Raw genomic sequence first — 83,191 nt, 5'->3', positions numbered from 1 at the left:
GTAATCGGTAGGCCGGGCATCAGCCCGGCACATCGTCGAACTAAAGAAGGCCGCCCCACAACGGGCGGCCTTCTTTTGATCTAAAGCTTAGCGGGACGAAGCGGCAACTGGCTAAGACTGCTTTCGTTGCACTGCGTTGCATGTGTCGGCATGATTGCCGTGCTGTCTGAGAGATGAGTCTGCAAACAGGGATGAAACAAATGAATTCAATCGTGAAGGTTGCCCCCATTGTAGTCATGACCTTGACTGCAATATTTGCACTTTTCGCTACAGGGACAAGCATCAGAGCAGGTGAAATACGATTCTGGGAGATGCCCAAGGGATGTAGTTGGACTGAGAAATACTCTAATGGAAACGAATGGGTGAGCACTTTCGTTGGCAAGCGGAATGGCGCTTTTAGGGTCGTTACTCGCAATAAAGTCGGTTCGCGCGAAAGAATAAGCACCACTGACTATAACGAAAGTGGGCTGATGACGCGTAGAGTTTGGGCCGGGAATAAATGGGAGAGCTTCGAGCCTCACAGTTGTTTCGGTGTTGTAGGAAAATGCAACTATACATATCGAAACGCTGATGGCGAAGAGTTCGAGATTTCATCCAAAACGTCAGCGTTGGGCAACTCCGTTTTTCGAGTGGACGCAAGTTCGTCTAAGACAGGAAAGTTCCCGGTCGATACTGTTCGGACTACTCACTTTGGACTGCAATTGTCTTCTGAAAACGCTAACTTTTCATCTACAATGACCGAACTTCGTAGCTGTAATCTTCCTATATCGTGACTGTATTTCGGTGGTTTGGTTAGATCTTTCGTCCCGCAATCGACTCAGCTCTAAACGGCTCCTTTGGGCTCAAAGCCGCCATTGCGACAGTATTCTGGTCGTTCTTGGCCAAACCTCTCACATCCGTGCAAGTCGCTTGAGCTCTCACCTGGAACACCAAAGTAGGGTGTTCCTTCCTTGTCGGTTTCGAACGTGATTGGCGATGTACGCTTGTTTGTTCAGACCGGACAGGCTTGCGCGTTTTGGCGTACAAGCTTCACTGCTGAGCAGATTCAGCCGCAGCCCGTACCGCATTAATATTCTCGCCATAGACTTCGGGATTGGTCACCGACCCACCCTTGAACACCGCTGACCCTGCCACCAGAACGTCAGCACCTGCTGCGGCAACCAGAGGGGCGGTCAGTGGGTCGACCCCGCCATCGATCTCGATATGGATCGGGCGGTCTCCGATCATTTGACGCAGCTTGCGGACTTTGTCGGTCATGTCGATGAACTTCTGGCCGCCAAAGCCCGGGTTCACTGTCATGACGCAAACCAGGTCTGCCAGTTCCAATAGGTGTTCAACTGTCTCGGCGGGCGTGCCGGGGTTCAGGGCGACGCCTGCTTTCATACCGGCGGCGCGAATGGCTTGCAGAGTGCGGTGTGTATGCGGGCCGGCCTCAACATGGGCGGTCAGGATATCCGCGCCCGCGTCCGCGTAGGCCTGAATGTACGGATCAACCGGGGTGATCATCAGGTGAACGTCCATCACCGTTTTGACATGTGGCCGAAAAGCTTTTACCGCCGGGGGGCCGAACGTGAGGTTGGGAACGAAGTGACCGTCCATCACATCAACATGGACCCAATCCGCGCCCTGCGCTTCTATGGCCTGAATCTCTTGTCCGAAATTGGCAAAATCGGCAGACAGGATCGACGGAGCGATCTTGATGGTGCGGTCACAGCTCATTGCAGCCTCGTAAGTGTTGGAGCGTTGCCGATGCATATACCTGCAGCAGGGGGCGAGTGGTAGACCTGCAACCCGCCTTTCTGAACGAACAACGCGCGAACCAGCATTGTGGCACCGTTATAGAACTTTCACGCAAATGACACCCTCGGTTGAATTGCGTCTGTAACCGATCGCCAAGATGAGTTGAGGGTGGCACATGCTGCGGATCAAAAAAACTGACCATGCGCTTCGGTGATAATTTTTGTTGATGATGCGACGCTGGATGTGGGTTGTTTGACGTCAGCGATTGTGGGTCCAGATAGCCGTATATGATAAGAGAGTGTTTCTGGTTCATCGTAGCCACCAAGGAGTGGATGATGAGAAACATATCGAAGAGTCCCTGCGATAAGATCTTCAAACACGTCAAACGCGTGTCCGTTGATGTGTTTGAGCACGTGGTGCGGGATGGTGCGTTTGCGATGCACTGGCCCGCGCACGGGCCGCTTTACGGCGCGCTCGCTGAAATTGCCCAGCAACGATGTGAAGCCAAAGCGCTATTGCCCGACGGGCTGAGCCGCGTCATCGAAATCGACAATTCAGGATCACCCGATGAAACGATCAGCGAAATCCTGACCCGACTTCAGCCGGAAAGGGCATAGCGATGGATCAGGTGAAACCGGCCGTCTTCAGCCTCTCCCATCAAGGCCAGATCGGTGATCTCGAACGGCGTGGGCAGCAGGGGGCCGAGATGTGTGTCCAGTGCGGATTGCACTTTGACCAAGTTGGGTTTGTCCAACCTGCCGCTGAGCGTTATATGGAACCGGAAGGATGCCAGCACGTAAGGATAGCCCCATTGGATCAGATTGGCCTCTTGGTCCCGGGTCAAGTTAGCTGCGCGCCGTCGCGCCAATTCAGCTTCGGATGTCGCCGCGCGAAAGTCGTCCAGTTCGTGAACGCAGGCTGCGGCCAGCGCGTTCAACTGCTCGGCATGTCCCAACGGGCGCAGCGCAAGGAAACGGCCCAGGCGCGCGATCTCAAGACCTTCCATCGCCACAGGCGCGCGGCTGGCCGCAAGCGTCGCGCAAGCGCTCTGCAGCGCGCTAAGCGATTGGCTGGTCCTCAGGCGAAATGGCGGTTTCATCGTCCCATGCAGCCCGTATTTGCGCGGTACCTGCGAAACAGCTGCGACATCGATGCCATCTATGACAGGGTGCGCGACCTCGGCCCCGTTTTCGATATCCCAGCCCAACCAGCTGGTTGCAAATTTCGTCCAATCCGCCGCAGCGGGTGGCGCAAAATAGATCGCGTACCGCGTGAATGTCACATTGGCCTCCTATTGCGTGGCCTTCCAATAGCTCAAACTGTGTGAAGTTCAGATGACAGAAGACTTGATCCTTGCCAATGCCACGATTGTGCTACCCGACGAGACTGTCACCGGCAGTGTTCGGATTGTCGGCGAATGCATTGCCGACATCGACACAGGAGCATCGGTTCCAAAAGGCGCAATCGATTGTGACGGCGAATATGTCAGCCCAGGCTTGGTCGAGCTGCATACCGATAATCTGGAGCGTCACATCCAGCCACGCCCCAAGGTCGACTGGCCCCACACGGCTGCGATCCTGGCCCATGATGCGGAACTGGCCAGCACCGGGATCACAACAGTGTTTGATGCGATGCGGGTCGGGTCAATCCCGTCAGGTGCGGCGCGATACAGGCAATATGCGCGGGGTTTGTCCCGAGAGCTTTGGCAATTGCGCGAACAGGATGCGCTGAAAATCAGTCATTTCCTTCATTTGCGCGCCGAGGTTTGTTCGGAAACACTCGTCGAAGAATTGGGTGAGTTTGGTCCAGAGGACAGGGTGGGTATTGTTTCGATCATGGATCACACACCTGGACAGCGGCAGTTTCGCGATATGGCCAAGCTCGAGGCTTACCTGAAGGGTAAGCACGCCATGGATGACGACACATTCATGCAGCACGTCGCCCAGCTAAAGGGGTTACGGGATCGCAACGGCGATCGGCACGAGATTGAAACAGTCAAAGCCGCGCGGCGTTTTGGGGCAGTTCTGGCCAGCCATGATGACACGACGGAGGATCAGGTTCGGGTCTCGGCGGGCCACGGTATTAGCCTTGCCGAATTCCCAACGACGGTCGAGGCCGCGCGGTCCTGCCATGATCACGATATCAAGGTCATGATGGGAGCGCCGAATATCATCCGAGGAGGATCCCATTCCGGTAATGTCGCGGCGCAGGAACTGGCTGAACTTGGCCATCTTGACATTATGTCTTCGGACTATGTTCCGGCTGCTTTATTGTTGTCGGCAGCCAGACTGGGCGAGCTATGGGGTGACATGGCGCGCGGTATCAGAACCGTAACGCTTGCCCCCGCTCGGGCTGCGGAACTAGAGGATCGTGGCGCTTTGCGAACCGGCGCGCGTGCTGATCTGATCCGATTTCGCATGCGGGCGAGTGTTCCCGCTCTGACTGCGGTCTGGTCGCGTGGGCGGCGGGTTGCCTGACAACGCGCGAAAGAAAACTCAGATCAGGCGAGATAAAACAGATAACGGTCCGGGGCGACGGTTTCGGGACCTTTGATCTGCTCAAACCCCACAAGCGGTTGCCCCGAGATTAACAGGCCGCCGGGTTGCATCACGCGCGAGATCGACGGGCTGAGGCGGGCAGCCTCGGCCACGTCCTCATTCTTGATGCCGCGCCCGAAATCATAATGCGCCATCGCAACTTTGCGTCCGGTGTCTGACAGTTTGCGCAACATCGGCTCGGCTTCACCTTGTAGAAAGTCCTCGGATGGAGGGGTGCTGTCAGGATGGCATTGCAGCACCCGGTCCATTACCCATATCTTGCGATCTGGCAGGATCTCCCGCAGATGATCATAGGTGCGGCCGTTGCCCAGCCCCATGTCCAGAATGTCACCGGGTGCGTTGCCAATTCGGGCTGCGGCCCAGTTTAATCCATCTCGTTGGGCCGTCAGGCGGCGCAGCATGGAATCCAGTCGGCTCATCGGGGAATTCTCTCGTCAGGTTCTTGGGGCAACCCACGCGTCCGCAGGGCCATCCAGCAGTTTGCGCAGCAAGGCGTTGGTAAAGTCCCAGATGTCTTGATCATGGACCAGATGGTGCGTCAATACGCCAAAGGGTTCTGTATTGTCGGCACGCCCTTCGCGACGATCCCGTAACAGGCCGACCGTCTGGGCGATCAATGTATCAGCCGGGATTAGTCCACGGCTCCCGCGCCAGTCGATTGGGTCGAGATGCGTGTTGATTTGATCCAAACCCGGCACGGGTTGCGCGGTCTTGCGGGGCGTTGCAGTTGAGAGGATGCGAAAGCCAAGTTCCGGTAATCGCTTTACGGCTTCGGCGGCGATGCGGTTCCAGGGGGGCACGAACATGGGGCGCAGATCGTTACCGAATAGCTCTGTCAGCTTCGCATGGCCTGCCCGCGCATCTGCAACGATGTCCTCTAACGGGCGATACAAGCCGAACTCAGATTTCTTTTCGCCGTCTGGCGCATGGTTCATATGGGCCCAGCCGTGGACAACTGGAATCAGGGTTGGTCGTCGCAAGGCATAATCTGCCAAATTGGGGTCGACGTCGCGCGGTACAATGGCCAAATGAACAGGCAGACCCAACTGTTGCGACATCTCGGACAGCCTATCCAACTGAGGGGTTTGGCAGATTGCATCATCGTCCCGCCACCACAGCGGCAGAGAGACCTCCTGATCAAGCCAGAGCTTCAGTTCAGCATCAAGCGGCTGCCAGTTCGGGATCATCGACGTTTCTCCAAAAGGCGCTTTGTGACTTCAACTGTCTGCTTCGCACCATCAAACCCCTGTATCTGGGGACTGCGCGGCCCATCGGAAATGACACGCTCTAAAGCATTTGCAAGCCTCTCACCTGTCAGATTCTGACTGATCAGAACCTCAATGGCTGGTAGCTCGGACAAGCTGTGGGCTCTCAGCCCTTGTTCAACTTCTTTGCCGTCATCGAACGGAACAAATACCGCTGGTGTGCCACTTTGCAGGATGTCCAGTGCTGTGTTGTAGCCACACATACTGATCGAAGCAGCGGCATGAGGCAGCATCTGTCGAAAATCCGGACGTACGGGTTCCAGTGACACAGCTGTGCCTTGCGCCAATTCAGAAAGTTCGGCAATGCGCCTTTTAGCATCCTGCCCACCAACCAACAGGCGCCAGCGCCTGTTGGGCATCTTTCGGGCGGCCTCGATGGCCGCGCGAAAGATCGGCTGTCCTACCGATCCGCCACCTGCGCTTACAAGTACCTCATGCGCGCCAATATCCTCGGGATGTGGTTGTGGCGGTTCTGGCGCAACAAAACCCGTATAGTGCAATCGCGCCGCCAACTTCGCTGACACAGGCCAGCTGACAGACAACGGTGTTAGGCTTTCGTTGGAATGGACCAAAATGCCGTCGTAAAACTGCTCGACAATGTCATCTGCGCGGGTGGCCTTTGAGGGCTTCGACGGGGGGGCCAGAATATCCCGGATTGATCCAAGAATGATGGGCCGCTGGTCAAGGTTCCGAGCAGTGGTGAGGGCCGTGTCGAATTCGCTGGCCAGCGATCTTCGACCAAATGGATAAAGCTCGGTGATCAGAACCTGCGGCTGAAAGCTTTGGACAGCTTGCGTTAGGGCCGTTACGCGCGCTGCTTTGTAGCGGTCATCGGCGACATCATTTTGGTCGGTCAGCAATCGGGTGAAATCTGTTCCATCAGATCGCAAAGGCGGCAGCCCAAACAACGTCACGCCGCCGCTGTCCAACTGCGGCGCGGGCATGCCGCCAGATACAACCATAACGTCGCCCCCATCCTCGGCAAAGGCCCGTCCCAGTGTCAAAGCGCGGCTCAGATGACCTGTGCCCAGCAAATGCGTGACGATGATCATCACCTTCATCAGATGGCCTCGCGTTTGATCAGACGAACAGGGGCGGCGTCGGGGGACATATCGGTCAAATTGATAACGTAAAGCCGATTGCGTTTGATTTTAAATGGTGCGGGACCTTCGAAATCCCAGCCCCATGCTTGGGCAAGAATGACCCGCATGATCCCGATATGGCAAACAGCGACCGTATCGGACCGCAGACCCAAAACCCAAGGGGACAACCGGGCCCAGACCTCGGCCGGGCTTTCGCCGTTTGGAGGGCGATAGGCCCATCCCCAATCCTCGATATGTCGATAACCACTGTCGGTGTCAGCAATCAGATCAACGCCGCGCAAGCCTTCCCAGTCACCCCAGTTCATTTCAATCAGCGCTTCCGATATTCGGGGCGGTTGGCCGGTAACCAGCCTGGCTGTCTCGCTGGCACGCTGCAGTGGGCTGGACCAGATGTCAGCAGCGTTCCAGTGATCGGGAAGATCGTACCCCGACAACTCGTCGCGCGCGGCTTGATCCAACGGAATGTCGCTGCGCCCCTGAATGCGTCCGGCTCGGTTCCAATCCGTATGTCCATGACGCAGCAGGGCCAGTCGGGTCATGACGATACCTTTAGCATTGGACGAATGGTTGCCCAAAACTGTTCGGTCGCTTTGGGCATCAGATGGTGGCGCTCGATATGCGCGCGCGCCTTTGAGCCCATAGACCGGCAGAGGAGCGGATCATCCAGCAGCAGTTGCATGTGCTTGGCAAGACCCAAGGGGCCCGCGCTGACCGACGGGTAATCAGATGGGAACAGCACATCCCGAACCCCGGGCCGGTCTTGTGCAACCACCGGCAGGCCCGCCGACTGCGCTTCTAGGTAGATCATACCGTATGCCTCGTTCACGCCAGGCCATACGAGAAATGAGGATTGCGAATATGCCGCGTGCAAAGCATCGCGATCCAACTGACCCAGAAATTCAACGTTGCCACCAAATGGTGCCATAAGGTCTTCGACTTCGGCCCGGGCAGGGCCGTCGCCTGCGATCTCAAGACTCCAGTCGCCTTCCAAATGGGACAAAGCCTGGGCCAGAATTGCGTAAGACGCCAGCTTATCGCCATCTCGCATCATCCCCACCGTCAGCATCGGACCACGGCCAGAGGTTTCCGGGGGTAACTCGCAGATTGGCAAGAAGGGGGGAAGTTCTACCAACGCCTGATTGTGGTACCGGTCTCGTTCCAACGTGATCAGGTCATTTGCGGTGTGGTAAAAGATTACTTGGGCCGCATCGCAAGCATCATGCGCAGATTGCGCGAACCCGGCCCACGGACCGGTCAAGCGACTGGTGGCGCGGGTGCTTTCCAACTGGACATAGGGAATCCCCCGCGCGGCGCAGACCTGCGGTCCCAGTAAATCGGGGGCTTTGTAATAGTTGTGGTACGTCACCCAAAGGTCCGTATCCAACGGCATCTGGGCGATTAGTCGTTTTGCTTCAGCCTGCGCCGCGTCACGGAGTGTTTGTTGCAGGGCAGCGTCCCCCATTTTGTCATAGATACGAAAACGGGACACCAAATCGCTTGGATCACCTTGGGCAGCGATGGCCTTCATCAGGTTTCGGGCCATTTCGCGATCGCCCGAGGGTTTCGGGCTGTCCGGAGCTTTCATCGGTGCATAAAAGGCAACTCGGGCCATTACGCCGCATCCGAACACAAGGCATTCAGCCGCGCAGACAGGCGTGCGATGCCCGGATCCATCCGAAATTCGGCGATCAGACGGTGGTAGGCGGCATCGGCCATCTGGGCAGATTTCTCAGGATTGGATGCCATTGCCATCATTGCCGCAGCCAGCGATGCGGGGTCGTCATTAGACAGAACGCCATGCGTTTCGCTCTCGATGAACTCTGGAATGGCCGACACTGGCGTCGACAGGATCGGCAGCAATTGCGAGGCTGCTTCCATCAAGACATTGGGCAACCCGTCGCGGTCACCATCGGCTGCAATGCGGCTTGGCAGCACGAACAAGTCTGCGGCTCGCATGGCCTGAATCACTTCCGGCTGATCGCACGGACCCTGCCAGGTGATCCTGTCTGCGACCCCGGCTGCGTTGGCTTGCCCTGTCAAAGCGTCGCCGAGAGAGCCGCCCCCAATGTGAGTCCAGTGCCAATCCAGCGATGCGGGCAGCAAGGCAAACGCTTCGATCAGGCGGTCAAAGCCCTTTTTCTCGACCAAACGGCCGACGGACACCATGCGAAACGGGCTATCAGGAGCGCGCTGGATGCGATTGGGCGGTGTTGGAAAACGGGTCAGGTCCAACCCGTGATAGATCAGATCGACACGACCCCGGTCGTCTGCGAGCTCGCGCAGGTGGTCGGCACCGACGGCAGTACAGGTCGCACCAAATTGGGCACCGTGGGTTTTTGCCTGTAGCTTTTCGCGTTTTTCCCAATCGGGTGAGGTCCAGATGTCTTTGGCATGGGCCGAAAAGCTCCACGGGATGGCGCGCATGATGGCAGCATAGCGGGCGACGGATGACGGTGTGTGCATGAAATGTGCGTACAGGCCTTGTGTCGCCTCAGGCAATTCTACGGCCAATACACAAGCCTGACCAAAGCGGCGAATGCGGTTGTGAGTCGGGTCGCGGCGCAAATCCTGGCGCCAGACATCATAAGCTTCGGCATAGCCGGGCATGTGCTGGGCACGATGCCGCGCTTTCCAAACGCGTTGAGGCTCGTCAGAGAGATACTCGGGCAGATAATGCACCTGACCCGCAAATTGGTCATGCAGGGGATGGCGTTTGGTGTCGGTCGGGTGGCGTAGTGACCAAATGTCAAACTGATGCCCAGCATCCTGCAAGGCAACAAGCTCCTGGGCGATGAACGTCTCGGAGAGGCGCGGCCAGCCTTTGACCAACACCGCCAACTTTGGGGCAGTCTCGGTCATCCGGTGGCCCGTTCCTGTTCCCGGCCCAGCAATGTGTCGATGCGATCAGTGACGTAGTCCAGCCCGTCCAGCAAACCGTCCTGAATAGTCTGCGACGGTAAGTCTTGATGCGGCAGGTTGCGGATGGCCTGGATCATTGAGGCGGGCGTCAAACCATCGCGCGTCTCATCAAGCATCTTCACCAGGCCGAGGTCTTCGGCGCGCGACGCCCGGATCCATTGTTCCAGACGCGGAGTAGTGCGGGGGACGATGACAGCGCGTTTGTCAAAGGACAGAACCTCGCAGAACGTGTTGTAGCCCCCCATGCAAACCACCCCGGCGGCACCCGCAAAAAAAGTTTCAATCTGGGATTCAAACCCCACGGCTGTAACACGACCATTCAGTGCGGCGACGCGGGTTTCAAACTCTTCGCGCAACTCACCGGACAAGAAGGGGCCGTAGACTAGAACAGCGCGAGGCGATAGCTTCGGGTCTTGTTCGTAAGCGGACAAGACCAGATTAACCATTGCCTTACCGTCACCACCGCCGCCGGGCGTGATCAGAATATAGGGCTGTTCAGGCGGCTCACCGATGGGGCCGAGATCGCGCCGCAGGTAACCGGTCCAGTGGATACGGGATTGAGCAGCGGGGCTTAGTGGCAAGCCCTTGGTCGGGTCATAGATTGACCGCAGCCCATAAACCCAGATTTCGTGATAGAACCGCTCAGTCGCTGTGATGGCCTCCTTGCGGGCCCATTCGGCGGCCAGAACCTCGGGTTCGTCCAGGACATCACGCAAGCCAAGGATCAGCTTGGTGCCACTGTCGTTTTCCATATGCTTCAACGTTGGCAGCAGCTCACCCCGGAACCCTGTGGGTTCTTTATCGACGATCAAGACGTCAGGATCGAACTGTTGAACCGCAGTTTGAATCAGACCCGAACGCAGCTCGGTGACCTCGTCGATGCCCATCCCGATTGTACGCGCGGCATAAGACCCATCGGCCCGTTTGGTCACGCCGGGCAGCCGCACGTGGTCAACCCGACGGGGAAAGGTGAAACGGCCAGCAATCGGTGATCCCGTCAGGATCAGCGCAGATGCGCTTGGATCTGCCTGCGTCATCGCGGCAGCTAGGGCGCGCGAGCGCCGCAGATGGCCCAGTCCGAACGTGTCATGACTGTAAAACAGGATACGCGGCGCGCGGTTCGACTTGGTTTTTGCTATGCTTAGGCTCATACATTTGCCTGTCTTCTAGGTCGTTATGCGGTATCCGCGCGTTCGCAGACGTTATCTTACATTCCTTGGCGGCGCTTGCCAAAGGCAGAAGCGTATTCCCGCAAATGTGCTAAGCATTGCGATTTGGCAACAGGATATTGATGTATACGCGGCAAATCGCACCAGAGTTTGGCATCGTTCGCAGAATGATCGAGAAAACAGCAAACGGTACGATACTCAGACACAAAATCGGTCATAGTCAATTTCCCCTGAATTGAAAACACCCGCAGAGGCCCTGTGCGCCGAGAACACGTCCCGACAAGATGTTGAGATTGTCTGCTGTGAAGATTTGAATAGACCCATATGGTTCTGTAATCTGTCCGGCATCGGGAAAACTGGATACAAGACCCTATGAAACCAAACTTTCTGGCCGGACTAGTCCTGGCATTCTGGGCCCTTTTGCTGGCCTTTCCTGTCGACGTGGCGGCGCAAACATCGTTGATACCTGGGTACCCGACCGGGTCAAGCGACGAGGCTGAAACCACGAGTGACGGCGATCTGGCCGCTGCGATCCGGGCCGCCAGCGAAGCAGGCGCTAGTGTCATCGTGATTGACAGCGCTGGGCAAATCGCCACGACGACACAGGGTGACGCGCCTGCAGAAGAGGATGCGTCGGATAACCCGATGGCTGACGGGTCTGAGCTGATGAAGGCGCAGGAACGGTTTTCGAAGTTCCGTGAGTCGGTGGAGTCGCGCCTTGAAGCGCTGCCTTATTCGGTGTTCGAAGTGCAGTACATTCTGCGACAGACCAGTCCGGATGGTCGAATACAGACCTATTTTGAAGTTCTGGGTTGGAACATCCTGTTCCTTTTGCTGGGGCGATGGCTGTCCATCGAGATTTACGGCAAGCGTATTGCAAAGCGATATGTCGTCGCCAAGATAAAAGAATACCCACAAGGGTACCGCGAGAAGATGCCGTTCCTTGTCATGCGTTTTCTGACAGGAATTGGAGCGACAGTTTTTGCCATGCTGATGGCGCTGATTGTCGGGTATCTGGTTTTCGGTGAATCCGAAGATATCTCAATCCAGTTTACAGTGACGGCTGTCTTTACTGCTTTCTTCCTGTCTCGCACAGCCTCGGATCTGTGGCGAATGGTTCTGTCGCCATATCTAAGCCAGTACCGTTTGCCACCCTTTTCTGACCGTCACGCTAAGCGTCTTTATTATTGGGCGTCGGCTTTGGCGACGTATGACATCTCGGTGGCGTTGTTTTCGACCTGGGTGGCGGATTTTGGCCTGAACTACAACGTTTACGCGATGGTCTATGGCGGGTTGACGATGTTGGGGGCTGTCGGAAACGTTTTGATGATCCTGTTCAACGCTGGCGCTATTTCACATGCAATCCGCGGTGGACGGGCGGCGGATCAAGTATCTTGGATTTTGCGCTTTATTTCTTATGGATGGGCGCCGGTATTGATCATTTACATGGTGTTCAGCTGGTTCAAGCTGGCGGTGGATCTGGTTCTGGAAAACGAGAACTCGCTGCCGATTGTGGCCAGCAGCTATGCAATTTTCATGTCCGTGGTCGTGGCCTATGGCGCGATGAACTATCTGCTTGAACGGTATTTTGACCGCAATCGCCGGCTGGAACAGATAAACAGCGATGCCGATGGCGATGAAGACCCCAGCGAGGGAACCGAAACACCCGAAGCCGAGCAGAGAAAACACACGATCCTGACCTATGAAGATCTGGCGCGGCGTGTTGCCGGCATTCTGGCTTTTGTCGTGGGTCTGTATGCGCTTGTGGTCATCTGGAACCCGGATGCCAGTTGGAGTGAGGACCTGCCGATTGAACGGGCGCTGGATGTGATGGTCATTCTGTTCATGGGCTACATCCTGTTCCATTTCTTCCGCATCTGGATCGACAGTAAAATCGCAGAAGAAGAGGTAGAGGTCGGCGACGCAGAGCTGGGTGATGAGGGTGGAGAAGGTGGGCAGAGCCGGCTAGCCACGTTGTTACCGCTGTTCCGAGGCGCCATTCTGGCCGTGGTTGTGGTGACCATAGCCCTGATCGTTCTGATGGAGCTGGGCATAAACGTTAGCCCATTGTTTGCAGGTGCCGGCGTTGTCGGTCTGGCCGTCGGTTTTGGTTCGCAAACTCTGGTACGCGACATCTTTTCAGGGGCCTTCTTTTTGATGGATGATGCCTTCCGCAAGGGCGAGTACATTGACATTGGGGATGTGAAAGGGACGGTCGAGAAAATATCTGTCCGCTCGTTCCAGCTGCGCCATCATCTGGGCGCGCTGAACACTATTCCCTTTGGGGAAATCAAAGTTCTGACCAACTACTCTCGTGATTGGGTGATCATGAAACTGCCACTACGGGTGACCTATGATACGGATGTCGAAAAGGTGCGCAAACTGATCAAGAAGCTGGGGCAAGAGTTGCTGACCGATCCGGTAATTGGGGAAAACTTTATCCAGCCGCTCAAGTCACAGGGCGTGATCGAGATGCAGGATTCGGCAATGATCATCCGGGTCAAATTCATGACCAAGCCGGGTGATCAGTGGCTGGTGCGCAAACGGGTCTACCAGGATATTCGAGAGCTGTTTGCGCGGGAAGGCATTCGGTTTGCCCACCGTGAGGTTACAGTTCGTTTGGCGGATGGCAAAGAAACGGAAGACCTGACACCCAGGGAGCGCGAGGCAGTGACTGGTGCGGTTCAGGCAGCCATCGATGAGGATTACCTTGATGATATCGGACCCGGGGGAGATGATCGCTAAGGTGATCTCCCGCCGCATTAGCCAACGTCTCTGACGAGACATTACCCAATGCGTTGGGCCGGGCCGCGCGTTCCGCGCGGCGGGTGCGTCAGATGGTCAGGGAGGGCCAGCCTGGTTCTGATGAGCCGAGTTCCGAAGCCGGGCTTGCCCACCGCATTTTGGCCTTGCCAACGCTCAGCGCCGGCTTGAGGCGGTGTCCGGGACCCCAGCCAGACTGCTCAATTGCCGCTGCGTAGTCCTTAGCAGTGGCTTCGATTGCTTTATCATCTGGTCCGGTTTTGCCTAAAACCGCCAGTAATTCGGCTGTTCGGGCCAGCGACAGATGGGCGTGCATAATCGAATTGCCCGACGCAGCCTCGGCCAGCGCAGACAGCACCGAGGCGGCCATCAAATATCCGGTGGCATGATCCAGGGCCTGAACTGGCAAGGGTGTCGGTTTATCGGCGCTTGCCCAGTCCATCCCCGCATGAGCGAGCCCAGAGCTCATCTGTACCAGACTGTCGAAACCACGCCGCGTTGACCACGGCCCTTGCCATCCATAGGCATCCAACGTGACCTCAACCCTATTCGGGGCCAACTCGTCCCGTTTGGATTTTGTCAGCCCAAGTGCGTCCAGAGCACCAGGTCGGTAGCCATGGACAAAGACATCCGCGTGCGTCAGCAGGCCTTTCAGACACTCAAGCCCCTCTGGGGTTTTCAAATCAATATACGCGCAAGTCTTACCTAGTGAGATGTCCGGGATCACGCCGGGCTCGTCCCATTCCGGAGGATCGATACGCAAAACTTCGGCGCCAAACCCGGCGAGTGTGCGGGTCGATACGGGACCAGCCAGAACGCGGGTCAGGTCAAGGACTCGCAGCCCGGCCAGAGGACGCGCCTCAGTTGCCTTGGGTTGATCACGCAGTTTGATGCTTCGAGGTCCTTGCCAGCCGATCAGCGGGTCGCGGGCGACAGCGCGGCCTTGCGGATGATCCTGCCATTCAGAGCGGCGGCGCATGGCTGCAGCGACCCCGCCTTCAGCGACGATAGCGGTCTCAAGTTCTGCGGCTGTCCGGGATCTGACAGCCTGGACAACAGCGTCCCTATCTGCGGGTGTTTCCAGAACTCTCAGGGCTGCATCTCGGTGATGCGGAAGGTTGGTGTGCAGCCTGATCCAGCCGTCAGAGGTCTGGTAATTACCGGCAATCGCATCCCACAAGTCGGGCATGTCCCAACCGTCTGATTTGAAAGAGTATCCAAACCAAAGCGACGCCAGGCGATGGTCGACAGTGACTTCTGGTGCAGTCGGTGCAAGGTTCAGTGCCGTCATCAGGCGCGCCAGTTCCTGGCCCACAGCCGCGACGCTCGCCGTGGCCAGTTCCGAGACTGCAAATGCGCTGGGCAGCGCGCCGGAACCTTTTTTCCGGTAGCCGTCCACAGCCGGAAGAGATGAGAGCAAGCTCATTGCTGGTAGGGATCCAGACTGTCCCGCAGCCCGTCCCCAAGGAAGTTGAATGCCAGTACGATGATGATGATCGGCAGCATCGGGATGGCGGTCCAGGGATAGATTTCAATCGACGCGAGGTTTTGCGCGTCGTTCAACATCACGCCCCAACTGACCGCAGGCGCGCGCAATCCAAGGCCCAGGAAACTGAGCGCGGTTTCCCCAAGGATCATTGCCGGTATCGAAAGGGTGGCTGAGGCAATCAGGTGAGACATGAAATTGGGCAGAAGGTGCTTGCGGATCACCCGACCCGAACTTGCGCCCATCATCTCGGCAGCCCTGACGTATTCTTCTTCGCGCAGGGATAGGAATTTTGCGCGCACAGATCTGGCCAGTCCCGGCCAATCGAGGATGCCTAATATGATCGAGATGATGAAAAAAACCGCAACCGGACTCCAATTGGACGGAACTGCAGCGGAAAGGGCCAGCCACAAGGGCAATTCGGGCAGCGAGCGCAAGACTTCGATGACCCGATTGATGACCCAGTCGATCCGGCCGCCGAAGTATCCGGCCATCGAGCCGAATAAGATACCAAGGAAAAACGAAACCGAAATGCCGATAAGGCCGACGGTCAGTGACAGTTGCGCCCCGTAGAGAATTCGGCTGAAAATGTCGCGACCCAATCGGTCTGACCCCCACAGGAACAACGTGGCGCCCTCTGGGGCACAAAACAGATGCGTATCTGTCGGGATCAATCCCGCCAATCGATATTCTGACCCTTCGCAAAAAAACCGGATGGGACGGGGATCTTCGGTATCGGGAACGAACTTCCACTGGAAAGTTTCCAGATCAGCCTCGGCCACGATCGGATAGACATAAGGACCTATGAAAGCACCTTCATGGAACCAGTTGACTGATTGCGGCGGGGCATAAAGGTGCTCGCCGTTGCGTTCATTTGGGCCATAAGGGGCAATGAACCCCGCAAAGGGCAGCATCAGGTAACACAGCAGCAGGAAGATACCTGAGATAAGGCCCAATTTGTGCGTTCTGAATTTGCGCCAAACCAAGACCCAGTTTGGGGCGTCCAGATCCGCGCGCTCCAATTGCTGGACCGACGCCTGAGGATCAAACGGAGCGTCGTCAACAAAGCGGTCGTCGTTGCGGTCGGTCATGCTTCGCGCCCTTCGTACCGGATGCGTGGGTCAAGCATGACCAGCAGGATATCCGAGATCATGGTGCCAATCAGAGTCAACAAGGCAACGAACATCAGGACGAAAGCCGACAGAAATTGGTCCTGCGTCTTAAGCGCCGTCAGCAAGGTGGGACCAATGGTTTGAAGGCCCAGAACCACCGAGACCAAAACAGAGCCCGAGATCATCGAAGGCAACAAGTTACCAATGTCGGCCACAAAGGGGTTGAAGGCGACACGTAGCGGATACTTCGTTAGCATGCGGGACGGTGCCATACCCTTGGCGATGGCAGTTTCCACATAGGGTTTGCCCAGCTCATCCAACATGTTTGCGCGCAAGCGTTGCATCATGGCCGAGGCGCCAGAGGTGCCGATAACAAATGTTGGGACGATGAGGTGGATCAGGATGGATTTCAGCTTTTCCCAACTCATGGGTTGGCCTTCAAAAGAGGGATCCATCAGGCCGCCAATGGGTAGGTTGAAATACTGATGCCCGTAGTAAAACAATATGAGCGCCAGCAGAAAGTTGGGCGTAGCCAGACCTAGATACCCCACAAAAGCCGACGTGTAATCGATCCATGTTCGGGACTTGGCGGCGGCGAGAACACCAAGCGGTAAAGCGACAGCGTAGACAAACAGAATTGCGGCCAGATTGACCACAACGGTCAGCCACAATGTGTCACCGACGATGTCAGACACGGGTCGATCAAACTCAAACGACCAGCCATAGTTGCCTTGTAGCAGTCCGGAAAATCCATGTGGCCCGGGCCAGAACCCCATCCAGATCAAATATTGCTCCCACATGGGGCGATCCAGCGCGTATTCTGCCCGCAGGAACTCAGCTTTGGCGACCCCTGCGGACTGGCCCGAGGCCTGAAGCTCCGCGATCTGGTTGCTCAGATAGTCGCCGGGTGGAAGGTTGATGATCACAAATATCAAAACCGAGACGACCAGCAGCGTCAGCAGCATCGTAAAAAAGCGATACACCACATAGCGCAGCATAATCATTTAGCTGCTCCTATCAGTCGGCGAAAAAGAACTCGTCTGGGCGGTGAATACCAAAATGTGCTCCGGGCTCCCAAGCCCACATGGCCTGTTGCGGGACGTTGCGCAAACGGTTCGAAACTACGATCGGCTGAGGCGCGCCATTCAAAATCCCAATCGCATATAACTGATCCGCATGGATATTGAGCATCTCAGTCCAAGCCGCTTCGCGCTCTTCATCGTTTGCCGCAATTTCCCAATCGTGTGCCAGTTCCATCAGGCGTTCAGCCTCGGGCATGTCCGGGGCTTCGCCGACCTCACCGCTTGTTTGGTAGAATTGCCCCCATTTGGGCCAAGCCAGAAAGACCTGATCCGTCGGCGCCAGATAGGCCGGTGAGGTATGGGCCTGCGGAATTCCGTCGTCCCAACCAAACCAGACTGAAGCCATGGTGTTTCCCGCAAATACACGATTGCGCAGAATGTCCCGGTCCAGCGGACGCATCACCAGTTTGACGCCAATTTCCCGCCACGTGTCGGTGACAATTTGCAAGGCATTTTCGACTTCTTGGCGTTCACCCGCAGTTTCAATCACCAACTCCATTGGTCGGCCGTCAGGCAGCAGGCGGATACCTGACTTGTCCCGCTTATCAAGTCCGGCTTCGTCCAGCAGAGCATTGGCCTGATCTACGTCGTATGCAGCCCAGGATTGCGCGTTTTCTTCGTTGTAAAAGGGCGAAGCCGGAAGCACCGACATCGCTCCCGGATGCGCCAGTTTGAAGTACAGCGCCTGATTGATGGTCTTGCGGTCAATCGCAAGGGACAGCGCACGGCGGACCCGCACGTCCCGCAGAACATTGCGCCAGGCTTCGTCATCAAAGTTCAAGTTGGGATAGATCGCAATCTGCGACGCTACTCCGGTCTTCCACAATAGCGTTTTGTAGCCGCCATTTGCCTCACCCTTTTTCAGGATCGACGCATCGCGAAAGGCCAGGCCTCGACCCTGTAGGTCGCTTTCGCCAGCGTTGGTTTTGGCGGCCACCAGACCGGGGGCAACGATTTCCATCTCGACCACGTCGATATACGGAAGCTGAACTCCCATGCTATCAATCCGGTGGTAATAGGGATTGCGCACAAAGTTGTGTCGGATCTTCTTACCAGAACTGGCGTTCAACCAGGGTTGCAACGTGGGCAGTTCGTGATTGTCGAACTTATATAGATTGTCGAGTTTGTTGTGCAGCGCCGCCCAGCTTTTGACGCGAGCATCTTCGACGTGAAAAGCAAGTTCCTCCTGATCAGCGAATTTCTCGTGAAACTGTTTCAGGAAGGCGGAAGGGCGATAGATAAACGGGGGTCGTGCCTGCGCCAACGACTGTAAGAAATCAGGATTTGGATCATCCCACTCGTAGATCACCGTTTTTTCGTCCGGAAACGAGACCGTGGGCAGTTTGCCCTCAACGATTAGAAAGTCCGGTGGGCCCGACGGGCTAAGCAGTTCGTTATTTGCCACGTCTTCCCACCAATAGCGGAAGTCTTCCGAGGTAAACGGTGTTCCGTTGGACCACTTATGCCCCTCGCGCAGGCTCAGCGTGAATTTCCGATTGCCTTCGGTTTCGTACGAAGACAGCAGGTCGGGGACAATTTTGTAGTCCTGGTCAAACCCAACCAATCGCGCGTAACCGTAAACAACCATCTGTCGGATGTCCTTGGATCGGGTGACCATTGTCCGAAGGGTGCCGCCCGGTGTTCCAAAGTCGCGCCCTTTGGCGGCCAAATCAACGATCAGCGGTTCATTTGGCAGGCGATCTTGAACGGGCGGCAGATTACCCGCATCAACTTCGGTTGCCCAAAAAGTGCTCTCTTGCAGCTCAGGTATGGCTTCCGCCGTAGCAGAGAAAACCCCGGCAAAGGCCAGCGAAACGGCCAGGATCATAGTGCGAGTGGTCTTATACATGGCAACGTACCTTATGGCCCGGTTCCAATTCCACCAGTGAAGGTATCACGGTGTCCGAGAAACGAAAGGCTTCGTCCCAACTGTCCGGCGCGCCGGCACCCAACGAAACCATTTTCAGGTCGATTGGGCGATTGATGTCGGGTTCGGGTTGAGCGGCAATCAGCGCCTTGGTGTAAGGATGGCGCGGATTGTAGAATAGGGTTTCGGGTGGGGCTTGTTCCACGACAAGACCGCGTCGCATAACCGCGACCTCGTCAGCGATGCGCGCCACAACAGCTAGGTCGTGAGAGATAAAAAAGTAGGAAAGGTTCAGGCTGTCCTGCAGTTGTTCCAGCAGCGTCAGGATTTGTTCCTGAACGGACACATCAAGCGCCGAGGTCGGCTCATCACAGACAATCAGTTGCGGATCCAGCATCATCGCGCGCGCAATCGACAGACGCTGTCGCTGCCCGCCAGAAAAGGCATGTGGGTAGCGTTTGAGCATATCTGCGTTAAGGCCGACACGTTGCAACATCTCTGACGCTTTGTCGCGTTGTTCAGAGGACGATCCGATCCGGTGAATCTCCAACGGCTCGGTCATGGCATCCTGTATCCGCATCCGAGGGCTGAGCGAGCTGTAGGGGTCCTGGAACACCATTTGTGCCTTGCGTTGAAACGCAGTGCGCTGGGCTCGGGTCATTTGGTGAACCGTGATGGGGTCTTCGTTCGGCGACGTGCGGAACAGAATTTCCCCGCCGGGGTCCGGAAGTTCGGCACCAAGGGCGATACGGGCCGCAGTGGTTTTGCCCGATCCGCTTTCGCCGACAATCGCCAGCGTCTTGCCACGCGCCAGATTCAGGTCAACACCGCGGCAGGCATGGATTGCCTTGTCAGCCTGCCAACCTTTGCTGGACCGCATGGTGTAGGTCTTCGACACATCTTTCATTTGCAGGATCAGATCTTCGCTCGGCATCGGCAGCCCGACGGCCTCCTGATCTGGAATTTCGGGTGCCGCGTCAAACAATTGCTTGGTATAGGGGTGCGCCGGACTTGTAAGGATGGGGGCGGCTGACCCTGCCTCCATCACGCGGCCTTTGTGCATGACCACGACCTGTTCCGCCATGTTGGCGACAACACCCAGATCATGAGTGACAAGGATCAGCGCCATGCCAGTTTCGCGCTGCAGTTCCTTGATCAGGCCCAGAACCTGCGCCTGAGTGGTCACGTCCAATGCGGTTGTCGGTTCGTCGGCAATCAGCAGTTCAGGTTTTGACACCATGGCCATGGCGATCATGGCGCGCTGGCGCATGCCGCCAGACAGTTCAAACGGATAAGAATCGTAGGCCCGCTGCGGATCAGGAAACCCCACGCGTTCGAACTGGGACAGGACTTCTTTGCGTGCCTGTGCTTCTGAAGCCCCGCGATGCAGCCACAATACTTCGCTGACCTGATTGCCGATTTTGTGCAAAGGGGACAGGGATCGCATCGGCTCCTGAAAGATCATCGAGATCCTGTTGCCGCGAATATCCCGCATCTCGCGTTCACTGATCGTCGTCAGTTCTGCCATTCCCTTGGAGTCGTTCAAGGTAATCTTGCCGCTGCGAATTTGGGCGATGCGGGGAAGAATACGCAAAGCAGCCCGGCACGATATCGTTTTCCCCGAACCAGATTCTCCGACTAGCGCAAGTGTCTGTCCGGCCTCAACATCAAAATTCACACCCGTGACAACAGATTTTGCCGTGCCAAAGCCGATGCTGAGGTCTCTGACAGACAACAACGCGCTCATGCGGGTTTTCCACCCGGCTGGCCGTTCGCTAACATCGGCTAAATCAACTCCCCGTGTTTTTTTGTGCAGTGTCGCCCGGTTCTGCCCGACTAGTCAAACCCGTTCTTTGGCTGAAATGTCGCGAAAATGTGAAACTTTGGACTTCTGTCCTACACAAAGTCTTGAGTTTTTGCCATCACGGGCGGTGTCGACCTCATCTAAGTTGGCGACTTGTATCAAGGAGAGATTTCCCCGTGTCCGAGAATCAAAGCCGACTGGATCTGTTTATTGATCGCATGGTGTCGCAGCGTACCTGCCTGGATTTCGCGATTGGCCAAACCAACGACATGTCGGGTCCTGTGTTCGAATTGGGCTTGGGGAACGGTCGAACCTATCACCATTTGGTGCAGCATGTTCAGGGCCGTCCGGTATATGTTTTCGAACGGGCGGTTGCGTCCCATCCGGATTCCACACCTCCGGAAGACCGCGTTATCCTTGGGGATGTGCGCGAGACACTGCCTGCATCTGTTGAACGGTTTGGGGCATCTGCCAGTTTGATCCACGCTGATCTGGGCGGTCACAACCGGGAAAAGAACGATGCGTTCGCGCGGCTTGTTTCGCCTTTGATCGAGCCCCTTTTGGCGCAGGGTGGGTTGATGGTCTCCAGCGACCGGATGTATTTTGACACGCTGACCGAATTGCCGTTGCCCGATGGTGCGGTTGATGGGCGTTGCTTTATCTATCGCCGTGGATCCGCGAGGAAGGCAGACAATGATTTATTATGATTGTTCTACGGCCCCGAACCCGCGTCGTGCCCGTATGTTCATCGCAGAGAAAGGGTTGGAGATCGAGACCCGCGATATCTCGATTGCCAAAGGTGAGCAATTGAGCGATGCGTTTCGCGCCGTGAACCCCCGTGCCACAATACCGGTTCTGGTAACGGAAGCGGGGACGGTGCTGACGGAAAACCTGGGCATTGCTGCGTACCTTGAGGCTCGGTTTCCTGAACCGCCGCTCATGGGCAGGACGCCGGATGAAAAAGGTTCGGTCCTGATGTGGAACGCAATTGTCGAGCAACAGGGCGGAGTACCGATTGCCGAAGCTTTGCGGAATGCGCATCCTACGTTCGCGGATAGGGCCATCCCCGGCCCCGTGAATTACGCCCAGATCCCCGAGCTGGCGCAGCGAGGTGTTGATCGGACAATACTGTTCTTCGATCTGCTAGAGGAAAGACTGAAGGATAGTTCGTATGTTGCGGGGGAGAGTTTCACACTCGCGGATATCTCGACCTTTGTCTTCGTCGATTTCGCGCGTGTCGTGAAAATGCGGATCCCCGAGGGTAACACGGCCACTCAGTCTTGGTTTGAAGCCGTGAAATCCCGCCCCAGCGCGTCCCTGTAGCAACTGAGGTAAGTTGCGCAGTAATTTTACGCGGTAAATACTGTACAGAAATGTCTAGACAGAAGTGAACAGTGCTACTAGCGTCTCCTGAGGTTCTATGCAGGGGAGGTTGGGATGAAATCCCAGTATCGTGTCGTGGTCATCGGGGGCGGTGTTGTGGGCGCCTCGGTTTTGTATCATCTGGCCAAGTTCGGTTGGTCCGATGTGGTCATGCTGGAACGCCGGCGCCTGGCGTCGGGGTCGTCCTGGCACGCAGCAGGCGGCATTCATGCACTGAACGCGGATCCGAACATGGCGTCGCTGCAGGCCTATACCATCGACTTGCTGAGCGAGATCGAGAAAGAATCCGGTCAGAATATCGGCCTGCATATGACAGGTGGTCTGACCTTGGCCGGAACGCCGGAACGCTGGGAATGGTTGCAGGCGAACTACCGCATCTTCCAGTCAATCGGCATAGACGATTGCGAATTACTGACGCCGGAAGAGGCGCAGAAACGTTGCCCGATCATGTCCACTGACGGCGTGCTGGGCGCCATGTGGGCTGATCGCGAGGGTTACATCGACACAACCGGCACCGTGCAGGCCTATGCGACGGCCGCGAAAAAACGTGGGGCCGAGTATTATGAAGAAACCAAAGTCGAAGAGCTGATTCAAACCGACGATGGCTGGAAAGTTGTCACCGACAAAGGCACGATCACGTGCGAACATGTGGTCAATGCCGCAGGCCTATGGGCCAAGCAAGTGGGGCGTATGGCGGGTGTGGAATTGCCGGTTTCGCCGCTCAAACACCACTATCTGATTACGGATTCCATTCCCGAAGTGGCTGTCGCGGATTTTGAGATGCCGATGACGGTCGACCTGGAAGGGTTCACCTATATGCGGCAGGACCAGAAAGGTGTTCTGATTGGCATCTATGAGGTAGATCACGAACACTGGGCCATGGATGGGGCTCCGTGGAACTATGGCGAAGAGCTGTTTCAAGAACAGCTCGACCGGATCGAGAACGAACTGACTCTGGGTTTCGAACGCTATCCTTCGATTCAGGATGTCGGTATCAAAACTTGGGTCAACGGAGCGTTCACCTTCTCGCCAGACGGCAACCCGCTGGTCGGGCCTGTTCCAGGAAAGCGCGGATATTGGTCAGCCTGTGCGGTGATGGCTGGTTTCCTTCAAGGTGGCGGTGTTGGCAAGACGCTGGCCGAATGGATGATCCATGGCGAGCCCGAGGCTGATGCTTGGCCAATGGATGTGGCGCGCTATGGCGATTTTGCTCAGAACAAACGATACATCCGCGAAACCACAGGGCAGTTCTATTCCCGTCGTTTCGTGATGACTTACCCGAATGAGCAACTGCCCGCGGGCCGTCCGTTGAAAATGGCCCCGGCCCATGACGCGATGACTGAGGCAGGGTGCAAATGGGGGGTGAGCTGGGACCTTGAAGTACCGCTCTATTTTGCACCCAAAGGGTTCGAGGAGACGCCGACCCTAAAGCGCTCCAACGCACATGATATTGTGGCCGAGGAATGCAAGGTGATTCGCGAAGGTGTCGGCCTGATGGATATCTCGGGCTTCTCACGGTTCGAAGTCACGGGGCCAAACGCGGAAGTTTGGCTCGACAAAGTCATGGCCTCAAAACTACCTGCGCCCGGCCGGGCGAAACTGGCGCCGATGCTGGGGGAGAACGGGCGCCTAAAGGGCGATCTGACCGTGCTCAACTGGGGTGATGGCACTTGGTGGATTATGGGTAGCTACTACCTTCGCGCCTGGCACATGCGTTGGTTCGATGACCACATGATCGACGGGGTCGAGATACACGATCTGGGCGAAGAATACTGTGGCTTTGGCCTCGTCGGTCCAAAATCGCAGGCGGTGATCGAGAAACTGGCGGAACAGGAAATCTCGGGCTTGAAATTCATGGGCTGCGGCGATTTCGACATCGGTCTTGTTCGTGCGCGCGTTGCGCGGATGTCGGTGACGGGTGAAAAAGGCTATGAGATCAACTGTCGCTATGGCGATCATATCAAGCTGCGTCGAATGCTACTTGAGGCCGGGGCCGAGGATGGCATTCGCGAATGCGGGTTCAACGCGATGCTGTCGACGCGTCTTGAAAAAAGCTTTGGCATCTGGTCGGCGGAATTCACCCAGCTTTATACACCGGGCATGACAGGGATGGATCGCTGGATCGATTGGGACAAGGACTTTGTCGGTAAAGACGCGGCTGTGGCTGAGCGCGACGGCAATGGTCCGGCTCAGGTTCAGGTGACACTGGAAGTCGATGCGCTGGACGCAGATGCCAGCGGATACGAACCTGTTTGGGCAGGGGAAGAACGTGTCGGGTTTGTGACTTCCGGTGGGTACGGCCACTACACTGGCAAGTCCCTTGCGATGGCGCTGGTCAATCGTGACAAGATGGAACCGGGAACGGAACTGTCGGTGCATGTGGTCGGTGTTGAACGCCCGGCCCGCGTGATCGCGCCGTCACCCTATGATCCGCAGGGCAAAGCGATGAGGGGCTGAGGATGATCGCGCAGATCTCAGAACGGGGCAGACGACGGCGTGGGCGCGGGTCAGATGCTGCCCCGCCGATTCGTCGCGATGTGAACTACCGTCAATTGCGGAACCCTTTCCCACAGATGGAAGTGTTCCCGGCGGACCAGATCGCGGACATGCACGAGACTGCTCTGCGTACGCTTGAAGAGCTTGGGGTCAAGGTCTTGCTGCCCGAAGCGATCCGTATCTTCAAAAAAGCGGGCGCAAAGGTAGATGAAGACAGCCAAATGGTCTACATCGGGCGCGACATTGTTGAGGCGGCGATTGTTTCTGCACCCAAATCTATCTCCTGCCGAGCCGGGGCGCGGCGTAGGGACTTTACCTTGGAATTGGGCGCGTTGGTCTTTCAACCCGGGGCAGGAGCCCCGAATGCGATGGACTTGGAACGGGGGCGCCGTCCTGCAACCGGGCAGGACTATTTGGACTTCCTGAAACTCACGCATCATTTCGATGTGTTCCAGATGATTTCGCCACAGGTCGAACCGCAGGACCTCCCGACCAATCTGCGCCATTACTTCACGACACAGGCGCAGATGGAGCTGACGGATAAATTCCCGTTCTTCTTCTCGCGCGGGACACCGCAGGTAATGGATTGCTTTGAGATGCTGTCGACCGCGCGCGGCCTGTCCGACGACGTGTTTCGCGGCAACGCGCATTGCTACACGATCATCAATACCAATAGCCCGCGCACGCTTGATATCCCCATGGCGCAAGGGCTGATCGACTTCGCGCGCCATGGGCAAATGTCGATTATCACACCGTTCACCCTGATGGGGGCGATGGCGCCAATTACAGTCGCGGGGGCAATCACGCTGTCCCATGCCGAGGCTCTGGCGGCGCTGACGCTGACGCAGCTGACCAACCCCGGTGCGCCGGTTTGTTATGGAACGTTCACCAGCAATGTGGACATGAAATCGGGGGCGCCTGCGTTTGGGACGCCTTCGCATTTTCAGGCATCTTTGGCTGCAGGACAGCTTGCGCGGTATCTGGGATTGCCATGGCGGTCGGCAGCAGGGTCAGCATCCAACACCAACGATGTTCAGGCGGCAAACGAAAACCAGTTCGGCCTGTGGGGCTGTCTGATGGCCGGGGCCACGGTGATTATTCATTCTGCTGGTTGGTTGGAAGGTGGCCTAACTGTGTCGTTCGAAAAGCTGGTCTGCGATGCCGAGGTGTTGAACATGATCGCCGAACTCTGTGCCGGTGCGCAGGCCGGAGAGGCCGAGATCGGCTTTGACACTGCGCTGCGCGAGGTCGAACCGAGTGGCCATTTCTTTGCCTCCAGCCAGACGATGGAGCGTTACAATACCGAATTCTACGAGCCCCACGTGCACGACTATGCCAATTTCGGCACCTGGACCGAGCGCGGATCGGTGGATGCCAATCAACGTGCGACCGGTGTTTGGAAAGGCATCCTGAATGACTTTGAGGCCCCGAACATCGACAACGACAAGCTGGGCGCTCTGCATGACTTTATTGCCCGACGCACCGCCGAGGGCGGCGCACCGCCGGAGAGTTAAATGAACACAAAACCGGTCCTGCATAGGGATGATCCACAGGCCGAACCGCTGGTCGGCAACATCAAGGTCACGCGTGATGATTGGTTGAACGTTGCCATGGACGTTCTGATTTCGGATGGTGTGGACCAGATCAAAGTTCTGAATCTGGCCGAGCGGATGGCCGTATCTCGGTCGTCCTTCTACTGGTACTTCAAGTCGCGTCAGGAACTGTTGGATGCGCTTTTGGCGCGGTGGCAGGCCACAAACACGGCGGCCCTGATCGCACAGGCTAAGGCGCCGGCAGAAACCATCACAGCAGCCGTTTGCAATGTGCATCGATGTGTTGTGAACACAGAGTTGTTCGATACGGCGTTGGATTTCGCGATCCGGGATTGGGCGCGAAAGTCCGGGAAGGTACGTCGCATTCAGGATCAGTCGGATGCGAAACGTTTGAAAGCGCTGCACGCGATGTTTGCGCGCCACGGCTACTCCGAGATTGAGGCCGAAACCCGGGCGCGCGTGCTTTACTACATGCAGATCGGATATGACCTGGCTCAGTTGAACGAGCCGATGGCAACACGGCTGTCGATGGTTCCACACTATCTATATGTCTTCACCGGTGTCGAACCGCGGCCCGAGGAAGTCGAGGAATTCAGCGCCTATTCAAAGCGCTATTGGGAAGGAGTCACAGAATGAGCCAACCAGACGCAATCATCATCGGAACCGGTGTCATCGGGGCAGCTATCGCATTTGAGATGGCCAAGGCGGGCTGGAAGACATTGTCACTGGACCGCAACAGCCAGGTCGGCCACGGCTCGACCGCCGGGTCCTGCGCCATCATTCGCATGCACTATTCGACTTTCGACGGAACGGCTTTTGCGTGGGAGGGGTATCATTACTGGCGTGACTGGGCCGACTATCTTGGGCTGCCTGAAGACGCCAATCTGGCGCAGTTCCGTGAAACTGGCTGTCTGGTCATGAAAACCGATGCCAATGGTTTGCTGGAAAAGCACAAGCTCAACAGTGCCGATTTGGATTGTCCGTTCGAGGAGTGGTCGCCCGAGAAAGTCGCTGAACGCCTTCCGGTTTATTCACAAGACAGCTTTGCCCCCGCGAAACGCATGGATGATCCGGAGTTTGGCCAGCCAAACGGCCGTAAGATGCAAGGCGGCGTGTTCTGGCCACAAGCGGGCTATGTCACCGACCCTGCCTTGTCTGTGCAAAATCTGATGGATGCTGCAAAACAACACGGGGCAGAGGTCCGTACCGGTGTCGAGGTTGTTGAGGTTCTGGCTGAAGGCGGACGCGTGGCGGGTGTCAAACTCGCGTCGGGGGAAGAAATTCGTTCAAAGGTGGTTGTAAACGTTGCCGGACCGGGGTCGGCGATCGTCAACAAAATGGCCGGTGTTCTGGATGACATGACCATTGAAACCCGCCCCCTGCGGCAAGAGGTGGTACATGTTCCCGCGCCCGAAGGCTTTGATTTTGAAAATCACGGGACGATTGTTTCGGACAGCGACATAGCCTGTTACTGCCGCCCCGAGCATGGAAACCACATCCTGATCGGGTCAGAAGACCCGGAATGCGACCCGCATCAGTGGTGTGAGGATGACGTTCACTACAATCCTGACTTCACGGATCAATGGACGACCCAAGCCATGCGCTATGCGCAGCGCGTGCCGAGCCTCGGTATCCCTTCGAAAACGCGCGGGGTCGTCGATTTGTATGACGCTTCGACCGATTGGATCCCGATCTACGACAAATCCAGCCTGCCGGGGTTCTACATGGCCTGCGGCACCAGCGGGAACCAGTACAAGAACGCGCCAATCGCGGGAAAAATGATGACTGCTTTGATCGCATATTGCGAGGGTGGAGCGGATCACGACGCACAACCGTTGCAGTATGAACTGCCCTATATCAAGCGGTCGATCGACGTTGGCTTCTATTCACGCAGGCGCCCGATCAATGAAGAGAGCAGTTTTTCGGTACTGGGCTAGCCGCCCACCGAAAATGCTCTAAGATTCATGGGGCTCGCACAAAAGGCGGACCCCAGATGACCGACACGAAGAACAGAGTCCTGATCCTCGGCAGCGCCCCGTCTGCTATGGCGGCGCGCGATTGGGCAAGATCCCCATTCACGCATATTGTGGCCATCAACAACGCCTGGCGCATCCGACAGGATTGGGATTTCCTGATACATCCCGAGGATTTTCCGACAGAAAAGCACCCCGAAAGATTGAACGCGGGTCAGAAAATAGTGTCGGCCGATGACTATGTCCCAAGACAAAACGAATTTGGCGGATTCGTTTATGCGGGCGGTACGATGGCTTTTACGGCAGGCTATTGGGCATTGTCGGCTTTGCGCCCCGAGATCATCGCCTATTTCGGATGTGACATGGTGTATGACGGTTCCGGTCAGACACATTTCTACGGCACCGGATCAGCAGACCCTTTGCGAGACGATATCACCTTGCGCTCTCTCGAGGCGAAATCTGCCCGGTTGGGATGCTTTGGTGCATTGCAAAGTTGCCGGATGGTTCGCTTGTCCGATCGGGACAGCCGTTTAGTCTATCCGTCGGTCAAAGCAAAAGATCTATCTTCGGGTCCGCTGCTGTCGACCAAACGCATGATTGCACCGCTTCAGCTTGAAGCTGAGCTGGGCTATTATGTGCCATCGGGTCGGTATTGGGAGGCCAAGCAAAAGTTCGAACTTGATAAGATCGACGCGCTGGACCAGCTGTGGCTATCTGCCTATCAGTCAAGCGCGCTGGATGCAGTCGCTTGATCTCGACGAGCTGTCAGGTTGCGAACGTAACCCAGGCCCAAACCATTGCAACATAAGTCAGGTTATGCAGGCACTGATCCAATCCCGCCGCGCGCCAAAACGCGGCCTGATTGGGCTCCAGCTGCTTTTTGTCGGAATAGCTTGCCTTGAAGAAATCGATGTTAAAGTGAACAACCCATTCCAGGGCCCCGATGACCAGAATAAACGTCAGTGGTGCGCCGAACAGCAGGAACACGATAACAGAACCAACGACGTGCACACCGGCATGCTGTGCACGACCCATGTGAAAATACTCTCCTCGCCCGGAAAGCATTTTAGGTGTCTGTAGGAAGAAATCGGCAAACATATGCTTGATCTGCAATAAGCAGAGCATAAGAAATACTGCGCCAAAACTGGCAGTCAAAAGTACCCTCCCGATCTCGTCCTGCCCGAATACTATGACTGAAAACGCGGGCACGTAAATGAACTAGTTCACACAACGCGAATAAATATACCAAGTGTGAAACTATTTGCGTATCCCAACTGGATTACTGTAAATTCAATCTGTTGTATTTGCATGCATAACACCAAAATCACTTCGTTGATCAGCAGCAGGGGCAGGTTCAATAGAACGCACGATTTTTCGGTTCATTTGGAAGTACTCCAAGCGCGACCAGCTGATTTTGCTGGCCGTCACTTCGACGTTGTTCCCATTGCTGTACCTGACGCTGGAGCTGCCGAAACGCATCATCAATGATGCGATTGGCGCCACAAGCAGCATTGTCGAGTTCTGGGGTTACAGCCTGCCGCAAACGAATTTTCTGATCATTTTGTGTTTTGCCTTTTTGGTCGCGGTTCTGGCGCACGGGCTGATGAAGATGCGCATCAACACCATGAAAGGTGTGCTGAGCGAGCGGATGCTGCGCCGGCTTCGCTATCAGTTGATCAGTCGCACCTTGCGATTCCCACAGCCTTATTTTGAGCGCGTCAGCGAAGGTGAGCTGGTATCGATGATCACCGCCGAAAGTGAGCCGATGGGCGGGCTGATGGGCGATGCGATCAGTCAACCGGTTTTGCAGGCAGGGCAGATGATCACCATCCTGTCTTTCCTGTTTCTGCAAAGCTTCTGGTTTGGTCTGGCCGCCGTCGCGCTGATCCCGGTTCAGGCCTGGTTGATCCCGCGCTTGCAACGTCAGATCAACTTGCTGAACAAACGCCGTATTCAAGAAGTGCGCGTATTGGCGGCCCAAATCGGTGAAAACGCCGCAGGCGCATCGACCCTGCGCGCGAACGGGGGCTGGCGGTATCGTCGGGCCATGATCTCGGATCAATTGGGTCGGTTGTTTGGCATCCGGTTCGAGATCTACCAGAAGAAGTTTTTTATGAAGTTCATAAACAACTTCATCTCGCAATTGACGCCGTTCATGTTCTACCTGGTTGGCGGGCTTCTGGTGCTTCAGGGGTCGGTTTCACTGGGGGCTCTGGTTGCGGCGCTTGCGGCTTACAAAGATCTCAGCTCGCCCTGGAAAGAGCTGCTGACCTACTACAACCAGACCCAGGATATGTCCCTGCGCTGGGATGTCGTGATCGAACGCTTTGCTCCTTCCGGTATGCAGGATGAAAAGCTGTTCGAAGGTGAGCCTGAAGCACGCCCATATCTGAATCGCGATATTGTTATGGATCGGGTGTCGGTCCGCGACATCGATGGAAATCAGGTGTTGGATGATCTAAACTTGACTTTTCCGCATGGCAAAACCATCGGTATCGCCGCGCCAAGCGAAGAGGATAGGCGAGCGATCGGAGAGCTGTTGACCCGGGAAATCCTGCCAAGTGCAGGTCGGGTCGAAATCGGTGATCAGAAACTGTCCGAGTTGCACCAAGGTATTGTGGCAGCACGCATAGGCTATGCCTCGTCCCGGCCGGTCATGTTCCAAGGCACGCTGGGTGACAACGTCATGATGCCGATGCGGTACAAGCCATTGTCAAACGCCGCCGACGATCCAGATTTCCCCGAAACACTCAGGGCTGGGAATAGCACCGACCCTTTCAAGGCTGAATGGCTGGATCCGTCTCTGGCGGGTTTAGACAGTGCAACCGCGTTGCGAGATTGGTGGCTACGGCTGATTGATGGGATGGGATCCGGGGCTGCACTGTTCCAACGCGGCGCAGAACAGGAGTTCAATGCGACAGAACATCCAGAGCTTGCGCAAAAATTGGTTGAGCTTCGCCCGCGTGTTCAGCAAGCAGTTCATGAGGCAGGGTTGGAACAGCATGCTCTGATCTTTGATCGGGACAGCTACAATCCGGCGCTTCCCGTGGCTGAAAACCTGCTTTTTGCAACACCTCGTGTTTCAGTGACACAAGACCTGCTGGCGCAACAAACTGTCTTTCTGGGGCAGTTGCGCGAGCTGGGATTGGACGAGACACTGATTGCGTTGACGCGTGACGTGATCGATATGCTGCGGCAGATCTTCGGGCTCGACGGAACGGATCACCCATTGTTCCGCAAGTTGGGGCTTGAGGCGCAAACCTATGAAACAGCCGTCGAGCTGGTCGAGCGCACACGCAAGGAAGGTGCCGCTGGGCTGGATGACGGGCAGTTGGCCAATTTGCTTGCGGTTCCCTTGGTGATTTCGGCTGAACAGATCGGGCCGGCGTTTACAGATGAGTTGAAGGACCGGATCCTTGAACTGCGCCACAGCCATTCCGAGAAGCTGTTGGAGCGGTTGCAGGATGTCTTCGTGCCGCTGAAACCGGAGGAGTTTGCGCCCGGCTTGACAGTGATGGAAAACGCCCTGTTCGGTAAGGTCAGCCAGATAGGAGGTGTGCGTTCGGATGAAGCGCGCAAACTGATCGTCGATGTGTTGGACGAAAATGGCGCACGGCCGCTGGTGGTGGAATTGATCTACGACATTCCGGTGTCTCTGGGGGGGCAAAACCTGCCAGCCGTGTTTGCCGAACCTTTGGCCTTTACCCGGGCAACGATCAAAAAACCCGACATTTTGATCCTGGAAAACGCCTTGGCCAGCTATGACATGCAGACACAGGTCGCTGTGTATAAAAACCTGCGTGAATTGCTGCCCGAGACCACGGTCATCTACCTGAATGACCAGTTCGAAAGCCCTGATGTATTCGACATGTATGTTGAAATCCGACAAGGTCGTGTGGTCACTGACGAAGGACCTGCGGACGTGGAGGAGGACAGCGCTGCCTCGGCCGACCTTGCGCGCAAGCTTCGCGCATTGGAACAGACCCCACTGTTTTCGGGGTTGGATCGCAGGCAATTGCGCCTGTTGGCCTTTGGTGCGCGCTGGTTCAATGCGGCTCCGGGGCAGGTAGTGTTTTTGAAAGATGATCAGCCGACGGACGGGGCTTATGTTGTCTTGGACGGTGAGGCTGGGCTGTATCTTCCCCAAATCGAGGGACCCGATCAACTGATTGCAAAGGTTGGGGCGGGCGCTTTGGTCGGCGAATTGGGGTTGATCCGCAAAGAACCGCGCGCCTTGAGTATGGTTGCCGAAACAGAGCTGTCCTGTTTGCGCATCGGTGAGGAAGAATTCCTGGCTGTTGTGGAAAACGACGCGGCTACGGCGTTCAAGCTGTTGCAGGTCATTGCCGGATATGTTTCGAACTAAAACACGATGTGCTGGCTTTCTAAGCCGGAATTAGTGTCGCCGGATGATTGCTTTGTTTCTGACAACCGGCGCGTGGCAATCGCCTCACCGTGCGTTTGACGCCTCGTCCCAGCCATCCAGCTACGTTCTCGAGACGCAGGATACCTCGAGCCAGCTGGATCACTCCTCGGTAGCAGGGGCTCCGCCCTGAAAGGTGTTGCCGTCGGTGTAATCGCAGGGGGCCTCTTGCATCTCCAGGTGTAATCCGTCGCCGGTGTAGGGATGCGCGCGCGCCAGATCTTCATCAACGTCGATTCCAAGGCCCGGTGCCGACGGCGCGGCGACATACCCGTCTTCTACGCGCAAGGCCCCCTTGATCAATTGGTCGTGGTAAGGCGTGTCGATAGATTCTAGCAACAGCAAGTTGGGGATCGAGGCCGCGAGATGGATATTGGCAGCCCACTCCACCGGACCGGCGTACAGATGCGGAGCCATCTGGGCATTAAACACCTCGGCCATTGCCGCAACCTTTTTCATCTCCCAGATCCCGCCCGCGCGCCCCAGCGCGGGTTGCAGGATTTCAGCAGCACCCGCACGCAGAACAGCGCCAAATTCGGCCTTGGTGGTCATACGCTCACCCGTGGCCACCGGAATGCGGACGTTGCGGGCAACGCGGGCCATGTCGTCGATCATGTCTGGGGGCGTTGGTTCCTCGAACCAGAGTGGTGCGTAAGGCTCCAGTGCCTGCCCCAGGCGAATTGCGCCTGCGGTGTTGAATTGACCATGAGTGCCAAACAGCAGATCGGCCTTGTCACCGACGGCCTCTCGGATCGCCTTGCAGAATGCCACGGACAAAGAGATGTCTGTCATCGCAGGCATGTGCCCGCCGCGGATCGTGTAGGGCCCGGCCGGGTCGAATTTGACAGCGGTGTATCCGCGCCTGACCATTTCCGCCGCACTTTCCCCGGCTTGTTCCGGGGACGTCCAGAAGTCTGTCAGCTTGTGTTGGGGCAGGGGGTAAAGATACGTATACGCCCGGATACGGTCGTTCATCTTGCCGCCAAGCAGAGCATAAACAGGTCGGTCACGTTCTTTGCCCAAAATGTCCCAACATGCGATTTCCAAGCCAGAAAACGCCCCCATCACGGTCAGGTCGGGGCGTTGTGTGAAACCGCTGGAATACGCACGCCGAAACATCAGTTCGATATTCTCGGGATTTTCACCCTGCATGTGCCGCTCGAACACGTCGCGGATGACATGGCGCATGGCATCAGGCCCGACCGAGGATGCATAGCATTCGCCCCAACCGGTGACACCCGTGTCGGTTGTGACCTTGACCAAAATCCAATAGCGCCCGCCCCATCCGGGCGCCGGGGGAGCGGTAGTGATAACGTCGAGGTCTTGCAGCTTCATCAGATGCCCTCCTGTCAAGCGCGATTAGCTTCGGTCAAACACAATAACGTTGCGCTTGGCCGCTCCGGATTTGGTGTCCGTGATGGCATCGTTGATTTGATCCAGCGACCAGCGGCCAGAGATCAATTCATCCAGTTTCAGCCGACCTTGTTCATAAAGATCGATCATCCAGGGGATATCGCGCTGGATAACAACATCGCCCATTTTCGATCCCACCAATCCTTGACCAAGTGCGGCCAGAATGACCGGCTCGTAACGCGCTTCATCGCCGGAATGCGGCATGCCGATCATGATGGCCTTGCCACCCGGGCCAAGGTAGCGCGGCGCTTGCTCGTAGGCCGGAATTGCGCCGACGGTGATCAAAACTGCATCCGCTCCGCGTCCGCCCAAAGCCTTGTAGGCTGCTTTCCAGGGTTCTTTCAGGCTGCCGAGCACGCCATGGGTGGCGCCGAACTCTTTGGCGATTTCCAGTTTTTCCTCGGTCATATCGACTGCCACGATGCGCCGCGCGCCGGCGATCCGCGCCCCTTGGATGGCATTCAAACCAACGCCACCGGCACCGATCACCACCACATCCTGACCTGGTCGCAACCCGGCAGCGTTAACGGCGGCACCAACGCCGGTGATCACACCACACGACAGCAGGCTGGCCAGGTCTTTCGGCAGGCTTTCCGGGATTTTCACAATTTGCCGATAGCTGACCACCACTTTCTCCGCAAAGGCCCCGCAGGCCATGGCTTGTTGCAATGGCTCTCCATCACTGGTCTGCAGGGGACCTTTGACCGTATCGTAGGGCGTTTCGCAGATTGTGGGTTTCCCACCAGCACAGGATGGGCAGGACCCGCAAGCGCGGATCAGGGTGACGACAACAGGATCGCCGATCTGGAACTCGCCTACGGCTTCGCCAATTGCGGTGATAACTCCGGCGGCCTCATGGCCATAAACAGCAGGTAAAAAGCCGCCCCAGGCCCCATCGGCAAAGGAAATATCCGAATGACAGATGGCCACGGCATCCAGGGTCACTTCGACCTCTCCGGTTCCGGGTGCGGCCAGTCGAACATCTTCGATCACCAACGGTTCATTGAAGGCCCGGCACACTGCGGCTTTGATGATTTGCATATTTTCCCTCGTTCCCTTTGGCCCACGGTGGCGCGTGATGCAACAAGCTGCAAGGCGGAAACCGTCAACAAAATGTCGTTGTTACACAACGACCGGGCGGGCTCGCCAAAAAAGGATGAATCCGGCCAACATTAGCCCCAGTGCAAGCAGGAACGGAGACCCGGGCAGGTATGTGGCTGCGTCTGGTTTGATAAACTGCGCAAATATGCTGGTCATCAAAAGCGGGGATATCACCATCGACAACGCATGCAGGGCGGTTAGAACCCCTTGCAGCTCGCCTTGTTGAGAGTCCGGTGTGGCGCGGGACATCATTGCTTGCAGGGCAGGCGTGATTACGGCCCCCAAGGCAGTGATGGGGATAAGCATCAAGGCGATCGTACCGTTGGTCAAAAAGGCCAGCAGCGCAAAGCTGACGATCTCGAATATCATCCCGTAAACGATTGTCATTCTTTCACCAAGATACCGGGTTGCCGGTCGGATCAATCCGCCCTGAACCGCCGCCATCCCGATGCCATAGACACCCAAAGACAATCCGATCATCTGCGGTGACCAGCCAAAGCGCTCGGTCGTGAAATAGGACCATATGGCTGGATACACGTAGATTGAGACTGAATAGAGGAAATAGACCCATAGCATTGGCCGTATTCCGGGCAGGGCTGCAATGGCTTTTAGTGAATTCACAGGGTTTGCACGTCGCAGATTGAACGGACGTCGCGTTTTGTCTGTAACGGTTTCCGGCATCACGAAAACGCCGATTCCGAATATCATTGCTGAAAGGCCGGCCGCCGCCCAAAACGGCGCGCGCGTTCCAAACTCACTCAGCAATCCGCCAATCACGGGGCCGAGGACAAAACCGATGCCAAATGCGGCACCGATCAACCCAAAATTCGCGGCCTTTTCATGGGGTTTCGACACGTCTGCCATGAACGCGGCCGCTGTAGAATGGGTGGCGGCCGTGATGCCACCAACTATTCGGCCGATCAGCAAAAGCCAGATACTGCCAGCGATTGCCATCACCACATAGTCCAGAGCCATGACAAAAAGGGAGACAAGCAAAACGGTGCGCCGCCCATAAGCGTCGGACAGGTTGCCCAGTATGGGGCCAAACACGAACTGCATAGCGGCAAAGGCGGTGCTGAGAATGCCGCCCCAGATCGCGGCATTGGCGAGCGTACCGCCCTGCACCTCGACAATCAGCTGTGGCATGATCGGCAGCACCAGGCCTATGCCCATGGCATCAATCATGACTGTACTGAGAACAAAGACAAAAGGGAGGCGCATGAAAACCGCTGATGTGGACCGTCTGCGGCACAGTATGCACAGTTAGGGCCGCAGGGAAGAGAGCCTTTGAAATCTGGCCACTAACGTTCCGTAACAACCCGATTGGCGCGTGTTTATAGCTTGCCTTCTATCTCGTTCAGGATCTCCGCCAACCTACGTGGATGCGAGAAAAATGCCGAATGCGAACTATCGATTGTGTAGCGCAGATCCGCAGGTACATTGTCACTCATCTGCTTTTGATATTCGGTCGGGACGGTGCGGTCGTCGGTACTGCGGATATAAGCCTTGGGAACCTTCTGGAATTTGGTGCTTAGGGGAAGCGGCGTGTTCTGAGGTTTGATGGGCTGTGGGGACAACCGGGCAAAAGCGAAGGGTAAAATTTCGGGCGCACAGTCGTGATAAAAAAGGTCCTGAACGTAATCGGGACGGACGGTGTATGACAAGCCGTCAGCAGACTTTTCGACTGCGTCCACAATGGTTTGCTGCGGGCCGTTTTTGCGCATTTCGATCATCGACATGCCGTCATGGGGAACATAGGCGCTCAGGTAGATCAAGGCGCGCATGGCCTCGGGCTGCGCCTCGGCGGCAGCGCTGATCGGATAGCCGCCCCAGGAATGCCCGACGATAATTGTGTCTTGCGACGAGGCCGCCAGAACCGCATCGCGGCAGCTGTCCAGTGTCACTTCGGATATGGGTGTCGGGTCCGAACCATGGCTGGGCAGATCAATAGCCCGTGCAACATGGCCCATCGCTTCAAGTTGGGGAATCAGATCGCGCCAGCACCAGGCGCCGTGACAAGACCCGTGAATCAAAAGGAAACTGGCCAAAATAATGCTCCTTTAAATGTGACCGATTTCGGTCAAAAACTGTGTCAGCAGACTGGCATATTCTACAGGTTTTTCGACGCAAGGCAGATGCCCGGCGCGGCGCATCAGTTCGAAACGGGACCCAGGGATCAGGTCAATGGTCTCACGCACCAGATCCGGTGGTGTTGATCCGTCTTCGCTGCCAGCGATGCCCAACGAGGGCAGGCGCAATCCGCTGGTTGGAGTGTAAAAGTCTGTACCGGCAATCGCAGCGCAGCACCCCAGATAGCCGTCTACCGGTTGACGGACCATCATATTGCGCCACAAAAAATGGTTGTTTGACGCGCGATAGTCACGCGTAAACCACCGCTCCATGGTGGCGTCTGCCAAGGCTTCAATTCCGCCCGAGCGGACAGCCGTCATGCGATCTTGCCAGATCGAAGGTGTGCCGATCTTGGCCGCCGTGTTCGACAAGACCAAAGCGCGGATTTGATCCATTCGTTTGACCGCCAGACCCTGCGCAATCATTCCCCCAATGGATAGCCCGACAAAGACGCAATCGCGAACTTTAAGGTAGTCTAGCAGCGCCTCGGCATCGCGGATCAGGGCGCCCATTGAATATGGGGCAGGAGGGGCAGATGACAGCCCATGTCCGCGTTTGTCATACCGGATGATCCGCAATCCCTTGGGCAAATGCGGCAGAACATCATCCCAAAGGCGCATATCAGTTCCCAGCGAATTGGCAAACACAACCGGCGCGCCGCCTGCCGTGTCATCAACCTGGTAATGTAGGTGCACGTCACCAAGATCAGCGATCATCATATCTTAAATCCTTGTCGCCAAGACTTGTGCGGCCAGAGTGCACCGCCTGCACGCGATTGTCAGGTCAGGAATTCCAACGCACGGGCAAAAACTTCGGGATCGGTATTGCCACCCGAGGCGACGACGATGACGTCGTCACCTTCAATATCGTTCTTGCGGAATAGGGCAGAGGCCAGGGCTACGGCGCCGCCGGGTTCCAATACGATCTTAAGGCGCAGAAATGCTTGCGCCACGGCCCGCAAGGCTTCTTCTTCAGTGACGGACAATCCGGGGCCGCACAAACGGCGCAGAATCGGAAAGGCGATATCACCTGGCTGCGGTGTCAGGATGGCATCGCAAATATTGCCCGAAGTCGCATCGTTGTTCTGGATCTGACCGGCTGCCAACGAACGCTTTACATCGTCAAACCCTTCGGGCTCGCAAGGGCGCGCGCGCATTCCCGGTGCATGTTTTTCCAATGCCAACGCAATGCCCGAGGTCAATCCGCCTCCGCCGCAGCAGATCAGCACGTCGGCGGTGGTCACGCCCAATTCTTCGGCTTGTCGGGCGATTTCCAAGCCGGTAGTGCCTTGTCCCGCAATCACCTGGGGTTCGTCATAGGGTCGGATCAGGGTTAGACCACGCTCGGCTGCCAGCGCCTCACCAATTTCTTCACGGCTTTCCGATGCCCTGTCATACAAAACCACCTCGCCGCCAAGTACCTTTGTATTGTCGATCTTCAGTTGCGGCGCATCAGACGGCATCACAATAACAGAAGCGACGCCATGTTTTGCGGCGGCCAAGGCGACACCTTGCGCGTGATTACCTGAGGAATAGGCAATCACCCCACGCTGACGTTCTTCCGCGCCAAGCGCGGAAATGGCAGACCACGCGCCCCGAAACTTGAAACTGCCCGTATGCTGCAGGCATTCGGGTTTCACAAAAACTCGGCGGCCTGCGATTTCATCCAGAAATGGTGAGGTCAGCAGCGGCGTTTCCCGGACGTTGCCTTTTAGTCTTTCGGCGGCGGCTTCGATCAGATCAATGGTGCTCATATGGCGTTCAATACCTTGCGAATAACGTCAAGTGACTGTGGTTCGTTCAAAAACGGAACATGCCCACGATCGGGGACTTCGGCTGCGATCATGTCCGGGTGGCGGGTACGCATCTCGGTCACCGTGCCGCGGCTCAGAAGGTCCGAATTCGCACCTCGGATCACTCCGGTCGGCAGCCCCCGCAGCGCCTCAAACAATGGCCACATATCAGGTATCGCCCCGCTTGCCGCTTGTTCTTGCAGGGCTTTCCCAAGCGCCGGGTCATAGCGCAGCCCAAGGCTGCCGCCTTGTTCTTTAAACTGGAACTCTGCCTGCTTGCGCCAAATTTCAAGGGCGACGCCGGGAAATTGCGGCTCCATCAGTGTTTTGAGAACGGCCGCGGCATCGTCATAAGACTTTGAAGTGGGTCGGGCACCAACGTATCCGATGATTTTGGCGATGCCCGCTGGTTCGATAACCGGACCGACGTCATTTAGAACAACACCCGCCAGACGATCCGGATGGCTGGCGGCCAGTGCCATGGCGATCAGGCCCCCTCGGGATGTTCCCAGAATCGACACTTTTTGCAGGCCCAGATGATCCAGAAGTTCGATCACGTCCTGAGCTTCGCGCGGCACGGTATAGTTCGAATAGTTCGGATCGTATTCCGATCGTCCGCGTCCGCGATAATCCATCGCAATCATGCGCAGGTCGGTTGCATGCGGTGCAAAAAACGAAAAATCGCGGCTGTTTCGGGTCAACCCGGCCAGACACAGAATTGGTGCACCTGTTCCAGTTTCTTCAAAGAATATCCGGATATTGTCGGAGGTTGTGAAGTCAGCCATCAAAGCCCTGCTAACTTGGGAATCGAGGTCAGGTCAGACAGCACATGCGCAGGGGTCCACGGAAGGCGATCCATCGGCTCGGCTGCTCGATTGACCCACGCCGTCACGAAGCCATAGCCGCTTGCACCTGCGGCGTCCCACCCGTTTGAGCTAACGAACAGAACCTCATCGCGTTCGCAGCCGAATCTCTCCTGCACCAGATCGTAAACTCGCGCATGGGGTTTGAATACGCCAACGCTTTCGACCGATAGAACGTCATCCAACACATGGCCAATTCCAGCGGATTTTACAGCGCCGTCCAACATCGGAGGCGAGCCGTTTGACAGGATCGTGGTTTGCAACCCCCCCTCCTTCAGGGCGGTCAGCATTTCTGGCACTTCGGGATAGGCCCGCAATTCCCAGTACAGGTCCAAAAGGCGCTGACGCAGATTTGTGTCGCCTTGCAGTCCGGTCGCTTCCAAGGCCCAATCTAGACCATCTTGTGTGACGTCCCAGAAATCGGCATGAGCGTCAGCAACGGCTCGCAGCCAGGTGTATTGCAGCTGCTTCAAGCGCCAATGGCCCGCGAGATCCGGCCATTTGTTCTGCAAAGCCTCGAACCCCGGTTCCGTTGCGGCCTGACGCGCTGCAGCAGCGACATCGAATAATGTGCCATAGGCATCGAATACACAGGTCTTGATTGCCATCTGCCTCTCCCTTGCTGAGCCGCAAACTGGCACAAGATATGAGGGCGTTAAAGGGCCAAGGGTTTACATCATGGTATCAGCGCCTAGGGTTGGCCGTTCAACGCACAAGAGGCCGGAGGCCCATATGACCGAAATCAAACAAGGCGACACCGTTCGCATCCACTATACCGGTACTCTGTTGGATGGGAACGTCTTTGACAGTTCCGAAGGGCGCGATCCGCTGGAGTTCGTCGTTGGGTCCGAGCAGATTATTCCTGGTCTGGACAGTGCAATGCCCGGTCTGTCGGTTGGTGAGAAGAAACGGGTCGAGATCGCCTGTGTTGACGCCTACGGTCCGATCAATCCTGGAATGCGGCAGGATGTGCCGCGCGAAGGCATTCCGGATGATATCCCGCTGGATCCGGGCACTCAGCTACAGATGCAGACGCCCGATGGTCAAACTTTGCCGGTCACGATTGTCGACGCCAACGAAGCGACCGTGACCCTTGATGCAAATCATCCCCTGGCCGGGCAGGATCTGGTGTTTGAAATCGAGGTTGTTTCGATCAATTGACGCACAGGTTGTTGGGTTTCTTACCCAAACAGCGCTTCAATCGCCGCGCGAACAGGTGGCTGCGTCATGAAAACGAAAAGCAGCAGCAGCGAGGTGAGCGTCAGCAGCAAAACTCTGGCGCGATTCCCAAGAAAACCCGATTTTCTCCGGCCACGCGACGCGCGTGCGTTGTTTGCAATGATTTGGTCTAGCTTGTTCATACCGAAATCCTGCCGCTGAAAGATGGTTAAATCTTGGCAGCGGCAGGGAAATTTATCGTCACATGAAATCAGGTTGTGGCATACCGAGCACATGGAACCCGCCATCAACGCGGATAATTTCACCGGATGTGCATGCACCAGCGTCTGACGTGAGATAAACGGCGGTCCCGCCAACAGCTTCAAGCGTTGCATTGGCTCGCATGGGTGCGTTCTGGTCGCAGAACTTGTACGTTCTACGCGCGCCACCGATTGCCGCCCCGGCTAGGGTCTTCATCGGTCCCGGCGAGATCGCGTTGACGCGAATGCCATCAGGACCGAGATCATTTGCAAGGTAGCGGGTCGCCGATTCAAGTGCAGCCTTAGCCACGCCCATAACGTTGTAGTTCGGCACAACCCGGTTTGATCCTTGATAGGTCAGGGTTAAAAGCGTTCCGCCATTTTCAGCCATCATCGGATGGGCGCGGCGCGCGACCTCGATGAAGGAATAGGCCGAAACATCCATTGAATGTTTGAAATTTGCGCGGGTGGTGTTCAAGAAGCGACCCGCAAGTTCGGATTTGTCTGAATAGGCAATCGCATGCACAACGAAATCAATCGTTGGCCACCGCGCGCCCAACTGTTCAAACGCGCGGCCTAGCGACGCATCGTCAGTTACATCCGCATCGACCATGAAGTCACTGCCGAGACTTTGGGCCAGCGGTTCCAACCGCTTGCCGAATGCCTCGCCCTGATAGGTGAATGCCAGCTCGGCGCCAGCCTCGTGCATGGCCTTGGCAATACCCCACGCAATCGAGCGGTCATTTGCCACGCCCATGATCAGGCCGCGTTTACCCTTGAGAACTTCCGACATCACATTCACCCGTTATACTTTGACAGAACCATGGAACCGTTCGTGCCGCCAAAGCCGAAGCTGTTGGTCATCACGCTATCCAAGCCTGCGTTTTCAACTACTTGAGTTGCAATTTCACCGGGCAGGATGCCTTCGGCAAGTGTGTCGACATTGATCGACGGAGTAATAAAGTCATGGCGCAGCATCAGCAGACAGAAGATTGCCTCGAGCGCACCGGCCGCGCCCTGAGCGTGACCTGTCATCGATTTGGTAGATGAAATTGGAGGCACACTGCCTTCGCCAAAGATACGGCGAACAGCCTCAACCTCACCCACATCGCCGACCGGGGTCGAGGTGCCGTGGGCGTTGATGTAGTCAACCTTGCGGCCCTCTGGCACGGTCGACAGCGCCAGGCGCATCGCCCGCTCGCCACCTTCACCGGAGGGGGCGACCATGTCGTGACCATCGGATGTTGCCGCAAAGCCGGTTACTTCGGCGTAGATATCAGCACCACGTGCCAGTGCGTGTTCCAGTTCTTCCAGAACAACGATACCGCCGCCACCCGAAATCACGAACCCGTCGCGATCCTGATCGAACGCGCGTGAGGCTTTCTCGGGTGTGTCGTTGTATTTGGACGACATCGCGCCCATCGCGTCGAACAGGCAGGAAAGAGTCCAGTCCAGTTCTTCTCCGCCGCCCGCAAACATGATGTCTTGCTTGCCCATCATGATCTGTTCGGCCGCATTGCCCATACAGTGCAGCGAAGTCGAGCAGGCCGAGGTGATCGAGTAGTTGATCCCTTTGATCTTGAATGCAGTCGCCAGATTGGCCGAAATCGTTGAACACATGCATTTCGGAACGGCAAACGGACCTATCCGTTTGGTGGCGCCGTTTTTCAATACGGTCTGATGCGCGGTAAGCATGGCGCTTGTAGAAGGTCCACCAGAGCCCGCAACAAGACCGGCGCGTGGGTTTGAAACCTGATCTTCGGTCAGCCCCGCATCTGCGATTGCCTGTGTCATCGCGATATGAGCATAGGCCGCGCCTGGCCCCATGAACCGCAGGGTCCGTTTGTCCACATGTGCGGCCACGTCGATGTTGATTGATCCGGCGATCTGGCTGCGAAAGCCGTGTTCGACCATCTGCTCATTGGCCTCGATGCCAGACTTGCCAGCCTTGAGAGAGGCCAGAACTTCTTCGGCATTGTTCCCGATAGAGGAAACCACCCCCAAACCGGTGACAACTACTCGACGCATGTGCGTGCTCCTTATTTCAGGCCAGTCCGGCGCTTAGGCTTCGGACAGAACGACTTTCATGTCTTTGACGTCGTAAATCATTTCGCCGTCTGCTTCGACGATACCATCCGCCACACCCATGGTCAGGCGACGGGTCTGGATCGCTTTTTTGAAGTCTATCTTATAAGTCAGCATCTTGCGATCAGGCCGCACCATACCGGTCAGCTTCACCTCGCCGACGCCAACCGCCATACCGCGCCCCTGCCAGCCGCGCCAACCCAGATTGAAGCCCGTCAATTGCCAAAGACCGTCCAGCCCCAGACAGCCGGGCATGATCGGATTTCCAGGGAAGTGACAGTCAAAAAACCAAAGGTCAGGTGTAATGTCGAATTCCGCAACAATATGACCTTTGCCATGAGCACCGCCATCTTCCGAAACATCTGTAATCCGGTCCATCATCAGCATCGGCGGAGCAGGCAACTGCGCGTTGCCGGGGCCGAATAATTCGCCACGGGCGCATTTCAGCAGATCATCCTTGTCAAAGCTGCTCGGGAATTGGGCCATTCTGCCGCCTCTCCTGCCAGGGGTCCGTTCGTTACATCTGGCCTCGTCTAGCACCCGTATGCAAGGTCCTGCAAGTGCAGCGCGTGACATGATGTTTTGCGGGTAACATTCTTTGCGAATGAATTTCATTTGAAATTACCGACTGAGCGACCCTATATATAGTATCAGCAAAAACGGGTATCGGATTGATGACACCTCAGAGCCGGAACATCGCGACAAACTGGTTGGAAAACGCCGGATTACGCCCGACGCGTCAGCGTGTGGCTTTGGCCGAACTGTTGGTGGGTGACGGTCGCCATCGGCATGTCACAGCCGAAAGCCTGTTTGAATCGGCAAAAACAAACGGCGACGCTGTGTCGCTTGCAACGGTATACAATACGCTGCGCGCATTTTGCGATGCTGGCGTGCTACAAGAGATCACGGTGGACGGCTCAAAAAGCTATTTTGATACGAACACGCATGATCATCCGCATTTCTTCTGGGAAGACGAAGCCCGCCTGAGTGACGCGCCTTCGGAAGAGCTGGTTATTCAGCGTTTGCCTGAAGCCCCCGAAGGGGTTGAGATCGCATCTGTCGATGTGGTCATCCGACTTCGCAAGAAGTAGCGATCGGCTTCGCCCGCAGGCATTCGATCAAAACCTTCTCGGCAGTCTCGATAGTCGCATCAATCGGCCCAGTTCCGTGATGTGCCAGAACAACGGCCTCGGACGCATCTGAATTGGTGATTGGTAAGTTGACCAGCGGCTTGTCACCATAGCTGTCACTGTCGGGCGGATTGGCATAGCTGATACCGATTCCTTCACCGTGCGCGGCCAGGCTGCGCTGCAAATCCAGCGATGCAGCCCGATGAGCGACCCTTGGGTGCAATCCGTTGCGCCGAAACAGTCCCAATATGTGCTGCGCTGACAGACCTTCGGTCGACAGGATCAAAGGAAAGCCGGCTATGTCCGCCAGCGTAGTTTGCTTGGCGCTGGCCAACTGATGGTCGGGTGACACCAGTGCAAAAGGTCGATTGTCGAACAGCTTTTGCGTTACGAATCCTGCGTCCATGCTTAGGTCATAGGTGATTGCGATATCGATCTGGCCATCGATCAGCCCGCTCATCAATCGTTCGAACGGTTCAACCTTGTAGGACACCGCGACATCCGGCAAAGCCGCGCGCAGTTCTTGCAGTGCCGGTGCCAGATGAACTGGCGCCAAATCCGTGAACATACCCAACCGAATATGTGACGCGCCCTTTGTCGAGAGGTTTGGCGATTCAAGCTGTGCCGCCAGGGTCAGTACATCCTCGGCCTGTTCGATGAACTTCCGCCCTTGGGGCGTCAACGCCATGGCCGCCCCCCGCCGTCGAATGAACAAAGGGTAGCCCAGATGCGATTCGACCCGCGTCAGCGCATTCGACAGGGCAGGTTGCGACACATTCAGGGTCAGGGCCGCGGCAGACAGGCTGCCATGCCGCCCGATGGCAGACACATATTCGTACTGGCGTAGAGAAATATATAACATGAAGTTAATACTATATTTGAAAGATATGATTTGAATAGAAGTATTGTTCCAGAGCAGAACAAGAAGGCTATTGAAAGGAGCCTGAGATGCCGCACCCTCTTGTTACCCAAACCATGATCGATACCTATCAGACTGATGGCGTTGTTTTGGTCAAAGGGTTGTTTACGGATCACGTGGACCAATTGCGCGATGGCGTCGCGGCGAACATGGCCGAACCCGGTCCCTATGCATCGGAGAACAAGAAGCAAGGCGAGTCTGGTCGGTTCTTTGACGATTATTGCAATTGGACGCGCATACCGCAGTTTCGTGAGGTGATAGAAACCTCCGCAGTGGCCGAGGTCGCAGCGGATCTGATGAATTCGCAAAGCGTGCAAATGTTTCACGATCATGTGTTGGTCAAAGAACCGGGCACGTCGATGGCAACGCCCTGGCATCAGGACGGCCCCTACTACTTTGTGGAAGGGCAACAGACAGTCAGTTTCTGGTCGCCGCTGGACCCCGTGAAACAAGCGACGCTGCGGTGTGTGGCCGGGTCGCATCGATGGGAAAAGGAAGTTCTACCAACGCGGTGGGTTTCAGAGGAAGGGTTTTTTCCGGATGAAGGCCAGTACATTCCTGCCCCTGATCCAGATGCAGAAGGGATGAAAGTCGTCGAATTCGAAATGGTGCCGGGCGATGCGGTGGCTTTCAACTACCGAACCTTGCACGGTGCACGCGGCAACCAGTCAGACAGCCGCCGCCGCGCGTTTTCGCTGCGGTTGGTTGGCGATGATGCGCGCTATGTCGAACGCCCCGGTCGTACATCACCACCGTTTCCCGGACATGAAATGACTCCGGGGCAACGCTTGCGCGAGGATTGGTTCCCGATACTGCTACAGCGTTGAGGCGGTCAGAACCATTGCCCAGATTCGATCAGCCCTAAATCGAGTAACTGGCGTGAGCTCCACTGGAACGGGACGGAGTTTCGCCAGCGAAAACTGGGAATGTCGAATGTGGACCCGGCGTTGCTTTTGAGAGCTTTTGCAGCCCTAAACGAACAAATGGCCGCCGTCATGTTGTGATGCCAAGGGCAGGAATAGGTGTTATATTCCGGTTCGTTAAAGGTGTGGTCCTGCAGAATTTCCAGACCCTTACGGGCCTTGAACAAAGCAATCCGGTCGATGCGCCGCCGTTCGTACGGGATGTGATCCTCGAACCGCCAGCGCAGGCCACCCGACATATCCAGCTGTCTATCCAGCGGCTGCCCGGTCGGATCATGGCGCGCGTGGGCATAATAACCGGTGCTGTCGAACATCGCCTGATCGGGTGCCACACCATTGGGAAAGCTGTTCAGGTCATCTGCGTACAGGTCGACGATGTGGCTAAGCATGGCATTGCGGCGTTCTTCGCTGTGGAATGTCAGCATTTCTCCAATGCTGCGTGTTTCGCAAAAGGGAAAAAAGAGATACTCGGCATTATAGCAGTAATACATCCAGATGCCGGGGGCCGCTTGGATGATCCGGTTGATTGTCTCGAACACAACGGATCGCGGCGCGCATTTCATCGTCACGCGATGGATGCGTTCAGCCAGTTTGTCGTCAAGTTGGAATTCGGCGGGCATAAACGCGATCAGAGACTTGAAGCCCAGGTTCAAATGATGACGCAAGGTCCCGTCCAGCTCCGTCTCATCTTCGGCAAAAACCATTGCGATGGGACCTTTTGCCAACGCGGCTTGGCCTGTTCTCAGAAAGTGATCGGGGGTTTCGTATTGCATCGCCGTTTTTCATTTGCGCCTTGCTGGAAAGTCCCGCCAAATTCGGGTAATTGCGCCTGCATTGCAAGCGGCGTTCGAAGCATATAGATGACGCCGATCCAGCGACTGCAAAGGCCCGATCCATGTCCGAACCGAAAAAGCTGTTTATCAAGACCTACGGTTGTCAGATGAATGTCTATGACAGCGAACGCATGGCCGAAGCGCTGGGCGGTCAGGGATATGTCGAAACTAAAAGCGCCGATGACGCGGATATGATCCTGCTAAATACCTGCCACATCCGGGAAAAGGCGGCCGAGAAGGTCTACTCGGAACTGGGCCGGTTCAAAGGCTTGAAGGCCGAAAAACCCGATCTGAAAATCGGGGTTGCAGGCTGTGTTGCACAGGCCGAAGGCCAGGAAATTATGCGCCGTCAGCCTCTGGTTGATCTGGTGGTCGGCCCTCAAAGCTATCACCGCCTGCCCGAGATGGAGGCCAAGACACGTGCGGGTGAAAAGGCGCTGGACACTGATTTCCCCGAAGAAGACAAGTTCGAGAAGCTGAAAAACCGCCCCAAAGCCAAGCGCGGGCCAACAGCATTTTTGACCGTACAGGAAGGTTGCGATAAGTTTTGTGCCTTCTGCGTGGTGCCTTACACACGCGGATCCGAGGTGAGCCGCCCAGCTGATCGCATTCTGCGTGAGGCGCAGGATCTTATTGAGCGCGGTGTGCGCGAGATCACGCTGCTTGGGCAAAACGTTAACGCCTATCATGGGGCTGGACCCGAAGGCGAAATGACGCTGGCCGGGCTGATCTGGGAATTGAACAAGGTCGACGGGTTGGAGCGTATTCGATTTACAACGTCGCATCCTAACGACATGGCGGATGATCTGATCGAAGCGCACGGCACTTGTGACAAGTTGATGCCCTATCTGCATCTGCCGGTTCAGTCGGGCTCGGACAAGATTCTGAAACGCATGAACCGCAGCCATACCTCTGACAGCTATTTACGCTTGATTGAACGGATTCGCGCCGCACGGCCCGATATTGTCATGTCTGGCGACTTTATTGTTGGGTTCCCGGAAGAGACCGAAGAAGATTTCCAGGCCACAATGGATCTCGTGGAAGAGGTCAAATACGGCTACGCGTATTCGTTCAAGTATTCGACGCGCCCCGGAACCCCGGCGGCAGAAAGGGCTCAGGTCGACCCGCAGGCAGCGGATGATCGGCTGCAACGCCTTCAGGCATTAATCACACGCCACCAAAGGGAAATACAGGATTCAATGGTGGGTCGAACTGTTCGTGTTCTGTTTGAAAAGCCGGGTCGACTGCCCGGACAGATGGTCGGGAAATCCGAATACCTTCATTCGGTTCACGTTGTTGCGCCCGAGATTTCCATCGGTGACTTGCGCGAGGTTCGGATCACCGAATCCGGCACCAATTCTCTGGCAGGCGCGTTGCTGTAACTCGGAAACTATCCGCCGTTCAGATTCCATTACCTGTGGTTGTTTCCAAAATTTACCCTTGATTTATTGCTTGGATCTATGTTCCGAGGGAAGCCAGGTTTTTCTAGGTGACCAATTGGATGCCCAGTAAAATCATATTGCGCCGACCCGCGAACCGGGTCGGAGCCATGGAGGGTACGAGTGACAGTTCTTAAGAGCTTCGTTAGTCCGAGCGTCCGGCAAGCTTTGCCGGTCGCGTCGGTGGTTACACTTTTTGCCAGCGCGACCTTTGCCGGTGACCTTACTGGGAATTTGTCTGATCCGGACGTCGGAAGCCCTAAGCGTTTTGGCAGTGACGTCAGTGCGTTTTATCTTGGTCTAAGTGGTGGGTACGGCTCAGGCGGCGATGACCGCTTTGGCCTTAGGGCACCTGCTGGCGTGTTTGAAATCGGGGAACTGGATTTGACCGGATCCTACGGGGGGATTCGGGGTGGTTGGAGGGGCGTTCTGCCTACCAGCATTGGCCGCGACTACGTCTATGGCTTCGAAGTCGGGTATGATTTTGGCACTCTCGATGACAACGTCACCAATCAGATTGGCGGAGATACGGTTCAGGGCAGTAGCGCAATCTCGGACATATTGTCGTTGCGGATCAAAAACGGTCTGACGAATCGCAAGGGCAGCGTCCTTTACTTTGTCAGCTTGGGCTATGTGTGGGGCGACATTGAAACGACAAGCAGCATCACATCCGGGTCGTCGCGTCAGGCGTTTGAAGATTCTGATCGCAGAGGCGGCTTTTCAGCCAGCATCGGGGCAGAACACAAGCTAAGCGACAATTGGTCGATTACTGGCGAGTACGAATACGTGCAGTTCCAATCGAAAGATGTCCAGTTCAACTCGAATTTTTCGACGAAATCGACACCCAGCTATCGCGGGCTGCGATTTGGTTTGAACTACGCTTTCTAGCCTCATTCGCCAGCAACGGGTCGGCGGTTTTGTCATTGGCTCAGTTATTTTTGATTCTGTGGCTTGCGCCCACCAAGAATTGTTGTCTACGCTTGAGGTGAACCGCCAAGACAGGAGAACGGATTGGCCATCGGTGCCCTTACCCCACCGCAGGATGAAATGCCCCAGCGCGAGGCGTTTGTTGAATTTCCAGACAATCGATTGTTGATTGACCTATGCGGTGAATACGACCGCAATCTGGCCGATATTGAACAGAAGCTCTCTGTTCAGATTATTCGCCGCGGCAATCAGCTTGCAGTGATGGGCGACGAGGAGGCCCAGAAACACGCGATCGAAGTACTGCAATCGCTCTATGCCAGATTGGAAGGCGGCCGCGACGTGGAAGCTGCGGATGTTGATCGAGAACTTCGCATGGGCGGGTCCGAACAGGGAACCGGCAGTCGCGACGGCGACCAGCTTGAGATGTTCAAGGGCGGTACAGTTGAGATCAAGACACGCAAGAAGCTTGTGGAACCTCGGACGGATGCGCAAAAGGTGTATGTCCAGTCGCTGTTCAATAACGAGCTTGCCTTTGGCATTGGTCCTGCCGGCACCGGTAAGACGTACCTCGCTGTTGCCGCTGGTGTTTCGATGTTCATCGGTGGGCATGTGGACCGGATCATCCTAAGCCGTCCTGCGGTCGAGGCCGGTGAAAAGCTGGGATATCTGCCAGGTGACATGAAGGACAAGGTCGATCCGTACATGCAGCCGCTTTATGATGCGCTGAACGACTTTCTGCCCGGCAAACAGCTGGCCAAGCTGATTGAAGAAAAGCGAATCGAAATTGCGCCGCTGGCCTTTATGCGCGGCCGAACGCTGGCCAATGCGTTTGTGGTGTTGGATGAGGCGCAGAACGCCACAACCATGCAAATGAAAATGTTCCTGACCCGTTTGGGTGAAGGCAGCCGGATGGTGATTACGGGGGACCGCTCTCAGGTCGATCTGCCGCGAGGTGTGCAGTCGGGTCTCAAGGATGCGGAACGGCTGTTGAAGACCATTCCCAATGTCAGTTTCAACTACTTCACGTCTAAGGATGTGGTGCGCCACCCGCTTGTGGCAGCCATCATCGAGGCGTATGAGGCCGACGCGGGCCGTGAGACAAGTTGATTTCTGATCCCCGTATGTGGGGCGTTGGAACGGCAATATGAACTTGGAACTGACCATCGAAGATGAACGCTGGCACGGATTGGAAACCCTTTCTCTGGAAGCTGTGTCCGCAGTTTTGCTGTATTGTGAATTGGACCCGGATATCTGCGAGGTCAGTGTACTGGGCTGCGACGACACGCGCATTGCCGAGCTGAATGCCGAATTTCGCGAAAAACAAACCGCGACCAATGTACTCAGCTGGCCTGCCGAAGATCTTGCCGCCGACGTGCCCGGGCACAAACCGCTGCATCCCCAGCTAGATTTCTCGGGCGAGATTGCGCTCGGAGACATTGCGATCTCTTACGATACCTGCAGTCGCGAAGCAGTAGAAGCGGGTAAATCCATGGATGATCACGTGACGCATTTGATCGTTCACGGGACGTTACATTTGCTGGGCTATGATCACATTCGTGACCCTGATGCCACCCTGATGGAAGAGGTTGAGGTCAAGATACTTGGCAAAATGGGTATTGATGACCCATATAATGGGTAAGGCGGGTTAATTCACCCGATCAACTGGAACAGGACAATGGGCGATACAGACGGCAGTTCTAGGGCGGCGCATAGCGCGCAACCGCAGAACACCAGTGAAGACATTAAAGAGAAAAACGGATTTTTTTCTTGGGTTTATGATGCGTTTTCCGGCCCGGCTGGGGAACAAAGTACCTCTGTAAACGGACATCAGGAAATGCCCAATCAACCCCGAGGTATGATCAATCTGCGCCGAATGCGGGTCGAGGATGTTGCAATCCCAACCGCTGAAATCGTGTCAGTATCCTCAACGATTGCCAAGGATGAGCTGGCGCAGGTGTTCCGTGACAGCGGTCTGTCGCGCATTCCGGTCTATGAGGGAACGTTGGACAATCCATTAGGTTTTGTCCACCTGAAGGATTTCGCGTTGACCCATGGGTTCAACGGCGGATCCACGCGGTTTGATCTGGTGTCCATGCTGCGAACTTTGCTGTTTGTGCCACCTTCGATGCCGATCGGTGTGTTGTTGACCAAGATGCAAACCGAGCGTCGTCATATGGCGTTGGTGATCGACGAATACGGCGGTGTCGATGGCCTATTGACGATCGAAGATCTGATCGAACAGGTCGTGGGTGAGATTGCCGACGAGCATGACGCCGACGAAGATCAGCTTTGGATACAGGAAAAACCGGGCTGTTATGTTGTTCAGGCACGTGCACCTCTTGAGGATTTTGAGGCTGAGATTGGCCGTTCTTTGACCAGCCATGAAGATGTGGACGAAGAAGAAATAGATACGCTGGGTGGTTTGGTGTTTATGCTGTCTGGTCGTGTTCCGGCCAGGGGCGAAGTCGTCTTGCACCCCGAGGGCCCCGAGTTTGAAGTCGTCGAAGCCGACCCACGCCGCATAAAACGGCTGCGTGTCATGCTTCCGGATATCGCTGCATGAATCCTATCCAGCGCTGGCCCTTTTGGCTGAAGCTTTTGGTTGCAGCCTTGTTGGGTGCGTTCGGCGCTTTTGGGCTGGCACCTTTCGGCTATTGGATAGCGACTCTGGTGGTGCTCATACTGATTGCCCCCTTGTTTTTGGCCTGCGAGACCCGCAGCCGGGCGGCGATGCTGGGCTGGGTTTTTGCGACCGGATATTTCGCACACGCATTAAGCTGGATCATAGAGCCATTTCAGGTCGATGCTGAACGGCACGCGTGGATGGCGCCGTTTGCCCTGATTTTCATGGCGGGGGGGCTGGCACTGTTTTGGGCGCTGGCTTTCTGGGTTTCACGGCGCGGAAATGCATCGGCACTAAGGCAAGGCGTGATGCTTGCCGTGGCGCTTTCGCTGGTCGAGCTTGGGCGCGGCTATCTTTTGACCGGTTTCCCGTGGGCTGGCGTTGCGCAAATCTGGGTTGATACACCTGTTGCCCAGCTGTTGTCGTTGATCGGGCCTTATGGGTTGGGGGCGCTGACATTTGCGGCAACTTTGCCTTTGGGCGCGGCTTTGTCGGAAAAAAGGTCCGTGCGTCACGTGATGTTTCCGGCTGCCTTTGTTTTGGGATGCGCGGTGTTTGCGCTTGGCTACTCTGCATTACGGCCGCCCGTGATGTTGAGTGACAACATCGTACGTCTCGTGCAACCCAACGCGCCGCAGCATCAAAAGTGGGATCCTGATTACGCGCCGTTGTTTTTTGCCCGGCAAATAGAATTCACGGCAAGCCAACCCCGGCCAGACTTGATTATATGGCCCGAAACCTCGGTGCCGGCTTGGTTGGGAAGCGCTCAGCCGTATCTGACTGCAATCGCTGACGCCGCGCAGGGAACGCCCGTGGTCTTGGGTGTTCAGCGTGGCGATGGTCCGCGGATCTACAATTCGATGATCTATTTGGACGAAAAGGGCCAACAGCGCGGGCTATACGACAAACATCATCTGGCTCCGTTCGGCGAATATGTTCCCTTGGGGGATCTGATGGCTCGCTTGGGTGTTTTTGGCCTCGCGACTACGACGGGCAATGGGTTCAGCGCGGGGCCAGGGCCGGCGTTACTGGATGTCGGCAAACTGGGTCGAGCCGTGCCCCTGATTTGTTATGAGGCTGTGTTCCCGCAGGACGTCAACGGGGCGCCAGATAGGGCGGATTTCCTGCTGCAGATAACCAATGATGCCTGGTTCGGAACGCGTTCTGGGCCCTATCAGCATTTGGCGCAAGCGCAGATGAGAGCGATAGAGCAGGGCCTCCCGATGATGCGATCGGCCAATACGGGGGTGTCGGCGATGATTGATCCGCTGGGTCGGATCACCGAGTCTCTTCCTTTGGGGCAGGCGGGGTATGTCGATGCGGTATTGCCTGAACCGCAGGCTAGGACGATTTATTCGTGGATTGGGGATAGCCCGGTTCTAATCGCGTTGCTGTTTTTGGTTGCGGTGCTGTGGCGCCGCACTCGGCACGGCTCACAGTAGTTTTCGATTGACCCTTTTGGTCAATGCGCGTATCCGATCCTTCGCCTGTCACAACGGCTTCCTGACGTGACGGAGACATCTCAATGGAGCACTTTTATGTCCCGACAGAACTACACATTTACTTCGGAATCCGTTTCCGAAGGGCATCCCGATAAGGTCTGTGACCGTATTTCCGATGCCGTCCTTGACGCATTTCTGAATGAAGAACCCGAAGCACGTGTTGCGTGCGAAACCTTTGCCACGACCGATCGTGTTGTCATTGGCGGAGAAGTAGGTCTGTCTGATCAGGAAAAGCTGCATGACTACATGGGCCGCATCGAAGAGATTGCACGCGCCTGTGTTAAAGATATTGGCTATGAGCAGGACAAGTTTCACCACGAAACAGTCGAGGTGACAAACCTGCTGCATGAACAATCTGCGCATATCGCGCAGGGTGTTGATGCATCTGATGACAAAGAAGAAGGTGCCGGTGACCAGGGTATTATGTTCGGTTACGCAACAACCGAAACGCCCGCTTTGATGCCAGCGCCTATCCAGTATTCGCATGCGATTCTGCGGCGTCTGGCGAAGGTCCGCAAAAACGGTACCGAGCCTACATTGGGCCCCGACGCGAAGTCGCAGCTTTCAGTGATTTACCGTGACGGTAGGCCCGTTGGCATCAGTTCGATCGTGTTGTCGACCCAACACCTGGACGAAGCTTTGACCTCGGACGACATTCGCCAGATTGTTCAGCCCTACATCACCGACACACTGCCAGAAGGTTGGGTGACTGCCGATACAGAGTGGCATGTGAACCCGACCGGTAAGTTCGTAATTGGCGGTCCCGACGGCGACGCTGGCCTGACGGGCCGCAAGATTATTGTCGACACCTACGGTGGTGCGGCTCCGCATGGCGGGGGCGCATTCTCGGGCAAAGATCCGACCAAAGTGGACCGGTCAGCTGCTTATGCTGCTCGCTATCTGGCGAAGAACGTGGTCGCTGCGGGTATGGCCGAACGTTGCACCATTCAGCTGAGCTATGCGATTGGCGTTTCCAAGCCGCTGTCAATCTATGCAGATACGCATGGCACAGGTCAGATCGCTGATGCGCAGATAGAAAACGCGATTGGACAGGTGATGGACCTGACCCCTCGTGGTATCCGCCAGCATCTGCAGTTGAACAAACCCATTTACGAGCGCACGGCCGCCTACGGGCATTTCGGCCGCGAACCCGATGCAGATGGCGGATTCAGCTGGGAACGTACCGATTTGGCAGATGCGCTGAAGCAAGCTGTCTGACCCAAAAAGAAAAGCGCGCCGATATAGGCGCGCTTTTTCATTTGACAGAGTTTCATTTGACAGAGTGCCGGTCACACACTTGCAACGCTGCTGACCCCGCAGTATGGCCTCGGGCCATGAGCTCTAAGACCCCGCAACGCCCCCGCAGAAACTTCTATGGCCGCTTCAAGGGCAAAACCCTAAAGCCCAGCCAGAAGACATATCTGAACGAAGACCTAACCGCCCTTTCGCCCGGCGCTGTGGATTGGGACAGCAATCCCGAGCGTGCCCCGCTTGACCTAAACGGTCTTTTCGACATTAAACCCGTTTGGCTAGAGATTGGGTTTGGCGGTGGTGAGCATCTGGTCCATCAGGCTGCACACAACCCCGAAATCGGAATCATTGGGGCCGAGCCTTACATTAACGGCGTCGCAATGTTGCTGGGCAAAATTCGTCGGGCAGGCCTCGAAAACCTGGCCGTACATCCCGGGGACGTGCGCGACCTGTTTGACGTTCTGCCGGATGCCAGCATCTCGCGCGCATTTCTTCTTTACCCCGATCCATGGCCCAAGACACGTCACCATCGTCGCCGGTTTGTCACGCCTGAACACTTGGAGCCGCTGGCGCGCGTGCTGAAGCCGGGTTCGATGTTCCGGGTCGCCACAGACATTCCCGACTACGTCCGTCAGACGCTCGAAGAGGTTCCGCGCGCAGGGTTCGAATGGTTGGCAGAACGCCCCGCCGACTGGCGCGAACCTTGGGATGACTGGATTTCCACCCGCTACGAACAAAAGGCCCTGCGCGAGGGGCGTACGCCCCATTACCTGACGTTTCGCCGCGCCGGTTAACTGTCGTTTAGCTTCTGGAACACGCGGCTTTTGGCAAACCAGGCGATCCCAAAGGCCCAAAGCGCGATTGCCTCGACAAAGAAGGTCAGGTTCAGGCTGTCCCACCAGATCAAAAAGCCTGGACCGCCGATTTTGCCTTTGAAGAACAGCAGCGCGACACATGCCAGAATGATCAGGCCGCAAATGCTGTATAGCTGGTTGCGCTGGCGTTTGCTTTCGATCATCACGCCGTTTCTTTCATGCCGTTCGGGAACCACCCGTTTCAACACAAACAGACAATAAAGCGCGAGGTAGATGAACAAGATGCCAGCCGCGACCAGATGCCAGTTACTGGCGGTGCTGAACAGGTTGAAGAATTCTTGATCGCTCGCCTCAGTCACGGTTATGGGGTCACCGTTTGTTACTTCAACAAAAACGCGCGACAGGAATTTATCTTGTCCTTCACATCCCGTGCCCAACGTTGGAACCGAGGCCACTATAAAGGCGCCGACACCAGCCACCGTGCTTAGCCTGTCCTCTATGAACATCTCGCCGGTATAGGCGATCAAAAACCCTCCGATGAAGTAGAGCAGGCCAACAAAGTTTGGTCCAAGAAACTGTGCATAGTAGAAATGACTGATGCTGTCGCGAAAGCAGCTTCCGCCAAAGATGGCCCCGGCAGCCAGAACGACTGGCAGACCGAATGCAACCAGACCTACAAGAAACGCCAGCCTTTTTTCGATATCGCTTTCGGGTTGGTGCGGGTCGGTTGGCTGAAAAAGTGTTCTGGGACCTCTGGCCAGCAGGGATGGAGCATCGGTCATAAATTTAGTCCTTCAACTGTTTACTGAGTTAAAATCGATAAAGATCAATGCTGGGATTTTACCCCAAAAACGGTATTTTTTCTACTGCCAGGACAGGCTTTTCACCTGGGCAGAGATTTACAAAGCCTTTGAGGCTGGACCAAACTTGGCCAATTCGCTAATCGGCTTGAGAATGGTAGCGCAAAAGGAGCCCCCATGTCCGGACACGGCACGCCCATCCCGATGACCTCTCATCCCTGCGGACCGCTGGCCGGCACGGCTGAGGTGCCTGGCGACAAGTCGATTTCGCACCGGTCCCTGATCCTTGGCGCGATGGCTGTGGGCGAGACCAAAATCTCGGGCTTGCTGGAGGGCGAGGACGTTCTGGACACGGCAAAAGCCATGCGCGCCTTTGGGGCCGAAGTTACGGACCACGGCAACGGCGAATGGACGGTGCATGGTGTCGGTGTTGGCGGGTTTGCCGAGCCTGATCAGGTTATCGACTGCGGAAACTCCGGTACTGGTGTGCGCCTGATCATGGGCGCAATGGCAACCTGTCCGATATCGGCAACGTTCACCGGCGATGCCAGCCTGAACAAACGCCCCATGGCGCGTGTCACCGAGCCGCTGGCTTTGTTTGGAACGCAATCAGTTGGGCGTTCGGATGGCCGGCTTCCCATGACCATCGTAGGTGCGGCTGAACCGGTTCCCGTGCGCTACGAAGTGCCCGTTCCTTCTGCTCAGGTGAAGTCTGCAGTTCTGCTGGCGGGTTTGAATGCCCCGGGCAAGACTGTGGTGATCGAAAAAGAGGCCACCCGAGACCATTCCGAACGGATGTTGGCTGGGTTTGGCGCAGAAATCACCGTCGAGGACACCGACGAAGGCCGTGTGATTACCTTGACGGGGCGTCCTGAACTGAAACCGCAAGTGATTGCGGTGCCGCGTGACCCGTCCAGCGCAGCATTCCCCGTTTGCGCGGCCTTGATCACCCCCGGTTCCGACGTTCTGATCCCCGGAATTGGCCTGAACCCGACCCGCGCCGGGTTGTTTGCCACGCTGCGCGATATGGGCGCGAATTTGACTTATGAAAACGAACGCGAAGAGGGCGGCGAGCCAGTTGCCGATTTGCGCGCGCGCTATTCGCCGGATATGAGGGGCATCAAGGTTCCACCAGAACGTGCCGCGTCAATGATTGACGAATACCCGGTGCTGTCGGTGGTTGCGGCGAATGCCACCGGCACGACGATGATGGGCGGCGTAAAAGAGTTGCGCGTCAAAGAAAGCGACCGCATCGACGCGATGGCGCGTGGTTTGCGAGCTAATGGCGTGACCGTGGACGAGGGCGACGATTGGTGGTCTGTCGATGGTCTGGGCATTGGTGGCGTTACCGGCGGCGGGACGTGTGAAAGCTTTCTGGATCACCGTATCGCGATGTCTTTCATGGTGATGGGCATGGGGGCCAAAACCCCGGTATCCGTCGATGATGGAGGCCCAATAGCCACATCATTCCCGATCTTCGAACCGCTGATGGCCGCGCTGGGCGCCAAGGTCAAACGCACGTGAGCTTTACGATTGCCATCGACGGCCCGGCCGCGGCTGGCAAGGGAACGATATCCAAAGCCATTGCTGCGCATTTTGGGTTTGCGCATCTGGACACAGGGTTGCTGTATCGCGCGGTTGGACGGCACACTTTACAAGGACTCGACCCTGTCGAAGCTGCGCATGCTTTGACCGCCGAGGAACTAGATCAGGGCGATCTGCGGACAGCTGAGATTGCGCAAGCCGCATCCAAAGTCGCGGTTATTCCCGAAGTCCGGGCCGCATTGGTTGATTTTCAGCGCGCTTTTTCCCGCCGCGCCGGTGGCGCCGTTTTGGACGGGCGGGACATCGGGACCGTCATTTGCCCGAATGCCGATGTCAAACTTTTTGTGACCGCCAGCGCCGAAGTTCGGGCCGAACGCCGGTTTCTTGAGTTGGAGGAAAAAGGCGCTGATGTGACGCGGGATCAGGTTCTTGCGGATGTGCGTGAACGGGATGCACGGGATTCTGAACGCAGTACTGCGCCGATGAAGCCAGCAGATGACGCCGCTCTGCTAGACACATCGGAGTTGAGCATCAACGCCGCCCTGGCAAAGGCCATCGAGATCATTGAACAGGTACAACACACAGCTCGTTGAGGTCCCAAACCTGAGTTGTGACGTGCCGGACTACAATTCTCCGACACCGTCTTTTGATTTCTAAGGGACGCATTTTTGTGCGGAGCCGAGGGCGTGGGGTCTGTCACTGCCGATCGCAGGACCGGACGTGCATGCAGGCCAGAGTGTCATAGACCCTAGCTGGATGCAGGAAAGTTGGTATAGTTTCGTACAGCAATAAGGGAAAGCTTCCGCACAAGCCCCAAAAAAGGGGAGGGAGCTAAACAATTCCCAAGCCAACAGGGACAGAACAACATGAATAATCGTTTGCGCAAAATCACAATTGTGGGCGGCGGGACGGCGGGTTGGATGACCGCGCTGATCCTTGAGATGGTGCTCTCCCGCACGTCGGCGCCTAAGGATCGCCCACGCATCTGCCTGATCGAAAGCCCAAATATCGCCACCGTGGGTGTAGGTGAGGCGACAGTGCCGCGCATGCCGGTCACACTCCGTCAGGCGGGCATTTCAGAGCAGGATTTTTTCCGCGAGACCAACGCGTCATTCAAGCTGGGTGTGAAGTTTTGCAATTGGAACAAGGATGCCAAGGGCAATCGCATTGACTACGTGAACCCCTTTGCCCACGGCCAGATGCTAGAGGGGTTAGAGGCCGCCGAGTATTTCTTGCGCTTTGGTAATGGGGATCGCGATTTTACGCAGTCCATCTCGCCGCATGACGATCTGGCCCGCCTTTGCAAAGGCGCGCGGCCTTTGGGTCAGCCTGAATTTGAGCAGCGATTTGGCTACGCGTATCATCTGGATGCGGTGAAATTTGCAGGCATGCTCACCAAGGTTTGCACCAAGCGTGGTGTGGAGCATATCCAGGACGAGGTGAAATCGGTTGAGCTGGATGAGCAGGGCAACGTCAGCCATTTGATGTTAGAGCGCAATGGCCGCCATGACATCGAGATGGTCATAGATTGTACCGGGTTCCGCGGGTTGATCATCAATCAGGCACTTGGCGAGCCGTTTATGGACTACTCGGATTATCTACCCAACGATCGCGCCTTGGCGTTGCAGATCGAGCATCCCGACCCTGAGAAGATCGAAAGTCTTACACGGTCTACCGCACTTGGCGCAGGTTGGACGTGGCGGGTGCCACTCTATAACCGTGTGGGCACGGGCTATGTGTTCTCATCCGCGCATCGTACGGATGATCAGGCGGCAGATGAATACCTTGAGTGGCTGGGTGACAGCGGCAAGGGCGCGACGCCGCGCGTGATCCCGATGCGCATTGGGCGTGTGCGCAATGCCTGGGTCAAAAACTGTCTGGCGATCGGTCTGTCCGGCGGATTCATTGAGCCATTGGAAAGCACTGCGATCCATATGGTTGATCATGCGGTGCGCTGGTTCGCCGAGCACTTGCCCACGCGGGACATCGCGCCGTCCCTGCGGACAAGATATAATCGGCAGATGAACAACCTCTATGACGAGGTTCTGGATTTTATATGTCTGCACTATCGATTGGGCAATCGCACGGACGATCAATATTGGATCGACGCACGCACCGAGATGAAGATACCGGATCGGTTGGCCGAGAACTTGGAATTGTGGCAGCACCGCCTGCCCTTGGAAAATGACATCGAGTTCGCCACGCTGTTTAACTTCCGCGTTTATCAGACGGTTCTTTTGGGCAAGCAGGTCTATGACACGGGCTATGGTACTGGCATCCGAGATCGTCTGCGACCATTGAAGAAACCGATTTGGTTCCATTGGTGGAAGGGCGCGAAAGTGGACCTTGTGCAGATACTCAAAACGATGCCGGATCACAAAACGCTGCTGCGCGATATCCGAGGGGAGTTGAAGCAACCAGCCTGTGGCATGGCGGCGGCGATGAAACCGACGGTGGCGATGCCGGGCGTGGTGCCAGCACCTGTGGCCATCCAGAACATGCCGAACTTCGCCGAAATCCAAAGCGGCGCGAAGGATTTGCAACTCTTCTAAAAGTTCATTGCGCTCCGTTCTGAGCGTTTTCTGAGGCAAAGATGGGGGCGGGGTATTAAATCTCCGCCTTCAGCATGAACTGATAGAAAATTGGTAAAAAGGCGAGGAAGCCCAAGCAACCGCAGGGGATACCATCAGCGTTGATGAGAGGAGTGATGCCTCTTGATCACGCTGAAAACAAAATATAATAACATATCCTAAATCGATGCCGAAAAGAGATATGTTAATGCCAGCTGCAACCGCTTTTTCACGTGACTTATGGCGTGGACGTCGAACCGGCCGAAACCTTCGTAGCCACCTGAAGCGCAGAAGGCGGCAAGGTCGCGCGATGCAGGCCTACGATACACTTCCGTCAACGTTACGACACTGGTTGGCCGAAGCTTGCCTGCCCTGGAGCCCCGCATCGGCACTGAAAATCTGGGAAAAAGCCGGAGGGGATCGCAATCCAGAGGCGGCGCTGGCACGGCTGGACGCGATCGAGCGGTCAATGCTGTGCCGTGATGCACGTATCTGGGAGGTGAATGCCTAAACCAATCAGGTGGGCTAATTCCTTGTAACCCATACAGCGCAGGGCTTTGCACTTGCACAATCCCGTCAAACGGCCTATACGCGCGCTGTCACGACAAGGGCGGTCAACGTCCGGATGACGTATCTGAGCAGGGCCGGGTTACCTCGGCCCTTTGTGTTTGTGTAATCGGATACGCCCGGGATCACGTCTGGTGGCATCATGAAACAAGACCGGCGGAGACAACCGCTCGGCCAGTAAAAACGTATTGTAAAGGAAAACACTGCCAGATGGCTGATACAACCATGGAGGAATTCGAAGCCCTCCTGAACGAAAGCTTCGAAATGGACACGCCCGAAGAGGGTTCTGTTGTCAAAGGCAAGGTTCTCGCGATCGAAGCGGGCCAGGCCATCATCGACGTCGGCTACAAAATGGAAGGCCGCGTTGATCTGAAAGAATTCGCAAACCCCGGCGAAGCCCCTGAAATCGCTGTTGGTGACGAGGTAGAAGTTTACCTGCGCGCCGCAGAAAACGCCCGTGGCGAAGCCGTCATCTCTCGTGAGATGGCCCGCCGTGAAGAGGCATGGGACCGCCTGGAAAAAGCATATGCCGACGACCAGCGCGTCGAAGGTGCAATCTTTGGCCGCGTCAAAGGTGGCTTCACCGTCGATCTGGGTGGCGCAGTTGCGTTCCTGCCCGGGTCGCAGGTTGATGTTCGCCCCGTGCGTGACGCGGGCCCGCTGATGGGTCTGAAGCAGCCGTTCCAGATTCTGAAAATGGACCGCCGCCGTGGCAACATCGTTGTTTCGCGTCGCGCAATCCTGGAAGAATCACGTGCCGAACAGCGCGCTGAAGTTATCGGCAACCTGACCGAAGGTCAGACCGTCGAAGGCGTGGTCAAGAACATCACCGAATACGGTGCATTTGTTGACCTGGGCGGCGTTGACGGCCTGCTGCATGTCACCGATATGGCGTGGCGTCGTGTGAACCACCCGTCCGAGATCTTGACGATTGGCGAGACCATCAACGTACAGGTCATCAAGATCAACAAGGAAACTCACCGTATCAGCCTAGGCATGAAGCAGCTGCAGGACGATCCGTGGGATCTGGTTGCTGCCAAGTACCCGCTCAGCTCGGTCCATCAGGGTCGCGTTACCAACATCACCGACTACGGCGCGTTCGTCGAGCTGGAAGCTGGTGTCGAAGGTCTGGTACACGTGTCCGAGATGTCCTGGACCAAGAAAAACGTCCACCCCGGCAAAATCGTTTCGACCAGCCAAGAAGTTGACGTCATGGTTCTGGAAATCGACGGTGCGAAGCGCCGCGTTTCCCTGGGCCTGAAGCAGACTCAGCGCAACCCGTGGGAAGTGTTTGCAGAAACACACCCCGAGGGCACCGAAGTCGAAGGCGAAGTCAAGAACATCACCGAATTCGGTCTGTTCATCGGCCTCGAAGGCGACATCGACGGCATGGTTCACCTGTCGGATCTGTCCTGGGACGAGCGTGGCGAGGATGCCATCCAGAACTACCACAAGAACGACGTGGTACAGGCTGTTGTGTCTGAAGTGGATGTCGAGAAAGAGCGTATCTCGCTGTCGATCAAAGCCCTTGGCGGTGACAAGTTCGCCGAAGCCGTGGGCGGCGTGAAGCGTGGCTCGATCATCACCGTCGAAGTTACTGCGATCGAAGATGGCGGCATCGAGGTGGAATACGAAGGCATGAAGTCCTTCATCCGCCGTTCCGATCTGTCGCGTGACCGCGCCGAACAGCGCCCCGAGCGCTTCTCGGTTGGTAACAAGATCGACGTCCGCGTCACCAATGTTGACAGCAAGACCCGTCGTCTTGGCTTGTCGATCAAGGCACGCGAAATCGCCGAAGAGAAAGAGGCCGTGGAACAGTACGGTTCTTCCGACTCGGGCGCATCGCTGGGCGACATTCTGGGCGCGGCGCTGAAATCTGGCGACTAAGCTAAGGCAGCGTCTTGAAGACGAATTCTCGGCCCCGCGCAGCAGCGCGGGGCCGTTTTTGTTGCGAATCAATATGTTCTGAAATCCCGGCTTAACTTGGGTATCATTCACGTATTACGTGTGGAAATACCGCCGACCGGCAAAGATTCGCGTGAGTTTGAGCAAAAATGATCCTCTGAGGTGAAGACTTTACGTTCCCCCGTTCCGGGTTTTTTCCTATACTGTCAGAACAATAGACATGTTAAACCGGCCGCCTGGGAGGGTATCACGTATGATCCGTTCAGAATTGATTCAAAAAATCGCCGACGAAAACCCGCATCTCTATCAGCGCGATGTCGAGCGGATCGTGAATACCGTTTTTGAAGAAGTCACAGATTCCATGGCGCGGGGCGACCGAGTCGAACTGCGCGGGTTTGGCGCGTTTTCCGTTAAGAAACGGGACGCCCGCGTTGGCCGTAATCCTCGGACAGGGGAAACCGTTCAGGTCGAAGAAAAATGTGTACCTTTTTTTAAGACTGGCAAGTTGCTCAGGGATCGATTGAACGGTAAAGCCTGACGTCATGATGCGTTATCTTCGATATGCTTTTCTGGCGGTTCTTGGAATCATCCTGATTTCAGTGTCGTTGGCAAATGTTCAGTCAGTGGAACTGAAACTGATGCCTGACGCTCTGGCTGAGCTTTTGGGCTTTAACCTGGCAACATCCTTACCGCTGTTTGTGGTGGTTCTGGGTGGTGTGGTTGCCGGTCTTGTCATCGGCTTCCTTTGGGAATGGCTGCGCGAACATAAGCATCGTCGCGACGCAACCGCCAAGAAAAGTGAAGTGCGCAAGCTTGAGCGCGAAGTCAAAAAGCTCAAGAAAAAGCAGAATGAAGGTCAGGACGACGTTCTGGCGCTGCTGGACGAGGCTAGCTGAGGCCGCTCAATGTCCGATGATGTAAGGCTCAAAGTTTGCGGTCTGACCGCACCCGAACATGTGCGCGCTGCGGTAGAGGCCGGGGCTGGCTATGTTGGGTTTGTCTTCTTCCCGAAATCGCCACGGCATCTTCAATTGCAAACCGCAGCCGGCCTGGCGCAATTGGTTCCTGCCGGTGTCGCAAAGGTCGCCTTGGTGGTGAATGCGACAGATGAAGACCTGGACCGCATCGTCTCGACGGTCCCTTTGGACATGTTGCAGCTTCATGGCAAGGAGAGCCCCGACCGTGTGGCTGAGATACGAGAGCGTCTTGGACTTCCGGTGATGAAGGCCATCGGCATCGCAGAGGCTGAAGACTTAACGGCTATTGATCTGTACTCCGAAGTGGCCGATCAGTTGCTGGTCGATGCTAAACCGCCCCGCAACTCGGAATTGCCGGGGGGCAATGGTCTGGCATTTGATTGGCGATTGTTGGCCGGGCGAAAATACTGGCAGCGGCCGTGGATGCTGGCCGGCGGATTGACGCCTGACAACGTAGCCGAGGCGGTTCGAATGACCGGTGCGCGGCAGGTCGATGTTTCGTCTGGCGTGGAAAGCGCGCCGGGCGTCAAAGACGTTGGCCTGATCAGCGCTTTTGCAGCGGCTCTAAAGTGATCTGACCCAAACTGCCCCGCGTATCCCTTGAACAGGGGGGATCATGATGCTGGCGGCGATCGGCGGTTTGTCTTTGAAACACTGGTACTCTGCACCCGAGTTCTACCGGCGGGCCAATCGGGCTCTGCGCCAGGCGCAGGACGATCATCTGTGTATGCATGCTGAAGTTTTTCGTCAGGACGCACTTTATTTCTCGCTGAGTGTTTGGCGTGATGCCGAAGCGATGCGGGCATACGCGCAATCCGGCCCGCACCTGCGCGTGATGCTGGCCGCAAGCCGCCTGGCACAGGTGAACAGGTTCTTTCATTTTGAATGCAGCGAGATTCCGTCTGCGGAACTGGCCTTACGCTATTGGTGGCAGCATATTCGCGCTGCTGAATGATGCGTTTTGCGATGGCAAATCCTGCCGTCACCTCCTATGAACAACACGTACGACGAGGGAGTCACCCATGGCCAACGATCTTTTCAATTCCTTCATGTCCGGTCCTGACGAGCAGGGGCGCTTCGGCATTTTTGGCGGGCGGTTCGTAAGCGAAACGCTGATGCCGCTGATCCTGTCACTGGAAGAAGAGTATGAGAAGGCCAAGGACGACGCGACATTCTGGGCCGAGATGGATGATCTCTGGGCCAACTATGTGGGCCGCCCCTCACCACTGTATTTCGCCGAACGCCTGACCGATCATCTGGGTGGTGCGAAAATTTACCTTAAGCGCGATGAGCTAAACCATACGGGCGCCCACAAGATCAACAATGTGCTTGGTCAGATCATCTTGGCGCGTCGCATGGGTAAGACCCGGATCATTGCTGAAACGGGCGCCGGGCAGCACGGAGTGGCAACGGCCACGGTCTGCGCCAAATTTGGTCTGAAATGCGTGGTATATATGGGCGCGCATGACGTGCAGCGCCAAGCACCAAACGTGTTCCGCATGCGCTTGCTGGGGGCCGAGGTGATTCCGGTAACCTCGGGCCGTGGGACGCTGAAAGATGCAATGAATGATGCGCTGCGCGATTGGGTCACCAACGTGCGTGACACGTTCTATTGCATCGGCACAGTGGCGGGTCCGCACCCTTATCCGGCGATGGTTCGCGATTTCCAATCGATCATCGGCAAAGAAGCCAAGGAACAGATGCATAGGGCCGAAGGCCGTCTGCCTGACACGATCATTGCCGCCATCGGTGGCGGGTCGAACGCGATGGGCCTGTTTTATCCGTTCTTGGACGACAAATCCGTGAACATCATTGGTGTCGAAGCAGGTGGTAAAGGCGTTAACGAAAAGATGGAGCACTGCGCCTCGCTGACAGGGGGGCGTCCAGGGGTTCTGCATGGCAATCGAACCTATCTTTTGCAGGACGATGATGGCCAGATTCTCGAAGGGTATTCGATCTCGGCTGGTCTGGACTATCCTGGCATCGGGCCAGAACATTCGTGGCTGCATGAAATTGGCCGTGCGCAATATGTCTCGATCACCGATGTCGAGGCGCTGGAGGCATTCCAGCTGTGCTGTGCGACCGAAGGCATTATCCCGGCTTTGGAACCCAGCCATGCCCTTGCTCATGTGATGAAAATCGCGCCTGAACTGCCAAAGGATCACATCATCTGCATGAACATGTGTGGACGGGGTGACAAGGATGTGCAGACAGTTGCCAAGTACCTGAACTTTGATATGTCGGATACCGAAGGGCGTTCCGCTGGCTGAGCCCATCCGGGCTTTGCGTCCGGTGCGTTTCGTGCCAGGCTTTGTGGCATGGGCGATTCCTCCTCATCAATCCCTGCGCGGCTTGACCAGAAATATGACGCCGTCGCCCACGGGTGGGCGGACAAGGTGCGGCTGCTTGGCTACTTCGACGCGTATTTAGGATTTTTCTCGGGGGGGTCGTCTGAGGACCTTGGTTACAATGCACTGGACGTGGGCTGCGGTACTGGCGCCTTTGCCGAAGCGCGCGCAGTAATACGCTCTGAGGGTCGGGTCACCTTGATGGAACCCTCCGGCAAGATGCTGATGCGTGCGGAGCAGGCGTTGAGTCGTAGGGGCATGGCTGCGGAAACAGCCAAAACCCGGTTGGAAGATTTTCGGTCAACCGACCCCTTTGATTGCGTGTTGGCCGCACATGTTTTGGAACACTGCCAAGATCCAATATCGGCACTGCGCCAAATGCGCGATTTGGCGGCCCCAACTGCCAAGCTCTGGCTCGTTGTCAGTAAGCCGCATTGGTGCAACGCAATCATTTGGTTTCAATGGCGGCACCGTTCATACAGGCCAGAGAAAGTCGCTGAGATGCTCGCAGAATCAGGTTGGCTTCTGGAAGCGCAGCACAGTTTCCCGACCGGCCCGCCGTCGCGTACGTCTCGGGGATACTTGGCTAGAGCGGTTTAAGCGCCAGATCGACTTGTGTTGATGGTTTTGATGAGAAACTAACAATCCCGTAACCAGTCCCGTTCGGTTTTCAGGACCTTGTCAGCCTTCGTGCAGGACGGTTTCGAACCCTTCGAACTGCGGTGGACCCATCAGGGCGGATTGGGTGTTGCTGTTTCCGGCGTTTCTATGCGCATCGCGGAACTGTTCCGATTTGGTCCATGCCTCGAAATCTTCGCGGCGGTCCCAGATGACATGGCTGGAGTAAAGGCGATAACCGTCCCCTTCCGGCCCTTTCAGCAAACGGAATTCCTGAAACCCCGGCAGTTCGTTCAGGCGGCTCTGACGCTCTTTCCAGACGTTTTCGAAATCTGCTTCGCTGCCCAGACGGACCTTGAAGCGGTTCATAGCAATAAAGCTCATGTCAAACCTCATTCGTTCATCATTTAGGCTGGCTGAAAAGAATGTTGGCTGGCTATGGGCCATAGAGAATATTCTGAACCAGGCGTCAATCCACGTTGACCGAGTGTTGCTGCAGAATGGTCAGCGGCACAATGTCCAATGCGCGCTTATGGGTGGCCTCCAGATGCACTTTGGGCGCGCACCCTTCGTCATGGGCCTGCAGAAATCGGCTGGCGCACAGGCACCAACTGTCATCGGGGTTGAGGCCGGCAAAATCGAACTCGGGCCTGGGTGTGCTCAGGTCATTGCCGACATATTTTGAAAACGCCAAGAACTCGGCAGTCATGACGGCGCACACGGTATGGCTGCCTTGATCTTCGGGGCAGGTGTTGCAGGCCCCATCCCGAAAGAAACCCGTCAGCGGATCGCGAGAGCAGGGGGCCAACACACCCCCCAGTACGTTTACACTGTCTTGCTTTTGCATAGATGCATCTTACAGGTTTCGGGCGATATTGCGGAACATTTCGATATTCTGATTGTTTACACCCGGCTCACGGAATTTTCGATCCGCCCCGGTTGAGACGATCAGCACACCGCGAGGTTGATCAAAGTAAATGTATTGCCCATAGACACCGCGGGCCAGGAACTCTCCATCTTGCGCGCCAACCGGTATCCACCATTGATAGCCATAACCTGTCTGGTCAGGTTTGGTTGGTGCGCTGGCTCGCGTAGCCTCGGCGATCCATTCTGCCGGCACAAGTTGTTGCCCGTTATGAGCACCATTTTGTAGAATCATTTGCCCGAAACGGGCAAAATCTCGGGTGGTGAAGTTCAATCCGCCCAGCACAAATGCCACTCCAGCCCCGTCAGTGATGTAGTAACCATCGCGTTCGAGGCCGAGTGGCTCAGTGATCTTTTCGGTCAACAGCTCGGACACGCTGCGCCCGGTTGCGCCGCGGATCACCATGCCAATCACATGAGTGTCGATCGACACGTATTGCCAGGTTTCGCCCGGGTTCGCGAAGCTGTCCTGCAACGAGGCTGCAAAATCATCCAGCTCTCCACCCAGCGCGACGACACGGCCCATACGGTTGATGTCTGATTTCGGATCCAGGTAGTCTTCGTCAAAGGTGACGCCGCTGGCCATGTTCAGCACATTTCGGATCGTTGCGTCTTCGTAAGCGCTGCCGTTCAACTGAGGAGCGTAATCGACGACCCGATCGTCCAGCGACGCGATCGCGCCTTCGTCTATCAGAACCCCGAGCAGGGCCGACAGATAGCTTTTGGCAACAGACCACGAGATCCGCCGGTCTTCGGGCGAAGTGCCTAAGTAGTATTCTTCGAACCGAATGCGCCCGTCCTGCATTATCAGCAAGGATGTGACGGATCGTTCATCAATCCAGGTATCGGTGCCTTCGGGCAGCTCAAAGCCGGCACCATATGACAGCTCGGACGTCGGGGCATTGCCGCGCGGCAAATCAACTGTCAGGAAAGCCTCGTTCATATGCGAAAAGTTGTGGACAATCATTTCTTCGGAAAACAGCGAGTTCACAGCCATCAGGCGCTGTATTTCTTCGCGTTTCCAAGCACCGACAACAACTGCGGCCAGCACCAATGCCAGAACAATCCGCAGCAGCCATTTGATAACCGTTCTCATATGATGCCTCCCTCTTCGCTCAGCATTGGAGCGCGAGACAGTTCAATCCGCAATCAAGACGTTACGGAAAGGTGAGGCGCGCCTATTTGAACTTGTCCAGAAGCTTCTGCATAGTTGAACGATCGTCGCTCAGCGGTTCTGGCTTTGCTTCAGGTTTAGGATCGGTTTTGGCGGGCGCAGGGGTCTTGGATGACCGCGCCGGTGCTGTGCACAAGGCGACGGCGTTCATGAATTTCCCGCCTTCATCCTGTGCCAAATGATTGGCGCCGTCCGAAACACCGCGCAATACCTCGCTTAGCCAGTCGCCCTCGGACTTCGCAAAATCACTAAGCACATAGGGTGAGACCATTTCTTTTCGACCAGGGTGCCCGATACCCAACCTAACCCGGTCATAGGCCGCGCCGATATGCTCGTGGATGGAACGCAAGCCGTTGTGCCCGGCATGACCACCACCGGCCTTAACACGCACCTTGCCGGGGATAAGGTCCAATTCGTCGTGAAAAACTGTCACGTCGGTTGAGTCGAGCTTGTAGAAACGCATCGCTTCGCCCACTGACTGACCCGAACGGTTCATGAAGGTTTGCGGCTTCAGCAGCAGGACTTTCTCAGTGCCCAACCGACCTTCTGCGATGTCGCCCTGAAACTTTGATTTCCATGGGCCAAACCCGTGATCCTCGGCAATTTGGTCCAAGGCCATGAAACCAATATTGTGCCGGTTCCGGGCATATTTCTGCCCCGGATTTCCCAGTCCGACAAATAGTTTCATTGTGCTGCCCCACGGGTCAAAGTTCGTCTGCCCCCTCATGCCCGGATTTCGTTCGAAAATCCAGATGGGCCGGTTTGAAAATCACGGGATGATTTACGGCCATCTATGGCTTGGCCGAAGAAGCCGATTAGGCAAAACTGCGTTGATCATCGAAGTTGCAACAAAAAACGGGGCTCTAAGAAGAGCCCCGTTAGAAAATCTGGATAGTGGTATCCGGATTTATTCTTCTTCTTCCTGTCCGACGACTTCGACTTCGTCAGCTGCGACTTCATCTTCACCTTCTTCATCGTCGTCTGTCGCCAGACCCGTCGGTGCCGAGATGTTGGCGATCACGAAATCACGGTCGATGGTCGGCTTGGTGCCAGCTGGCAGCTCAACAGACGAAATGGTCGCAACGTCGTTGATGTTCATGCCGGTCAGATCAACGGTGATCTTTTCAGGGATCTCGCCTGCTGTGCAAACCAACTCAACTTCAGGACGGACAACGGTCACAACGCCGCCCTTCTTGACGCCGGGAGCTTCTTCTTCGTTGATAAACTCAACCGGGATGAACAGCGCGATCTTGGTGGTCCGGCGCAGGCGCATCAGGTCCAGGTGTGTCGGCAGATCTTTGACGACATCACGCTGAACGTCGCGGCAGATAACGCGAACGTCTTCGTGACCGTCAACCTTCAGGTTCCACAGCGTCGACTTGAACCGGCCCGCTTTCAGGCGCTTGAACAGTTCGTTGAACGGGATCTGGATTGCCAGCGGGTCTTTGTCGCCGCCAAATACAACGCCCGGAACCATGCCGTCGCGGCGTGTTTGACGAGCGGCGCCCTTGCCTGTCCCCGTCCGTTCCAGAGCTACGAGATCAGGAATCTCACCAGCCATGATATATCTCCAATGTTAGGGCGGGTATCCTCCAAGGCTGTATACCCGCGTGAAGCGGCGTCCATAGCTTGATTCATTGGGTTTGGAAAGCGATTTTTAGCCGCTTAGACGCAAAGACAGATCAATCCTGCCAGCGCCCGCCAAAATCTTCCGGGATCAGCAGGTTGTGCCGCCCCAGATCGCCCACGTTTCGCTCACCGCACAGGGCCATCGTGGTGTCCAATTCCTTTTCGATCACCTCGAGCGCGGTGGTCACGCCTTTTTGCCCCATAGCGCCTAGACCATAGACAAATGCGCGGCCGATATATGTGCCTTTTGCCCCCAAGGCCAACGCCTTCAGCACGTCCTGCCCGGACCGGATGCCGCTGTCCATGTGTACTTCAACGTCGCTTCCGACTGCATCCAGGATTTCCGGCAGCATACGGATCGAACTAAGTGCACCGTCCAACTGGCGACCGCCATGGTTCGACACAACAATGGCATCAGCACCCAGTTTTGCTGCCATCTTGGCATCCTCGGCGTCCAGTATTCCTTTCAGAATGACCTTACCACCCCATCGCTCCATCAGTTTTTCCACCTTGGTCCAATCCAGGCTTGGATCAAACTGCTCTGCTGTCCATGCGCCCAGCGATGAAGCGTCCGAGACGCCTTCGACATGGCCCACTATGTTTCCGAACTCTCGTCGATGGGCACCGAGCATCTCAATACCCCAAGCCCATTTGGTCATCAGGTTTGCGATGGTTTTTGCGGTCAGTTTCGGCGGGGCGGACAACCCGTTTTTTAGGTCCTTGTGACGTTGCCCCAAGATCTGCAGGTCCAGCGTAATCACCAGCGCCGAACATTTTGCATCCTTGGCGCGTTGGATCAGACGGCTGACATAGTCTTCGTCTTTCATAGTGTACAACTGAAACCAGAACGGTTTGTCGGTGTGGCCTGCCACATCCTCGATCGAATTGATCGACATTGTTGAAAGGGTAAAGGGCACGCCGAACTCCTCAGCGGCCTTGGCAGCTTTCATTTCGCCATCGGCGTGCTGCATCCCGGTCAGGCCCACAGGTGCAAGCGCCACGGGCATCGAAACGTCCTCGCCAATCATCTGAGACGTCGTTGAACGCCCGGCCATATCCACAGCGATCCGCTGGCGCAGGCGAATCTTCTCGAAATCCGAGGTGTTTTCCCGAAACGTTTGTTCCGTCCAGCTTCCGCTTTCGGCGTAGTCATAGAACATCCGGGGGACGCGGCGTTGGTAGATGCGTTTCAGGTCTTCGATTGTGGTGATGACGGGCATTGCACGCGGCCTTGATGATATTGGTTAGGTTTTGTTACCAATTTTTTCGACCAGCCGCAACGCTGTCCGGATACCAAAAAGCCGCAGTTGGCCTGAGGCAAACTGCGGCTGAAGAATCATCCAAAGCTGTTGTCGTGTAGTTAGGCTGAGTGAGCTCCGTCAGACAGGGTCTTCACAAACTCCAGAACTTCGGCGACCGGCTTTCCGGCCCCGATTTGACCGACAATGGCCGAGCCCACAACAGCCCCATCTGCCACACTTGCAATGGTACGTGATTTTTCCGGTGTATTGATGCCGAATCCGACGATCACTGGCAGGTCGGTCTGTGATTTGATCCGCGCGACCTCGGGTCCGACATCCTGAGCTTCTGCCTCGGCCGCGCCGGTAATACCCGTGATGGACACGTAATACACAAAGCCCGATGTGTTCTGCAAAACACGGGGCAGGCGCTTGTCATCTGTTGTTGGTGTCGCCAGACGGATGAAGTTCAATCCGGCTGCCTGTGCGGGCAGGCACAGCTCGTCATCTTCTTCAGGTGGCAGGTCGACAACAATTAGCCCGTCGATACCGGCAGCTTTTGCATCCGTAAGGAACGTATCAACGCCGCGGCTATAGATTGGATTGTAATATCCCATCAAAACAATCGGCGTGGTGTCGTCGGTTTCGCGGAAGGTGCGCGCCAAATCCAACGTGCGCTGCAACGTCATGCCGCCGTCCAATGCGCGTTGTCCCGCCAGTTGAATCGTGGGGCCATCGGCCATTGGGTCGGTGAAGGGCAGGCCCAGCTCGATCACATCGACACCAGCCCCCGGCAAACCCTTGACCACCTCAAGCGAGGTTTCATAGTCAGGATCTCCGGCCATGATATAGGCAACAAAGGCTTTTTTGCCCTCGGCTTTCAGTGCGGCAAACTTTGCGTCGATACGGCTCATGAGATGTCCTTGCAAACAGGTTTGGACCTGATGTGCAGAAACTTTGACCGAAAATCAATCCCGCCTCGTTGCGAATGGATTAGAACGCGTAATGATACCGCAGCAAAAGAGCGTTCACCCCGGGATTTTCGTCCTGGGTGCTGGCATTGGATTTATGTGTCACCGCGACCGAAATCTTGTTGCCGCTGTTCAAGGTATAGCCAAGGCCCAGCAGGCTACGGATCTGAAAGCTACCGCCCAGGTCGTTCAGATCATTTCCTTCGTCATAATACCCGGGCATGACGCTGCCCTCGACAAACCAGCGATCACCCAGCGTATAGACGCCGATCAGCCCAGCGCCAATATGTGTGTCGCCATCAGCGTCGACCGACAAAGCAGCACCCCAAGTGGCACTGAACCGCGTCGCTTGATGAAAGGGACTGTGTTGGTATTCCAGGGACAAAATAGCCTGATCCTCGGACATACTGTCCGAATAATCTGCATATCCAGCGCCAAATATGATGGATTGCGCAGGCGCGGCGGTCGCGGCGCCAATGGCCACAGCGGAAACTAGAAGGAGTGTCTTCATATCAATCTATACGCAATTTGTTGTTGATGTCGTTCGCTAAGTGGAGACTTTAAAGCGCATTTTCAGATTTACACAAGCACACAAGCATCGAAAACTACCGAACATTATTGTGATGTGTCCAAACAGGCTCAATTGAGTGTTGCCTGCCAACCGCTTGCGCATTGAGCCTGACCTGCCTAGAAGCAGCCGCGAATGGCATCAGGAGACCACCATGGGCTTTAAAATGGGAATTGTGGGTTTGCCGAATGTGGGCAAATCGACCCTCTTCAACGCGCTGACCAAAACCGCGGCTGCTCAGGCTGCGAATTTCCCGTTCTGCACGATTGAACCCAATGTGGGCGACGTGGCCGTGCCTGATGATCGGCTGGACAAGCTGGCGGCGATTGCAAGCTCGAAACAGATCATCCCGACACGGATGACTTTTGTGGATATTGCAGGTCTGGTCAAAGGCGCCTCGCAGGGGGAAGGGCTGGGCAACCAGTTTCTGGCCAACATCCGCGAAACCGACGCAATAGCTCATGTCCTGCGATGTTTCGAAGATGGTGATGTGACCCATGTCGACGGACGCGTCGATCCGGTGGCGGATGCTGATACCATCGAGACTGAACTGATGCTGGCGGATCTGGAAAGTATTGAAAAACGCCGCGCAAACTTGGTGCGCAAGCTTAAAGGCAACGACAAGGAAGCCCAGCAGCAGGAACGCCTGTTGGCCGAAGCGCAGGCAATGCTAGAAAGTGGCCGACCCGCGCGTCTGGTCGAGGTCAGCGATGAGGATTCAAAAGCCTGGAAGATGCTGCAGCTGCTGACGACCAAGCCTGTGCTTTATGTCTGCAACGTGTCGGAAGAAGAAGCGGCGGAAGGAAATGAATATTCGACCTGCGTCGCTGAAATGGCCGCTGCACAGGGCAATTCTCACGTCATCATCAGCGCCAAGATAGAAGAAGAGATCAGCCTGCTGGAAGAGGACGAAGCCCAGATGTTCCTTGAGGAGATGGGTCTGGAAGAACCTGGCCTCGACCGCCTGATCCGCGCCGGTTACGATTTGCTCAAGCTGGAAACCTATTTCACGGTTGGCCCGAAAGAGGCCCGCGCGTGGACCATTCGGACAGGAACGGTCGCGCCACAGGCGGCTGGTGTCATTCATGGTGATTTCGAAAAGGGTTTCATCCGCGCTGAAACCATCGCTTATGACGACTATATCGCGGCCGATGGGGAACAGGGGGCCAAAGAGGCTGGCAAGATGCGGGCCGAAGGCAAAGGTTATGTCGTGAAGGACGGCGACGTGATGCACTTCTTGTTCAACACCTGATCAATAAGGGTCTTTTCCTGCAGCCAGAGAAGGTTATCCTGCCCCACCTGTCAGCACGCCGAGGCCCAGAGTGATCGAGATTCGCGACCTGCAATTGCTCAGCGCTTTGGCGCGGCACCGACACTTTGCCAAAGCGGCCGAGGAATGCGGGATATCTCAGCCCGCGTTTTCGATGCGCATCCGCAATCTCGAAGATCGGTTGGGTGTGTCGATCGTGCGCCGCGCCAATCGGTTTCAAGGTCTGACCGAAGAAGGCGAGATGATTGTTCGTCGGGCACGCCGCATTCTGGACGATGCCAAAGCGCTGGAACAGCAGGTCTTGGCAACCCGCGGTGAAATCACCGGCACGCTGATTTTCGGTGTGATCCCCACGGCGACCGCATTTACGGGCCGCTTGATCAAACGGCTGCAGCAGGCCCATCCTCGCATCCTGTCCCGGATTGAGACCATGTCAGCCAATGCCATTCAGCATCGGCTTGACGAGGGCAGTCTGGATGCTGGCGTGACGTATGGCGATAGTATCGGCACCGACCTGCGTCAGGTTCAGCCCTTGTATGAAGAGACCTATGTCCTGCTGATCCCCGCGCACATGACGGATGAAAACGGGCCGATTCCCTGGGCGCGGGTGGCTGATTTTCCAATCAGCCTGCTGGAGCCGCAAATGCAGAATCGGCGCATTCTGGATCGGATATTTTCAGAACAGGGTCTTCATCCGCATGTGGTGGCAGAAACCAGCGGATTTACCGCGTCGATGGTTATGGCCCGCGAGGGCCTGGCCGCAACCGTTGTGCCCCGCGTTCTGGTGCGGGCGTTGGGAGAACTCAAAGGCACGAAGGTACTGCCGCTGATCGATCCTGTTGTAAGTAAACCGATTTGTCTGGCTACCCTCACGCGCGATCCCGAATTGCCGACGGTTGCGGCATTGCGCGCTGTCGTGGCGTCTTTACGGTGATAACCTGTCGTTATCGTGCGATAGTGATATGCGATTTGACGATATGCTAACCTGATGAGAGACCAAACCTCAATCGGAGGGCATTATGGCACCATTAGATACCAAGCCATCAGGCGCACCCAGGGGCGTCTGGAAGTCAGGTAAAGGCAAAGGGCGGCACACGCCCAAAGGCCGTCAGTTCACGGATGAGGCACAGGCCGAGATATCGCGCCTGCTGGGCGACCGCCCCCGCCGCCGTGACCTGCTGATCGAATTCCTGCATCTGATTCAGGACGCACACGGCCATATCAGCGCCGATCACATCGCCGCTTTGGCCGTCGAGATGCGCGTGGGCCAGGCCGAGATCTATGAGACTGCCACTTTCTACGCCCATTTCGATGTGGTGAAAGAGGATGAGGCACTTCCGCCTGCGCTGACAATCCGTGTCTGTGATTCCCTGTCCTGTGAAATGGCTGGGGCCCAGCAGTTGCAAAAGGCGCTCGAGGATGGGTTGGATGCATCGCAGGTGCGCGTCCTCCGAGCGCCCTGCATGGGACGCTGCGATACGGCGCCGGTGCTTGAGATTGGCCACAACCATATCGATCACGCGACCCCCGAAAAGGTACAGGCCGCGATTGCCGCCAGTGACACCCACGCACATCTGCCCGACTATGAAACCTTTGCCGCCTATGCCAAAAACGGTGGCTACGCCAAGCTGAAAGAGCTGCGCGACAGCGGCGACTGGGAGAAGGTGCAGGAAGACGTCCTGGCCTCGGGCCTGCGCGGTCTGGGTGGTGCTGGCTTCCCCTCGGGCAAGAAATGGGGCTTTGTTCGCATGAACGAAGGTACCCGCTATCTGGCGGTGAACGGCGATGAGGGCGAACCCGGCACCTTCAAAGACCGCTATTATCTGGAGCGCACGCCGCATGTCTTTCTAGAAGGCATGCTGATCGCTGCATGGGCGGTCGAGGCTGAGACTTGCTTCATCTACATGCGCGACGAATACCCGGCGGTTCTGGAAATCCTTCGCCGTGAGATTGCCGCGCTGGAACAGGCGGGAGTCGTCGAGCCGGGCTATATTGACCTGCGCCGGGGTGCCGGTGCGTATATCTGCGGCGAAGAATCCGCGATGATCGAGTCGATCGAGGGCAAAAAGGGCCTGCCGCGTCACCGCCCTCCGTTTGTGGCGCAGGTGGGGGTCTTCAATCGTCCAACCTTGGTGCACAATGTCGAGACGCTCTACTGGGTCACCAAGGTCTGCCGCGAGGGGCCGGTATGCCTGAACAGCACCGAAAAGAATGGCCGCAGAGGTCTGCGCAGCTATTCGGTCTCGGGCCGCGTGGCCAAACCGGGCGTCTACTTGCTGCCCGCAGGTTCCACTATTCTGGACGTGATCGAGGCCGCCGGAGGTATGGCCGAGGGCCAGACCTTCAAGGCCTATCAACCGGGTGGGCCATCTTCGGGCCTGTTGCCCGCATCCATCGACGATGTGCCGCTGGATTTTGACACGCTGCAGCCGTTGAGCACGTTTATCGGCTCTGCTGCCGTGGTGGTTCTGTCAGATCAGGACACCGCCCGCGATGCGGCGCTGAACATGCTGCGGTTTTTCGAAGATGAAAGCTGCGGTCAGTGCACACCCTGCCGGGCAGGCTGCGAAAAGGCGGTGAAGCTTATGCAGGCCGAGAAATGGGATCAGGATCTGCTGGAAGATTTGTGTCAGGTCATGGGTGATGCCTCGATCTGCGGGCTGGGGCAGGCGGCCCCGAATCCGATCCGCTTGGTCATGAAACACTTCGCCGACGAAATCTGAGGGAGACAGAGCCATGCTTGATGCAAGCCCGAACAAAACCGTCAGCTTCAACCTGAACGGCGATGATGTCACCGTGCCCGAAGGCTGGACCATCTGGGAAGCCGCCAAGGGGCAGGGGTTCACGATCCCGCACCTATGTCACAAGCCTCAACCCGGCTATAAACCGGATGGCAACTGTCGCGCCTGTATGGTCGAGGTGGAGGGCGAGCGCACGCTGGTCGCCTCGTGCATCCGTCCGGCTGCGGACGGAATGGTGGTAAAAACCGATAGTGATCGGGCCGAGAAATCGCGCGCAATGGTCATGGAATTGCTGGTCGCCGACCAACCCGAAGAGGCGCACGACACATCCAGCCATTTCTGGGATATGGCCAAGCTGAACGATGTCAGCGACAGTCGCTTCCCGGCGAAAGAAGCCGAGAAGATCCCTCTGCTGGATGACAGCCACGTCGCAATGCGCGTCAATCTGGACGCCTGCATCAACTGCAACCTCTGTGTCCGTGCTTGTCGCGACGTGCAGGTGAATGACGTGATCGGCATGGCCGGTCGCGGACACACCGCGCAAGTGGTGTTTGACCAGAACGACCCGATGGGGGATTCGACCTGCGTCGCCTGCGGTGAATGTGTTCAGGCCTGTCCGACCGGTGCGCTGATGCCAGCAACTGTGTTGGACGACAACCAGCAAGGCGACAGCAAAGACTACGATTCCGAGACCGAAAGCGTCTGCCCGTTCTGTGGCGTGGGCTGCAAAGTCTCGCTGAAAGTCAAGGATGGCAAGGTCAAGTATGTCGAGGGCATCAATGGCCCCGCCAACGAAGGCCGTCTGTGTGTCAAAGGCAGGTTCGGGTTCGACTATATCCACCACCCGCACCGTCTGACCAAGCCGCTGATCCGGCGCGAGGATGCGCCTGCCAAAGGGCTGAACGTCGATCCCGGAAATCTGGACACCCATTTCCGCGAAGCAACCTGGGAAGAGGCGATGGATCTGGCGGCTACCAAGCTGAAAGCGCTGCGCGAAGAAGATCCCCGTACAGTCGCTGGTTTCGGTTCGGCCAAATGCACCAACGAAGAAGCTTACCTGTTCCAGAAGTTCATTCGTCAGGGCTTCAAGCACAACAACGTCGACCACTGCACCCGTTTGTGCCATGCTTCGTCCGTGGCGGCGCTGATCGAGAACGTGGGCTCGGGCGCGGTAACAGCCACCTTTAACGAGGTCGAGAACTCGGATGTGGTCATCATCATCGGCGCCAACCCGATTGAAAACCACCCCGTGGCGGCAACCTACTTCAAGCAGTTCACCAAGCGCGGTGGCAAGCTGATCGTGATGGACCCGCGCGGCGTCGGTATGCGCAAGTTCGCGGACGAGATGCTGCAGTTCCGTCCGGGTGCTGATGTCTCGATGCTCAACGCGATCATGAACGTGATCGTCGAGGAAGAGCTGTACGACAGCCAGTACATCCACCGCTGGACCGAGAACTGGGAAGCCGAAAAAGAGCATCTGCGCGCCTTCACGCCCGAGGCAATGGCGCCCATTTGTGGCATTGAGACAGATCAGCTGCGCCGTGTCGCGCGTACCTTCGCGCAGGCCAAGGCTGGTCTGATCTTCTGGGGTATGGGCGTCAGCCAGCACATTCACGGCACCGATAATTCGCGTTGCCTGATCTCGCTGGCATTGATGACCGGCAACGTTGGTAAACCCGGCGCGGGTCTGCACCCGCTGCGGGGCCAGAACAACGTGCAGGGCGCGTCTGACGCGGGTCTGATCCCGATGTTCCTGCCGGATTACCAGTCGGTCACCGATGACGGCATTCGCGCCAAGTTCAACAACGTGTGGAACTCGGACGACTTCTCGAACGAGAAGGGGCTGACTGTGACCGAGATTATTGACCAGGCTTATGCGGGCAACATCAAGGGCATGTATATTCAGGGCGAAAACCCGGCCATGTCCGACCCGGATGTCGGCCATGCGCGCGACGCGCTGGCCAAGCTGGAGCTGATGATCGTGCAGGACATCTTCCTGACCGAAACCGCGAACTATGCCGACATCATCCTGCCCGCCTCGGCGCTGTATGAAAAGAACGGCACCGTGTCGAACACCAACCGCCAGGTGCAGCGGGTGCGTCCGGCTGTGACGCCTCCGGGCGAGGCGCGCGAGGACTGGAAGATCACGGTTGAGCTGGCGCAGCGCATTGGGCTGAACTGGGATTACACGGATGTGTCGCAGGTGTTTGATGAGATGAAGCTGACCATGGCGTCGCTCGACAACATTACCTGGGAGCGGCTTGAAACCGAGACGATCACCTATCCGTCGCTCAGTGAAACTGATCCGGGTCAGGCGATCGTGTTTGGTGATGGTTTCCCCCGTGCTGACGGCCGCGCGAAGTTCACCCCGGCCAGCGTGATCCCGCCGGATGAAGCGCCCGATGACGAATACCCAATGATCGCCACCACAGGCCGTCAGTTGGAACACTGGCACACTGGGTCGATGACCCGGCGCGCTACGGTGCTTGACGCGGTAGAGCCCGAGGCGAACTGTTCGATGAATCCGCGTCAGCTGAAGCTGATGGGGATCGAACCGGGTGAAACGATCCGCCTGACTACACGCCGTGGTTCGATCGAGATCATGGTGCGGGCCGATCGCGCGATTGCCGAGGATATGGTGTTCATACCGTTTGCCTATGTCGAGGCTGCGGCGAATATCCTGACCAACTCTGCCATCGATCCTTATGGCAAAATCCCCGAGTTTAAATTCTCGGCCATTCGCGTCGAAAAGATCGAGGATGCCATTGCGGCAGAGTAACCTTTCAGCCTGCTAAAACACATAGGGCGGCCCTAAATAGGCCGCCCTTTTGCGTGTCAAAGCTGGACTTTCGGCCCGCATGTCGCCTTGATGTATACGCCTGAACGAGGGGAACACAGATGGCGAACACGTCTTTGGGTGGACATGACGGTCCGTATCCGGCGCCGGTTGAAATCCGCGGAGGAGCGGTGGACCCCGCTTGGATCGACTACAATGGCCACATGAATGTCGGATACTACGGTGTGGCTTTCGACATGGCGCTTGAGATACTAATGGTGGATCACCTCGGGTTGGGGGAGCTGCAGGTCAACGCGTTGGGGCAGGGCCCGTACATCATCCAGTCGCACCTGCATTTTCTGCGCGAGATTACCCAAGACACGCAGTTCCACTTTCACTTTCGAATGTTGGACGCCGACCCCAAAAGAGGTCACTATTTTGCACAGATGATCTCGACCTCAGATGGTCATGTCTGCGCCACACAAGAGGCTTTGTTTATGAATGTCAGCCACGACACCGGTCGCTCGGTGGCCTACCCGGATTGGGCGGTGGCACGCCTGATGCAGATGGTCGAGGATCACAAGTCTTTGGAACCGGCGTCACAGATTGGTCAACGGATCGGAATTCGTCGCAAGTAGGGCCACGGTGACGCGAGCTTAATAGTCCCTTGCGAAAAACACACCGATACCTGTTTCACCTTTGCCATCGACCGTGCCTTTGATGGAAAAATTATCCGTGACATCCAGGTTCAGGTTCACCTCGGTATCGCCTTCGGTGTTCACCGTGAAATCCGTGTAAAGGTTGTCGCTAAGATACGCGCCAGCCCCCAAACGGCCTGCGCCGCCTTCGGTCGCGCCAATGTCGACCGTATCAAGGCCGGTGGATTCACGCAGCCCCTTGGTCGCGTCGCCGCCCGCGCCGCTGAGCTGTGCTAATGAGGCTGCCATCTGCGCGATCAAAAAAGGCGATATCTCAGAAAAGCGGTTCCCGAAAAGCAGCATGGCCAGCGCCTCTTCGGCGGGGCGTTCCGGATCCGAGAACACATCAACCTCGGGTGAATCCAGCGGGCCCGCGATTTCTATGGTAGCCGTGCCGTCAGACGTGCTGGCCGAGGACTCGAATTCAATATACGGCTTCAGGTCGCCCTGCAGGCTGACAATGCCTTTTGTCAGCTGCAGCCTGCGGCCCAGAATGTCAAAAGTGCCCCGGATCAGATCAATCTGTCCGGAGGGAACAACAGATGTTGTGGTACCGCCGATCACGATGCGGCCACCCAGTTCCGCATTCACGCCACGGCCTCGGACGAACACGGCCTTCGGGGCGACCAGACTGACATCCAGCGCGATGCGGGAGTCGCTTTTGGATCCTTCTTCCTTCACGACCAACTGCGCACGTTCACGAGTGACAAAGCCTGCACGGCTTTCGTCGACATGTTGGATCTCGGGGATTGGCGCGGCGCCCACTGCACCGGAGGCCGCTGCAAGATTGATGTTGGTTTCGGCAAAATTGATTTGCCCGGCAAGCGAGCTGTTTCCGGCCAGTGCTCCGGTCATGGCAATCTGGCCGTTCAGCGTAGTTTCGTACAACAACTTATCCGTCAGCACGAGGCTGTTGAGCTGCGTCGTGATCTGCGCATTGAAGGGCGGAGTTAGATCCACCGGCCCGCTGACTGTAAAACCGCCCCCGGCGCGTACACCGCCGTTCAGCGATATCGTTGCACGGCTTTGGGCCAGATCGACCGAGCCGCTGATCCCGGTTATGGTCTGACCGGCCGTTGGGATCGCGAAGGATGTGCCGGACGTCGTAATTGTTCCACTTAGCGACTCCAGCGCCGGCTGGCCCTTTAGCGCCAGATTGAAGCGGGCGGATCCGTCGATTTTGTTGGGAGTGACAAAGATGTTGGCGATGCCAAGATTGACCCCGCCTTGTGCCGTCAGATCCGCATTTCCGCTGGTTTCGTCAAAGGTGCCCGCCACATCGCTATTGATGCTGGCCGGGCCTTTGGCGTTGGCATCGATTGTCCAGACGCCATTGCTCCGCTTGGCATTTCCCGTGGCGGCAACGGTCCCGGGAAACTCTGGCGCAAAGCGTTCGATGCGATTGAGCTTGGCGTCAAAATCCAGATCAGCGGCCCCATCCGTGGCCACTGTTCCGGACAGGCTGACATACGAGCTATCAGGCCCTTGCAGTTTGGCTGTTCCCTCAAACCCGGAAGCGGAAGGCGCAACATTTGCATCCAGTTGCAACGGTCCAGACAAGGTGTTCGACAACCGCGCCAGATCATCCAGTTTGGCCGAAAAATCCAGCCCCCCAGATTGTCGATCCAACTGACCCGAGGCATTGGCCGACAAGGCCGTCCCATTCAGGCGAAAGTCGCGGATGTTCAGGCCGCTGTCCTTTTTCAATGCGTCGACCACCAGCGTCGTGTGTCCCTGAATTAGCTTGTCTAGTGTGGCAATGCCCGTTTGGATATCATTCGCGGTGACGTCGCCTTGGATGTCAAAAGTTTGGCTGCCTTTTGCGCCCTTGCCCAGAACATCACCCTTGATCGAGCCTGCCAGATCGCGCCCGGCAAGGCCGGACAGCACGGACAAATCCGGGACGTTCATGCTGGCCTGCCCGTCGACGGCCAGATTACCCGTTGGATCATCGATCGTAGCGTCGACCTGCGCCGTCAACGCTGATCCGTTCACGGTCGCCTGGCGAACCA

At 56.5% G+C, this 83,191-nt stretch carries 77 protein-coding genes and 1 riboswitch (1 of these 78 running past the window's edge); of the genes, 38 read left to right on the top strand and 39 right to left on the bottom strand.

The window, feature by feature from the left end; translation table 11 throughout:
- Positions 1–1,029 precede the first annotated feature (1,029 nt).
- A complete protein-coding gene (gene rpe / locus ACR0BU_RS19200) occupies positions 1,030–1,719 on the bottom strand; it encodes a ribulose-phosphate 3-epimerase (protein ID WP_480738543.1) in 690 nt (229 codons plus the stop codon).
- A gap of 356 nt (positions 1,720–2,075) precedes the next feature.
- Here rpe and ACR0BU_RS19195 point away from each other — a divergent pair, with 356 nt between their 5' ends.
- Complete coding sequence (locus tag ACR0BU_RS19195) at positions 2,076–2,357, top strand: hypothetical protein (protein ID WP_480738542.1); 282 nt, start codon at positions 2,076–2,078, stop codon at positions 2,355–2,357.
- Here ACR0BU_RS19195 and ACR0BU_RS19190 read toward each other — a convergent pair.
- Positions 2,339–3,022, bottom strand: coding sequence for a DUF1045 domain-containing protein (locus ACR0BU_RS19190; protein ID WP_480738540.1), 684 nt, complete (start codon positions 3,020–3,022; stop codon positions 2,339–2,341). The two genes, ACR0BU_RS19195 and ACR0BU_RS19190, sit on opposite strands and share 19 nt — an antisense overlap.
- 52 nt (positions 3,023–3,074) lie before the next feature.
- On the opposite strand from ACR0BU_RS19190, the gene ACR0BU_RS19185 reads away from it, so the two are divergent.
- A complete protein-coding gene (locus ACR0BU_RS19185) occupies positions 3,075–4,217 on the top strand; it encodes an alpha-D-ribose 1-methylphosphonate 5-triphosphate diphosphatase (RefSeq protein ID WP_298936537.1) in 1,143 nt (380 codons plus the stop codon).
- 23 nt (positions 4,218–4,240) lie between these two features.
- On the opposite strand, the gene ACR0BU_RS19180 is transcribed toward ACR0BU_RS19185, so the two are convergent.
- From ACR0BU_RS19180 to ACR0BU_RS19150, 7 genes are read right to left on the bottom strand one after another with little or no spacing between them, the layout of a single operon-like run.
- Positions 4,241–4,717: a class I SAM-dependent methyltransferase gene (locus ACR0BU_RS19180; RefSeq protein WP_480738539.1), complete on the bottom strand. Its 477-nt coding sequence runs from the start codon at positions 4,715–4,717 to the stop codon at positions 4,241–4,243.
- A 15-nt stretch (positions 4,718–4,732) separates the two neighbouring features.
- The gene (locus ACR0BU_RS19175; RefSeq protein ID WP_480738537.1) at positions 4,733–5,485 is read right to left on the bottom strand and encodes a polysaccharide deacetylase family protein; all 753 of its coding nucleotides are present in this window, start codon (positions 5,483–5,485) and stop codon (positions 4,733–4,735) included.
- Entirely contained in the window at positions 5,482–6,624 is a 1,143-nt protein-coding gene (locus ACR0BU_RS19170) for a glycosyltransferase family protein (RefSeq protein WP_480738535.1), read from the bottom strand. Before ACR0BU_RS19170 ends, ACR0BU_RS19175 begins: the two co-directional genes overlap by 4 nt.
- Complete coding sequence (locus tag ACR0BU_RS19165) at positions 6,624–7,205, bottom strand: histidine phosphatase family protein (RefSeq protein WP_480738534.1); 582 nt, start codon at positions 7,203–7,205, stop codon at positions 6,624–6,626. The genes ACR0BU_RS19170 and ACR0BU_RS19165 overlap by 1 nt, the downstream gene beginning before the upstream one ends.
- Positions 7,202–8,278, bottom strand: a complete 1,077-nt coding sequence (locus tag ACR0BU_RS19160; protein ID WP_480738532.1) for a glycosyltransferase family 4 protein — start codon at positions 8,276–8,278, stop codon at positions 7,202–7,204. Before ACR0BU_RS19160 ends, ACR0BU_RS19165 begins: the two co-directional genes overlap by 4 nt.
- On the bottom strand, positions 8,278–9,525 hold the full coding sequence (locus tag ACR0BU_RS19155) for a glycosyltransferase family 4 protein (protein ID WP_480738531.1): 1,248 nt from the start codon (positions 9,523–9,525) through the stop codon (positions 8,278–8,280). The genes ACR0BU_RS19160 and ACR0BU_RS19155 overlap by 1 nt, the downstream gene beginning before the upstream one ends.
- Positions 9,522–10,736, bottom strand: a complete 1,215-nt coding sequence (locus tag ACR0BU_RS19150; protein ID WP_480738529.1) for a glycosyltransferase family protein — start codon at positions 10,734–10,736, stop codon at positions 9,522–9,524. Before ACR0BU_RS19150 ends, ACR0BU_RS19155 begins: the two co-directional genes overlap by 4 nt.
- A 390-nt stretch (positions 10,737–11,126) precedes the next feature.
- Here ACR0BU_RS19150 and ACR0BU_RS19145 point away from each other — a divergent pair, with 390 nt between their 5' ends.
- Positions 11,127–13,499, top strand: coding sequence for a mechanosensitive ion channel domain-containing protein (locus ACR0BU_RS19145; protein ID WP_480738528.1), 2,373 nt, complete (start codon positions 11,127–11,129; stop codon positions 13,497–13,499).
- Between the two features lie 88 nt (positions 13,500–13,587).
- Here ACR0BU_RS19145 and ACR0BU_RS19140 read toward each other — a convergent pair whose 3' ends face one another.
- From ACR0BU_RS19140 to ACR0BU_RS19120, 5 genes are read right to left on the bottom strand one after another with little or no spacing between them, the layout of a single operon-like run.
- The gene (locus ACR0BU_RS19140) at positions 13,588–14,943 is read right to left on the bottom strand and encodes a CoA transferase (RefSeq protein WP_480738527.1); all 1,356 of its coding nucleotides are present in this window, start codon (positions 14,941–14,943) and stop codon (positions 13,588–13,590) included.
- A complete protein-coding gene (locus ACR0BU_RS19135; protein ID WP_298936547.1) occupies positions 14,940–16,094 on the bottom strand; it encodes an ABC transporter permease in 1,155 nt (384 codons plus the stop codon). Before ACR0BU_RS19135 ends, ACR0BU_RS19140 begins: the two co-directional genes overlap by 4 nt.
- Entirely contained in the window at positions 16,091–17,119 is a 1,029-nt protein-coding gene (locus ACR0BU_RS19130) for an ABC transporter permease (RefSeq protein WP_299082615.1), read from the bottom strand. Before ACR0BU_RS19130 ends, ACR0BU_RS19135 begins: the two co-directional genes overlap by 4 nt.
- Positions 17,120–17,132: 13 nt before the next feature.
- On the bottom strand, positions 17,133–19,046 hold the full coding sequence (locus ACR0BU_RS19125) for an ABC transporter substrate-binding protein (RefSeq protein ID WP_480738525.1): 1,914 nt from the start codon (positions 19,044–19,046) through the stop codon (positions 17,133–17,135).
- Positions 19,039–20,811 (bottom strand): ABC transporter ATP-binding protein, encoded by a 1,773-nt coding sequence (locus ACR0BU_RS19120; RefSeq protein ID WP_299891178.1) that lies wholly within the window; start codon positions 20,809–20,811, stop codon positions 19,039–19,041. Before ACR0BU_RS19120 ends, ACR0BU_RS19125 begins: the two co-directional genes overlap by 8 nt.
- Positions 20,812–21,044: 233 nt before the next feature.
- On the opposite strand from ACR0BU_RS19120, the gene ACR0BU_RS19115 reads away from it, so the two are divergent.
- The 7 genes from ACR0BU_RS19115 (at position 21,045) to ACR0BU_RS19085 (ending at position 29,025) form a co-directional block, all read left to right on the top strand.
- Positions 21,045–21,575, top strand: a complete 531-nt coding sequence (locus ACR0BU_RS19115) for a class I SAM-dependent methyltransferase (protein ID WP_480738523.1) — start codon at positions 21,045–21,047, stop codon at positions 21,573–21,575.
- The gene (locus tag ACR0BU_RS19110; RefSeq protein ID WP_299082611.1) at positions 21,562–22,191 is read left to right on the top strand and encodes a glutathione S-transferase; all 630 of its coding nucleotides are present in this window, start codon (positions 21,562–21,564) and stop codon (positions 22,189–22,191) included. Before ACR0BU_RS19115 ends, ACR0BU_RS19110 begins: the two co-directional genes overlap by 14 nt.
- A 114-nt stretch (positions 22,192–22,305) precedes the next feature.
- A complete protein-coding gene (locus tag ACR0BU_RS19105) occupies positions 22,306–24,708 on the top strand; it encodes a GcvT family protein (protein ID WP_300070868.1) in 2,403 nt (800 codons plus the stop codon).
- 2 nt (positions 24,709–24,710) lie between these two features.
- Positions 24,711–26,261 carry a trimethylamine methyltransferase family protein gene (locus ACR0BU_RS19100; RefSeq protein ID WP_480738522.1) on the top strand — a complete coding sequence of 517 codons (1,551 nt, stop codon included), beginning with the start codon at positions 24,711–24,713 and terminating at the stop codon, positions 26,259–26,261.
- On the top strand, positions 26,262–26,936 hold the full coding sequence (locus tag ACR0BU_RS19095) for a TetR/AcrR family transcriptional regulator (protein WP_480738521.1): 675 nt from the start codon (positions 26,262–26,264) through the stop codon (positions 26,934–26,936).
- Positions 26,933–28,237 (top strand): NAD(P)/FAD-dependent oxidoreductase, encoded by a 1,305-nt coding sequence (locus ACR0BU_RS19090; RefSeq protein ID WP_480738519.1) that lies wholly within the window; start codon positions 26,933–26,935, stop codon positions 28,235–28,237. Before ACR0BU_RS19095 ends, ACR0BU_RS19090 begins: the two co-directional genes overlap by 4 nt.
- 56 nt (positions 28,238–28,293) lie before the next feature.
- Positions 28,294–29,025 carry a hypothetical protein gene (locus tag ACR0BU_RS19085; protein ID WP_480738518.1) on the top strand — a complete coding sequence of 244 codons (732 nt, stop codon included), beginning with the start codon at positions 28,294–28,296 and terminating at the stop codon, positions 29,023–29,025.
- 13 nt (positions 29,026–29,038) lie between these two features.
- Here ACR0BU_RS19085 and ACR0BU_RS19080 read toward each other — a convergent pair whose 3' ends face one another.
- Positions 29,039–29,398, bottom strand: coding sequence for a DUF3307 domain-containing protein (locus tag ACR0BU_RS19080; protein WP_298936663.1), 360 nt, complete (start codon positions 29,396–29,398; stop codon positions 29,039–29,041).
- Between the two features lie 244 nt (positions 29,399–29,642).
- Here ACR0BU_RS19080 and ACR0BU_RS19075 point away from each other — a divergent pair, with 244 nt between their 5' ends.
- Positions 29,643–32,639, top strand: a complete 2,997-nt coding sequence (locus ACR0BU_RS19075; protein ID WP_480738544.1) for an ABC transporter transmembrane domain-containing protein — start codon at positions 29,643–29,645, stop codon at positions 32,637–32,639.
- 159 nt (positions 32,640–32,798) lie between these two features.
- Here the strand turns inward: ACR0BU_RS19075 and ACR0BU_RS19070 are convergent, their stop codons facing one another.
- From ACR0BU_RS19070 to ACR0BU_RS19035, 8 genes are all read right to left on the bottom strand, one after another.
- Positions 32,799–34,031, bottom strand: coding sequence for a mandelate racemase/muconate lactonizing enzyme family protein (locus ACR0BU_RS19070; protein ID WP_480738516.1), 1,233 nt, complete (start codon positions 34,029–34,031; stop codon positions 32,799–32,801).
- Positions 34,032–34,055: 24 nt separating this feature from the next.
- Positions 34,056–35,150, bottom strand: a complete 1,095-nt coding sequence (locus ACR0BU_RS19065; RefSeq protein ID WP_480738515.1) for a Zn-dependent alcohol dehydrogenase — start codon at positions 35,148–35,150, stop codon at positions 34,056–34,058.
- 81 nt (positions 35,151–35,231) lie between these two features.
- On the bottom strand, positions 35,232–36,431 hold the full coding sequence (locus tag ACR0BU_RS19060) for a TCR/Tet family MFS transporter (protein ID WP_480738513.1): 1,200 nt from the start codon (positions 36,429–36,431) through the stop codon (positions 35,232–35,234).
- A 113-nt stretch (positions 36,432–36,544) separates the two neighbouring features.
- Entirely contained in the window at positions 36,545–37,258 is a 714-nt protein-coding gene (locus tag ACR0BU_RS19055; protein WP_480738512.1) for an alpha/beta fold hydrolase, read from the bottom strand.
- Between the two features lie 12 nt (positions 37,259–37,270).
- Entirely contained in the window at positions 37,271–38,059 is a 789-nt protein-coding gene (gene pcaD / locus ACR0BU_RS19050) for a 3-oxoadipate enol-lactonase (RefSeq protein WP_480738510.1), read from the bottom strand.
- A gap of 59 nt (positions 38,060–38,118) precedes the next feature.
- Positions 38,119–39,093: a threonine ammonia-lyase gene (locus tag ACR0BU_RS19045; protein WP_480738508.1), complete on the bottom strand. Its 975-nt coding sequence runs from the start codon at positions 39,091–39,093 to the stop codon at positions 38,119–38,121.
- Entirely contained in the window at positions 39,090–39,917 is an 828-nt protein-coding gene (locus tag ACR0BU_RS19040; RefSeq protein WP_480738507.1) for an alpha/beta fold hydrolase, read from the bottom strand. Before ACR0BU_RS19040 ends, ACR0BU_RS19045 begins: the two co-directional genes overlap by 4 nt.
- Positions 39,917–40,603, bottom strand: coding sequence for a haloacid dehalogenase type II (locus ACR0BU_RS19035; RefSeq protein WP_298936565.1), 687 nt, complete (start codon positions 40,601–40,603; stop codon positions 39,917–39,919). The genes ACR0BU_RS19040 and ACR0BU_RS19035 overlap by 1 nt, the downstream gene beginning before the upstream one ends.
- 124 nt (positions 40,604–40,727) lie before the next feature.
- On the opposite strand from ACR0BU_RS19035, the gene ACR0BU_RS19030 reads away from it, so the two are divergent.
- Positions 40,728–41,156 (top strand): FKBP-type peptidyl-prolyl cis-trans isomerase, encoded by a 429-nt coding sequence (locus ACR0BU_RS19030; RefSeq protein ID WP_298936566.1) that lies wholly within the window; start codon positions 40,728–40,730, stop codon positions 41,154–41,156.
- 20 nt (positions 41,157–41,176) lie between these two features.
- Here ACR0BU_RS19030 and ACR0BU_RS19025 read toward each other — a convergent pair whose 3' ends face one another.
- From ACR0BU_RS19025 to fabA, 4 genes are read right to left on the bottom strand one after another with little or no spacing between them, the layout of a single operon-like run.
- Positions 41,177–41,356, bottom strand: coding sequence for a hypothetical protein (locus tag ACR0BU_RS19025; RefSeq protein WP_299082593.1), 180 nt, complete (start codon positions 41,354–41,356; stop codon positions 41,177–41,179).
- A 58-nt stretch (positions 41,357–41,414) separates the two neighbouring features.
- Positions 41,415–42,206 (bottom strand): enoyl-ACP reductase FabI, encoded by a 792-nt coding sequence (locus tag ACR0BU_RS19020; RefSeq protein ID WP_480738505.1) that lies wholly within the window; start codon positions 42,204–42,206, stop codon positions 41,415–41,417.
- A 5-nt stretch (positions 42,207–42,211) separates the two neighbouring features.
- Entirely contained in the window at positions 42,212–43,441 is a 1,230-nt protein-coding gene (gene fabB, locus ACR0BU_RS19015) for a beta-ketoacyl-ACP synthase I (RefSeq protein ID WP_298936569.1), read from the bottom strand.
- A 33-nt stretch (positions 43,442–43,474) separates the two neighbouring features.
- Entirely contained in the window at positions 43,475–43,984 is a 510-nt protein-coding gene (gene fabA / locus ACR0BU_RS19010) for a bifunctional 3-hydroxydecanoyl-ACP dehydratase/trans-2-decenoyl-ACP isomerase (RefSeq protein ID WP_298936570.1), read from the bottom strand.
- Between the two features lie 188 nt (positions 43,985–44,172).
- Here fabA and irrA point away from each other — a divergent pair, with 188 nt between their 5' ends.
- Entirely contained in the window at positions 44,173–44,589 is a 417-nt protein-coding gene (gene irrA / locus ACR0BU_RS19005; RefSeq protein ID WP_298936571.1) for an iron response transcriptional regulator IrrA, read from the top strand.
- Here the strand turns inward: irrA and ACR0BU_RS19000 are convergent.
- Positions 44,567–45,490, bottom strand: a complete 924-nt coding sequence (locus tag ACR0BU_RS19000; RefSeq protein ID WP_480738502.1) for a LysR family transcriptional regulator — start codon at positions 45,488–45,490, stop codon at positions 44,567–44,569. The two genes, irrA and ACR0BU_RS19000, sit on opposite strands and share 23 nt — an antisense overlap.
- Before the next feature lie 86 nt (positions 45,491–45,576).
- Between ACR0BU_RS19000 and ACR0BU_RS18995 the strand changes: the two genes are divergently transcribed.
- Complete coding sequence (locus ACR0BU_RS18995; protein ID WP_480738500.1) at positions 45,577–46,374, top strand: phytanoyl-CoA dioxygenase family protein; 798 nt, start codon at positions 45,577–45,579, stop codon at positions 46,372–46,374.
- 5 nt (positions 46,375–46,379) lie between these two features.
- Here the strand turns inward: ACR0BU_RS18995 and ACR0BU_RS18990 are convergent, their stop codons facing one another.
- Positions 46,380–47,243 carry a hypothetical protein gene (locus ACR0BU_RS18990; protein ID WP_480738498.1) on the bottom strand — a complete coding sequence of 288 codons (864 nt, stop codon included), beginning with the start codon at positions 47,241–47,243 and terminating at the stop codon, positions 46,380–46,382.
- Positions 47,244–47,365: 122 nt separating this feature from the next.
- Between ACR0BU_RS18990 and miaB the strand changes: the two genes are divergently transcribed.
- From miaB to trmB, 8 genes are all read left to right on the top strand, one after another.
- Positions 47,366–48,685: a tRNA (N6-isopentenyl adenosine(37)-C2)-methylthiotransferase MiaB gene (gene miaB, locus ACR0BU_RS18985; RefSeq protein ID WP_480738496.1), complete on the top strand. Its 1,320-nt coding sequence runs from the start codon at positions 47,366–47,368 to the stop codon at positions 48,683–48,685.
- Between the two features lie 180 nt (positions 48,686–48,865).
- Positions 48,866–49,630, top strand: a complete 765-nt coding sequence (locus ACR0BU_RS18980; protein ID WP_299082581.1) for an outer membrane protein — start codon at positions 48,866–48,868, stop codon at positions 49,628–49,630.
- A gap of 123 nt (positions 49,631–49,753) precedes the next feature.
- On the top strand, positions 49,754–50,776 hold the full coding sequence (locus ACR0BU_RS18975) for a PhoH family protein (protein ID WP_298936577.1): 1,023 nt from the start codon (positions 49,754–49,756) through the stop codon (positions 50,774–50,776).
- Positions 50,777–50,813: 37 nt separating this feature from the next.
- A complete protein-coding gene (gene ybeY, locus ACR0BU_RS18970; RefSeq protein ID WP_480738494.1) occupies positions 50,814–51,308 on the top strand; it encodes an rRNA maturation RNase YbeY in 495 nt (164 codons plus the stop codon).
- Between the two features lie 36 nt (positions 51,309–51,344).
- Positions 51,345–52,232 carry a hemolysin family protein gene (locus ACR0BU_RS18965; RefSeq protein ID WP_299082579.1) on the top strand — a complete coding sequence of 296 codons (888 nt, stop codon included), beginning with the start codon at positions 51,345–51,347 and terminating at the stop codon, positions 52,230–52,232.
- On the top strand, positions 52,229–53,734 hold the full coding sequence (gene lnt, locus ACR0BU_RS18960) for an apolipoprotein N-acyltransferase (RefSeq protein ID WP_480738492.1): 1,506 nt from the start codon (positions 52,229–52,231) through the stop codon (positions 53,732–53,734). Before ACR0BU_RS18965 ends, lnt begins: the two co-directional genes overlap by 4 nt.
- A gap of 42 nt (positions 53,735–53,776) precedes the next feature.
- A riboswitch (SAM-SAH riboswitch) is annotated at positions 53,777–53,825 on the top strand.
- Positions 53,826–53,830: 5 nt separating this feature from the next.
- Positions 53,831–55,012, top strand: coding sequence for a methionine adenosyltransferase (gene metK / locus ACR0BU_RS18955; protein ID WP_480738490.1), 1,182 nt, complete (start codon positions 53,831–53,833; stop codon positions 55,010–55,012).
- A gap of 116 nt (positions 55,013–55,128) precedes the next feature.
- Positions 55,129–55,839, top strand: coding sequence for a tRNA (guanine(46)-N(7))-methyltransferase TrmB (gene trmB, locus ACR0BU_RS18950; RefSeq protein ID WP_480738488.1), 711 nt, complete (start codon positions 55,129–55,131; stop codon positions 55,837–55,839).
- Here trmB and ACR0BU_RS18945 read toward each other — a convergent pair.
- A complete protein-coding gene (locus ACR0BU_RS18945; protein ID WP_480738487.1) occupies positions 55,836–56,642 on the bottom strand; it encodes a hypothetical protein in 807 nt (268 codons plus the stop codon). The two genes, trmB and ACR0BU_RS18945, sit on opposite strands and share 4 nt — an antisense overlap.
- A 195-nt stretch (positions 56,643–56,837) precedes the next feature.
- Between ACR0BU_RS18945 and aroA the strand changes: the two genes are divergently transcribed.
- The 11 genes from aroA to ACR0BU_RS18890 all read left to right on the top strand — a co-directional run bounded on the left by aroA (position 56,838) and on the right by ACR0BU_RS18890 (position 67,172).
- On the top strand, positions 56,838–58,184 hold the full coding sequence (gene aroA / locus ACR0BU_RS18940) for a 3-phosphoshikimate 1-carboxyvinyltransferase (protein ID WP_480738485.1): 1,347 nt from the start codon (positions 56,838–56,840) through the stop codon (positions 58,182–58,184).
- On the top strand, positions 58,181–58,798 hold the full coding sequence (gene cmk, locus ACR0BU_RS18935; protein WP_298936585.1) for a (d)CMP kinase: 618 nt from the start codon (positions 58,181–58,183) through the stop codon (positions 58,796–58,798). Before aroA ends, cmk begins: the two co-directional genes overlap by 4 nt.
- Before the next feature lie 273 nt (positions 58,799–59,071).
- Positions 59,072–60,757, top strand: a complete 1,686-nt coding sequence (locus ACR0BU_RS18930) for a tryptophan halogenase family protein (protein ID WP_480738483.1) — start codon at positions 59,072–59,074, stop codon at positions 60,755–60,757.
- A 226-nt stretch (positions 60,758–60,983) separates the two neighbouring features.
- Positions 60,984–61,286 (top strand): DUF6525 family protein, encoded by a 303-nt coding sequence (locus ACR0BU_RS18925; protein ID WP_480738482.1) that lies wholly within the window; start codon positions 60,984–60,986, stop codon positions 61,284–61,286.
- A 266-nt stretch (positions 61,287–61,552) separates the two neighbouring features.
- Complete coding sequence (gene rpsA / locus ACR0BU_RS18920; RefSeq protein WP_120634326.1) at positions 61,553–63,229, top strand: 30S ribosomal protein S1; 1,677 nt, start codon at positions 61,553–61,555, stop codon at positions 63,227–63,229.
- A gap of 271 nt (positions 63,230–63,500) precedes the next feature.
- Positions 63,501–63,785, top strand: coding sequence for an integration host factor subunit beta (ihfB, locus tag ACR0BU_RS18915; RefSeq protein WP_120634325.1), 285 nt, complete (start codon positions 63,501–63,503; stop codon positions 63,783–63,785).
- A 7-nt stretch (positions 63,786–63,792) separates the two neighbouring features.
- Positions 63,793–64,143: a lipopolysaccharide assembly protein LapA domain-containing protein gene (locus ACR0BU_RS18910; protein WP_299082561.1), complete on the top strand. Its 351-nt coding sequence runs from the start codon at positions 63,793–63,795 to the stop codon at positions 64,141–64,143.
- Between the two features lie 9 nt (positions 64,144–64,152).
- Positions 64,153–64,797 carry a phosphoribosylanthranilate isomerase gene (locus tag ACR0BU_RS18905; RefSeq protein ID WP_480738479.1) on the top strand — a complete coding sequence of 215 codons (645 nt, stop codon included), beginning with the start codon at positions 64,153–64,155 and terminating at the stop codon, positions 64,795–64,797.
- A 46-nt stretch (positions 64,798–64,843) separates the two neighbouring features.
- Entirely contained in the window at positions 64,844–65,179 is a 336-nt protein-coding gene (locus ACR0BU_RS18900) for a DUF3291 domain-containing protein (protein WP_480738478.1), read from the top strand.
- A gap of 67 nt (positions 65,180–65,246) precedes the next feature.
- The gene (gene trpB, locus ACR0BU_RS18895) at positions 65,247–66,494 is read left to right on the top strand and encodes a tryptophan synthase subunit beta (protein ID WP_299082539.1); all 1,248 of its coding nucleotides are present in this window, start codon (positions 65,247–65,249) and stop codon (positions 66,492–66,494) included.
- A gap of 48 nt (positions 66,495–66,542) precedes the next feature.
- A complete protein-coding gene (locus tag ACR0BU_RS18890) occupies positions 66,543–67,172 on the top strand; it encodes a class I SAM-dependent methyltransferase (protein ID WP_480738477.1) in 630 nt (209 codons plus the stop codon).
- Between the two features lie 81 nt (positions 67,173–67,253).
- Here ACR0BU_RS18890 and hmuQ read toward each other — a convergent pair whose 3' ends face one another.
- The 8 genes from hmuQ to ACR0BU_RS18850 form a co-directional block, all read right to left on the bottom strand.
- Positions 67,254–67,574: a heme-degrading protein HmuQ gene (hmuQ, locus tag ACR0BU_RS18885; protein ID WP_480738475.1), complete on the bottom strand. Its 321-nt coding sequence runs from the start codon at positions 67,572–67,574 to the stop codon at positions 67,254–67,256.
- An 85-nt stretch (positions 67,575–67,659) separates the two neighbouring features.
- Positions 67,660–68,037 carry a DUF2237 family protein gene (locus ACR0BU_RS18880; RefSeq protein WP_298936594.1) on the bottom strand — a complete coding sequence of 126 codons (378 nt, stop codon included), beginning with the start codon at positions 68,035–68,037 and terminating at the stop codon, positions 67,660–67,662.
- A 9-nt stretch (positions 68,038–68,046) separates the two neighbouring features.
- Positions 68,047–69,210, bottom strand: coding sequence for a serine hydrolase domain-containing protein (locus ACR0BU_RS18875; protein WP_480738473.1), 1,164 nt, complete (start codon positions 69,208–69,210; stop codon positions 68,047–68,049).
- 82 nt (positions 69,211–69,292) lie between these two features.
- Positions 69,293–69,976 carry an aminoacyl-tRNA hydrolase gene (gene pth / locus ACR0BU_RS18870; RefSeq protein ID WP_480738471.1) on the bottom strand — a complete coding sequence of 228 codons (684 nt, stop codon included), beginning with the start codon at positions 69,974–69,976 and terminating at the stop codon, positions 69,293–69,295.
- A gap of 219 nt (positions 69,977–70,195) precedes the next feature.
- Positions 70,196–70,849, bottom strand: a complete 654-nt coding sequence (locus ACR0BU_RS18865) for a 50S ribosomal protein L25/general stress protein Ctc (RefSeq protein WP_298936597.1) — start codon at positions 70,847–70,849, stop codon at positions 70,196–70,198.
- Positions 70,850–70,970: 121 nt separating this feature from the next.
- Positions 70,971–72,137 carry an alpha-hydroxy acid oxidase gene (locus tag ACR0BU_RS18860; protein ID WP_480738468.1) on the bottom strand — a complete coding sequence of 389 codons (1,167 nt, stop codon included), beginning with the start codon at positions 72,135–72,137 and terminating at the stop codon, positions 70,971–70,973.
- Positions 72,138–72,277: 140 nt separating this feature from the next.
- Positions 72,278–73,069 (bottom strand): tryptophan synthase subunit alpha, encoded by a 792-nt coding sequence (gene trpA, locus ACR0BU_RS18855; protein ID WP_299082528.1) that lies wholly within the window; start codon positions 73,067–73,069, stop codon positions 72,278–72,280.
- 79 nt (positions 73,070–73,148) lie between these two features.
- Positions 73,149–73,637: an acyloxyacyl hydrolase gene (locus tag ACR0BU_RS18850; protein WP_298936600.1), complete on the bottom strand. Its 489-nt coding sequence runs from the start codon at positions 73,635–73,637 to the stop codon at positions 73,149–73,151.
- 211 nt (positions 73,638–73,848) lie between these two features.
- On the opposite strand from ACR0BU_RS18850, the gene ychF reads away from it, so the two are divergent.
- The 5 genes from ychF (at position 73,849) to ACR0BU_RS18825 (ending at position 81,119) form a co-directional block, all read left to right on the top strand.
- Positions 73,849–74,946 (top strand): redox-regulated ATPase YchF, encoded by a 1,098-nt coding sequence (ychF, locus tag ACR0BU_RS18845; protein ID WP_480738467.1) that lies wholly within the window; start codon positions 73,849–73,851, stop codon positions 74,944–74,946.
- Between the two features lie 70 nt (positions 74,947–75,016).
- Positions 75,017–75,898, top strand: a complete 882-nt coding sequence (locus tag ACR0BU_RS18840) for a LysR family transcriptional regulator (protein WP_298936602.1) — start codon at positions 75,017–75,019, stop codon at positions 75,896–75,898.
- An 85-nt stretch (positions 75,899–75,983) separates the two neighbouring features.
- Positions 75,984–77,687 carry an NAD(P)H-dependent oxidoreductase subunit E gene (locus ACR0BU_RS18835; protein WP_480738465.1) on the top strand — a complete coding sequence of 568 codons (1,704 nt, stop codon included), beginning with the start codon at positions 75,984–75,986 and terminating at the stop codon, positions 77,685–77,687.
- A 13-nt stretch (positions 77,688–77,700) separates the two neighbouring features.
- Positions 77,701–80,484, top strand: coding sequence for a formate dehydrogenase subunit alpha (gene fdhF / locus ACR0BU_RS18830; protein ID WP_480738463.1), 2,784 nt, complete (start codon positions 77,701–77,703; stop codon positions 80,482–80,484).
- A gap of 119 nt (positions 80,485–80,603) precedes the next feature.
- Complete coding sequence (locus ACR0BU_RS18825; protein WP_299082517.1) at positions 80,604–81,119, top strand: thioesterase family protein; 516 nt, start codon at positions 80,604–80,606, stop codon at positions 81,117–81,119.
- 18 nt (positions 81,120–81,137) lie between these two features.
- On the opposite strand, the gene ACR0BU_RS18820 is transcribed toward ACR0BU_RS18825, so the two are convergent.
- Positions 81,138–83,191 carry the 3' portion of a translocation/assembly module TamB domain-containing protein gene (locus ACR0BU_RS18820; protein WP_480738461.1) on the bottom strand. It continues 2,035 nt past the right edge of the window, so the window shows 2,054 of its 4,089 coding nt (coding positions 2,036–4,089); the start codon falls outside the window, past its right edge — the gene reads right to left on this strand; the stop codon is at positions 81,138–81,140.

It is taken from the genome of Ruegeria sp. CK2 (assembly GCF_056536585.1).
The sequence above is the reverse complement of the archived record's forward strand: the minus strand, read 5'-3'. Positions and strand labels throughout refer to the sequence as shown.

What these genes read in the sequence shown, in the direction of transcription:
- rpe (WP_480738543.1), bottom strand. Translation starts at nt 1,719, where the DNA reads ATGAGCTGTGACCGCACCATCAAGATCGCTCCGTCGATCCTGTCTGCC.
- ACR0BU_RS19195 (WP_480738542.1), top strand. Translation starts at nt 2,076, where the DNA reads ATGAGAAACATATCGAAGAGTCCCTGCGATAAGATCTTCAAACACGTC.
- ACR0BU_RS19185 (WP_298936537.1), top strand. Translation starts at nt 3,075, where the DNA reads ATGACAGAAGACTTGATCCTTGCCAATGCCACGATTGTGCTACCCGAC.
- ACR0BU_RS19180 (WP_480738539.1), bottom strand. Translation starts at nt 4,717, where the DNA reads ATGAGCCGACTGGATTCCATGCTGCGCCGCCTGACGGCCCAACGAGAT.
- ACR0BU_RS19175 (WP_480738537.1), bottom strand. Translation starts at nt 5,485, where the DNA reads ATGATCCCGAACTGGCAGCCGCTTGATGCTGAACTGAAGCTCTGGCTT.
- ACR0BU_RS19170 (WP_480738535.1), bottom strand. Translation starts at nt 6,624, where the DNA reads ATGAAGGTGATGATCATCGTCACGCATTTGCTGGGCACAGGTCATCTG.
- ACR0BU_RS19165 (WP_480738534.1), bottom strand. Translation starts at nt 7,205, where the DNA reads ATGACCCGACTGGCCCTGCTGCGTCATGGACATACGGATTGGAACCGA.
- ACR0BU_RS19160 (WP_480738532.1), bottom strand. Translation starts at nt 8,278, where the DNA reads ATGGCCCGAGTTGCCTTTTATGCACCGATGAAAGCTCCGGACAGCCCG.
- ACR0BU_RS19155 (WP_480738531.1), bottom strand. Translation starts at nt 9,525, where the DNA reads ATGACCGAGACTGCCCCAAAGTTGGCGGTGTTGGTCAAAGGCTGGCCG.
- ACR0BU_RS19150 (WP_480738529.1), bottom strand. Translation starts at nt 10,736, where the DNA reads ATGAGCCTAAGCATAGCAAAAACCAAGTCGAACCGCGCGCCGCGTATC.
- ACR0BU_RS19145 (WP_480738528.1), top strand. Translation starts at nt 11,127, where the DNA reads ATGAAACCAAACTTTCTGGCCGGACTAGTCCTGGCATTCTGGGCCCTT.
- ACR0BU_RS19140 (WP_480738527.1), bottom strand. Translation starts at nt 14,943, where the DNA reads ATGAGCTTGCTCTCATCTCTTCCGGCTGTGGACGGCTACCGGAAAAAA.
- ACR0BU_RS19135 (WP_298936547.1), bottom strand. Translation starts at nt 16,094, where the DNA reads ATGACCGACCGCAACGACGACCGCTTTGTTGACGACGCTCCGTTTGAT.
- ACR0BU_RS19130 (WP_299082615.1), bottom strand. Translation starts at nt 17,119, where the DNA reads ATGATTATGCTGCGCTATGTGGTGTATCGCTTTTTTACGATGCTGCTG.
- ACR0BU_RS19125 (WP_480738525.1), bottom strand. Translation starts at nt 19,046, where the DNA reads ATGTATAAGACCACTCGCACTATGATCCTGGCCGTTTCGCTGGCCTTT.
- ACR0BU_RS19120 (WP_299891178.1), bottom strand. Translation starts at nt 20,811, where the DNA reads ATGAGCGCGTTGTTGTCTGTCAGAGACCTCAGCATCGGCTTTGGCACG.
- ACR0BU_RS19110 (WP_299082611.1), top strand. Translation starts at nt 21,562, where the DNA reads ATGATTTATTATGATTGTTCTACGGCCCCGAACCCGCGTCGTGCCCGT.
- ACR0BU_RS19105 (WP_300070868.1), top strand. Translation starts at nt 22,306, where the DNA reads ATGAAATCCCAGTATCGTGTCGTGGTCATCGGGGGCGGTGTTGTGGGC.
- ACR0BU_RS19100 (WP_480738522.1), top strand. Translation starts at nt 24,711, where the DNA reads ATGATCGCGCAGATCTCAGAACGGGGCAGACGACGGCGTGGGCGCGGG.
- ACR0BU_RS19095 (WP_480738521.1), top strand. Translation starts at nt 26,262, where the DNA reads ATGAACACAAAACCGGTCCTGCATAGGGATGATCCACAGGCCGAACCG.
- ACR0BU_RS19090 (WP_480738519.1), top strand. Translation starts at nt 26,933, where the DNA reads ATGAGCCAACCAGACGCAATCATCATCGGAACCGGTGTCATCGGGGCA.
- ACR0BU_RS19085 (WP_480738518.1), top strand. Translation starts at nt 28,294, where the DNA reads ATGACCGACACGAAGAACAGAGTCCTGATCCTCGGCAGCGCCCCGTCT.
- ACR0BU_RS19080 (WP_298936663.1), bottom strand. Translation starts at nt 29,398, where the DNA reads ATGCTCTGCTTATTGCAGATCAAGCATATGTTTGCCGATTTCTTCCTA.
- ACR0BU_RS19070 (WP_480738516.1), bottom strand. Translation starts at nt 34,031, where the DNA reads ATGAAGCTGCAAGACCTCGACGTTATCACTACCGCTCCCCCGGCGCCC.
- ACR0BU_RS19065 (WP_480738515.1), bottom strand. Translation starts at nt 35,150, where the DNA reads ATGCAAATCATCAAAGCCGCAGTGTGCCGGGCCTTCAATGAACCGTTG.
- ACR0BU_RS19060 (WP_480738513.1), bottom strand. Translation starts at nt 36,431, where the DNA reads ATGCGCCTCCCTTTTGTCTTTGTTCTCAGTACAGTCATGATTGATGCC.
- pcaD (WP_480738510.1), bottom strand. Translation starts at nt 38,059, where the DNA reads ATGATGATCGCTGATCTTGGTGACGTGCACCTACATTACCAGGTTGAT.
- ACR0BU_RS19045 (WP_480738508.1), bottom strand. Translation starts at nt 39,093, where the DNA reads ATGAGCACCATTGATCTGATCGAAGCCGCCGCCGAAAGACTAAAAGGC.
- ACR0BU_RS19040 (WP_480738507.1), bottom strand. Translation starts at nt 39,917, where the DNA reads ATGGCTGACTTCACAACCTCCGACAATATCCGGATATTCTTTGAAGAA.
- ACR0BU_RS19035 (WP_298936565.1), bottom strand. Translation starts at nt 40,603, where the DNA reads ATGGCAATCAAGACCTGTGTATTCGATGCCTATGGCACATTATTCGAT.
- ACR0BU_RS19030 (WP_298936566.1), top strand. Translation starts at nt 40,728, where the DNA reads ATGACCGAAATCAAACAAGGCGACACCGTTCGCATCCACTATACCGGT.
- ACR0BU_RS19025 (WP_299082593.1), bottom strand. Translation starts at nt 41,356, where the DNA reads ATGAACAAGCTAGACCAAATCATTGCAAACAACGCACGCGCGTCGCGT.
- ACR0BU_RS19020 (WP_480738505.1), bottom strand. Translation starts at nt 42,206, where the DNA reads ATGTCGGAAGTTCTCAAGGGTAAACGCGGCCTGATCATGGGCGTGGCA.
- fabB (WP_298936569.1), bottom strand. Translation starts at nt 43,441, where the DNA reads ATGCGTCGAGTAGTTGTCACCGGTTTGGGGGTGGTTTCCTCTATCGGG.
- fabA (WP_298936570.1), bottom strand. Translation starts at nt 43,984, where the DNA reads ATGGCCCAATTCCCGAGCAGCTTTGACAAGGATGATCTGCTGAAATGC.
- irrA (WP_298936571.1), top strand. Translation starts at nt 44,173, where the DNA reads ATGACACCTCAGAGCCGGAACATCGCGACAAACTGGTTGGAAAACGCC.
- ACR0BU_RS19000 (WP_480738502.1), bottom strand. Translation starts at nt 45,490, where the DNA reads ATGTTATATATTTCTCTACGCCAGTACGAATATGTGTCTGCCATCGGG.
- ACR0BU_RS18995 (WP_480738500.1), top strand. Translation starts at nt 45,577, where the DNA reads ATGCCGCACCCTCTTGTTACCCAAACCATGATCGATACCTATCAGACT.
- ACR0BU_RS18990 (WP_480738498.1), bottom strand. Translation starts at nt 47,243, where the DNA reads ATGCAATACGAAACCCCCGATCACTTTCTGAGAACAGGCCAAGCCGCG.
- miaB (WP_480738496.1), top strand. Translation starts at nt 47,366, where the DNA reads ATGTCCGAACCGAAAAAGCTGTTTATCAAGACCTACGGTTGTCAGATG.
- ybeY (WP_480738494.1), top strand. Translation starts at nt 50,814, where the DNA reads ATGAACTTGGAACTGACCATCGAAGATGAACGCTGGCACGGATTGGAA.
- ACR0BU_RS18965 (WP_299082579.1), top strand. Translation starts at nt 51,345, where the DNA reads ATGGGCGATACAGACGGCAGTTCTAGGGCGGCGCATAGCGCGCAACCG.
- lnt (WP_480738492.1), top strand. Translation starts at nt 52,229, where the DNA reads ATGAATCCTATCCAGCGCTGGCCCTTTTGGCTGAAGCTTTTGGTTGCA.
- metK (WP_480738490.1), top strand. Translation starts at nt 53,831, where the DNA reads ATGTCCCGACAGAACTACACATTTACTTCGGAATCCGTTTCCGAAGGG.
- trmB (WP_480738488.1), top strand. Translation starts at nt 55,129, where the DNA reads ATGAGCTCTAAGACCCCGCAACGCCCCCGCAGAAACTTCTATGGCCGC.
- ACR0BU_RS18945 (WP_480738487.1), bottom strand. Translation starts at nt 56,642, where the DNA reads ATGACCGATGCTCCATCCCTGCTGGCCAGAGGTCCCAGAACACTTTTT.
- aroA (WP_480738485.1), top strand. Translation starts at nt 56,838, where the DNA reads ATGTCCGGACACGGCACGCCCATCCCGATGACCTCTCATCCCTGCGGA.
- ACR0BU_RS18930 (WP_480738483.1), top strand. Translation starts at nt 59,072, where the DNA reads ATGAATAATCGTTTGCGCAAAATCACAATTGTGGGCGGCGGGACGGCG.
- ACR0BU_RS18925 (WP_480738482.1), top strand. Translation starts at nt 60,984, where the DNA reads ATGCCAGCTGCAACCGCTTTTTCACGTGACTTATGGCGTGGACGTCGA.
- rpsA (WP_120634326.1), top strand. Translation starts at nt 61,553, where the DNA reads ATGGCTGATACAACCATGGAGGAATTCGAAGCCCTCCTGAACGAAAGC.
- ihfB (WP_120634325.1), top strand. Translation starts at nt 63,501, where the DNA reads ATGATCCGTTCAGAATTGATTCAAAAAATCGCCGACGAAAACCCGCAT.
- ACR0BU_RS18910 (WP_299082561.1), top strand. Translation starts at nt 63,793, where the DNA reads ATGCGTTATCTTCGATATGCTTTTCTGGCGGTTCTTGGAATCATCCTG.
- ACR0BU_RS18905 (WP_480738479.1), top strand. Translation starts at nt 64,153, where the DNA reads ATGTCCGATGATGTAAGGCTCAAAGTTTGCGGTCTGACCGCACCCGAA.
- ACR0BU_RS18900 (WP_480738478.1), top strand. Translation starts at nt 64,844, where the DNA reads ATGCTGGCGGCGATCGGCGGTTTGTCTTTGAAACACTGGTACTCTGCA.
- trpB (WP_299082539.1), top strand. Translation starts at nt 65,247, where the DNA reads ATGGCCAACGATCTTTTCAATTCCTTCATGTCCGGTCCTGACGAGCAG.
- ACR0BU_RS18890 (WP_480738477.1), top strand. Translation starts at nt 66,543, where the DNA reads ATGGGCGATTCCTCCTCATCAATCCCTGCGCGGCTTGACCAGAAATAT.
- hmuQ (WP_480738475.1), bottom strand. Translation starts at nt 67,574, where the DNA reads ATGAGCTTTATTGCTATGAACCGCTTCAAGGTCCGTCTGGGCAGCGAA.
- ACR0BU_RS18880 (WP_298936594.1), bottom strand. Translation starts at nt 68,037, where the DNA reads ATGCAAAAGCAAGACAGTGTAAACGTACTGGGGGGTGTGTTGGCCCCC.
- ACR0BU_RS18875 (WP_480738473.1), bottom strand. Translation starts at nt 69,210, where the DNA reads ATGAGAACGGTTATCAAATGGCTGCTGCGGATTGTTCTGGCATTGGTG.
- pth (WP_480738471.1), bottom strand. Translation starts at nt 69,976, where the DNA reads ATGAAACTATTTGTCGGACTGGGAAATCCGGGGCAGAAATATGCCCGG.
- ACR0BU_RS18865 (WP_298936597.1), bottom strand. Translation starts at nt 70,849, where the DNA reads ATGGCTGGTGAGATTCCTGATCTCGTAGCTCTGGAACGGACGGGGACA.
- ACR0BU_RS18860 (WP_480738468.1), bottom strand. Translation starts at nt 72,137, where the DNA reads ATGCCCGTCATCACCACAATCGAAGACCTGAAACGCATCTACCAACGC.
- trpA (WP_299082528.1), bottom strand. Translation starts at nt 73,069, where the DNA reads ATGAGCCGTATCGACGCAAAGTTTGCCGCACTGAAAGCCGAGGGCAAA.
- ACR0BU_RS18850 (WP_298936600.1), bottom strand. Translation starts at nt 73,637, where the DNA reads ATGAAGACACTCCTTCTAGTTTCCGCTGTGGCCATTGGCGCCGCGACC.
- ychF (WP_480738467.1), top strand. Translation starts at nt 73,849, where the DNA reads ATGGGCTTTAAAATGGGAATTGTGGGTTTGCCGAATGTGGGCAAATCG.
- ACR0BU_RS18835 (WP_480738465.1), top strand. Translation starts at nt 75,984, where the DNA reads ATGGCACCATTAGATACCAAGCCATCAGGCGCACCCAGGGGCGTCTGG.
- fdhF (WP_480738463.1), top strand. Translation starts at nt 77,701, where the DNA reads ATGCTTGATGCAAGCCCGAACAAAACCGTCAGCTTCAACCTGAACGGC.
- ACR0BU_RS18825 (WP_299082517.1), top strand. Translation starts at nt 80,604, where the DNA reads ATGGCGAACACGTCTTTGGGTGGACATGACGGTCCGTATCCGGCGCCG.